General features: G+C 35.6%; 100 protein-coding genes (2 of these 100 running past the window's edge). 65 read left to right on the forward strand and 35 right to left on the reverse strand.

Annotated features, from left to right (window positions below):
* The 3 genes in view from CES88_RS09735 to CES88_RS09745 are tightly spaced (at most 22 nt apart) and all read right to left on the reverse strand, a layout consistent with a single transcriptional unit that may run on beyond the window.
* On the reverse strand, positions 1–198 hold the start of the coding sequence (locus CES88_RS09735; RefSeq protein ID WP_290733825.1) for a hypothetical protein. It extends 882 nt beyond the left edge of the window; 198 of the gene's 1,080 nt are visible here — the first part of the coding sequence; the start codon lies at positions 196–198; the stop codon falls past the left edge of the window.
* Entirely contained in the window at positions 185–2,098 is a 1,914-nt protein-coding gene (locus tag CES88_RS09740) for a hypothetical protein (protein WP_290733827.1), read from the reverse strand. The genes CES88_RS09735 and CES88_RS09740 overlap by 14 nt, the downstream gene beginning before the upstream one ends.
* A gap of 22 nt (positions 2,099–2,120) precedes the next feature.
* Positions 2,121–4,136 carry a (Fe-S)-binding protein gene (locus CES88_RS09745; RefSeq protein WP_290733829.1) on the reverse strand — a complete coding sequence of 672 codons (2,016 nt, stop codon included), beginning with the start codon at positions 4,134–4,136 and terminating at the stop codon, positions 2,121–2,123.
* 143 nt (positions 4,137–4,279) lie between these two features.
* Between CES88_RS09745 and CES88_RS09750 the strand changes: the two genes are divergently transcribed.
* Positions 4,280–4,804, forward strand: a complete 525-nt coding sequence (locus tag CES88_RS09750) for a hypothetical protein (RefSeq protein ID WP_290733831.1) — start codon at positions 4,280–4,282, stop codon at positions 4,802–4,804.
* Complete coding sequence (locus CES88_RS09755) at positions 4,797–5,825, forward strand: hypothetical protein (RefSeq protein ID WP_290733833.1); 1,029 nt, start codon at positions 4,797–4,799, stop codon at positions 5,823–5,825. Before CES88_RS09750 ends, CES88_RS09755 begins: the two co-directional genes overlap by 8 nt.
* Here CES88_RS09755 and CES88_RS09760 read toward each other — a convergent pair.
* Complete coding sequence (locus CES88_RS09760) at positions 5,822–6,667, reverse strand: Hsp33 family molecular chaperone HslO (protein ID WP_290733835.1); 846 nt, start codon at positions 6,665–6,667, stop codon at positions 5,822–5,824. The two genes, CES88_RS09755 and CES88_RS09760, sit on opposite strands and share 4 nt — an antisense overlap.
* An 81-nt stretch (positions 6,668–6,748) precedes the next feature.
* Here CES88_RS09760 and CES88_RS09765 point away from each other — a divergent pair, with 81 nt between their 5' ends.
* The 11 genes from CES88_RS09765 (at position 6,749) to CES88_RS09815 (ending at position 23,704) form a co-directional block, all read left to right on the forward strand.
* Positions 6,749–9,109 (forward strand): PD-(D/E)XK nuclease family protein, encoded by a 2,361-nt coding sequence (locus CES88_RS09765; protein WP_290733837.1) that lies wholly within the window; start codon positions 6,749–6,751, stop codon positions 9,107–9,109.
* On the forward strand, positions 9,109–12,426 hold the full coding sequence (locus CES88_RS09770) for a UvrD-helicase domain-containing protein (RefSeq protein ID WP_290733839.1): 3,318 nt from the start codon (positions 9,109–9,111) through the stop codon (positions 12,424–12,426). Before CES88_RS09765 ends, CES88_RS09770 begins: the two co-directional genes overlap by 1 nt.
* 94 nt (positions 12,427–12,520) lie before the next feature.
* A complete protein-coding gene (locus CES88_RS09775; RefSeq protein ID WP_290733840.1) occupies positions 12,521–13,231 on the forward strand; it encodes an outer membrane beta-barrel domain-containing protein in 711 nt (236 codons plus the stop codon).
* Between the two features lie 24 nt (positions 13,232–13,255).
* Positions 13,256–14,680: a hypothetical protein gene (locus CES88_RS09780; protein WP_290733842.1), complete on the forward strand. Its 1,425-nt coding sequence runs from the start codon at positions 13,256–13,258 to the stop codon at positions 14,678–14,680.
* Positions 14,670–17,555, forward strand: a complete 2,886-nt coding sequence (locus tag CES88_RS09785) for a tetratricopeptide repeat protein (RefSeq protein WP_290733844.1) — start codon at positions 14,670–14,672, stop codon at positions 17,553–17,555. The genes CES88_RS09780 and CES88_RS09785 overlap by 11 nt, the downstream gene beginning before the upstream one ends.
* On the forward strand, positions 17,552–18,475 hold the full coding sequence (locus CES88_RS09790; protein WP_290733846.1) for a tetratricopeptide repeat protein: 924 nt from the start codon (positions 17,552–17,554) through the stop codon (positions 18,473–18,475). The genes CES88_RS09785 and CES88_RS09790 overlap by 4 nt, the downstream gene beginning before the upstream one ends.
* Positions 18,472–18,729 carry a hypothetical protein gene (locus CES88_RS09795; RefSeq protein WP_290733848.1) on the forward strand — a complete coding sequence of 86 codons (258 nt, stop codon included), beginning with the start codon at positions 18,472–18,474 and terminating at the stop codon, positions 18,727–18,729. Before CES88_RS09790 ends, CES88_RS09795 begins: the two co-directional genes overlap by 4 nt.
* Positions 18,730–18,742: 13 nt before the next feature.
* Positions 18,743–20,764: an AgmX/PglI C-terminal domain-containing protein gene (locus tag CES88_RS09800; protein ID WP_290733849.1), complete on the forward strand. Its 2,022-nt coding sequence runs from the start codon at positions 18,743–18,745 to the stop codon at positions 20,762–20,764.
* 127 nt (positions 20,765–20,891) lie between these two features.
* The gene (locus CES88_RS09805; protein ID WP_290733850.1) at positions 20,892–21,128 is read left to right on the forward strand and encodes a FeoA family protein; all 237 of its coding nucleotides are present in this window, start codon (positions 20,892–20,894) and stop codon (positions 21,126–21,128) included.
* Entirely contained in the window at positions 21,128–23,089 is a 1,962-nt protein-coding gene (gene feoB / locus CES88_RS09810) for a ferrous iron transport protein B (protein WP_290733851.1), read from the forward strand. The genes CES88_RS09805 and feoB overlap by 1 nt, the downstream gene beginning before the upstream one ends.
* Before the next feature lie 90 nt (positions 23,090–23,179).
* A complete protein-coding gene (locus CES88_RS09815) occupies positions 23,180–23,704 on the forward strand; it encodes a hypothetical protein (RefSeq protein WP_290733853.1) in 525 nt (174 codons plus the stop codon).
* Between the two features lie 5 nt (positions 23,705–23,709).
* On the opposite strand, the gene CES88_RS09820 is transcribed toward CES88_RS09815, so the two are convergent.
* The 5 genes from CES88_RS09820 to trxA form a co-directional block, all read right to left on the reverse strand.
* Complete coding sequence (locus tag CES88_RS09820) at positions 23,710–24,219, reverse strand: biopolymer transporter ExbD (protein WP_290733855.1); 510 nt, start codon at positions 24,217–24,219, stop codon at positions 23,710–23,712.
* Between the two features lie 2 nt (positions 24,220–24,221).
* A complete protein-coding gene (locus CES88_RS09825; RefSeq protein ID WP_290733857.1) occupies positions 24,222–24,752 on the reverse strand; it encodes a biopolymer transporter ExbD in 531 nt (176 codons plus the stop codon).
* Between the two features lie 21 nt (positions 24,753–24,773).
* Positions 24,774–25,433 (reverse strand): MotA/TolQ/ExbB proton channel family protein, encoded by a 660-nt coding sequence (locus CES88_RS09830; RefSeq protein ID WP_290733859.1) that lies wholly within the window; start codon positions 25,431–25,433, stop codon positions 24,774–24,776.
* Between the two features lie 119 nt (positions 25,434–25,552).
* A complete protein-coding gene (locus CES88_RS09835; RefSeq protein WP_290733861.1) occupies positions 25,553–26,134 on the reverse strand; it encodes an SIS domain-containing protein in 582 nt (193 codons plus the stop codon).
* Positions 26,135–26,206: 72 nt separating this feature from the next.
* Entirely contained in the window at positions 26,207–26,530 is a 324-nt protein-coding gene (gene trxA, locus CES88_RS09840; protein ID WP_290733863.1) for a thioredoxin, read from the reverse strand.
* Positions 26,531–26,688: 158 nt separating this feature from the next.
* On the opposite strand from trxA, the gene CES88_RS09845 reads away from it, so the two are divergent.
* On the forward strand, positions 26,689–27,186 hold the full coding sequence (locus CES88_RS09845; protein WP_290733865.1) for an RDD family protein: 498 nt from the start codon (positions 26,689–26,691) through the stop codon (positions 27,184–27,186).
* 70 nt (positions 27,187–27,256) lie between these two features.
* Entirely contained in the window at positions 27,257–29,896 is a 2,640-nt protein-coding gene (polA, locus tag CES88_RS09850; RefSeq protein ID WP_290733867.1) for a DNA polymerase I, read from the forward strand.
* Positions 29,897–29,913: 17 nt separating this feature from the next.
* Here the strand turns inward: polA and CES88_RS09855 are convergent, their stop codons facing one another.
* Complete coding sequence (locus CES88_RS09855; protein WP_290733869.1) at positions 29,914–30,600, reverse strand: protein-glutamine glutaminase family protein; 687 nt, start codon at positions 30,598–30,600, stop codon at positions 29,914–29,916.
* Between the two features lie 215 nt (positions 30,601–30,815).
* Here CES88_RS09855 and CES88_RS09860 point away from each other — a divergent pair, with 215 nt between their 5' ends.
* The 6 genes from CES88_RS09860 to CES88_RS09885 all read left to right on the forward strand — a co-directional run bounded on the left by CES88_RS09860 (position 30,816) and on the right by CES88_RS09885 (position 37,686).
* Positions 30,816–31,871 carry a hypothetical protein gene (locus tag CES88_RS09860; RefSeq protein ID WP_290733871.1) on the forward strand — a complete coding sequence of 352 codons (1,056 nt, stop codon included), beginning with the start codon at positions 30,816–30,818 and terminating at the stop codon, positions 31,869–31,871.
* Between the two features lie 227 nt (positions 31,872–32,098).
* Complete coding sequence (locus CES88_RS09865) at positions 32,099–32,386, forward strand: co-chaperone GroES (protein WP_290733873.1); 288 nt, start codon at positions 32,099–32,101, stop codon at positions 32,384–32,386.
* A 36-nt stretch (positions 32,387–32,422) separates the two neighbouring features.
* Complete coding sequence (gene groL / locus CES88_RS09870) at positions 32,423–34,069, forward strand: chaperonin GroEL (RefSeq protein ID WP_365992904.1); 1,647 nt, start codon at positions 32,423–32,425, stop codon at positions 34,067–34,069.
* 215 nt (positions 34,070–34,284) lie between these two features.
* Positions 34,285–36,048 (forward strand): chloride channel protein, encoded by a 1,764-nt coding sequence (locus CES88_RS09875; RefSeq protein WP_290733875.1) that lies wholly within the window; start codon positions 34,285–34,287, stop codon positions 36,046–36,048.
* Between the two features lie 103 nt (positions 36,049–36,151).
* Entirely contained in the window at positions 36,152–36,853 is a 702-nt protein-coding gene (locus CES88_RS09880; RefSeq protein ID WP_290733877.1) for a DUF481 domain-containing protein, read from the forward strand.
* An 8-nt stretch (positions 36,854–36,861) separates the two neighbouring features.
* Positions 36,862–37,686, forward strand: coding sequence for a mechanosensitive ion channel domain-containing protein (locus CES88_RS09885; protein ID WP_290733879.1), 825 nt, complete (start codon positions 36,862–36,864; stop codon positions 37,684–37,686).
* Positions 37,687–37,714: 28 nt separating this feature from the next.
* Here CES88_RS09885 and CES88_RS09890 read toward each other — a convergent pair whose 3' ends face one another.
* Entirely contained in the window at positions 37,715–38,500 is a 786-nt protein-coding gene (locus CES88_RS09890) for a hypothetical protein (protein ID WP_290733881.1), read from the reverse strand.
* A 151-nt stretch (positions 38,501–38,651) separates the two neighbouring features.
* Here CES88_RS09890 and lepB point away from each other — a divergent pair, with 151 nt between their 5' ends.
* Entirely contained in the window at positions 38,652–39,407 is a 756-nt protein-coding gene (gene lepB, locus CES88_RS09895) for a signal peptidase I (RefSeq protein ID WP_290733883.1), read from the forward strand.
* On the opposite strand, the gene CES88_RS09900 is transcribed toward lepB, so the two are convergent.
* On the reverse strand, positions 39,404–39,697 hold the full coding sequence (locus CES88_RS09900) for a hypothetical protein (protein WP_290733885.1): 294 nt from the start codon (positions 39,695–39,697) through the stop codon (positions 39,404–39,406). The two genes, lepB and CES88_RS09900, sit on opposite strands and share 4 nt — an antisense overlap.
* 199 nt (positions 39,698–39,896) lie before the next feature.
* Here CES88_RS09900 and CES88_RS09905 point away from each other — a divergent pair, with 199 nt between their 5' ends.
* The 5 genes from CES88_RS09905 (at position 39,897) to CES88_RS09925 (ending at position 44,757) form a co-directional block, all read left to right on the forward strand.
* Complete coding sequence (locus CES88_RS09905; RefSeq protein ID WP_290733886.1) at positions 39,897–41,690, forward strand: TonB-dependent receptor; 1,794 nt, start codon at positions 39,897–39,899, stop codon at positions 41,688–41,690.
* Between the two features lie 95 nt (positions 41,691–41,785).
* A complete protein-coding gene (locus CES88_RS09910) occupies positions 41,786–42,205 on the forward strand; it encodes an energy transducer TonB (RefSeq protein WP_290733888.1) in 420 nt (139 codons plus the stop codon).
* Positions 42,206–42,212: 7 nt separating this feature from the next.
* Complete coding sequence (locus CES88_RS09915; protein WP_290733890.1) at positions 42,213–43,031, forward strand: helical backbone metal receptor; 819 nt, start codon at positions 42,213–42,215, stop codon at positions 43,029–43,031.
* Positions 43,031–43,801: an ABC transporter ATP-binding protein gene (locus CES88_RS09920; protein ID WP_290733892.1), complete on the forward strand. Its 771-nt coding sequence runs from the start codon at positions 43,031–43,033 to the stop codon at positions 43,799–43,801. Before CES88_RS09915 ends, CES88_RS09920 begins: the two co-directional genes overlap by 1 nt.
* Positions 43,798–44,757, forward strand: a complete 960-nt coding sequence (locus CES88_RS09925) for an iron ABC transporter permease (RefSeq protein WP_290733894.1) — start codon at positions 43,798–43,800, stop codon at positions 44,755–44,757. The genes CES88_RS09920 and CES88_RS09925 overlap by 4 nt, the downstream gene beginning before the upstream one ends.
* Positions 44,758–45,367: 610 nt before the next feature.
* On the opposite strand, the gene CES88_RS09930 is transcribed toward CES88_RS09925, so the two are convergent.
* Positions 45,368–46,927 (reverse strand): methyl-accepting chemotaxis protein, encoded by a 1,560-nt coding sequence (locus CES88_RS09930; protein ID WP_290733896.1) that lies wholly within the window; start codon positions 46,925–46,927, stop codon positions 45,368–45,370.
* Positions 46,928–47,097: 170 nt separating this feature from the next.
* Between CES88_RS09930 and CES88_RS09935 the strand changes: the two genes are divergently transcribed.
* The 8 genes from CES88_RS09935 to CES88_RS09970 all read left to right on the forward strand — a co-directional run bounded on the left by CES88_RS09935 (position 47,098) and on the right by CES88_RS09970 (position 55,537).
* Positions 47,098–47,565 (forward strand): hypothetical protein, encoded by a 468-nt coding sequence (locus tag CES88_RS09935; protein WP_290733898.1) that lies wholly within the window; start codon positions 47,098–47,100, stop codon positions 47,563–47,565.
* Positions 47,562–48,065 (forward strand): hypothetical protein, encoded by a 504-nt coding sequence (locus tag CES88_RS09940; RefSeq protein ID WP_290733900.1) that lies wholly within the window; start codon positions 47,562–47,564, stop codon positions 48,063–48,065. The genes CES88_RS09935 and CES88_RS09940 overlap by 4 nt, the downstream gene beginning before the upstream one ends.
* A gap of 9 nt (positions 48,066–48,074) precedes the next feature.
* Positions 48,075–48,749, forward strand: coding sequence for a class I SAM-dependent methyltransferase (locus CES88_RS09945; protein WP_290733902.1), 675 nt, complete (start codon positions 48,075–48,077; stop codon positions 48,747–48,749).
* A gap of 43 nt (positions 48,750–48,792) precedes the next feature.
* A complete protein-coding gene (locus CES88_RS09950) occupies positions 48,793–49,503 on the forward strand; it encodes a hypothetical protein (RefSeq protein ID WP_290733904.1) in 711 nt (236 codons plus the stop codon).
* Between the two features lie 122 nt (positions 49,504–49,625).
* Positions 49,626–51,260, forward strand: a complete 1,635-nt coding sequence (locus tag CES88_RS09955) for an ABC transporter substrate-binding protein (protein WP_290733906.1) — start codon at positions 49,626–49,628, stop codon at positions 51,258–51,260.
* A gap of 38 nt (positions 51,261–51,298) precedes the next feature.
* Positions 51,299–52,339: an ABC transporter permease subunit gene (locus CES88_RS09960; protein WP_290733908.1), complete on the forward strand. Its 1,041-nt coding sequence runs from the start codon at positions 51,299–51,301 to the stop codon at positions 52,337–52,339.
* On the forward strand, positions 52,336–53,361 hold the full coding sequence (locus CES88_RS09965) for an ABC transporter permease subunit (RefSeq protein WP_290733910.1): 1,026 nt from the start codon (positions 52,336–52,338) through the stop codon (positions 53,359–53,361). The genes CES88_RS09960 and CES88_RS09965 overlap by 4 nt, the downstream gene beginning before the upstream one ends.
* 166 nt (positions 53,362–53,527) lie before the next feature.
* Positions 53,528–55,537 carry a hypothetical protein gene (locus CES88_RS09970; RefSeq protein ID WP_290733911.1) on the forward strand — a complete coding sequence of 670 codons (2,010 nt, stop codon included), beginning with the start codon at positions 53,528–53,530 and terminating at the stop codon, positions 55,535–55,537.
* On the opposite strand, the gene CES88_RS09975 is transcribed toward CES88_RS09970, so the two are convergent.
* Entirely contained in the window at positions 55,534–56,595 is a 1,062-nt protein-coding gene (locus CES88_RS09975; RefSeq protein WP_290733913.1) for a trypsin-like peptidase domain-containing protein, read from the reverse strand. The genes CES88_RS09970 and CES88_RS09975 overlap by 4 nt on opposite strands.
* A 118-nt stretch (positions 56,596–56,713) precedes the next feature.
* Here CES88_RS09975 and CES88_RS09980 point away from each other — a divergent pair, with 118 nt between their 5' ends.
* Positions 56,714–57,613, forward strand: a complete 900-nt coding sequence (locus tag CES88_RS09980; RefSeq protein ID WP_290733914.1) for a phosphatidylserine decarboxylase — start codon at positions 56,714–56,716, stop codon at positions 57,611–57,613.
* On the opposite strand, the gene CES88_RS09985 is transcribed toward CES88_RS09980, so the two are convergent.
* Positions 57,603–58,373 carry an endonuclease/exonuclease/phosphatase family protein gene (locus CES88_RS09985; RefSeq protein WP_290733915.1) on the reverse strand — a complete coding sequence of 257 codons (771 nt, stop codon included), beginning with the start codon at positions 58,371–58,373 and terminating at the stop codon, positions 57,603–57,605. The genes CES88_RS09980 and CES88_RS09985 overlap by 11 nt on opposite strands.
* 135 nt (positions 58,374–58,508) lie before the next feature.
* On the opposite strand from CES88_RS09985, the gene CES88_RS09990 reads away from it, so the two are divergent.
* Positions 58,509–58,847 (forward strand): hypothetical protein, encoded by a 339-nt coding sequence (locus CES88_RS09990; RefSeq protein WP_290733916.1) that lies wholly within the window; start codon positions 58,509–58,511, stop codon positions 58,845–58,847.
* A gap of 10 nt (positions 58,848–58,857) precedes the next feature.
* On the forward strand, positions 58,858–59,337 hold the full coding sequence (locus tag CES88_RS09995; RefSeq protein ID WP_290733918.1) for a hypothetical protein: 480 nt from the start codon (positions 58,858–58,860) through the stop codon (positions 59,335–59,337).
* On the opposite strand, the gene CES88_RS10000 is transcribed toward CES88_RS09995, so the two are convergent.
* The 5 genes from CES88_RS10000 to CES88_RS10020 form a co-directional block, all read right to left on the reverse strand.
* Positions 59,332–59,973: a hypothetical protein gene (locus CES88_RS10000; RefSeq protein WP_290733920.1), complete on the reverse strand. Its 642-nt coding sequence runs from the start codon at positions 59,971–59,973 to the stop codon at positions 59,332–59,334. The genes CES88_RS09995 and CES88_RS10000 overlap by 6 nt on opposite strands.
* Positions 59,963–60,412, reverse strand: coding sequence for a hypothetical protein (locus CES88_RS10005; protein ID WP_290733922.1), 450 nt, complete (start codon positions 60,410–60,412; stop codon positions 59,963–59,965). Before CES88_RS10005 ends, CES88_RS10000 begins: the two co-directional genes overlap by 11 nt.
* Positions 60,412–64,134: a methionine synthase gene (metH, locus tag CES88_RS10010; protein ID WP_290733923.1), complete on the reverse strand. Its 3,723-nt coding sequence runs from the start codon at positions 64,132–64,134 to the stop codon at positions 60,412–60,414. The genes CES88_RS10005 and metH overlap by 1 nt, the downstream gene beginning before the upstream one ends.
* 8 nt (positions 64,135–64,142) lie before the next feature.
* Complete coding sequence (locus tag CES88_RS10015) at positions 64,143–65,093, reverse strand: methylenetetrahydrofolate reductase (RefSeq protein ID WP_290733924.1); 951 nt, start codon at positions 65,091–65,093, stop codon at positions 64,143–64,145.
* A gap of 144 nt (positions 65,094–65,237) precedes the next feature.
* A complete protein-coding gene (locus CES88_RS10020) occupies positions 65,238–65,882 on the reverse strand; it encodes a HAMP domain-containing sensor histidine kinase (RefSeq protein ID WP_290733925.1) in 645 nt (214 codons plus the stop codon).
* A 305-nt stretch (positions 65,883–66,187) separates the two neighbouring features.
* Here CES88_RS10020 and CES88_RS10025 point away from each other — a divergent pair, with 305 nt between their 5' ends.
* Complete coding sequence (locus tag CES88_RS10025; protein WP_290733927.1) at positions 66,188–67,771, forward strand: bifunctional UDP-sugar hydrolase/5'-nucleotidase; 1,584 nt, start codon at positions 66,188–66,190, stop codon at positions 67,769–67,771.
* Positions 67,772–67,791: 20 nt separating this feature from the next.
* On the opposite strand, the gene nhaC is transcribed toward CES88_RS10025, so the two are convergent.
* Positions 67,792–69,246, reverse strand: a complete 1,455-nt coding sequence (gene nhaC, locus CES88_RS10030; RefSeq protein WP_290733929.1) for a Na+/H+ antiporter NhaC — start codon at positions 69,244–69,246, stop codon at positions 67,792–67,794.
* A 143-nt stretch (positions 69,247–69,389) separates the two neighbouring features.
* Between nhaC and CES88_RS10035 the strand changes: the two genes are divergently transcribed.
* Positions 69,390–70,271, forward strand: coding sequence for an aldose 1-epimerase family protein (locus CES88_RS10035; protein WP_290733931.1), 882 nt, complete (start codon positions 69,390–69,392; stop codon positions 70,269–70,271).
* Here CES88_RS10035 and CES88_RS10040 read toward each other — a convergent pair.
* The 3 genes from CES88_RS10040 to CES88_RS10050 form a co-directional block, all read right to left on the reverse strand.
* Positions 70,268–70,633, reverse strand: a complete 366-nt coding sequence (locus tag CES88_RS10040; RefSeq protein WP_290733933.1) for a hypothetical protein — start codon at positions 70,631–70,633, stop codon at positions 70,268–70,270. The two genes, CES88_RS10035 and CES88_RS10040, sit on opposite strands and share 4 nt — an antisense overlap.
* Positions 70,634–70,715: 82 nt before the next feature.
* A complete protein-coding gene (locus CES88_RS10045; RefSeq protein WP_290733934.1) occupies positions 70,716–72,098 on the reverse strand; it encodes a hypothetical protein in 1,383 nt (460 codons plus the stop codon).
* 396 nt (positions 72,099–72,494) lie between these two features.
* Positions 72,495–72,980: a hypothetical protein gene (locus CES88_RS10050; RefSeq protein WP_290733936.1), complete on the reverse strand. Its 486-nt coding sequence runs from the start codon at positions 72,978–72,980 to the stop codon at positions 72,495–72,497.
* A 297-nt stretch (positions 72,981–73,277) separates the two neighbouring features.
* Here CES88_RS10050 and CES88_RS10055 point away from each other — a divergent pair, with 297 nt between their 5' ends.
* The 7 genes from CES88_RS10055 (at position 73,278) to CES88_RS10085 (ending at position 78,492) form a co-directional block, all read left to right on the forward strand.
* Positions 73,278–74,555: a HipA domain-containing protein gene (locus tag CES88_RS10055; RefSeq protein WP_290733938.1), complete on the forward strand. Its 1,278-nt coding sequence runs from the start codon at positions 73,278–73,280 to the stop codon at positions 74,553–74,555.
* Complete coding sequence (locus CES88_RS10060) at positions 74,539–74,796, forward strand: helix-turn-helix transcriptional regulator (protein ID WP_290733939.1); 258 nt, start codon at positions 74,539–74,541, stop codon at positions 74,794–74,796. The genes CES88_RS10055 and CES88_RS10060 overlap by 17 nt, the downstream gene beginning before the upstream one ends.
* Before the next feature lie 161 nt (positions 74,797–74,957).
* Positions 74,958–75,740, forward strand: coding sequence for a helix-turn-helix transcriptional regulator (locus tag CES88_RS10065; RefSeq protein ID WP_290733940.1), 783 nt, complete (start codon positions 74,958–74,960; stop codon positions 75,738–75,740).
* Positions 75,737–76,042 carry a hypothetical protein gene (locus tag CES88_RS10070; protein ID WP_290733941.1) on the forward strand — a complete coding sequence of 102 codons (306 nt, stop codon included), beginning with the start codon at positions 75,737–75,739 and terminating at the stop codon, positions 76,040–76,042. Before CES88_RS10065 ends, CES88_RS10070 begins: the two co-directional genes overlap by 4 nt.
* A gap of 76 nt (positions 76,043–76,118) precedes the next feature.
* A complete protein-coding gene (locus CES88_RS10075; protein ID WP_290733942.1) occupies positions 76,119–76,871 on the forward strand; it encodes an XRE family transcriptional regulator in 753 nt (250 codons plus the stop codon).
* A gap of 79 nt (positions 76,872–76,950) precedes the next feature.
* Positions 76,951–77,229 carry a hypothetical protein gene (locus CES88_RS10080; protein WP_290733943.1) on the forward strand — a complete coding sequence of 93 codons (279 nt, stop codon included), beginning with the start codon at positions 76,951–76,953 and terminating at the stop codon, positions 77,227–77,229.
* 9 nt (positions 77,230–77,238) lie between these two features.
* Complete coding sequence (locus tag CES88_RS10085; RefSeq protein WP_290733944.1) at positions 77,239–78,492, forward strand: Hsp70 family protein; 1,254 nt, start codon at positions 77,239–77,241, stop codon at positions 78,490–78,492.
* Between the two features lie 47 nt (positions 78,493–78,539).
* On the opposite strand, the gene CES88_RS10090 is transcribed toward CES88_RS10085, so the two are convergent.
* The 3 genes from CES88_RS10090 to CES88_RS10100 form a co-directional block, all read right to left on the reverse strand.
* On the reverse strand, positions 78,540–79,865 hold the full coding sequence (locus tag CES88_RS10090) for a type II toxin-antitoxin system HipA family toxin (RefSeq protein WP_290733945.1): 1,326 nt from the start codon (positions 79,863–79,865) through the stop codon (positions 78,540–78,542).
* The gene (locus CES88_RS10095; protein ID WP_290733946.1) at positions 79,862–80,071 is read right to left on the reverse strand and encodes a helix-turn-helix domain-containing protein; all 210 of its coding nucleotides are present in this window, start codon (positions 80,069–80,071) and stop codon (positions 79,862–79,864) included. Before CES88_RS10095 ends, CES88_RS10090 begins: the two co-directional genes overlap by 4 nt.
* A gap of 411 nt (positions 80,072–80,482) precedes the next feature.
* The gene (locus CES88_RS10100; RefSeq protein ID WP_290733948.1) at positions 80,483–81,043 is read right to left on the reverse strand and encodes a sugar transferase; all 561 of its coding nucleotides are present in this window, start codon (positions 81,041–81,043) and stop codon (positions 80,483–80,485) included.
* Between the two features lie 125 nt (positions 81,044–81,168).
* On the opposite strand from CES88_RS10100, the gene CES88_RS10105 reads away from it, so the two are divergent.
* Complete coding sequence (locus CES88_RS10105) at positions 81,169–83,064, forward strand: nucleoside-diphosphate sugar epimerase/dehydratase (protein ID WP_290733950.1); 1,896 nt, start codon at positions 81,169–81,171, stop codon at positions 83,062–83,064.
* A 176-nt stretch (positions 83,065–83,240) separates the two neighbouring features.
* On the opposite strand, the gene CES88_RS10110 is transcribed toward CES88_RS10105, so the two are convergent.
* From CES88_RS10110 to CES88_RS10120, 3 genes are all read right to left on the reverse strand, one after another.
* Positions 83,241–84,038, reverse strand: a complete 798-nt coding sequence (locus tag CES88_RS10110) for a class I SAM-dependent methyltransferase (RefSeq protein WP_290733951.1) — start codon at positions 84,036–84,038, stop codon at positions 83,241–83,243.
* A 701-nt stretch (positions 84,039–84,739) separates the two neighbouring features.
* Positions 84,740–85,543 carry an IS3 family transposase gene (locus CES88_RS10115; RefSeq protein WP_290733953.1) on the reverse strand — a complete coding sequence of 268 codons (804 nt, stop codon included), beginning with the start codon at positions 85,541–85,543 and terminating at the stop codon, positions 84,740–84,742.
* Positions 85,540–85,905 carry a transposase gene (locus CES88_RS10120; protein ID WP_290733955.1) on the reverse strand — a complete coding sequence of 122 codons (366 nt, stop codon included), beginning with the start codon at positions 85,903–85,905 and terminating at the stop codon, positions 85,540–85,542. Before CES88_RS10120 ends, CES88_RS10115 begins: the two co-directional genes overlap by 4 nt.
* 359 nt (positions 85,906–86,264) lie before the next feature.
* Between CES88_RS10120 and wecB the strand changes: the two genes are divergently transcribed.
* From wecB to CES88_RS10145, 5 genes are read left to right on the forward strand one after another with little or no spacing between them, the layout of a single operon-like run.
* The gene (wecB, locus tag CES88_RS10125; protein WP_290733957.1) at positions 86,265–87,398 is read left to right on the forward strand and encodes a UDP-N-acetylglucosamine 2-epimerase (non-hydrolyzing); all 1,134 of its coding nucleotides are present in this window, start codon (positions 86,265–86,267) and stop codon (positions 87,396–87,398) included.
* Positions 87,382–88,629, forward strand: a complete 1,248-nt coding sequence (gene wecC, locus CES88_RS10130; RefSeq protein WP_290733959.1) for a UDP-N-acetyl-D-mannosamine dehydrogenase — start codon at positions 87,382–87,384, stop codon at positions 88,627–88,629. The genes wecB and wecC overlap by 17 nt, the downstream gene beginning before the upstream one ends.
* Entirely contained in the window at positions 88,626–90,761 is a 2,136-nt protein-coding gene (locus CES88_RS10135) for a Gfo/Idh/MocA family oxidoreductase (RefSeq protein ID WP_290733961.1), read from the forward strand. Before wecC ends, CES88_RS10135 begins: the two co-directional genes overlap by 4 nt.
* Before the next feature lie 3 nt (positions 90,762–90,764).
* Positions 90,765–92,732 (forward strand): asparagine synthase (glutamine-hydrolyzing), encoded by a 1,968-nt coding sequence (gene asnB, locus CES88_RS10140; protein ID WP_290733963.1) that lies wholly within the window; start codon positions 90,765–90,767, stop codon positions 92,730–92,732.
* Positions 92,687–93,976, forward strand: a complete 1,290-nt coding sequence (locus CES88_RS10145) for a hypothetical protein (RefSeq protein ID WP_290733965.1) — start codon at positions 92,687–92,689, stop codon at positions 93,974–93,976. The genes asnB and CES88_RS10145 overlap by 46 nt, the downstream gene beginning before the upstream one ends.
* Here the strand turns inward: CES88_RS10145 and CES88_RS10150 are convergent.
* Entirely contained in the window at positions 93,969–95,615 is a 1,647-nt protein-coding gene (locus CES88_RS10150; RefSeq protein ID WP_290733967.1) for a glycosyltransferase, read from the reverse strand. The two genes, CES88_RS10145 and CES88_RS10150, sit on opposite strands and share 8 nt — an antisense overlap.
* Positions 95,572–96,867 carry an oligosaccharide flippase family protein gene (locus CES88_RS10155; protein WP_290733969.1) on the reverse strand — a complete coding sequence of 432 codons (1,296 nt, stop codon included), beginning with the start codon at positions 96,865–96,867 and terminating at the stop codon, positions 95,572–95,574. The genes CES88_RS10150 and CES88_RS10155 overlap by 44 nt, the downstream gene beginning before the upstream one ends.
* A 740-nt stretch (positions 96,868–97,607) precedes the next feature.
* On the opposite strand from CES88_RS10155, the gene CES88_RS10160 reads away from it, so the two are divergent.
* The 7 genes from CES88_RS10160 to CES88_RS10190 all read left to right on the forward strand — a co-directional run bounded on the left by CES88_RS10160 (position 97,608) and on the right by CES88_RS10190 (position 105,067).
* Positions 97,608–99,347 (forward strand): hypothetical protein, encoded by a 1,740-nt coding sequence (locus CES88_RS10160; protein ID WP_290733971.1) that lies wholly within the window; start codon positions 97,608–97,610, stop codon positions 99,345–99,347.
* A 7-nt stretch (positions 99,348–99,354) separates the two neighbouring features.
* Positions 99,355–99,906 carry a sugar phosphate nucleotidyltransferase gene (locus CES88_RS10165; protein WP_290733973.1) on the forward strand — a complete coding sequence of 184 codons (552 nt, stop codon included), beginning with the start codon at positions 99,355–99,357 and terminating at the stop codon, positions 99,904–99,906.
* A gap of 115 nt (positions 99,907–100,021) precedes the next feature.
* Positions 100,022–101,152 carry a dTDP-4-amino-4,6-dideoxygalactose transaminase gene (gene rffA / locus CES88_RS10170; protein WP_290733975.1) on the forward strand — a complete coding sequence of 377 codons (1,131 nt, stop codon included), beginning with the start codon at positions 100,022–100,024 and terminating at the stop codon, positions 101,150–101,152.
* A gap of 2 nt (positions 101,153–101,154) precedes the next feature.
* Positions 101,155–101,859: a WbqC family protein gene (locus tag CES88_RS10175; RefSeq protein ID WP_290733976.1), complete on the forward strand. Its 705-nt coding sequence runs from the start codon at positions 101,155–101,157 to the stop codon at positions 101,857–101,859.
* 111 nt (positions 101,860–101,970) lie between these two features.
* The gene (locus tag CES88_RS10180) at positions 101,971–102,741 is read left to right on the forward strand and encodes a TylF/MycF/NovP-related O-methyltransferase (protein ID WP_290733978.1); all 771 of its coding nucleotides are present in this window, start codon (positions 101,971–101,973) and stop codon (positions 102,739–102,741) included.
* 5 nt (positions 102,742–102,746) lie between these two features.
* Complete coding sequence (locus CES88_RS10185) at positions 102,747–104,147, forward strand: FAD-binding oxidoreductase (RefSeq protein ID WP_290733980.1); 1,401 nt, start codon at positions 102,747–102,749, stop codon at positions 104,145–104,147.
* Positions 104,144–105,067 (forward strand): glycosyltransferase family 2 protein, encoded by a 924-nt coding sequence (locus tag CES88_RS10190; RefSeq protein ID WP_290733982.1) that lies wholly within the window; start codon positions 104,144–104,146, stop codon positions 105,065–105,067. The genes CES88_RS10185 and CES88_RS10190 overlap by 4 nt, the downstream gene beginning before the upstream one ends.
* Here the strand turns inward: CES88_RS10190 and CES88_RS10195 are convergent.
* Positions 105,064–105,810, reverse strand: a complete 747-nt coding sequence (locus tag CES88_RS10195) for a hypothetical protein (RefSeq protein WP_290733984.1) — start codon at positions 105,808–105,810, stop codon at positions 105,064–105,066. The genes CES88_RS10190 and CES88_RS10195 overlap by 4 nt on opposite strands.
* 535 nt (positions 105,811–106,345) lie before the next feature.
* Between CES88_RS10195 and CES88_RS10200 the strand changes: the two genes are divergently transcribed.
* Positions 106,346–106,468 carry a hypothetical protein gene (locus CES88_RS10200; RefSeq protein ID WP_290733986.1) on the forward strand — a complete coding sequence of 41 codons (123 nt, stop codon included), beginning with the start codon at positions 106,346–106,348 and terminating at the stop codon, positions 106,466–106,468.
* 363 nt (positions 106,469–106,831) lie between these two features.
* Here CES88_RS10200 and CES88_RS10205 read toward each other — a convergent pair whose 3' ends face one another.
* Both CES88_RS10205 and CES88_RS10210 read right to left on the reverse strand, forming a co-directional pair.
* The gene (locus CES88_RS10205) at positions 106,832–107,578 is read right to left on the reverse strand and encodes a class I SAM-dependent methyltransferase (protein WP_290733988.1); all 747 of its coding nucleotides are present in this window, start codon (positions 107,576–107,578) and stop codon (positions 106,832–106,834) included.
* 36 nt (positions 107,579–107,614) lie between these two features.
* On the reverse strand, positions 107,615–109,735 hold the full coding sequence (locus tag CES88_RS10210) for a heparinase II/III family protein (protein ID WP_290733990.1): 2,121 nt from the start codon (positions 109,733–109,735) through the stop codon (positions 107,615–107,617).
* 44 nt (positions 109,736–109,779) lie between these two features.
* Here CES88_RS10210 and CES88_RS10215 point away from each other — a divergent pair, with 44 nt between their 5' ends.
* The 4 genes from CES88_RS10215 to CES88_RS10230 all read left to right on the forward strand — a co-directional run.
* Complete coding sequence (locus CES88_RS10215; protein ID WP_290733992.1) at positions 109,780–111,885, forward strand: bi-domain-containing oxidoreductase; 2,106 nt, start codon at positions 109,780–109,782, stop codon at positions 111,883–111,885.
* Positions 111,886–111,971: 86 nt separating this feature from the next.
* The gene (locus tag CES88_RS10220) at positions 111,972–113,054 is read left to right on the forward strand and encodes a glycosyltransferase family 4 protein (protein WP_290733994.1); all 1,083 of its coding nucleotides are present in this window, start codon (positions 111,972–111,974) and stop codon (positions 113,052–113,054) included.
* Entirely contained in the window at positions 113,051–113,956 is a 906-nt protein-coding gene (locus CES88_RS10225; RefSeq protein WP_290733996.1) for an NAD-dependent epimerase/dehydratase family protein, read from the forward strand. The genes CES88_RS10220 and CES88_RS10225 overlap by 4 nt, the downstream gene beginning before the upstream one ends.
* 317 nt (positions 113,957–114,273) lie before the next feature.
* Positions 114,274–115,343: the 5' portion of an MBOAT family O-acyltransferase gene (locus CES88_RS10230; RefSeq protein WP_290733998.1), read on the forward strand. Its footprint extends 397 nt past the window's final position; the window shows 1,070 of its 1,467 coding nt (coding positions 1–1,070); it begins with the start codon at positions 114,274–114,276; its stop codon lies beyond the right edge, outside the window.

Genomic DNA, 115,343 nt, shown 5'->3' on the forward strand with positions numbered 1-115,343 from the left:
TAGAACTTCTTCAACATTGTAATTTGTTGAAAGAAGTAGGCTTCCTGATCGTCTTTGGTAATAAGAAAATTTTCCATCTTTTGAGATGAAGCGAAGATTATTGGTCGCTTGTTTCGTTGCCATCTCTGGAAGAGTTATCTCTGCCTTTGAAAAATTTATTAAGGCCATAAATATAATAAAATACTTATTTAATTCCATAGAGCGTCCATGTTTCTAGCGGATGTAGTTCTTTATAGTTGGCAACAGAATTAAAAATCATATTCCAAGCAATATTCTTAGGAGTATGGATATCAGAAATTGCGCCTCTAAAAACCAATTCTGTTTTATCTTTCTCCTCTACAATTCCGTCAATAATAAAAGGTAGAGGCTTACATTCATTAAGAGATATTCTTTGGAAAATTAGAGGGTAGAGATCTTCTGCGCAACCGATTCCGTGTATAATTCCAGTCTTTGTGTTGGAAAAAAAGAATTTAAGAGCCGTTAAATTTCTTATTGTCTTAGATTCCTTTCTGAGTGAATCATTTACTAAATTTGAAGTTGCATACTTTTCATTGGAAAATGATGTTGGAAAATAGTCATATAGAACTTTCCCCTCATATTTTAAGTAATCAATGAGCTTTGTCTCGTAATAAATTTCTTTAGGGCAATGGATTGAGGTGCAGTTGCTCGGATCGTAAACAATATGGCATCCTGTTTTGTATCCCAGCCTATTTGGGTTATATATATTTGAGTTTACAAGCTTGCATGAAATATCAAAAGGAGTTCTCTCGGCCTTCTTTAATATTTTTGAGATGACAATATCTTCAGACAGAGGGCTGTTCTTGGAAGCTCCAGGAACATATGAGTAGCACTCTTTTAATTCAGAGGCTAAATTTTTAAAGCAAATTTTAAGAGGCCATCCCTTTGAATTATTGGCATCAATATTTAACTTGGCAAAGCTTAAATTTGCCTCTGAAGCACAGGTAAACTCTGTTGAGGAAAATTCAGCCTTTCTGAAGTGGCTTAGTAGTCTATGGGTATTAATAATACCTTCATTATCAACGGAGCCTGGGCAGTCGTGATACTTTGTAATAAGCTGACTACTATTTAGAGAGTCTGATATGCTTTCGCAATTCTCTAAAGGATATGATGAAGGGTGCTTGCTATTACCTTTTGTTAGACAGTATTTGGGCTCATTTTTAAACTTTAGTGCACATTTTCTTAAATCATTCTTGTTAACAGTATCCTTCCCTAGAACATTCTTGCACTTATAGCTAAGTAGGTAATCAGGCTCTTCTCCTGTCACTATTTGAGACCAAATATCTTTGGCAAGATACTTGTCGCAGAATTGTTCTTGATTATCAATATTTTCACATAAGTTCTTTAAGTATGTTCTTTGAAAGTATGGAATAAGTGGGGTGAGTCTTTCAGCAGTATTTATCCTTGATTGTAAAACAGACCTTCTCTTTCTTTGAATAGGGCTGATTGCAGGAAGAATAAGTTTTGCTTTGTCTCCACGGCTGAGAGTCTCATGAAGTCCACAAAGAAAGGGAGTATTTGGGTTTCTCTGCCAGTCGTTTAGAATTTGAACACATTGATTACTTGTCGTAGGAGTTGTTAGAGTAATACTTTTCATAGTATTCGCAAGATTACCTCGTTCAAATAACTTTTCGAGTTCTTTATTATTGATACATTTCTTCTTAAAATATAACTCTAAGAAATTACTCTTTGTGAGTAACGCTCTCTCCCTCTTGTTATCTTTGTCTATGAAATTAACGATAACTCTATTTACAAGGCCTCTCGAAGTTTTAATGAGATCATTTTGAAAGAGAGAGATTAATCTACATTCATCAGTCTGATCTTTTATAAAATTTAGATATCTATTTTCACTATTTAAAAGAAGAGACTTCACAAAGAATGGATCGAGCTTTATTTCTTTAACTTGTTCATCATCAGTTATAAGAAGGCTCTTTTTCTCCGCTTCTTTTATAAGAGTAGAATATTGATTTTTTTCAATATCAATAACTTCAAGTAAGGACTCAATGATACCTGGAGTGGTTTCAATCTTAGCTTCAATATTTTCTTGTGAATAACTAGGAAAAATATATGCCTGGGACAAGAGCCCCAGGCAAAGTATTTTTTTAAAGAATAGTTTTTGCCAAAATTGAGGCAACATCTTCGATTTCAACTGCATCAGTATTTGTTTTCTCATTCTTTGATGAGTGGAAATTAATCATACAATACGAGCAAGCTGTTGCAAGCTTTGGAGCCTTTGTTTCTCCAATTTGCTCAAGTCTCTTCTCAGCAAGGTGCACACCTTCTGGAAGCTCGTACCACATATTTCCACCGCCCATTCCACAGCACATGGCCTTGTCTTTATTCATCTCCATTTCTTTTATACTTGCTCCAGAGGCCTTAAGTATTTCTCTTGGAGCATTGTATTCGCCGTGGTGACGACCTAAATAACAAGGGTCGTGAAATGTAAGCTCTTCATTAAGCTTTTTCTCTGGTTTTAGTTTACCACTTCTGATCAATTCTGCCAGTAATTCAGTGTGGTGAACTGTCTCAAATTCACCGTCTTCGAACTTTCCATACTCTTTTCCAATTGTATGTAGGCAGTGAGGGCAGTGAGTGACAACTTTGTCGAAATCATATTGATTCATATTGGCAATATTTTCGATAGCAATTTCATAGAATGTGTATTCATCACCAAATCTTCTGATCGGATCACCATTACATTTCTCTGTTTTTCCCATCACTGCGAAGCTAACTCCAGCTTTTGTAAGTAGTTTAACAGTGTCTTGAACAACCTTTTGGTTATTGGCATCATATGAGCCAGCACAACCAACATAGTAGAGGTAATCAACTTTCTTACCGGCTTCAATTACAGGAACATCCATTCCATCGGCCCAGTTGAATCTGTCATCTTGCGTGATTCCCCAAGGGTTTCCATTATTTCTCACTTTATTTACAGCATCAGCAGCCGCTGGAGGTATGTCTCCAAGGGTAAGAGTTTTATACCTTTTCGCTTCCATGATGATGTCAACGTGTTCGATATTGGCCGGACATTCTTCCATACAAGCACCACAAGTCGTACAGGCGTCAAGCTCGTTTGAAGCGTAGAGTGGATTTTCCCAAATATCGGCGTCTTTTTCACCTTTTGCTTCTACTTCAAGAACAAAGTCTCTCGCTTTTGTGATAATTGTTTTTGGATTTAAGTTCTTTCCTGCGTTTAGCGCTGGGCAAACATTTGTACATCTTCCACACTCAACACAAGTTAGAAGATCAATTCTATTCTTTGCAGTAAGTTCTGATAATCTACCCAGTCCAAAGGTTTCAGCATTCTCATCTTCAAAGTTCATTGGTTTTAGAACTGCACCTCTTCTTGGTGGAGTAATTAAAGCTTGAAAAGGTAACATGAAAATATGAGAAAATTTTGAGTGACCAATACTTGCGACGAAGGCCATTGTATTTGCCATATGGAAGAACCATAAAACTCTGTAGATAGTTGCAAGAGTACCATCTCCCATATTAAAAGTTTGGAATAGGCTTGCTAGACACCAACCAATTGGGGCCCAAGTTCTTTCGCCTTCTGGCATTCCTGTTCCAAGAATTCTAATACCCTCAATTAAGTAACCAATAATAACAAGGGCGGAAAGCATTCCATACATGAAGAGTTCTTGCTTTGGCTTACTGGCAGATAGGTAATCAGGCTTATTTATATATCTTCTCTTAAATGCCATGGCGAGACCAACAAGGACCATTAGTCCTGCAATATCAGCGAGAAATGATACTGTTATATAAAGTGGTCCCTTAAAAATTTTAAAAGGAGTGTCGTAGTGAATGGCCACTAAGTCTGTAGCAATCCAGAGAATGAAAAATCCCCAGAAGATAAGCCCGTGAAAGATTTTTACATCTTTAGATCTTGGGACCTTTCCAGTTAGAAATGCAGTTTTAAAAAACGCGCCCCAATTTAATTTTTCTGGAAGTAATCTCTTTAGTCCTTTTATACCTTCGCCAGCAGTGATGAATATGACTTTGTCATAAAACCCTTTGGCCATGTAGGCGAGACTTGCAAAAAATAAAACATACATTGCCACCTTGAACGATGGGGGTATGTTCCACATAATTTCGCGTGATGCCATAGTTGCGTCCATAACTCTTCTCCTAGAGTGATTAAGCTAATCAATTTTCTTTTCAGTTTCCTTAATAGAATAGTTGATTTAGGGTAATAAATGAATGAGAAATTTTAGGCACATAGGCCATTTCATTAAATATAGACCTCTGTAGGGATAAAAACTTGATCAATTTACTATTAGAATCAAAAGTCATAAGTATTAATGTCGTATTATTGATCGTTTTAGGTCTTAAGAAATATTTTGCAACAAATAATTATAGAGAATTTAAATTTCTTGAGTACTTTAGTCTTCTACTGTTTTTTATTGTTCCTTTGTTGGGGCTAGAAAGAAAGATTGCGGTTAATTTATCAGTAACATCTCTAGGCTGTTTCGTTGCTTGTTTAATTTATCCACATTTACTTACTTATTTAAAAGAAGGGGAGTTAAAACAAAAGAAGAGGGCCATACAAAAGATTCCATTTCTATTTATTGTAATTTTCTTTACGATGTCTAATCACGTTGAGTTGTTGTACGCATATATATTTATCGGACTTGTGATTCTTGTCTTAAAGAGAAGCCTAGCAGGAGCGTTTTTTTCCTGGCCATTTCTACTTTCGGGATTTTTTGAAAATTCCGCTATAATGGTTACTCTAGTCACAATTTCTTTTGCTGTAGGAATTTACTTATTTGAGGATAAGAATGTTTAAAAAACTTATAATAATATCATTTATTTTTATAATGGCTTCATGTTCAAAAGTAGAAACAATAGGGCTTAAAACACATAATTTTAATTCAAGACCTAAGAGAATTGTGTGGATTCAGGTTGCTGGATTAACCGAGGAGCACTTTGCCCTTGCAAAATTTACAAGATCAGCAGTAGAGGAGAAAATTTCATTTGAAAACTCATCATGCATGGGAAAACTATGGAATTTTAACCTCTATGAATTACGGCCAGATGCTACATCAGGTTTTCTATCTCAATCATTTGGAACAAAGAATATCACTGGCCAATGTTCAGACTATGAAAATGAGCCGCTTTGGTCTTACCTTCATCGAATTGGTTTTAAGGTGAGTGTTTTAGAAAATGGTGCAAGTGATAAGCAGTCTCTTATTAACTCTTGGAAGTGTAACTCGGAAAAGAATGTTATCCCTAAAGTAACTAGTCTTTGGAAAATGGCTGATTCCTCTAATGAAAAGGCAAAGAGGTTTCACTTTCAAGAAGAAATGGAATTCAATGATGGAGATATTCTCTACGATAGAAGTTGTAAGGCGGGAATTTGCTATGCGAGCCTCTATAATAATGCCATCGAAATGTATAAAAATCTTTTAACAAAAACAGTTCGCAGCATGCTTATTGTTAGAGATTTTAGTTTGGAAAGTGCTATCGCTCGAAAAGACATTGAAAATGTTCGAGATAGGATTAATGGCCTTGAGAAGCTTTATGGGTTCTTTATAAATGAAGTAGATAAAAAGAGAGATGTGTTGCTCGTTTTGACTGGTTCTGGTGGAAGAAATATAGAACTTCCAAGAAGAGGAAAGCAGTGGGAAAAGTTCGATCAAAAAGGAAGTTTTGTCATCTATAAGAGAAACTCTCTTATGTCACCTGTTCTTGCTGAAGGGGCTGGCTCTGAAAACTTTTGCGGGCTCTATGACGAGAGTGAAATATTTAAGAGATTTCTATGGTCTCCTGAAGAAAAGAAAATCCCTCTCGATTTAATCAATCTCTAGTGGTTGATATTTACTATCTCATCTCTTGTGATGAGGTAGTAAGTCTTGCAGTAATCGCATTTTGCTTCTAGTTCATTCTTACTTTCAAATATTTCATCAATGCCAGAAGAAAGACAGAGAGATGATATAGAGCGAACCATTCTCTCTCTAGAGCAATTACACTTAAACTCTACAAGTTTACTACCAAGGTAAGTAAAGCCTAGGGATTCAAAGTGTCCTTGTATTTCAGTTTGCTGTGTTGTGGACTTTGAAAAAATTTCTTTAATATGCTTTTGAGATTTTACCCAATACTCGGCAGGAGATAGTTGAGTAGAGTCGGCTTCTTCTTTGTCCACATTTGTTTGTGGTAACTGTTGAATCATTACACTTTGATCAGAGTTGTCACTGAGGTGTATATCCGCTTTTAATTGATAAGAGTCTTGTAGAATCTTATTTACGACTTGATGAAAACTAATATTATTAAGTTCGATAACTGAAGTGTATGGACTTGGATTATTTGGAAATATTTTAGAAAGCCTACAAGTTCCAGTGATCTTTTCTGGAAAAGTATTAAAGTTTTCAGGCATAAGGAGAGTTCTCATTCTTCCTGCAAAATTCATCTCTATCTTTAGTTTAAAATAAGGCTCATTAGAATCAATAAAGAGGCCTAGACCTTCACCGGACTTTAAAAGAGAGATAAGGTTTTGGGCCGTAAGTATGGAATCCCTGAAATAGGCAAAACCATCAGACTTAACATCGTGAATTATTGCTAGGTCGTGAATAAGTTTCTGTCCATCTAGAAAGTGAACAGTGAAATTATTCTCTCTATCTAAAAAACTATATAATCTACTCTCATCTAACATTATGCTTTTAACCTTTTTTTGCTATGATTATCACTGAAATCTTTAACACAGCGAGACTTGTTGTGTCATGGGGAAAATCTTGTGCTAAGCGTATATTTATATGAAAACTCAACAGAAATTTATAACCTTGAACCTCTTGGAAATAGTGAAGAGAAGGTTGTAGTAATCTGCCCTCATCCTATGGCCGCTGACTCCTTGAGATCTCGAATTTCTGATCCATCTCGTGCCGAGGTAATAACAATTTCAAAGTTCTCATCGGATCTTTTAAATAAAATAGATGAAGAAATTATTTTAAAGAGAAAGGCCGATCTATTAGGACAATTAGCTACAATTTGGAAGAAGAAGTTAAGCGATTACGCTGCGGACTCTTTCTTTGATAGCTTTAACCTTTTCACAGAACTACGTGGATATAGTTTAGACTTTGAAATGATTAAAGAAGTTTTACCTTCTTATGATGAAGCCATTCAAAAAAGTCTTCCAATCTATTGGATGTACTTTGAACAACTTGGAATTGTTGACGAGCATAAGGCCAATGAAATTCTCTCACATCATTTAAAAATTGGGATTAGTGAAGAAGTTGAAACGACTTACTTATTCTGGGGATTTAATCATATAAACTCTGGGCAAATCGACTTTATTAACTCACTAGCAATTCGAAACAAAGTTATTATTCCTTTTCCAAAAGAAGTTTTTAAACAAACAAGACCAGGTGATTGGATTAGGTGGTTTAAGGCGGATGAATTAAGAGAAGAACTTACTGAATTTAAAAGAGATGTGAAGAGTTATTTCTTTCCTAAGAAGAGATTGGCCCAGAAGTTAAAAGAAATATTAGATGTAGAAGAAGTTGAACAGATAGTTCTCGCTGAGAAGAAAGTAACTCTCGACTCTTGCTTAGAAGTAAGTGTTCTTCCTACCCACTTTAGAACGACGGCAGATCTTTTTAGTGCTTACACAAAAAGAGCAATAGATGAAATTGAAAGTGTTGTTGGAGAGGGGATTGAATGTGAAGAATTGATTTCTTGTGTTAAGTCTAAGGTCGCTTTTGAACTGAGCAAGAATATCGAAGAAAAGAACTTTCGACTTATTAAGGTTTATAGCTCTCTACTAAAAATTATCACAGATTATAAAGCCCTTTCAGATGATAATGAATTTATAAAGTTCTATGACGTTCAAGTTGTAAGAGAAATAATAAGTCTAAATCTTCCAAGAGATTACTTTGCTCCTATATCAAATTTAGAAAAGAAGATCTCCATTCTGGGGTTGAATGAATTAGAGAGTAGTGAAGATGTTGAGTCAATTTTTCTGCTTACTGATGCCTATCAGGGAGTTAAAAAGGGAGGAAGTAAGTATCAAGAAGATATAATGAAATTTCTCTCTTCTCTTGGCCCAATTCAAAGACCCGAGCTTGAGTTTCTTATGGTTCGCGAAAAGTTTAGAGAACTATTAGATAAGGGTAAAATTATTTTCTGTATTCAAGAAGGCCTTGTTGAATCAGATCGAAGTTGGAGTGAATTCTTTAGAGGAGTTGAGTTTCTTCGAGAGGAAATATTCACACCTAAAGTAGAGACCTTTCGAAATGTACTTGAAACAGAAGGGCGATCTTTTGATCAAAAAGTATCTGCTAGTAAACTTCAAACTTATATCGATTGTCCAAAGAAGTTTTTCTATACCTATCTTGAGAGAAAGGAAATCGATGCTTCAAATTCCAAAGATTTGAGACCAAACGAAATTGGAAGTTTAGAGCATGAAGTGATTGAAAAGTATTTTGATAAAGTAAGAAATTGGGATGAAGGAGTTCTTCGAGAAACCGTTTCAGAAGTTTATAAGAAATTTGTGGAAGAAAACCGAAAACTCTTGAGCGAAGTTAAAGAGAAGATTTCACTATATGAAATTTATAACTATAGTGAAAATGGTGTTAAGTATATATTAAACATCTTAGAAAATATGGTTGGAAGTGAGGTTTCATTTGAGGCCTTTCTTGCAGATAAAGAATTTGTTTCAGGTCGAATCGACTGCATTATTAAATTCGAAGATAAATTTATTATTTTAGACTTTAAAAGATCAGGCTTTAGTATTCCAAGTAAAGGTGAAATTGAGAAGTATAGCAAGATTCAATTACCTTTCTATCTAAAGCATTTTGGAGGAGAAATTCAAGATGTTCTCTTTTGGGGATTTGTAAATCTCTCAAATACAGAAGAGTCTCTACTTATCCATGGCGGACACGAGCTTGGAAAAGACTTTATGGAAAGAGTGGGACTCGGTGTAAAGACACGAAAATCTGCCTTTGATGATTTGAATTTATGGTTTTCAGAATACTGTGAATTTGAAGATGAGGTTATTGAAGAGTTGAAGAAAGAAACTCTGTGGAGAGCGAATCCATCTAAAGATGATGTATGCACTTTTTGTTCAGTATCAAATCTATGTACAAGAGGATCAGTATAATGAGAGAGCCTAATTCAGAACAAAAGCTTGCCATAGAGCATACAGGAGGTGTTCTCTTAAGTGCAGGAGCTGGTTCAGGGAAGACATTTGTTCTTGTTGAACATGTTATTTATCTTGCAAAGAGATTCATTAACCAAAATGAAAATATAGATTTAATTGAATTTGAGCAGAAGATTCAATCTTATTTCTCAAAAATTGTTCTAATGACATTCACTAAAAAGGCTGCGGGAGAAATTTATGAAAGATTGGTTCAGAGAATTGAAGTTCAAATTGAATCAACTCAAGATAACTTGGAGAGTTGGTTAATTATAAAGAATGCTGTCGACTTTATGACAATAAGTACGATTCATGGATTTTGTTATAAGCTAATAGGACAAGGATTGATCCCCGGAGTCTCTTCAAGTGTAGGAATTATTTCTGAGAGTGAGTACCGTGAAAAAATAAGCAAACTCTATGAAAGATGGTTTGAGAACCATCTAGAAGAAATTCCAAGTGAAGAGTTTAGAAAGATTATTTCTCTTAATTCATCTCAGATAACAAAATCAATGCTAAATATTTTTGGTTCACCGGAAATAAGGTTGATGTGGAAAGATTTAAAGTTTGAAAACCTGGAGAAGGATTCGAGCGAGATATGGCCGAAAATATGGGAACTTCTAGGGGTCGATGAATTATGGAATAATCCAATCGATTTAATTCCTTTTAGCGAATTCAGTGATAAGCCTTGGTTTCAAGTCATTCAGAAAATTCAAAATAAGTATCAAGGTAAAACTCAATGGAAGTTAGAAGACTTTGAGTTCTCTATTGAAATGTTTGATGGAATATCTAGGTTAACAGGGCCTAGTAAGAAAATTATAACAAATGAGCTAGAAGAACATTTTTCTTTGATTAAGGAGTTTAGAGGCTTCTTGAAGAAATACACTGAAGATATAACGCAAACTTTTACCTCAATGAATGAAGATATAAAAAAGTGGTGGGAGTCCACTCATCTAATTTATCAATATATAGAAAAGCATTACCGAGATATTCCTGGAGTTACATTCTCAGATTTAGAATACTATGTTTCTTTATCTCTTTGTGATGAAGAGACAAGGAAGAATATCGCTCACAATTATGAATACTTTATTGTAGACGAATTTCAAGATACTTCTGAAGTTCAATTTGAAATGCTGAGTCAAATTATTGATGGGGATTTTCATAAGCTCTTTACTGTAGGAGATATGAAGCAGGCCATCTATGGTTTTAGAGGTGGAGAACTTGGTGTTTTTAAAAGTTGTATGGAGAAATCTCCACAAACACTTAAGCTTTCAAATAACTATAGGTCAAAGGCAAATATAATTGACTTCAATAATTATGTTTTTGATTACTTATTTAAAATCGGATTAAACTTCGAAGGTATAGATAACCATAGTGTACCAGTTGATTATCAAACATTTCCCTTTGAAAAAAACAGTGAAAATTCTGGAAAGGTTGTAGTCTCTAATTATGATATTGGAGAATTCTTTGAAGAAAAAGAAAAGCCAAAGAGTGAGGACTTCTCTCTCTTTGAGTCAAAGTCTTTTCTCACACAAATTGAAGATATCTTTAAAAATACAGATGAAAATGTTTGTGTTCTTTATAAGAATCTAGGTCCTTCAAAGTATTTAATTAATGAATTAATAAAAAATGATTTAAGTTTTACTGCACAAATTAAAGTACCTTTGGCAGAAGACCCAATCTTAGCAATATTTAAAACACTTGTTGATTTTCTTCTTTCTAGTGAAGAAGAGGAAGATGTCGCGAAGTTAAAATTCTATCTCAGTGGGTACTTTAATTTACTTAATCTCTCTATCTCTGAAACACTTGAAGAGGTGGTTAAGCAATTTGTCGCAGACACTTTAACTCTTGGTGTTTACAATTCATTTTTAAAGTTCAGCTTTTCTGCAGGACTTCTAAACTCTAATCATAAGAATAATGGGCAAATTGTAAAAGAGCTCTGTGAAATGTGTGGAGATGATTTAGAGCAAATTCAAATGAAAATCTTTGGTTATTCAGATGTTAAGTATTCAATTGATTTTGAATATGGAAAGGACGCCAAGAGAATTCAAATTATGACAGCTCACGCCTCCAAGGGACTGGAATTTGATAATGTATTCATAGGCGGAATTCATAATAATGGAAGGACAATGCCCGAGATGAGTTTCTTTGGAAAGCTTCCATGGAGTTTTAAGTGGAAGAAGGATTCAAGGCAAAAGACTGCCTATGCAACACCAACGTTTATTTACGAAGGCCTTCTTTATAAGAAGAAAGACTTTGCAGAGTCAAAGAGACTTTTCTACGTCGCAAGTACGAGAGCACAGAAAAATCTCTATTGGACCGATCTTTCTTTAAATGGGGAGCCTCTTCAAAGTGCAAAGAATAGTTGGATTTGTGGACTTAGAAAGTGGCAGGAAGAAGACTTGATTAAGAAAATTGATTTTATGGAAGTCATTAAAGATAATCAAAGAAATATTGAAGGACTTGATGTTGAATTTGTAAAACTAAAAGCACCTCTCTTTCATATGGACTCTTTAGGAGTAACTTCAGCAGTAAGTAATGATAGTAGTCTAGGAATAATCTCTGAACTCTCAGTAACGAGGCTTGCCTCAATTTCTCAATGCCCTCGGAAATTCTATCTATTAAATGTTTGTAAATTTACAGAAGAAGATGTTGTTGAGCTAACAGGGAAAGAGTCTGTTTTTAGTGGAATTAAGGCAAGTGAAATAATTGAAGAAGAGGGCGTCATAAGCTCTAGCGCTTCTAGAGGAACAGAAATACATGAAGCTCTAAGTTTTGCTATCAAGAGAAATTGGATTGCCCCAGCTTCTTTTATAGATAAAAATATTAAGAAAGATATAGCGGCCTTTGATTGGACCATTTCAAAGCTAAAAGAAAAGAGTCTAGACTATAATTTTATTTCAGAAGAAATGATAAAGTTTCCATTCTTTGAGCAAATGATTTCTGGAACACCAGATTTAGTTCTCACACCAAAAGAATCAGGTAATCAGCTTGAAGTTTGGGATTTTAAAACAGGACAAAGAGAGGAGGCCAAGGAAGTACCTTATTGGTTCCAACTGAAGTCGTATGCTTACGCCTATCAAGTTCTCTATCCTGAGTTTGCAGATAAGCCAGTTAAATTAGTTCTTTCATTCGCAGACATGCAGGAAAATGTCGAAGTAATCTTAACTCATCAAGAGTTGAAAGAATCGCTACATAAGGATTGGGAACTCACTTCTAAACCGGACTTAATTAATCAGGATCATTGTAAGCAGTGTACATTTGGAAATTTATGCCACTTTTAGGTTGACCGGTTTTTAGATTTACACAGATATGCTAGAATAAGTGTATGAATATAGAGGGGAGGAACCCCTTTTTTAATTAGCAGGACGCGTGTTTATGAATAAATTCATAGTATTCTCATTTTTATTAGTTAATTTCTTTTATTCAGTTCAGTCATTTGCCGCCGAAGGTGACGCCTATGACTTTTCTTGGCTTGACCCAGACAAAGAAGTTTTTGTTTTGCAAAATAGAAAATTTCGAAAAGCTGGTCGTCTACATGCTACAGGTGGTTTTGGATTTACAACTTCTGGAGCGTTTGTTGATGCAAAGGCATTTCAAGGACGTGTAGGCTACTTTGTTAAAGAAGAATTAGGTGTCGAGTTTGTTTACTCTAAAAATAGTGGTGAAGAAAACTCTACAGCAACTTCTGTTCGTAACCCAGGCGGACCGGGATCATTTCCATTTAGAAGAATAGTAGATAGTTATATGGGAGCAATGTTCTTGTGGTCTCCTTTTTATAATAAGATTAATACCTTTAATAAAATAATTTATATGGATTGGATTCTAGGTATTGGTTTTGCAAAGCTAGAAGAGACTAATAATAGAAATGAAATTACTTCAAGTGGTGGAGATACGACGCTAACAACTGAGTCACATACGGGACTAATGTGGGATGTGGGAGCGAAGTTTTATATTACAGAGAGATGGGATTTAAGAATAGATCTAACTTCTGTAAATTATAAGGCCATGGAAGCTAAGACTGTAGGAGCTGAAGAGAAGCTTTATAGTAATTACGATTTAACAATCGCACTTGGAATCACTTTCTAAATAAGGATGAACAGGATGTTCTTCATGAAGAAAAAAATAATTTTACTAGCAGCTACGCTATGTTTAAATGTTGCAGCAAGTACTGATGTCGCTTGGGACTATTTAAGGAAAAGCCAGGGAAGTGTAAAGTATTATCCCAGCGTTATTCAAAATCTAGTTAAGGAAAAACTGTATTTCGCTTCAATCCCTTACATTAAGGAACTCTTGGCGAGAGGAAAGAATTTAAATAGTAGAGAATTGGATTCTCTAATTGATGAAGTTGTAACAAATGTTGGTGTTAAGCAATTTGAAGTATTGCCTGTTTCTTTCTTAGAGAAATCAAAAGCTCCAACCTTAAAGTATATACTTGCAAAGAAATACTTCCGAAAAAGTGATTTTCCAAAAGCACTTAAAGAGTTAAATGGGACAATCCCTAGTGGGCACCCATCAAAAGCTTTTGCTCTTTTCTTAGAAGGGTCAATTTTCTCTGTTACAAAGAAATATTCTTCAGCCATCAAAGCTTATGAGGAATGTATCTCAAAGTCTGAATCTACTGATAATAGAGGAAGTGTTAACAGAAAGCGTCAGCTTAGTATTAACAGAGATTACTGTATTGTCGGAAAAGCTAGAGCTCACTTTTCTCAAGGGAAATATGAACTTGCGAATCTAGACTACCTAGACCTTTCAAAGTCATCACATATTTGGCCTGAAATACTCTTTGAAGAAGCTTGGAATGGATTCTATATGAGAGATTATAATAGAACTCTTGGAAAGTTAGTTACCTATAATTCTCCGTTTCTTTCATTTATTTTTAACCCTGAAATAGACGTTCTAAGGTCTCTAACATATATGGAACTTTGTCTATGGCAAGATACACTTAAGGTCGTGGATGAATTTTACGCAAAGAATGAAAAAAGCCATAGAGAAATAGAGTCTTTTTTGAAAAAACATGGAAAGGACTATAAGTATTTTTATCTTTTAGCAAAATCAAAAATGAAAGGGAAAGAAAGTGGAAATGAGTTATTAAATAGAATGCTCAGTTCAATTTCTAGAGACCCTACATTTAGAGAAATGTTTGATTTCTTTCAAACTGGTAGAGATGAATTTGAAGTGATTAATAAGCTACCAAAGAGTCAGATTAAAAATATTTTGAAACTAAATTTAAAAGAAGCTCTTCTTCTTCAAAGAAATCTCGTAGGTGCCTATGTTAGAAAACAATTACACTTGGGCTGGCATCAAGTTAGAAAAACATTCTTAGATATGAGTTATATTAAGCTTGAGGTTCTAGCTAGAAGAAAAGAGAGTCTTTATTCTCCGGACTTGTCTATGAATAGAGGTCGTGGAGATATTAGAAATCTTAAGAGAACTGATAAGCAATATTTTTGGAATTTTAATGGAGAGTTTTGGGCCGACGAACTTGGTGATTATGTATTCTCTCTAAAATCGGAGTGTAGTGGTAATGCTCTTTAATAATTATATAAAGAAAATTTTAATTGGATTTCTGCTCCTGTCTTCAATGGCTTCATTTTCAAATGAGGCTAGTCGAAGAGGTGAGTTAATTAAGGTGATTGATCTAGAGCTTAGAGAAGTGACAAGACTTAATAAGCAGACAAGAACCTCTAATCCTGACCTACTTCTTAGAATGGCTGAGTTACTTTTAGAGAAAGCAAGACTAGTAAAAGAGCTTGAAAATGCACAATTTGTTCAATTAGATGCTGAGAAAAGACAGAAAATAGATAAGAGAAAATTCTTTAGTAAGTCTAATAACTACTTTGTCCAGGCTCAGAAAACTTGCCAGCTTATTTTAAAGAAGTTTCCAAGATTTAAAGGCAAGTCAGATGTTTATTATATTATGGCCTATAATGCCAAAGAGTTTCAGCAGGATAAGAAAGCTCAGAACTACTTTGCAAGATCAGTTAAGTCATCTGGTAAAACAAGCTTCACATCGACAAGATCAAAAATAGCTCTGGCAGAAATTTACTTTAATCAGGGTCAGTATAAGAAAGCTATACCTCTTTATGAGAATGCTTTTAGAAATAAGAAGTTTAGAGATAAGTGGTATACAAAAGATAGCTACAACCTTGCATGGTCTTACTATAGATCTGGAAGAGAGAAGAAAGCGATTTCTCTAATGAGAGAGGCCTATAAGCTCAGTAAAAGTCCAAAGTATGTAGATATGAGTTTTTCAATTGAAAGAGATCTTGCTTATTTCTATACGGACTCAGGTCAAGTTAATCAAGCAGTTAAGTTTTACAAGAGTATAGGAAAGAATATCGCCTCAAATCTTTTAAAGGTTTCAACTTACTTAATGAATAGAGGTAAGTACTCTCAAGCTGAAAAAACTTTAAAACAAGCATTAAATTATAAAGTTTCAGAAGAAGAAGAAATAGAAATTAATATTAAACTTCTAAGTCTGTATGAGAGATTTGGGAAATATTATAGCCATCAAAAAGTAGCTAGAACACTCTTGAAATATTACCAGCAGAAAAAACTAAACCCTGAGCAAGTAAAAGCTCTTGAGTACCAACTGAAGAGAATTAGTGGAATAGTTCAAAAACAAGTAAGTGGAAAACAATATAAGAAGCAGAAGAAGACACTCTATAGTAAGGCCAAGTTAGCAGTAGGTTACTTTGCACTTCTTTCTGAATTTGATCCACTAAATGCTTACAAGTATACCTTTTTAGGTGCGGAAACATATTACGCTGCAGGAATGAATAATAGTGCCGTAGAAGAATATTCTCAGTCCTTAAAAAGAGCGCAAGATATCAACAATGAAAAATACATCAAGCTATCTAATGAAGGAATGATGGCGGCCCTAGCTGGGAAGAATATTAGTAAGAGAAGTAAAGATAAGTATATTGAAGTAGCTTACTTGAATTCTCTTAGAGAGGATCCACGCTCTAAGCAAGCAGATAAAATCTATCAGAGACTATTTAGCCTATACTTTGCGAAAGGAGATATTCCTTCGTGTGAGAAAACCCTTCTTTCATATAAGAGTAATTTTCCGCGTAGCTATTCTACACAAGAGGCCATGTTAGCAAAAGTAATGGATCACTATAAGAAGAAGGGCGATATTGCAGGAATTAAAGCTTGGGTTGCAAGAATTAATGCAGGAGACTTCAAAGTTTCAAGCAATTATGCAAAGAAAGTTAAAATGACTGTTTTAACAATGCAATTTGAAAATGTTGAGAGTGCTAGTTCTAAAGGAGACAAGAAAAAAGCCCTTGCTCTTTATGTAGCAATTTACAAGGACCCATCCACTGATGGCGAAGCAAAGAAGAACGCCTCATATAATATTGCGACTCTCTTTCATGAATTAGGTGATACATATAGAAGTTACGGTTGGTCTAAAAGGGCCCTTTCTCATATGACTCCAAAGAATGTTAAAAAGTTTCAAGCATCTTTCTTAGTTATTGCAAATGACCTATTCAATCATCAGAAAATTACTGAAAGTGTTGACCTATACGCATCTGTTCTTGAAAAGCTCTGCGGGGAAAGAAGTAGTAATAAAGCAGTTTTTCTTAAGAATGCTGTTGTTGTTGCTCTTGCCAGTGGAGATGATGCTAAGGCCAGAGACGTCTTAGATAGCGCCTATCGCTGTAATATTTCAACTGCGAAAATTGATGAAATGGAACTTGAATTCTTAAATTATGAAATTGAGAAGAAGAATTGGTCAAGTGCTGTAAAGCAAGTCGAGAAACTGAGTCGATCGAGCAGTATTTACCCTCAGCTAATTTATCCCCTAGGGAAAGTTCGAAACGCCTATCTCGCAGCAGGTAGAGTAAGTAACGCGAGATCAATTGAAAATGATATTCAAAGTTTTTATTCAAAAATTAAGAATAAGAAAAGCTTACAACTAGAAGCTTTAGATGAGGTAGCTTCAATTCGAATTCAAGGTCTAGAAAGAAGAGTCGATCAACTAAAAGGGTTTGAACTATCATTTCCAGATAAGAAGTTTAATGAACTCCTTAAGAAGAAATTCTCAGCCCTTGATGGACTTACAAGTGAAGCCATTTCAATTATGAATATAGGTTCTGGAAAAGGAATTATAAAGTCATACGCAATGTTAATAGATGCATATAATTATTTAATAAATGAAATTGATAAATTTTCACCTCCCGGAAAGTCTCCCGAATATGTGACTTCATTTAAAAATAGTATGAAAAATCTTGTTAAACCATTAATTGCGAAAGCTTCTGATTTTAAGAAAGAAGCTACAAAACAGATTTCAACAAATAAAATTCTATCAGAAGATAATCAACTAGTTTTATTCGAAGGAGGCTTTTCTCCGGAGTTTATTCCTGGCAATAGTGGAGTGTTGATGGATAAGGGAGGACAGAGATGAAATTACTAATACTCTTAGCTTTATTCACTGTCGTAGGTTGTTCATCAAGCTCAACAAATAATGAAGTTGCTGGACCTACTTCAGGATCAATTGAAGAGTTTTCTTGGGTAGAGAATGCAGACTTTAAAGAAACACCAGAAGTTCCATTTAGTTCTAGAAATGATTCATTCCAGGGGGATATTGCAAATGTAGACTCTTTATCAACTGAGTCTTTAGCAAGAATTCCTGAACCGAAACTAGAAGAGGTTGACCAAAGTACAGATGCCTTAGTTCAAGGTGTAACTCATTGTTATAGAAGAAATTTTAAAGCAGGTGAGAAGATCTTTCAAGATAACTTTAGAAAGTATAAGTCTCACCCAGGTTATTGGAATCTGCTTGGAACTTGTTATTATTTACAAGGGAAAATAAGAGCTGCTCTACTTTATTATAATAAATCTCGTGATCTAAAGAAGGACTACGCCCCACCTGTAAATAACCTTGGTGTTATTTATCAATATCAAGGCTTAGAACAAAAAGCACTTGCTGCTTACAAGAGAGCTTCAGAAGTTGGAGCCTTTAGTATGACACCAATGTTTAATATGGGGCAATTGTATCTTAAGTATCATTTAACTCATGATGCAAAGATTATTTTTTCAAGATTAGTTAAAAAGAACGCAACAGATGTTGATGCCCTTAATGGACTTGCGACAAGTTATTTGATGGAAGGAAATGCAAAAGCAGCGGTCTCTCTTTATTCGAGACTTACTGCTGTTCATTACGTTAAGCCTCAAATAGGTATAAACTTTTCTTTGGCCTTAGCAGATGTCGGAAGATCAAAAGATGCTCATACAATCCTCTCTTCAATTGATACTGGGAGTTTAGGGCAATATGCAACTTACTATAATAAAGTTTTAACTAAAATATCAGGAGCAAAGAAATGAAAGTTCTAGCACCACTATTTATACTTCTCATGGCCTTTACGTCTGTTAAAGCGCAAGAGAGAAAGAAGAATGTTGTTTATAGATATAAACAATATGAGAAATTCGACTTTGAAGATCTTGTAATTGAGGGAGAGACAGGAGGACCTGGAGATCTTTCTATTGCACCTAGATATCAAAAGAAATTTAAAAATAAATTACCATATAGAAAGAATTTTAATGCTGAAATTAGAAAAGGTGTTGAGAGAGTTCGTTAACAGGGATTAATACGTGAACATAGACGTTCTTGCAGAATTAAGTGAGGCCTATGAGCTACTTCCAGTAGGAGTTAGTCATGGACAAGAGGGAAAAGTTATTAGGAAACGTAGGGTTCTTGTAGGAAGTACAAGTGCTTGCGATGTCCAGATATCTCATTCTTCAATTAACTCGATTCATGCCGTGATTGAAGTCACAAATGGAAGTTTCAAAGTATTCGATATGGATACTCATATGGGAACTTATATAAATGGAAAAAAGGTTGTTACCGAGAGCTTCGAGCTTGGTGATACAATTAAGTTTGGTTCAATTGAATTTGCATTTAAAGTATTTTCTAGGGACGACTTACCTCCACCATTAGATATGCTTGCAGTGTCACTTCCTCCAATTGTTGAAGATGTTGAAACAAAGAGATCTTTGCCTGAGAGTCCTGATCTTGCAGGAAAAGAGGCACCAAAACTTCCAAAGAAGGCTCCGGTTGCAGTGAAAGAGGGAAGTTCTCTGCCAAGAGTTGAGTATCCTCTTGGAGCTGATCCAAAAGCCGACTTTACGGAATATATTTTTGAAGATGTTGAAACACTCTATCCAATATTTGATTATTCTCCCTCTAAGAGATCTGTTGAAATCATCATTCTTCATAAAGATAGAATTCATAGCGTTGATTATCTTCCATATAAAGATGGTGTATATAACTTTGTGGGATCTAATCCAAAATCAAGAGATGTTGAATATGCTTATCTTGGTAAGAAGGAAAAGATACCATTTGTTGAAGTAAGAGGAAGTGAAATATTCTTATCTTCATTGCCTGGCTATAAAGAGATTTGTTTAAACGATAGTAAGAAAACTTTTGCAGGAGGACAGTATCATCTTCACGATAGTGATATTGTTCGCTATGTAAATGGAGACCTTCAGGTTTATGTTAGAGGGACCGAGGCTCCTCCAAGAGTTGCTCATGCGCCAATTTTAAGAAGAGATAAAGAATTTACTAAATGGTTAATTCTTGTTTTCTTAATGTGTTTTCTATTTCTTGGTATTTTCACTTTCTATACTGTTGATGAAGAACTTGAAACAGAGAAAGCTCCTGAGAGAATTGCAACGATTCTCTATAAGCCTAAGAAGTTAACTCTTTCTAAGTCTAAGGCCATAGACAAGACCAAGGAAGCACCAAAGAAGATTATTCAAAAATCTCCTTCAGTGAAGAAAATTAAAGTGACAAAAGAAGTGAAGAAAGTAACAAAGCAACCTGCAAAAAAGGCCGTGGTTAAAACGGGAGATAAGTCTGCTAAGTCGACGGCACCAGCTAAAAAGGCTGAGGCTAATAAAGGTAAAGTTAACAAGAATATTAATAAAGTATCTCCTACTAAAAATAGTGGTGGTAGACCTACTCAGGCTCGTAACTCTGTGAGCAAAGCTAGAGCAAATAGTAAAGCAAGAGGAGCTGTCGATACATTTAAGTCTGTAGACTTCTCAAGTACTCTAAGTTCACTCATGGCCAAAGGTGGGGGAGCTAAATCTGCACAAGCAGTTAATACTCTAAGTAATAATCCTGGTAGTGGGGCAAGCCTTGGTGGAAGTGAGTCTTCCACTTTAACGAGGGCTAAAGTTTCAAATAATGTCGGAAGTTTAACAGGGGCAGCATCTGGGAAATTAGATTCTTCTAAGGGTGTTAGTGGTCTTGTGAACAAGAAGAGTATTTATACGGCAGGAGTTCCTTTTGAAGAGGTTGTTCTTGGTGGAATGGACCCAGATGTTATTAGGAAAATTCTCATTGATAATATTCCGCAGTTTAGATATTGCTACCAACAAGAGCTTGATAAATCTCAATCTGCCTTTAACGGTGTTGTAAGACTTGATTTTGTAATCGGAGCTTCTGGACACGTTTCTAAGGCAAGCGTTGAATCAGCTTCAAGTGGTTTACCATCAAAAGTTAAAGGTTGTGTTGTTAATGTTCTTAGAGGAATAAAATTTCCTGAACCTCTCGGGGGAGGAGTCGTTGAAGTTAACCAGCCATTTAATTTCTATCCAAAGAGAAAGTAATTTTAGAATTTAGATTGTTTATAGAGGGCCTGTTTGGGCCCTTTTTTTGTATGTAATACTTTCGTGAGAGTATGCTTAGTCAAACAATTGTTATATACTCTAAATATAACTCAATTGAGGTGAATGTATGCAAATTCTTATGAGTAGACTGAAAATTGGTCAAAAAGCGGTTATAGATAGCTTCCCAGAGAATTCAGGGGAAAGTTTAAAGCTCTTATCGTTGGGGATTCTCCCTGGAGATGAGATTGAAGTAACTTCTAAAGCATTATTATTTGGACCTCTATCTCTTAAGCATTGTAATGATACCTTTTTCGCTTTGAGAAGAAGTCACGCTAGTAAAATCTTTGTAAGGTTAATAGATTAATGAATTCAAGAGTCTTATTCGTTGGCTTCCCTAATTCGGGAAAATCTTCTCTATTTAATATTCTTAGTGGGCAAAGAAGAAAAGTTACAAACTATTCTGGGATTACGGTAGATGCTGCTGAAGGTGATCTGCTTTCAAATCAGAATTATGAAAATAAGGTTAGAATCGTCGATTTACCTGGAATGTATAATCTTGTGCCAACAAGTATTGATGAAGGAGTTTCTTTAAACAACCTTTTAAATCTCTCCCCTGGTTCAGTCTATCACTTGGTCGCTCTTGTGATAGATATAGAAAGATTTGAATCCTCAATGTCACTCTGTTTAGCGTTGAAGAAATTGATGGGTGATAAGTTAATTCTAATTATAAATAAAGATGATAAGAAGTTAATTACAAATGAGCAGAGAATTACAATTGAAAAATTAACGGGTCTTAGGGCGTTAACTACCTCTGCTAAGAAATCAAATATTCGTGAAATTGATCGTTTCCTTAGAGATAGTATTTCTGGTGAAGTTGATCTTTCCGGAGAGATTACTCTTTCTCGTGAGAGTTTAGAATATATTCCCGATTTCCGTGAGACTCCTCAAGTAAAAATTGAAGAAGATACAAAGAAAGTTTTAGAACTTATAAATGATTTTCACATTAGGGCCAGAGAAATTGTTGATACAATTGTTAAGCCTGACTCCAGGAAAGCGGCCATTACAAGAAAGCTAGATAAGGTTCTTATTCACCCTCTTTGGGGAACAATTATTTTCTTTATTATTTTCTATCTTATTTTTAATTCAATCTATGAATGGGCAGGACCATTGATGGATGGTGTAGATGCTCTTGTGGGAATGCTTGGAGATTGGGTTGCAAATATTCTTCCTGATGGGTACTTAAAGAGCTTGCTTGTTGATGGAGTAATCGCTGGAGTGGGAGGAGTTATTATTTTTGCTCCTCAGATTGGAATTCTATTCTTACTTTTAAGTCTTCTCGAACAGTCTGGATATATTTCGAGGGCCGCTATTTTAAGCGATAGGGTAATGAGCTTCTTTGGATTAAATGGAAAGGCTTTTCTCCCTTATCTCTCTGGATTTGCCTGTTCAATTCCTGGAATAATGGCAGCTAGAACGATACCAAGTAGAAAAGAGAGAATCGCAACAATTATGACGATTCCAATGATTACATGTAGTGCTAGACTTCCCGTCTATATTCTCTTGATCGGAACCTTTGTTCCTGATGAGAAAGTCTTTGGTTTTTTTAATGCTCAAGCTCTTTCATTTTTCTTCTTATACTTTTTAGGAAGCTTCTTTGCTCTTTTTATGGCGCTTATATTTAGACTCAGTTACTTTAAGGGACAGACAAGTTCATTCTTTATTGATCTCCCTTTTTATCAAAGACCAAGTCTTAGAGTTGCTTTTGCAATGGCCTTTCAAAAAGTTAAATTCTTTTGCAAGAAAGCGGGAACAATTATTCTTGTTCTTTCAATTGGAATTTGGTTTGCTTCCACCTTCCCAAGGTTAAGCCCTTCTGAAGTATTGAATAAATCCCCTGATGTAGTAGCTTCAATGCAATTACAACATTCTGTGATGGGAAGAATTGGAAAGGCCATTGAGCCAGCTCTAAAACCTATTGGAATGGATTGGAAAATGGGAGTAGGTCTCTTAGTTGCTTTTGGTGCGAGAGAATTATTTGTTTCAACCATGGGAACGATCTATGCTCTTGGTGAAGTAGATGAAGAGTCTTCAACTTTAAGGGAGCGTCTAAAGCTTGAAAAGGACGAGGTCACTGGGGAGCCTAAATTCAACTTAGCCGTGGCTTGGTCGATTCTCATATTCTTTGTCTTCTCTTTGCAGTGTACAAGTACCTTAGCAATCCTTAGAAGGGAGCTTGGAAATTGGAAGCAGCCGATGTTCATGTTTACTTATATGGGGATTCTCGCTTGGGTAGGATCATATATCGCTTATAATTTACTCAGCTAAATGACTTTTATTCTGGGCACTATATCTAGAATGTAGTGCCTCTAACATCTTGATTTTTAGTTATGGGCTTTCGGCAGTTATACTTAGTCCATGATTCAAAAGATTCGAAATTTCACAGATTTCCGCTTAAAGATGATGCTTACAGTATTGTTTGCGATTCTTTGTATTCTAGAGTTTCTAGATGGAAAAATTGATGTCTCCGATTTTACAATTCCGGCCCTGCTATTCATTGTCTTTAGTGAAATTTTCTATACCTTTATTAGAACTAGAGGAATAAGTAATGTGGAGTATAGTGATTCTTCTACTCAGTTAAGTATTTTTGAAAGAGGAAATCTTGGTTTTACTCAATGGGTGAGAATGCTTGATAAGGGGCAGCTTTCAAGGTTTATCTTTAATATAACAATTTTTATTATTTTCTTAGTCGCTCTTGTTTTAGATTTGAATATTGTGGCCCATGGAACCAATGACTTAGTTGTAAATATAATTATGGTTGTGTGGGGGAGCGTTTTCTTTGTCGTTTCGATTAAGGAGCTTAAGAAGGCGGTTAGCTATTATAATATTTTTATTACACAAGTTGCCTTCTGTATCGTGATGAGCTTTCTATTTCTCTTATAAAGAATTTATTCTTCACCCATCACTATGAATTTATACTTTCCAAATCCAGCCTCAGCCGTTGTGTACATTAACTTCTTAATGTAGCTATACTTAATAGTCTTATCGACAACAAGATTTACAACACCTGAAAACTTCTTTGCATTAGGAGAAGATTTCTCAATTTGCTTAATGACTTCTTTCTTTTTAACGAGTTCGTTAAAGAGTGGGATAATTCTTCTTCCTGTTCTGTCTTCAGCAAGAGTATCATTTTGTGCTTCTAAAACTATTTTATTATCAACCCAAATTGTATTAGGGGAGACTTGAACAATAATTCCTGAAGTATTGAGAGATTGAGATTGAGAGCTTGGTAGCTCGATTCCTTTTGGAACATTTAAAACGATACCAGAAGCATTGTAGTTCTTTAAAAGAAAAACGAGAAGGATTACTAAGATATCAAGTAGGGAAGTGATATCAAGATCCATCACCTTTTTCTTTCTTCTCTTGCCTCTTCCTGAAATTGATCTAACTCTACTCATAATTAACTCTGTATGTTACCGAAGACAATATTGTTAAAAAGCTCTTTTACTCGAAGATCCATTCCATCTTTTGTCTTTGTCCAAATATCTGGGTCAGTCTTTTTTAGGTCTCTTACTGAGTCCATGATCTTAACAATGTCTTCGTAGCTTAAGTCTACAAGTGGCTCTAGAACTATTGAGTTTTCATCGACATTATTCTTTTTAAGTGAAATTAAATATTCTCTTAAAGAGAGTAGGTCATAATCACCGTCAGCATTCTTTCCAATATTCTTTCTTACTGAACCTGGAACACCTGTGAGAACTTGTATTCTTGTGTTTTGAATTTTTAAAGTAAGTGCCAAAGGCTTCTTGTCGCTCTTTGGTGGTTGCCTATCGGAAACGATAGGCACATCACTTTGAATTTCATTTATATTTAAAAATCGTGATGACATTAGTAGGAAGAAGATGAATATGAAAACCGCATCTAATATAGGAATTAGATTTGGTTTTTCAATTTCTTTTTTTAATTTTCTTCTACTTGGTGCTCTATACACATTGACCTCTAAAAAATTCTCTTAGTTTTCTTTTTCTTGTTTTGTTCCAAGTAAGTCTAAAAGCTTTACTGAAAATTCATCTATTTCATTAATGATTTTCTCTGACTTAGAAGCTAAGAAAGCGTGAAGCATCATTACTGTAATAGCAGCAAGTAGACCTAGGAAAGTTGTGTTCATCGCTTTTGAAATCCCTAGAGCAAGTAACTCTTGCTTCTGTGCAGGATCAGCTGAGCCAACAGCTGTGAATGTTTCGATCAGACCTTGGATAGTTCCAAGTAGACCAAATAGAGTTGAAATATTTGCAATCAACTGAAGATAGTTAAGTCTTAACTCAATCTTAGGAATTACTTCAAGTGCAGTCGCATCGATTGCGTTTTGGACTTGAGCAGTTGATTGGTTAGATCTCTTTAATCCACTCTTTAAAACTCTTGGCAGAGCTGCTACTGAACCAGAGCAAACTCTAATGGCACCTTGAATGTCATTTGAGAGGATATATCTTTGTAACTCATTCATAAACGATGCGCCGTCTACGTCGAGTTTAAAAGATAATTTTGAGAAACGTTCTATGGCAATTGCAACGCCTATGGCCCAGATCAGTAGGATAACCCACATGAAGATACCACCACTTTGGATAAATTGTGCAATTCCGTTCATTGATGTCGATACAGCTGTTGCTTCCATAGAAACAAAACTCCTTGTTTTTTTCCAACTAGTTATAATTACATTGTAGTGGAAAAATGAAGTTTCGCTATGGTTTCATTTCTTGGGCAAATACTGCCTCAGGAAGTGCTAGAGATGCTCTAGTAGTGCTCTGGAAATAGCTCGCGCTCGATTCCTTCAATAAAATTGTGAATAATCTTAATGTGAATTTCTTGAATCCTGTCAGTGAGTGGAGACTCAACAATGATAGCTATATCAACCATGTCTTTAAGTTTTCCACCGTCTTTTCCAAGTAGTCCAATTGTTGTAACACCTCTGGCCTTAGCTTCTGTGACAGCATTTATGACGTTGCCAGAGTTTCCACTTGTTGAAATTGCGAGGAGACTATCGCCTTTTTGTCCAAAGGCCTCAACCATCTTTTGAAAAATAGCATCATAGCCAAAGTCATTTCCAACACAGCTCATATGACTTGGATCGCTGAATGACATAGCTGCTAGAGCTCTTCTATCTTTTCTATATCTTCCTGTGAGTTCTTCTGCAAAGTGCATTGAATCGCACATCGAGCCACCGTTACCACAACTATAAATTCTTCCGCCATTATTTAAAGTCGTGATGAAAGTTTTTATAGCACTATCCATTGCTGAAATATTAGATTCATTATTAATAAATTTTTCTAATGTATTCTTCGCATCGATAAGTGCTTCTTTTATAAATTGAGACAAGGGAAACTCCTAAAAAAAAAGCGGAAGATGTCTTCCGCTTAAATATCTTTATATATGAGAAAGTTTAGCAAACTAAGCTAATTCTTCCAAAGTCTTTTTAATTTCTTCTTTACCTTGCAGTCCAACAAGAGTTTTTGCTGGCTCACCGTTTTTAAAGAAAATCATTGTTGGGATACCACGGATTCCGTACTTCTGAGCAAGGTCACCATTTTCATCAACATTTACTTTTAAAATTTTCGCGTTCTCACCAACTTCACCTGCTACTTCATCAAGAACTGGTGCAAGTGTTCTACATGGTCCACACCACTCGGCCCAAAAGTCTACTAGTACTGGCTTTTCTGAGTTAATAACATCAGCGTCAAAGCTAGCTTGGTCAGTCTTTCCTACATTACTCATATCTCTTTCTCCTAATATTTCTTAAAAGCATGAACCTATATATTTAACTTATTAGTGCTAGCTTGTATAGATATGTTACAATGATGCTGTAGGTTAGCTTGAACAAATGCAAATAATTCCTCGTATTTGATTAGAAATCAATAGGATAGAATAGCTTTATGGATAGAAAATATTTACTCAAATCATCTATAAAAGTGGCGAGAATTTCTCGCATGATTGCTAAGGGCATTGATCTCTTTATCGCACTAATATTGTCGGTCTTCTTCTATCCTGTGGGCATTATTCTCGCACTCTTTTATGTGGCCATCGCCGATAGTTTACAAAATGGACAGAGTGTCGGTAAGAAATTTATGGGCTTTGCTGTTATTTCCCTAGAAAATGGTAAGCCATGTACGTTGAAGCAGTCTGTTATTAGAAATCTTCCATTTTTGATTCCATTATTTTTCGCTATCGTTCCTATATGGGGCTGGATTTTCGCTATCCTCTTAGGAATACCTCTTTTAATTTTAGAAATTTATCTCTTACACAAGCTTGACTCAGGACACCGTCTAGGTGACGTTATGGCCGATACTTCTGTTATGGCAAATGATGGTTCAGGTGAGCAAATTAAGAAGAGAAAAGATAGTTGGTTTGACCCTAATAGCCAAATGACTTGATTCCTTTTCAACTTCCTTAAATGTCGGTACATTTACACCCTCAAAATCCAAATTTTGAGTGGGAGTAAGTATGGCAAAGAATCGTTTAATCATTGTAGATATTAGTAGTTTCATTTTTCGCGCTTTCTACGCGATTAGAGTACTACATTCACCAGAAGGTGTTCCTGTTAATGCTGTTCACGGTGTTCTCTCAATGCTCTTAAAGCTCCTTTCTAAATATCAGCCATCTCATATACTTCTTGCTAGAGATACTAAAGGCGGATCTTTTCGTAATGAACTCTACGATCAATATAAGGCCAATCGAAGTGCTCCTCCCGAAGAGCTTATTCCTCAATTTGATTTGATCAAACAATTGATTGATCATATGGAGCTTCCAAGTTCAACTGTTGAAGGTTTTGAAGCAGACGATCTCATTGGTTCGGCTTGTGTGCAGTGGAAGAATGACTTTGATGAAATCTTAATTGCTTCAGGAGATAAAGATTTAATGCAATTCATTGGTGGAAACGTGAAAATGTTGGATACCATGAAAGATAAGACTTATGACCGAGAAGGTGTCTTTGAAAAGATGGGAGTTTATCCAGAACAAATCGTAGACTATCTTTCGATGGTTGGGGACGCTTCAGATAATATTCCAGGAATGAAAGGAATTGGGGCCAAGGGTGCGGCAAAACTCTTAGAGGAACATGGAACTTTAGAAAAATGTATTGAAGTGAAAGATACTCTTAAAGGAAAGAAGCTTACAACTGCCTTTAGTGAGTATTTAGAAGACGGTCTTCTCTCTAAAAAATTAATTGAAATAAAAACAGATGTTGATTTAGGACTTAGCGCAGAACAGTCTGGTTTTAAATTCTATCCTCAAGAATCTCTTTTTGAATTTCTAAAAGGGCTTGGATTTAAATCGGCCCTCGTAAAACTAGAGGATTTAAAATTTGCCCAGCATCAGGCTGATCAGGGGGGAGAGTTCTCTGTAAACCCTGATGGGCCTAGTATTAAAGTAAGCGATTACGACGAGGAAAAAGTAAAGTCTACAAGTCTTGTTGGCCTTGATATTCAATACACTTCAAATAATCCTTATGAGTTTGAAATATTCTCTATTTCACTGAGTATAGATAAGAATGAAGCTTTTTACATTAATGGAAAAGAATCACACCAAGTTCTAATGAATTTAATTGATAGAAGTGATTTAACCATTTCTGTTTCAGACTATAAATCTCTTCTTTATTTTTGCATAAAAAATGAGAAAGAAATTAAGGCTTCTATCTTTGATATTGTGCAAGCGCAATTTGTTGCCAATGCTGGAGAAAAGAATAATGTAGAATACTTAAGTGATAAATTTCTTGGAAGTGGTATTCCTGCATATGATAAGAAGAAGCCCCTTGCTTCGGATAATGAAGAAGAGCTAGTGAGAGAGATCTCTTCGGCAAGAGCACATACGGCTTTTAGAGTGAAAGAGTTCCTCTATGAAGAACTTGAAAGAAAAGAACTACTATCAATTTTTGAAAACCTTGATAATGCGCTCACTCCAATTCTTGCAAGAATGGAGTTTGAGGGCGTTCACATAAATTCAGCCTTCTTTGCTGAATACGAAAAAGAATTACAAATTAAATTAGATGGACTACAGGCAAGTGTGGATGCTCTTAGTATGGAGCCTATTAATTTGAATTCTCCAAAGCAGGTAGGAGCTCTTCTCTTTGAAGAGTTAGGACTTCCTGTTGGAAAGAAAACTAAAACAGGCTACTCGACAGATTCATCTGTCTTAGAAGAACTTGCAGCAAAGAATTTAAGTGAGGTTCCGGGGTTAATTCTAGAGTATAGAGAAGTTGGAAAACTTCTTTCTACATATGTGAAAGCAATCCCAGAACTTGTAAACAGTGTCTCAGGAAAAATACATACTCACTTTAATCAAAATGTTGCAGCAACAGGAAGACTTTCTTCTAATCACCCAAACCTTCAAAATATTCCAATTAGAAGTGAGATGGGAAGAAGAATAAGAAAAGGCTTTATTGCTGGGCCGGGGAAGATTCTTCTCGCAGCCGATTATTCTCAAGTTGAACTAAGACTCTTGGCCCATTTTTCAAAAGATAAGACAATGATTGATGCTTTTAAAAATGGAATAGATATTCATAGACGTACGGCTTCTGAAATTATGGGAGTCCCGGTGGATAGTGTAGGCTCAAACGATAGGTCTAAAGCAAAGGCCGTAAATTTTGGACTCATGTATGGACAGTCTTCTTTTGGTCTTTCAGCAGCACTTAAAATTTCGAGAAAAGAAGCCAAGGAATATATAACGAATTACTTTGAGAGATTCTCTAGCGTAAAAGGTTACTTAGATGAGCTCAAGGAAGAATGTGAGAGAACAGGTTTTGCAAAAACACTTCTCGGACGAAAGAGATATTTAGCAGATATTCATTCAACTAATAGAACGATTAAGGCCAATGCTGAAAGGGTTGCGATTAATAGTCCAATTCAAGGAACTGCTGCAGACATCATTAAACAGGCCATGATTGATATTCAAAAAGTAATGGATGATAAGAAACTCAAATCAAAAATGATTCTTCAGGTACATGATGAACTTATCTTTGAGGTCGTTGAGAACGAACTCGAAGAAATGAAGAGCATTTTAAGAACAGGAATGGAGAAAGTTGTAGACCTCTCTGTTCCTCTCGATGTTGACATGGGCGTTGGGGTGAATTGGTTTGATCTAAAGTAGAGATAAATTAAAGATCTCTACTTTATAACTTTTTTAAGTAGGTGAATAATATCTTCAGGTAATTCATCTACTGTTTCATAGGTCTTAAATAGACCTAGACCAAGCTTTGTTTTTATTGTGTCTTTGAGTTTGTATTTTTCTCTACCTATTTCAGTATCTTCAGGCATATAAATATATTGATTCGTAATATTTAACTTATAGTAACCAAGCAATTTTCCTCTTTTTAGTTTCTCGGTCCATTCTTCTAATGTAGTCACTGTATCTGATACAGAGGGATCAAAAATATAAGGAATTATTTTATCTTCATCTTTTACATTTAAAATAGGAGCGACGTGATGATTCCATCTTATGCCTTTATATGAAATATCTCCAACAAGGAAAGCTTTCGCGGAAGTGAGACACATTCGATCCATGATTTTTACCATTTCATGGGCCCTTGCTTCGCAACCAACTTTCTTATAATCATATGGAATATACTTTTTAGACTTTAATAAATTGAAAATTTGATGAGCTTCTTCAATTGAGATTGTAGAAACTTCAAGCCCTTCTTCGATGTTCTTACCAAGGCCATAGTTAGTTCTTTTTGAAAAATTCAAATGAGATGAATTGAACTCTTCTTGGCTATCAAAGCACTTGTCTTCAAGAGAAGACGCAGAGCTGGCTAGCGAGAATGTGAATAAGAGAAGCATCAATAATTTCTTCATAATTAACCTCAAGGTTTTGTATTATTCTAATTCATGAACCTACGATCTTTATTGGCCTTGAAGTTATTTCAGAGGATGAATAAACTTTAGTCATTAGGTGGAATGGCCCATAAAGTTCTCGCTTTCTTCAATAATGGATCTTCTTAAGTTGTTGACTTTACTGACCTTGGGAAGTTTTATTTAGATATCTTTGATAATTAGCCGATAATATTACTATGAAATATATGCAACTGAGAAATCTATTTATTTTAGCAGCGATCTTGAACTTTACTTCATGTATAGCACCAAAGGGAATGTCTAGTGACATCATTGGCGCTCCATCTGATGGAAGTAATAAACCCTATATTCCAAGTTCTGAAGAGATAAGGGATTACATAGAGCCGGAGGCATCTGACTATGTGGAGTCTTCTCCAGAAGTTGGAGGAGGGGCAGGTGGAACAGAGGTTTGTCAGGGAATCCTTGTGGATGAAAAGGGTAAGGAACTTGTTATGCCTAAAATCTCTCCAAAGGGTTGGAAGGATGAGTGGTCAAAGAAAGTTATTAGCGTTTTAGAAACAAAGAAAGAAATATCAGATTCAATGCTCAAGGATTCCGATTTAATTAATAAGAAATCACTTAGTAAGCTAAGTTGTAATGGTTATAAATTTGCGACTCCGAATGAGAGAAAGAGGTTTTGGATCACCTTTATCGCAGCAATGACTTATGCGGAAAGTGATTTGAATGCTAAGACAACCTATAAAGAAAAGAACGGAACGATATCAGCTGGTCTATTACAAATTGATTATCATAATGCCAATGCTTATTGCTCTGAATCGAGATCAATGGGGAGGAAGTTCACTCATAAAGATATGTTAAATGCAGATCTCAATTTAGAGTGTGGAATACATATTCTTCAGCAGCAACTAACTGCAAGAAGACCTCAGGCAATGAGAAAGCAGGGGAAGGGTAATCTCTTTGTTGAAAGATCATGGGGGGATAGTACTAATTGGTCTGTTTTAAAGCTTGGTCTTGGGGGTAATACTAAGGTCATTAATCAATTTAAAAAACATTTATCCCAGATGCCTTTTTGTTCAAGAAAAGAAGCTCTGCCAAGAAAGCTCTCGAGTGAGGGATGTAGTGATGGTAAGGATGTATGTGTAAGTGATGTTGTTGTTGGTGAAATGAAGAGCCGGTGCTTAGGAATAAATGACTCAAAGATGGTCAAGATTAATGAGGCCGTAGAAGATAGCAGTAGTGCAGCACAGGACTCGGGAAAAGATATTCAGAAGTAATTTACCCAGCCTCATTTTTGACGATGCTTGCTTTGCGTCGTCATATCCATAAAATTAGTAGTTTAACTATCCTAGGCAGAGCCTCTAGAGGGCTCTCTATTTGTTTACGCTAGTCTCAATACCTTTTTTTTCATTTTTTTTGACTGCTACCCTTGACGGTGTTTCAATCAATACCATTTTATGCAAGTAAAAATTTACTAGATATATAAAACCTTTAAGGAGGAGTTATGCAAGTGAGACCACTTCAAGACAGAGTACTTGTTAAGAGATTAGAGGAAGAAACTAAGACTGCTGGAGGAATCATTATTCCTGATAATCACGCAGAAAAACCAGTTCAAGGAGAAATCGTTTCTGTTGGTCCAGGTTATAGAAAGGAAGACGGATCATTTAGAGCTCTTGATGTGAAAGCTGGTGATAAAGTTCTTTTTGGAAAATACGCAGGAACTGACGTTAAAGTTGAAGGCATAGATTTTTTAATTATGAAAGAAGACGACATCCTTGGTGTTCTTCAGTAAGAAATAATAACTCAATCTTTTTTAGGAGATTAAATCATGGCAAAAGAATTAAAATATAGCGAAGATGCAAGATCACTTATCCTTAACGGAGTTAATACTTTAGCAAATGCTGTTAGAGTCACTCTTGGACCTAAGGGAAGAAATGTAATTATTCAAAAGTCTTTTGGAGCACCTCATATCACTAAAGACGGTGTATCTGTTGCAAAAGAAATAGAGCTTGAAAATAATTTTGAAAATATGGGCGCTCAAATGGTTAAAGAAGTTGCTCAAAAAACAAATGAAGACGCAGGTGATGGAACAACTACTGCGACAGTGCTTGCTCAAGCAATCTATAGAGAAGGTGTAAAGCTTGTAACTGCAGGTCATAACCCAATGGATCTTAAAAGAGGAATTGATATTGCTGTTGAAAAAGTAGTAGCAAAGCTTCAAGAAATGTCTAAAGAGGTGAAGTCGTCAGAAGAAATCGCTCAGGTTGGAACAATCTCTGCCAACAACGATACTGAAATTGGTAGACTTATTTCTGAAGCAATGGGAAAAGTTGGAAATAATGGTGTTATTACAATTGAAGAATCTAAGACTGCTGAGACAACTCTCGATGTAGTTGAAGGTATGCAGTTTGATAGAGGATACCTCTCTCCATACTTCGTAACTAATCCTGAAAAAATGGAAACAAACTTTGATTCTCCAATGATTCTTATTACAGATAAGAAAATTTCAAGCATGAAAGAATTAGTGCCAGTTCTTGAAAAAGTAGTTCAGGCTTCTAAATCTCTTCTAATTATTGCTGAAGATGTTGAAGGTGAAGCACTTACAACTCTAGTGGTAAATAAGCTTAGAGGAACTTTAAATGTTTGTGCAGTTAAAGCCCCAGGTTTTGGTGATAGAAGAAAAGAAATGTTAAAAGATATTGCAACTCTTACAGGTGGAACAGTTATTTCTGAAGAGCTTGGAATGTCTCTTGAAGCAACTGAGTTAGAGCACCTAGGTTCTGCTAAGAAAGTTACAATTGATAAAGAAAACTCAACAATTGTTGATGGTGCCGGTGATAAAGATGCAGTTGATGCAAGAGTTGCTACAATCCAAAAGCAAGTTGAAGACTCTTCTTCTGATTATGATAAAGAGAAATTACAGGAAAGACTTGCTAAGCTTGCTGGCGGTGTTGCTGTAATCAATGTTGGAGCACCAACAGAAACTGAAATGAAAGAGAAGAAAGATAGAGTGGAAGATGCTCTAAATGCTACAAGAGCTGCTGTTGAAGAAGGTATTGTTGTTGGTGGTGGATCTGCCCTCGTTCATGCTTCTACAGTTCTTGAAGGACTTGAAGGTGCAAGCCCAGAAGAAACTTTTGGAATTAAAATTGTCAGAAGAGCTGTTGAAGAGCCTTTAAGACAAATTTCTGCAAATGCGGGACTTGAAGGTTCTGTAGTTGTAAATGACGTTAAGAGAAAAGGTGATGTCACTTATGGTTATAACGCAAGATTGGGGAAATACGAAGACCTAGTTGCTGCAGGGATTATTGATCCAACTAAAGTAACAAGATCTGCTCTTCAAAACGCTGCATCTGTTTCAGGACTAATGCTTACGACTGAAACAATGATTGCTGATCTTCCTAAGGAAGACTCTGCTGCCGGTGGAATGCCTGGTGGCATGGGCGGAATGGGTGGAATGCCAGGAATGATGTAATCACGCCGATAAAGCTTAAGAGATTAAATATTACAGAAGGCCACCTATATGGGTGGCCTTTTTCGTTTTTGAAGACAATATTAAATATTGAGCATAGACTTTAAGACAATGAAATTTTTATTTTTTTAAGATCTTTATTTGATGTTCTGTGTTGCAGGGTCTATTTTGAGGGATAGCAAAAGCAACTATTGTCGTCTCAATAGAAAAGTTGGTAAATGAAATCATTTATAAAAGTTAGATATATTCTCTTAGGTAAGTTTCTCAAAGATTCTATTAGTGAGGATAGAACGTATTTCGCATTAACTTTGATTGTTGGACTTTTGTCGGCGTTGGTTGTTATTGCTCTACACCACGGTGTTCTTCTTTTGAGAGAGGTCCTTCATACGTCAGGAACATTCACTTGGGAGAGCTTTCTCTATGGTGGAGTGGCCATTTTTGTTTCAGGTTGGCTAACTACTAGAAAACTCCCTTGGACAGCAGGTTCAGGTATCCCAAATGTGAGAATTGCTCTTGCTGTTTTTCATGGAAAGATTTCATTGAAAGATACTGTTGGTAAATTCTTCACATCACTTCTCTCTCTAGGTTCTGGTGTATCCCTTGGACTTGAAGGCCCCGCTGTCGCAACATCGGCAGGTCTAGGATCTTTTTTAGGAAATTACTTTTCACTTTCAAAGAAGCGAGTTCAAGCGCTTGTTGCTGTGGGAAGTGCTAGTGGGGTGGCGGCAGCTTTTCATACTCCAATTTCAGCAGTTGTCTTCACACTCGAAGAGGTTGTGGGGGATTTGAACGCAAAAATTCTTGGTTCAATTATCATCTCAAGTGTTATTGCTGTTGTGACTTCACAAATGCTTACAAATACGACGGAAGTTTTTCAAGAGGTTCATTATAGGTTAACGGATCACAGAGAGCTGATTTTCTATCTAGTCATTGGACTTGCGGCCTCTGTTGTTGGACCAATTTGGATGAACTCTGTTCTTAAACTTAGAGAGTTTAATCAAAAATTCATGAATAACCACAAACTGACTTTCATTATGATTGCTTTTTGTTGTGTTGGTCTATTAAGTCAAATACATCCAGGAGTAATTGGAAGTGGTAGTGGAACACTTGAAGGGACTCTGCTTTCTTTAATTCTAGATCCAAAAATCCTTATTACTCTATTTATTCTAAAATTTATTTCCACTTCAATTTGTTATTCAAGCGGAATGAGTGGTGGTCTTTTTATGCCAACACTTTTTATGGGGGCAACTCTTGGAAGCTTCATAGGGGTTTCTTGCTCATATTTCTTCCCTGAGGTTACTAGTGTGAGTGGAGCCTATGCTCTCGTTGGAATGGGGGCATTCTTTGCTGTAGTTATTCGGGCACCATTTACTTCAATCTTAATGGTTTTTGAGTTAACTAGAGATTACAATATTATGTTACCTCTTATGATTGCTAATATAACGGCCTATGTAATTTCTGCAAAAATTGAACATAAATCAATCTATGAAAAAATTTCTGAGCAAGATGGTATCCACCTCCCTAGTCACGATGATAATGAAATTCTTGAGTCCCTGACAGTTGAAGACGCTATGGAGCACAATGTAATCAGCTTAAATTCATCACTTACTCTTATTGAAGCTTATAAAGGTATAAGAAAGGAGAGTATATCGGGTTATCCAATTTTAAAGAACGGAAGACTTATTGGAATGATTGCTAAGTCTGATATGAGTATGGCCATTGGGAGAAAAGAATTTCAAAAGAAGTTAGAAGAGCTCTGTGAAAAGAAAGTCATTAAAATCTACCCAGATCAATCTCTACTCGTCGCTTTTCATAGACTTAAGAGATTTCAAATATCTAGACTTCCTGTTGTGAGCAGGCTTGATGACAAACGTCTTGTAGGTGTTATTACTGCTCAAGATATTGTTCAAAAGTTTGGCTATGAGCTTACAGAGTCTACTAAAGAAGAAGATCAGATAATAGAAGATCTTGAAATTACTTAAATTTAGTTTTCTAAAAATTGAGCTTCTAAACAAATTATTTACAAATAAATAACGGAGAGATAGGTTCCTTAATACTAAAATCTAGTTAACAAAGGAACCCTCAATGAAATCTATGTTCTTGGTGTTGCTCTCTGCAATTTCAATCTCATCATTTGCCCAATTTAAAAGTGAAGATAGTGCTGCAATTAATGTTGCAGGCGGAAATACAGATTTAAAAACATATACATTTAAATCTGATAATAGTTATACCGTTTCAAAATCAACTTACAAGTTTCTTGGAATGTATCACTATGGTGAATCAGACTCTGTAAGAAGTGCTGAAAACTGGGAGCTTGGTCTTAGATATGATTATGCCTTTTTTCCTGAAACAGGAATGTATGTAGGTGAGCTTGTGGAAGCGGATCGCTTTGCTGGGTATGATAGAAGATATAACTCAGATCTAGGTGCAACACATATTTTTTATAAGTCTGATTCAGCATTACTAGTCGGAGAGGCAGGTCTTAGATATACAATTGAAAAGCCACTAACTTCTGAAGAAGACAAGAAAGACTTTAAAGGTCGTCTATACGTCGAAATTTCTGAAACATTAAAAGAGAATGTGAAAGGAAAGTTTTGGGTTGAATACCTTCCAAACTTTTCAGAAGGAAAAGATTACTTAGTGAGTCTAGAGCCATCTTTAATTGTAACTCTTTCAAAAACATTCTCAATGAAAACTGCTTACCTATGGAAATATGATAATGTTCCACCTACAGGGAAAAGTAAGTACGACTATAATTATACTCTTTCGCTAATTGCAAATTTTTAGGAGATAGAATGAATATTTCAACAGATTCAATTCAAAAATTACTAATGGAAAAAGCGGTCGTTTTAGCTCCTAAAATCTTGCTTGCTCTCGTTACTCTTGTCGTTGGGCTCTATATTGCTGGAATGCTAGGAAGACTTTTTGCGAAAGGGTTGCAAAAGAAGAGAATTGATACTGCTGTATCACATTTTCTAAGTGGTATTGTTAGCATTTGTTTAAAAGCCGCAGTCTGCCTTTCTTTCCTAGGTATTTTAGGAGTTCAGACAACTTCTTTCATTGCCGTACTAGGATCCGTCGGTCTTGCCTTTGGTTTAGCTCTTCAAGGAAGTTTATCAAATCTTGCGGGTGGAGTTCTTCTTATCATCTTAAAGCCATTTAGAGCTGGTGATGTAATTGAAGCACAAGGTTGTATTGGAAAAGTAGAGTCGATTACAATTGTATACACAAAGCTTAGAACTCCAGATAATAGAATTCTTACAATTCCAAATGGTCCACTTGCTAATGGTGTTATTAATAATATCACTTCTCAATCAACGAGAAGAGTCGACTTCACTTTTGGTGTAGGCTATGGAGATGATCTTAAAAAGGCTAAAGAAGTTATCTTAAATACAATAAAGAACGACCCAAGAGTTATTTCAGAACCTGCGGAGCCGTTTATTGCAGTTTCGGCCCTTGCTGATAGTAGTGTCAACTTTGTCGTTCGTGTTTGGACAAAGAGTGAAGACTACTGGGGAGTTCACTTTGATGGAATAGAAAATGTAAAAATTGCTCTTGATGAGAATGGAATAAGTATCCCATTTCCTCAAAGAGATGTTCACGTCATCAAAGATTTATAATTTACCTTAAGGCCCATTTTTTTGGGCCTTAATTTTTGAACCAGCAAGCGGGCCTACTTCCTACGGAATTTTCACAGACCCATTGTTCTAAGCTTGAAAAATCATTTATACATTTCCCGCTTTCAAAAATAGTATCGAGTCTACACTGGGCATCGGGATAGCTTTTTAGAATACTCCCATTTGGATTTACCTTGCTTGGAGTTTCTAAGCTTAAGTTAGGAGTATCTCTGTATAAGTATTTAATGACGTGTGAAAAGCTGATCGCAGCTTTTGCACTATTTAAGCAGTATTTATTTTCGTTACACTGATTTTCAATTTTATGGCTCAATTTGATTTCCTCTCCTTGGTGAGGAAAGCTTGTAAAGTATCTTTTTAGGCAATGGGCCCCTGCAAAGTAATCGGCTTGTCCTTCTGCACTTCCCCATGCATAGAGTTCAAGTGAGTTCATAGGAGTACCACCCAAGAGATGGCCAACTTCGTGACAAACTATAAATGCCCAGCCGTATTCATTGAGACCTGGGATTCGGGCCATTCCGCCCCAGAAATTTAGCGAATAAAGGAGAGGATTATCATCGTGGGCCCAAGCGCTAAAATAACTTACATTCCAGTCAGCATTAAAGTCGACAAGAATTCCTTGGGCCGCAAACTCGCTACTATAGAGAGATTCAACTCTGTTAATAACTGTATGAAATAAATCTTCCGTAATTGTTGATGTCGTAGGGTCGCTTGGAAGAATCTCATATCTAGATCTATCGGCCTCTGACCAAGAGAGTAGAGAGTGAAAAAATAGTGTAAGTACTAGTAATAACTTCATAATTATCATTACCTTGCAGCGGAGAGCTTTAAAATAGGAAGAGTGATTTTTTCATACTTTTGTTGCGCTATGTCTAATTAGGAGAAACTAGATAGATGACGAATTTAATCAAAAGGACTAGTATGTAGCCTTAATTTCATAAGGAATAATAATGGAAGACAAGAACCAAGAGATCAATACGCCAGTTGATCCTTCAGTAGAAAAATTGAATAAAATTAAGAAAGAGTTACTTTCATGGATATATATAATCGTGACTGTATTTGCTTTTAAGTCGTCATTCTTTGAACCAAACCATATTCCTTCTGGTTCTCTTTTACCTACAAATGCAATCGGAGATTTTATTCTCGTTAATAAAATGTCTTATGGGTTTAAGCTACCTTATTCCGATTTATTTGGAGACCCAATCTATCTATCAAAGCCATCTGATCCAAAGCGTGGAGATATTGTAGTTTTTAGATATCCAAGAGATCGTAATATTCTCTATGTAAAAAGAGTTATTGGCCTTCCTGGCGATGAGGTTGAAGTTTATAATAATAAAGTTTATCTAAACGGAAAGTTGATTGAAACAAAGCCGGTTGATAAAGAAAAATACATCGAATTATTTGATGATAAATTTGATAAGAAAGGTATCGAGTTCGAAGAAGTTACTCTCGATGGAAAAACTTTTGTGACGGCCGTGAATAATAGTATGCCTTACCACCTTAACATTCCAAAGGTAACAGTTGATAAGGGCCATTTCTTTATGATGGGTGATAATAGAGACTATTCAAGTGATTCAAGAGTTTGGGGTTTTGTACCTTTTGGTCATATCCGCGGAAGAGCAATGTTTGTTTGGTTTAATATGGTCTACCCATGGTCAAAAGAGCCATTTCATTTTAGACCATGGAGAATTGGAACGCTTCTCTAGCCTCTAGTTCTTTCTTCGAGCTCAGAGATGAGCTCGGAGGTATCAATACCTTTTAAAAGATCGGCCTTATCCTTTTCTAAGTAATTACTTGTCTTTCGTATGCCTGCTAAGTAGAGCAATGAGAAGTATTGTTTCCTATCTAGAGCATAACCACCAAGTTTTGGGTAGAGATCTTCATGAGTCATTTTGAGCTTCACAATAAGATCATTTGGGTTAAGCCCTGCTCTAGAAGAGTACATAAAGAGAGTGCTCTGGGGCACTATAAATATTTCTTTGATTTCATTATTCATAATGACTATATAGATAAAAATTGATTAAGTGAAAAGCGACAAGGTTTAAATGGTAAAAATAACTTGATCTATGGCCCTTAAGTTCATAGTCTAAGTTTTTTAACGACAATTTATGTGAAGCTAGTGAAATTCTAGCGCTGTCCAGCAACGGTAAAGCCCGATCCATTCTTTGTTACGAACAATCCCTAAGGAGGAGCTTATGAAGGTGTTATTATTTCTAATAGCATTCTTATTTTCCACGCACATTAGTGCAACTTCAAAAGTCATTGTCACTGCTGAAAAACTTAGCTTAGATGAAGAGAAAACGAATTCCAATGTAGAAGTTATTTCTGAGTCTGAGATCACTAGTTCTGGAGAAAGTAATTTAACTGATTTAATTCAGAGAAAGTCATCTGTCTTTGTAAGCTCCAATGGCATATTTGGGAAATCCACATCACTCTTTTTAAGAGGGGCTGATTCAAGTTATACGTTAATTGTTATTGATGGAATTGAGTATAATGATAGGAGTTCAGTTGGTGGGGCAGCAATTCTAGATCATATTGATCTCTCAAGTGTCGAGAAAATTGAAATTCTAAAAGGCGCACAGAGTGTCCTTTACGGATCTGATGCTATGGCCGGAGTAATAAGAATAACAACAAAGAATCCAGGAGAAGACCTAGGTTCAAAAGGTTCATTGAGTTACGGAAGCTATGATAATAAGAGGGCAAGCTTTTCGACATCCCAAAGAGGTGAGAATTTAGATTACTCAATGGGAATGAGTTTTCAAGATGTAGAGGGTATCTCTTCTTATAATGAAAAAAGAACAGTAATGGCCGAAAAAGATGGAATGAATAATCTTACTGCAACTTTTAAGGGGCGAAAGAAATTTAATAAAACAGACTCTCTTGAATTTAATCTTAGGGGAGTAAAGGCGGAGAGCGACTTTGATGCAAGTTCTGGAGATAAGTTAGACTACATGGGAAGAGATTCTCAAATTATTGCAGGAGTTAAATATAAGAAAGTGCTAAATGATTATTGGATTCCAGAACTCTCTGTGAACTATAGTAAGTCAGATAGGCTTTCTAATTCATTTTCTCTTTCTAGACTTGTGGCAAAGACAAAGAAAATAGAACTTTCTAATCCGTTTTATATTAATGAAAATATCACTCTCTTAAATGGAATAGAATATGAAGATATTGAAGCCAGTATCGAATCCATAAATAATAAAAAGAGTTTCAATTCTAGTGCAGCCTACTTAGATACCCACTTCGTCTACAGCCGATTTAGTCTTCAGCTGGGAGGAAGATGGACAAAAGAAAAAATCTACAGTGATCGTTTCGTGTGGAAAGCTGGGGCAGGTTTAAATATCACAAATAGCACGAGACTAAAGGTGAATTACTCAACAGGGTTTAAAAGCCCTAGTCTCTATCAACTCTATAGTAGCTTTGGAGACGAGTCTCTTAGTCCAACAAAGAGTAAGAGTTATGACTTTGGAATTGTTCAGAATGTATTTAGCACTGAGCTTTCAGCAACAGCTTTTAGAGACGCGTATGAGAACGTTATTGATTTTGAAAGCACTCTTAATAAGTACTCAAATACTTTTAAGGCGAAGACTGAGGGAGTTGAACTCCTATGGAAAGGCAGTCTTGAATCCTTTGATTGGAGTCTCTCGGCAACACTGCTTAGGGCAGTTAATGAATCAAAAGGAAGCGAAGGAACTTACTTGGCGAGAAGGCCAAGGGAGAAATACTTTCTTGGAACTGGATATGAATTCAGTGAAAGAGTTAAGACGAGCTTGAATTATACATATATTGGACAAAGAGAAAATAGTGACTTTGATACAATTGTCTTAAGTTCCTACTCTTTAATAGACTTAGGAGTTAACTACACTTTTTCAAAGGGGTATGATTTACTTTTTAAAATTGGAAATCTCCTAGATAAAGACTATGAACAAGTTGACGGCTTTGGAACCATGGGGAGGAATTTTCTTCTTCGCTATAATTTTAGGATTTGATGAGGTCATATTATATTTTCTCCATTCTTCTTTCTCTAGCGTTACACTTTTCTGTGATAATAGACTTTCCCTTTTTTAAAAAGGCAGATGTTTCAGTGGAAGTTGACTCATCTCGAACAAGCTTCCAGGTAACACTAGGACGAACGAAGAAAAAAGCAGAAATAAAAAAAGAGAATCTGCAACATAAAAAAGAAATCTTTAAAGCTAAGAAAAGTATGAATACGGTAGAAGAAAGCTCCAAAGCAAAATCTTCAATTGTGGTTAAAGATAGATTTATTCCAAAATATCCTTATAAATCGAGAATTTTCAATGAGCAGGGAGTTGTTCTTGTTGAGGTTACTCTTGATGAAAATGAGAAAGTCCTAGGTTCGATTATTTTAAAAAGTAGTGGTCATGAAAGGTTAGATCTTGCGGCCCTTGATGCTTCTAGAAAGAGTAGATTTTCTATAAAGGAAAAAGGGCGTCGCCGTATTAACACTCACACTCTTGAATTTAATTTTAAGTTAGAGGATTAGGAAATATATGTATAAAGTAATTATTCTATTCCTTCTCACTCTTTCAAGCTTTGCTGGAGAGAGAATTGTTAGCACCGTACCAAGCCTTAGTGAGACACTCTATGAACTTGGTCTAGGTGAAGAAGTTGTCGGAGTGAGTAGCTATTGTCTCTTCGACAAAGAATTTTGCAAGCGTCCCAAAGTAGGAACTTCTCTCGACTTTAGCTATGAAAAAATTCTAAAGTATGGCGGTAAGACTGTTCTCTTAAGTAAGAATACAAATAAGACACAGCTAAGTAATTTACAAAAATTAAATATTGAAATAATTCTTCTAAAACATGATCGACTTTTAGATATTTATGACTCAATCCAATCACTTGGAAAGCGTTTTAAAAAAGAAGAAAGAGCAAAGGAGATGTTAGATCTATTGGATAAATCATTTCAAGAGGAGTTTCTTAAGTCTAAGAAGAGAAATGTCCTATTTCTTATATCTACTGAAGTTAGAGATGGGAAAATTGTCAAAATTCAAGCAGTAGGTGCAAAGAATTTCTATACAGATATAATGGATAGAATAGGATTAAACAATATTCTAAAAGAAAGCACTGTAAGTTTTCCCGAATTAGGACGTGAGAAATTACTCTCTCTGGATTATGATTATATTATCGAAATTTTTGGATCTCATAATAAAGACAGTCTTAATAAGAAAAAGAGTGCTTGGAATGATTTACTAAAGTATAGAGAGAAGAAATTTGAATATATTCCTCTTGTTGGTGATTATCTTTATATTCCTGGACCTTCAGTTTGGAAAACTGCAAAAGAGATTAAGAAGAGTTTAGGAAGAAAATAATGCTTGTTATAACTAATTTATCATTAACAATTGAAAGAAAGGAAATATTGAAAAATATCAATATTGATTTTTCAGATGGTGGGCTAGTTACAATCCTTGGTCCAAATGGTTCAGGTAAATCAACTCTTATAAAGTGTATTACCGGAATCTATGATAATTGGACTGGTGAAATACTTATTGATGGAAGAAGTATAAGAGAGTTCTCAGTTATTGAGAGAGCTAGAATTATTTCCTATGTGCCACAGTTCTTAGAAGTCTACGCCAATTATACTGTGTGGGACTTTCTAGAGATGAGTTACTATCCTCACCTTGATAATTTAAGAAATTTAACGTCTATAGAGCTTAAGAGAGGACTTGAAATCTTAGAAAAGTTTGAACTTCTAGAGCTGAAGGGACGTTCTCTTTCTACGCTTAGTGGAGGAGAGAGGCAGAGAGTTTTTATTGCAGCCTCTGTGTTTCAAAAGCCAAAGTTACTTCTCTTAGATGAACCTACTTCTTTCTTGGATCCAAAAATTCAAGATGATATAAATAAAATTATCTTTTCTTTGCAAAAAGAGATGAGTGTTATTCTTGTATCTCATGATATCAATTCTTCCCTGATTAATAGTGAGAGAATAATAGGTTTAAAAGCGGGGACGAATTTTTTTGATGGCACTCCAAAAGAGATCATTAATAAGAGTCATCTAGATCAATTATTTGATAAGTCTTTTAAGTTAATTAAACATCCTTACTCTGATTTAGAAATTATTGTTCCTGAGGTTTTTAAATGAATATTTTAAAATTCTCTCTATTATTTATTCTTATTATAATTGTTCTAGGTTTATCTTTGGCCATAGGTCCTGGGCACTTTCAGTTTGATGATAAAATCTTTCTAAATGTTCTCTGGTCTATTAGGCTACCACAAGTTCTAATGTCTTTCTTAGTTGGAGGTTTACTTTCTCTTAGTGGGTTACTTTTTCAAGCGATGTTTAAAAACTCTCTGGCGACTCCTTATACACTAGGTGTTGCAAGCGGAGCAGCTTTAGGGGCTTCTCTCTATTTTACTCTTGGATTAAGTTTCACTCTTCCATTTATTAATTCAGTAAGCATTTTTAGTTTTCTAGCCGCACTTATATGTGTTCTCTTGGTTTATACAATGGCGATAAGAAATGGAAGGGTCAGTACTCACTCTCTTCTACTTTCAGGAGTTGTTCTCTCAATGGTTTGCTCAAGCCTAATTCTCTTTCTCCAATTTCTTGGACATGAAAGAGATGCTCTCCTTGTCGTAAGGTGGTTGATGGGTGGATTAGATATTGTAGGCTATGATTCTATCGTAAGATTATTACCTATTGCTCTGCTTGCTCTGGTTTTTTCAATTTTGAATGCGAGAAAACTTAATATTATGTACCTAGGTGATGAAATGGCAATCACTAGGGGAGTGGATATTTTTAAGTTTCGAAAACTACTTTATTTACTCAATTCTCTTGTGGTTGCAATGGTAGTGGCTGAATGTGGTCCAATCGGTTTTGTGGGGCTTTTAGGGCCTCATATGGCTAAGAAAATCTTTAGTCATAAACACCAATTATTAATCCCATCCTCATTTCTCTTAGGTGGATTACTTCTAATGATTTGCGACCTTCTCTCTAGAAATATTATGTCTGATACTCAACTACCTGTTGGGGTAATGACCGCTCTACTGGGTGGTCCATTTCTCTTATTTCTTCTTTCTAGGCCCTCGAAAGTTTGAGTAAAAGAGTTGTAAGATTTTTGGAAGAGTCAAAAAAATGTCAATTCTAGGTTACTTTTGACACCTCTATTTCTTAATTATTTAAGCTAGTTAAATTATCTTTGTGGAGTTTTCTTCACAATTGCTTATGCAAGCTTCTGTGATTTGGTTTGGCCAGAAAATGTAAGAAGAGCTTATTGCTCACTATTTATTAAGTAGGGACAAAATGGCGATGACTAAAACTATGAAATCATGAACAACTTAAAACTGCCCCTATGTTTCGTAGGGGCAGTTTGCCACTCAGAGTACTTTTTTGACATCTCTACTAGGGAAAAACTTGGCATCACTATTGCTATATATACAGTAAGAGTAATCAAGGATGAATACTCGAGAATATCATGGAAGATAAAGCCGATTTATGAAGTTTCTACGGATGGAGACATAGTAGTAAAAAGGTCAGTTAAGATTCACAGGAAGTGAATTAAAACAAAAGAAAAAAGAGTTCGATGATCCTGACTTTTCCCTCTCTCTAGCTAGGAAAAATCAACTCACCAAAAGTATTGGTACCCGAAGACCTGATGATAGAAGTAACTTAAATAAACAGTCTATCGGGTACCTTTCTTCACTTAAATTAAGCCACTAATTTCTTCAATTCTTCAATACTACCTTCAAGACTAACAGCAACTCCAATTAACTCTTTAGAAGACTCTTCAACTTGATGAGCACTCTTTGTTGTGAGTTGATTAGCACTATCGATTTCTTGAACCGCAGAGTTGATTTCACCCACACCTGAGCTTTGCTCTTGTGAAGCGGTTGCGATTTCATTAGTTGAGTCAGTTACCTTTAAGAACATTTGATCAATTTCTTTTAGAGTTTGCTCACATCTCGCAGAAATATCTAATGTTTGAGTAATAATTTCTTCACTCTTTTTCACGGCACTACTTACTTCTGATTTTGAATTTTCAATCATTGAAGAAATATTGGTTAAACTCCCCTCTAGAAGGGCTGAAATTTCATTGGCAGAGTTTCCACTCATATGAGCAAGATTACCAACCTCTTCGGCAACAACTGAGAATCCCTTCCCATGTTCACCAGCTCTTGCGGCTTCCACTGAGGCATTGAATGAGAGAAGCTTCGTTTGAAAAACGATATCGTTGATGACACTTGTTTTGTCTTGAACGTTGTTGAATACACCTAGGATTTCTTCAAATCTCTTGTGATTATTATCTACTTTTTGAATGAGCTCACTTGATGCTTTATTCATATCTTGAACTTTCTCAGCAAGGTTTAAAATTAATTGCAGACCCTTGTCGAGCTCTCTCTTTCCTGTGTTGACTAGGTCAGCACTTGAGACAGCAGTTGATGTATTCTTATTAACCATTTCAGAAATTTCATGAAGTGATGAAGAAGTCTGAGTAACACTTGCTGATTGTTGTTGTGAAGCAGAGGCAAGTTCTGTGGCCCTTTGACCTAGAAGGCCAGAGATATTGTTAAGAGTTGAACTTTCATGAGTCACATTATTAATTGTATTTTCAATTTTCTGTTTAATACTTCTTATGAAGTAGAAACTTAGAGCAATTGTAAAGAGTAGGCACCCTCCAAGAATAGAGAACATGGAAATTTGAGCTTCATTGTAATGGTCTCTCGCCAAATCAAAATCTTTCTTCGCCTTTGTTTGAATAACTTCTTGAAGAGCGTCGAGTTTATTTCTACTCTCTTCAAAAGCAGGTCCTGTTGTGTGTAAAGAAGTATTAATTAGACTAACTATATCTCCTTGGTATCCTTGCTCTGTTAAAGGCATTGAGGTATCGCTTATATCAGTCCATTCTTTATATTCTTTTTTAAATGCAGAGATGAGTTCTTTCTCTTCTTTAGACTGCGCAAGGCTTTCGTATACACTAAATCTTTCAATTACTTGTTTTCTATTCTTGTAATATTCTTTTACCTGAGCTTCTTTTTGCTCGCCAGTTAGGCTTGAAAAGAGAAGTGTTCTCTCCGCAACAAGAGATTGTTGAAAATCTCTATCTGCCTGGACGAGGTTATCAATCGATGGAAGGCTCTTTGAGAAAACTTTGTCGAGTTCTGAGTTGATACTACGTAGACTAAAATAGCTAATAGCACAGATGACTACTTGAAAGACAAATAGGAAAGAGACAAGTGTGATAATTTGGGTTTGAATTCTTAATTTCATGATTAGCAATCCTCTAATTTATTATTACTAATAACTATTCGGTATTTTTTAAGAAACTCTAACGTTAAATTTTCCTTAAGATTAATATCCTCTCTAGGCAAAATATTCTAGTTCATCAAGATCTCCCTCGTGATCTATAAATTCCCTCTAAATACTCCGAAGAGATTATTATGATGAACTCAAACCGAGAAATATTTATATTCTACTTAAAAAATGACAATCAAATGTCAGAGAGCTATTTCTATCTAGCTGATTTATTTAAGAACTATGGAATATCCTTAGTTCCTGTAAACCTTAAAGAGCTAAAGGATATTAAGCATAATAATAGAGAATATGTCATATCTGTAAGCTCAAGTATTAAGAAGTACGGTAACTTTCTAAGGGCCCGAAAGAATTTCTTAGACCATATGGTCCTTGCTAAGAAGTTTTGCCTCTTTGATATCTCTAGCTTTGCTATGGCCGATATTGCAGCTAAAGGATTTAGAAATAAGTCCTATCACTATTTTCAACTACCTGTTGAACTCAAAGAAGTGGTAAAATTAATAGCACTATCAATTTACGAAGATAGAAGAACAAAACTAACGTGGCCAGGGGGAGTGAGATCAAAGCTTCCTTCTGATGTCGGGAGAAGTATGTGAAAATTAGTCAGGAACAAGTTGTCTCCCGTCTCATTACTTTAATAAGACTTGATGCAAAGAATCTCTTTGAGAGAATCAAAAAAAGAGAGATTGAGTATCTGACGATTTTTTCTCTAAAGCGCACACGTTCCCATTTTCCAGCTGTATTTAGATCGAGATATAATAAAGTGGGAATCGCTGATTTAAAATTTCTCTCACCAGAACTTCTCGTTGTTCTCGATGAATTCTATGAAACTGTCGATAAGATGGAATGGTATCTAACTTCGACTGAGGATATGCCTCAAACTGTTGATGACAGAGTTCACTTCTTTATTAAAGACCTCCAAAGAAAATATGATCTTCTTATGCTCTACTTTGATGGAGAAACTGAAGATGAAATGGAACCCCTTCCTGTAGAAGATGAAGAGATGAATATGTCGGGAGAATTTCAACTTGAAGAGTCTGAAGATAACTTTGAGGAATTATCTGACGAGGTTTTAAATGATCTCACTTCGAGTTAGAATAGTTCTATGTTAAAAATCATTTTTATTATCTTTGTTTTTTCAATTCCTTCTTTTGCTAGGCAAGCAATCTCTGGAAATAGATATCAACTCCTCTCTGGAGTTAGAAAACAAAAAGAAAGTATGCAGTTCTGGGATAAGAAATTCTCTGGCGAGGATTATCTCTACGGGAAAACACCCGCCAAATTTCTATCTGAAAATTACGGATATATTCCACTGGCTTCAAAAGTCCTGGATGTTGGAATGGGTGAGGGGAGAAATACTGTTTTTCTCGCGAGAAAAGGTTACAACGTAACAGGTGTTGATATTTCTGCAATAGCTGTAAGAAAAGCTCGTCGTTTAGCGGCCGAGCACGGTATTCGCATTAATGCTGTTGTTTCATCGATGGAAGGTTTTAAAGGTGAGAATAATTCTTTTGATGCTATACTTGTTTTCTACTACGTTGATAGAGCTTTAAACGAAAAATTAGTCAAATGGCTAAAGCCCGGCGGAATATTAATTTATGAATCACATACCAAGAAACAAAAGACCGTCACGGGGAGCGAGAAGTATGAAGACAAGTATCTTTTAAAAGAACTTGAACTTCTAAAAATGTTTCCAGACCTTAGAGTTTTAAAATTTGAAGAACCTCTTCATCAAAAAGAATTCACTAGCTCTATAATTCTACAAAAACCTATGAGTTAATTTCCTACTATCTGAAAATTATTATTTGAGAGATAATAGTATAATGAAAATTATTATATCTATTTTTCTAGTATTTATTTCGTACCTTTCTCATGCGCAAAGTAAAGTTGAAAATAGCAGTGAAAGTAGAAAGATGAGTGAGCAAGGAGTTTTCTCTGGGAGAGTTTCTTACCTCCGTGCTGAGGCTAATCTTGTTCGTATAAAAGTTGATTTCGAAAATGTTAAATACTTAAATAAGAAAGATAAGGTAGAGTTTTGGGATCAACATAATCCAAGTTTTCACTGCAAAGCCTACGTTGCAGGGAAGAGTAGTGTCTATCTCCTCATGAAAATTCCCAATATGGAGGATTGTACCTCTAGAGTCTCACTTGGAGCTGGAACTTATTTACAATTCTTTAGCGAAGACCTCGAAAACAATATCAGAATGGGAAAAGAGTTAATTGAGATCTTGGTTAAGAAGAAAATGGCGCTTACCAGCAAAATCCTATCAAGAAAGAAACAATTGGATAGTCATATCGAAAAAGCTGACGCGGTGAATGGTCGTTATCAGGTGCTACGCGACAAATTAGAAGCACAGTGGAGAAATGAATTGGCCGCTCTTGAGGAAGATAGGCTAGATGCCCTTAGGAATTACAAAGGCTTGGAAGTGAGAATCAACGAAATTGATTTTAAACTACAAAAATATAGAATTTCTGATGAGAATTTGACCTTAGATAGATGGTCATTAGACCCCCGATTATTCTACAAGAAGTAATATTAATCTTCTTAAAAAAACCATAGAAATTACATATTTAAGTGTAAATTTGGCGCATGTTCCTTAACATTTCAGTCAAGATTATATATGCTCTGGCAGCCAATTAAAGCAAAGGATAAGAAATGCTAACGACAAAGAAAATCATTGCGATACTTACTCTCGCAGTTTTATCGATCTCTACTCTCGCAGTTGGAAGTCCAAAGGCCGTTAAAGGTGGAACTTTTAAGTACAACCTTGGTCAAGCTCCTACGACATTAAATCCATTATCATCAACAGATGCGTATGCATCATCTGTACAGGCTTATATAATTGAAGGCCTTGCTGATAGAAACCCTGAGACATATGAGTGGCAACCACTGCTTGCAAAAAGCTGGGAAATCTCAAAAGATGGAACAGAATATACTTTCACTCTTAGAGATGGAGTTAAGTGGCACGATGGAAAACCTTTAACAGTTCAAGACGTAAAGTTTTCTTTTGATGCTATTGTTGATCCAACAAATAAATATAAGACTGCACAGATTAAGCCTTATTACGAGAATATCGCTTCAGCGGATATAATCGGAAAAAATAAAATCAAGTTCGTAGCGAAGAAGAAATATTTCAAGAACTTTGATGTTGTCGCAGGGCTTTCAGTTGTTCCAAAGCATATTTATGAAAACCCAACAGAAAAACAACAAAAGAAATTAAATAAGACTTTAATTGGAACAGGTCCATATAAACTAGATGGATATAGAAGAGGAAAGCATATCACTCTAACTAGAAATAAGAGCTGGTGGGGAGCTAAAGATTCTAAGAGAGCAAAAGAATACAACTTTGGAACTATCTTAATGAGATTTGTTAAAGATGGTACGGTTGCTATTCAACGTCTTCAAAAAGGCGATCTAGACTTTAATGGTCTTACTGTAGAAGAATATGAAAGAAAAACAAGTGGTCCTCAGTGGGGAAAATCTGTTTTTAAAGTAAAGACTCAAAATAAAGCACCTACTGGTTACGGTTTCATTGGCTGGAATTTAAAAGATAAATTATTTAAATCAAAAAACGTTCGTGTTGCTCTTTATCACCTACTTGATAGAGAGAAGATGATTGAAAAATTTCGTTTTGGTATGTCTCTACCTGCGACAGGGCCATTATATGTTCAATCAATTTATGCAAACGAAAAAGTTAAACCAATTCTTTACAACCCAAAACTTGCTCTTAAACTTTTAAGAAAAGAGGGATGGGCCGATACAGATAAAGATGGAATCCTAGATAAAATGATTAATGGTCAGAAAGTAAAAATGTCTTTTACAATTCTTGAGCCGAATCAGGAATTTGTTAAGTATCTAACAATCTATAAAGAAGATGCGAAGAAAGCTGGTGTTGATATCAACGTTAAGTTTGTTGAATGGAATACGTTCATTAAGAAACTTGATGAGAGATCTTTTGAAGCTGTTAGACTTGCATGGTCTGGAGGATCAATCGATTGGGACCCTAAGCAAGTATGGCACTCAAGTTCTGCCACAGCTTCTGGATCGAACTTTATTTCTTACTCAAACCCAAAAGTTGATAAGCTAATTGATGAGGCGAGAGTTGAGCTTGATCAAAATAAAAGAGTAGTTCTTTTAAAAGAGGTTTATAAGCAAATTGCTGACGATGTTCCGTACGCATTCTTTTTCAATGAAAAATACAGATTCTATGGACACTCTGACAGATTGAAGCGTGAAAAGGATACTTACCAATTTGATCTAGGTTTAAATTACTGGTGGATCAAGAAGTAAGTTGATTGTTTTTAAGTTGAAGTGGATAGGAGTTAGAGTTGTTTAATTATATCTTAAGAAGAATACTGCTGATGATCCCCGTTTTACTGGGGATTACAGTAGTTACATTTGCCATTATAAATGTTGCGCCAGGTTCTCCAATTGAGCAGAAGATTCAGCAAATGCGTTTTGGTGGTGTTGGAGCTGATGGTGGTGGTAATGCTGGAATGAGTAATTCTAGTAAAGACAGTGCTATCAGTGAAGAAGTTTTAGATGCTTTAAAAAAGCAGTACGGATTTGATAAGCCTGTTCATATTAGATATTGGATTTGGTTGAAGAATATTTCAAAACTAGACTTTGGAGAGTCCTTTACTTACGAAGAGCCTGTCCTGGATGTTGTCTCTAGTAAATTTCCCGTGTCTTTGCAATTTGGTATTGTCTCTCTCTTAATGTCGTACCTGATTTGTATTCCGTTAGGAGTGATCAAGGCCATAAAGAATGGAACAAAGTTTGATATGCTCTCAAGTGTTGTACTGTCGGGAATGTATTCAATTCCTGGATTTATGTTAGGTATTATTTTAATTGTTTTCTTGGCCGGTGGAGCATTTCTTGAGTGGTTTCCTGTCGGAGAGCTTTATTCTGATGAGTACTACGATATGACTCTCTGGGAAAAAGTTCTTGATAGAACTCATCACTTTATTCTACCTCTTATCTCATACATGATTAGCCAGTTTACAGTTCTTACACTTCTTATGAAGAACTCTCTTATTGAAGAGATTAAAAAGGACTATGTTAGAACGGCGAGAGCAAAAGGGCTAAGCGAGAAAGTCGTTTACCTAAAGCATGCTCTTAGAAATGCTCTTATTCCAATTGTTACTGGAATAGGTTCTTTCCTCGCAGTTTTCTTTGCAGGTTCACTTTTAATTGAAACAATTTTCCAACTAGATGGGATGGGGCTCCTCGGTTATCAATCTCTATTAGAAAGAGATTATAATGTAATTATGGGACTTGTGTTTATTCAATCGCTCATAATGCTTGTCGGTAACCTTATAAGTGACCTTTGCTATGTTCTAGTTGATCCAAGGATAGATTTCTCATGATTGAAAAGCGTATAAAGAATGAACTTACTTTAAAGAGATGGAAGCGTTTCAAAAAGAACAAACCTGCAGTAATAGCGGCTATCGTTTTTGTTGTTTGTTTAATTTTAACTTTTACAGCACCATTAATTGCCAATAGTAGACCTCTGTATTTGAGCTATAAAGGGACGAGTTATTTTCCTATTTTAAAGCAATATCATCCAACAGAGTTTGGAATTAAAACCACTCTTATAATGAATTATAGAACTTTAAAATTATCTGATGATGATTCTGTCATTTGGCCTATTATTAAATGGAATCCAAATGAAAGTAATTCAGCAGTTGATTACTATCCCGCACCTCCGAGTACCGATAATATTATGGGTACTGATGATAGAGGTCGTGATGTATTCACAAGAGTTCTCTATGGATTTAAATTTAGTATTGTCTACGCGGTTGCGGTTTGGTTTATTACTTTCTTAATGGGTGTCGTCGTCGGTGGAGTTAGTGGATTCTTCGGTGGAAGAGTTGATATTCTCACTCAGAGAGTGATCGAAGTTTTAAGTACTGTTCCTCAATTCTTTTTACTAATTATCTTAATCGATATTTTTAGTCCTTCCTTAGGTATGCTAATAATTATTTCTTGTCTATTCTCGTGGATTCCGATTAGTTACTATGTAAGAGGCGAGTTTCTTAAAAATAGAAAGAAAGAATTTGTTGAGGCCGCAAGAGGTATGGGGTCAAAAGACGGAAGAATTATTTTTAAACATATTCTTCCAAATTCATTGTCTCCAATAATTACTTTTACTCCATTTGCTATATCAGGGCATATTATGGGACTAGCTTCTCTTGATTATCTAGGTTTTGGTCTTCCAGTTCCAACACCTTCATGGGGAGAACTTCTTGCTCAGGCGCAGAAAAATTTCACAATCGCTTGGTGGCTTGCTGTTTACCCAGGTCTTGCTCTTGCTATCACACTATTTCTTCTTGTTTTAATTGGAGACGGTGTTAGGGATGCGATGGATCCAAAATTGTCTGAAAACTAATACTTTCAATATCTTAAAGGGCCCTCAGAAGGCCCTTTTTTCATAGAAATCCCTTAATTTTATTTTAAGTAATTCCGATAAGATAGACGTGAGAGTTTATTTAATATCATTCCTATTATTCATTTTAGGCCTTGGGGCCAGCGCAAATACTTGTGAAGAAAAAGTATTGAAAAAGTTTAATAGTGACTTTCACAATTACCTTACAGATCAGTTCAAAGAAAATTCCAACTTAGAATTATTTAAAACAATTGGATTCCTAGGGAAGTCTACTCCTGATGGTTTTAGAATGGTTTTGAATCTAAGTCTTAATGGGCTTGCAAGTTCAGACACCTTAAAAAGCTTTAATGAGTCGGTCGAGAATTTTATTGAATCAAAGGCGAGGTTTGGGAAAGACTTCGGAGTAGAAAAGGATCACTTCTTTTTCTATCCAAAAGATGATGAACTTCCATGTTTAGAGGAGAGCCTGTTCTTGGACAGTACTCCCGCTCTTTGCGCTGTCGAAGAAGTAAGTTTCAAAGAAGGCAAGATTGAAGAATTGAAGTCTTTTTTGGACGGTGTCTTTGAACATATTGCTCAAATGGAGCTCAGAGAAGTTGATTCTAACTCTTTCTCGATGACAAAGAGTATAGAAGTCTCAATAAAAGAAGAGCTAATAAGAAATGATGATGTAGAGCTTAAAGTCGTTGGTGGAACTTGTGATATGGGTGCATCACTTAAGAAGAACTTTTCTTGCACAATCATTGGTGGAGAGAGGATGACTTTAAAGCTTCGAGTGGGAGAGCTTGAGGACGAATTAGTATTAACGGTTAGTCCAAAAACAAAGTACAAGCTAGAAGAAATTAAAGACCGAAAGCATGTATATCAAGTAAAGAAATTAGCTCTACAGAAAGCTGAGGAAGTTTTAGCAGCGAGTGATTTATCCATAGAGTCCGGAAACTGTGTGATTGGTGAGGGGAATACAATTGTATGTGAGCCTTCTTCTGAAACATTCACTTTAAGTGTTGTTCCTGAGGGAAATCCTGCAGAAATTCTTACTGCTGTAATCTCTCCTGTTGATGGATTTGAATTACGTGTTAAGTCTGATGATGATTCTCAATATAAATTAATTTCGGCCCATGTCTTTCTTTCGGGAGAAGAGAGTGGTGAGGAATTAGCAAAAGTTAGTTTTTCTGAAAATGAGAACTGTACTTATATTTCTTCAAAGAGAAAAATTCTAAAATGTAAGAAGCTCTTGACCCCATATTCTGTGAGCGCATTGTATACAGGAGTAGAGAAGATTGAGAAGAGTGTTGAAATTGGATCATTTGAAAAGTTTACTTTGAAGGTGATTTCTGACGAGATAAGCTCTCTTACTCAGAAGGATAATGTTTTAGTTCTCGGAGACGGCTTAGAAATAACGCCCTCATCATATAAAGACCTTCTTTTGAAAATAGAAATAAAGAAAATAGCAAAGAATAAAGTTACTTATAGTGAAGCAGAGGGCTCTATTCTTTCTGAAAAAGAGAGAGAGGAATATAAATACTCTGTAGAGTTAAGTCATAATTCTAAAATTAGTGACGTAAAAGAAGTTATTGTTGGTAAGTATGTTGCCGGAGACAATTACTTCTTTGATATTATTAAAAAGAACAGACAGTGCCACTTTAAGCTTATGAAGATTCAAGGTACTGATGAGTTTAAATCAATAGGACAAGAAGAGTTTCTAAAAAATATGATGGAAGTAAAGGTTCAATCAAGGAAATCGAGCTGTTCAAGTGTTCAAAAAACAAAGGATTCAATCCAAGTATTCTGTTCACTAAGAAGGGATAAACTTCAAGAAAGAGTTTCAGTACAACTCTATAGCAATGGTCAGCAGGTAAGATCGGTAAATTGTCTTCTTTTAAATGAGAACTATGAAGATGAGGAAGAAGATGATGATGATCGTTCAAGAAATTTTTCAAGCTCTAGTGGTAGTAGTTCTAAGTTTGCAGACACAATTAGTGATTCTTTTTCAAAAGCTTTTCCAAGCTATATGAATTCAAGGTATCAAACGCAGCAGCCATCGTATTATAATCCTCTCATGTATAATCCTCTCATGTATAATTATGGATATAATCCTTATAGCGCATATACCCCAGGCTATTATCAGAGCCCAGGGCTTTGGAATACAATGTATATGTTTAATCCAGCTACTTATTAATTGTCATTAATTGGAATTAGCTTAATCTCTTTTGTGATAATTTTTCCGTCTCTAAGAATATCTGCTTTTACAATATCACCAACTTTATAATTCTCAAGAACGTGATAAATGTCGTCGATTGTATCAACCTTCTTCTTATCAATGGCGAGAATAATATCTCCGGAGTAATGTCTTCCATATTGATCTCTTGTGAAGCCTTGCACACCGGCCTTTCCTGCGCCTCCCTCTGGGTCTACGTAGAGAACAACTATTCCTTTACTAATACCTAGTCTTGCTTTTTGATACTCACTCGCTGGGCCTATTCCAATACCTGGTCGAGTCACTTTTCCATTTTTGATTAAGTCTGGAACAACTCTTTTAATAATATCAACAGGAACGGCAAAACCAATTCCTGCGCTCGATCCTGACTTACTATAGATAACTGTATTCATTCCAATTAATTGACCCCTTGAGTTTAGAAGTGGTCCCCCAGAGTTTCCTGGATTAATTGAAGCATCTGTTTGAATCATTCCATAAATTTTAACATTTCCGATTCCCATGATTTTTCTTTCTAAGGCTGAAATAATTCCACTCGTAATGGTATGGTCAAGTCCAAATGGATTCCCAATGGCCATAGTTTTTTGTCCAACCTTTAATCCCTTTGAGTCACCAGAACTGATAGGATAGAGGTCTTTTGGTCTCTCAATTAATTTTAAAACTGCTATATCTTTGTTACTTACTTTTCCGACGAGTTTCGCTTTATATTGCTTCTTATCTCCGTGAAAAGTTATAAGAAAACTGTCACCACCTTCAATCACATGGTAATTTGTAATAATATGGCCAGACTTATCCCAGACAAAACCTGTTCCTGCTCCAACAGGAATGTCGGTGGCGTCATAATCAAAGTAGCTCCTTCGCGCCTTCTTAATATTGGTGACGTTAACAACGCTTTTAACAGTATTTTCAAAAACAGAGACAGTATTCTTTTCATCTTCTAAAAGAAGCTTGTCGTCCGAGGAAAATACTGTGTTTGAAAGTGATAATAATAGAATAAAAAAAACGGTTTTAAAGCTTTTCAAAATTGTTCTCCATGTCTTTTACTTTAGTTGCTCGACTTCCTATATATAGATATAATGAATTTCGATTCTAACAGCAAGAAAGCTTTGCGTAAAAAATTTGTCAACTGGGAGAAAAGCCTTGGAAATTCAATACTTTAATAGAGGTACTCAAAATGTGGAAGTTGAGAAAGTCTACGGTGACGGAGGGGTAAAATGGTTATACCAGTCGGCCATTGGGAAGCTTCTCTCTGGATTACTGGTAAAAGCTCCTATAAGTATCATTTACGGAGAGCTGCAAAGCTTAGCAATTAGCAGATTAAAAGTCCCTGGGTTCATTAAAAACTTCAATATTAATATGTCTGAGTTTGTTGCTGAAGAAGGTAGAAGTGAACTAGATCCTTATTCAAGTTTTAATAGCTTCTTTATTAGGGCCTTTAAAGAAGGTGCTAGAAAATTTGTCTCTGAAAAAAATAGAATGCCTGGTTTTAGTGAGGCGAGATACTTCGGTTATGAGAGTATCACTGATGATAAATTAATTCCTGTAAAAGGAAAATTCTTAAATGCGAAAGAGTTACTTGCTAATACAAAGTGGGAGAGTACTTTTGCTGATGGTCCATTACTTTTAGCAAGATTATGTCCTGTTGATTACCACCGTTATCACTTTCCTGATAATGGAAAAGTCTTAGACCATTATAGAGTTGGTGGACTTTATCATTCTGTAAACCCAATTGCTCTTAGAGAGAAACAGGATATTTTTTCAACCAATGTAAGAGAAGTGACTGTCATGGAAACTGAAAACTTTGGAAAAATTGCTTACGTTGAAGTTGGGGCAATTTGTGTTGGGAAAATAATCCAAAGCACTGACTTAACAACATTTAAGCGCGGTGAAGAGAAGGGATACTTTCTCTTTGGTGGATCAACAGTCATTGTTATTGGTGAAAAAGGTAAGTGGAAACCATCAAGTGATATTTTAGAGTACACAGCAAAAGGTACAGAGACTTATATTCAATTAGGTGATGAAGTCGCAGTTAGTAATTAAATTCAGCAAAAACAGGAAAGTGATCTGAAGGATAAATTTCTCCTTCATGATCTTTTCTAATTTCTATTGATCTTGCTTGGAAAATTTTATCTGCAAGAATCCAGTCAATTCTACAGCCGTTATCATGTGTGCCATCAAATTTATGAAAACTTGTCTCTTCCGCTTTTCCTAGAAACTCCCATGGATCGAAGAGATTGGACCATTCTTTAGAAATAACTTCTCTAACACTTTCTTTAGGGGATTCGTTGAAATCTCCTGTTAGTATTATGGGAAGGCTAAGGGAGTTGAGCTTCTTTATTTCTGTAATCAGAACTTGGATTTGTTCCTTTCTCGTTTTTCCTAGTACATGATCTAGGTGTGTATTGACGTAGAAGAAATCCTTGCCAGTTTCTATGACTCTTGCTTGTATCCAAGTACAGAGCCTTGGAAAGGCCGATTCAAAAGATTTTGATCCAGCTTCAAAAGGTGTCTGACTAAGCCAAATATCTCCACTGTCGATAACATCAACTTTTTCTGAATTTACAAAAATACATGGATACATTCTTTCTTCAATCCAGTCTCTATTTAGATCTATGAGCTTGTGATTGGGAAGGAGGCTTTCTAGGTTCTTCAGTTGAGGCTCTCGTCCTTCTTGAGTGCCAAGGATATCTGGAGTGAAGTCGTTGATCAAGCGAGAGAGAAGTTCTCTTCTACCTGACCAGTCATTGGGACTATCTCCTGGATTATCAAATCGAATATTAGCACTTGCGACTTTTAACATTTGGAACCTAGTGTTTCTAAATCAGAACATTAGATTAAAGGTTATTGAATAAACAATACTTTAGCAAATGATAATATTGGCCCTTCTCTTGCTTAGTCTAAATGTAGCTGAAATCACTACTTACGGGAGATAAAAATGGATGATTACAAGAAATGTGAAAAGAGTATTTTAAGTCAGTATATGGGCCTTTTTGAGAGACCAACAATTATTCAACTCTCAAAAGATTCGAGAATTCAAAAAACTCGCTTATTTAGACTTATGAATGGAATTGATATGAAGCTATCCGAGTACTTAATTTTAAAGGATAGAATAAGTGCTCTTACTAACTCAAATTCTAATATTGAATTATTAGCGAAGGAGTGTGAGTTAGAACTCAGTGCTCAAGAAGTTCTTGATCTCTCAAAAGTAATGAGCAGGAAATTAAGACAGAGAAAATTAGAAATATCAATTCAAGAATTTTCCATTGCAGCGTAAGGAGGGCATTATGGATTTACTATTAACAGAGAGAATGGTTTTAGAAGCAATTGCCGATCAGGGAAGAACAATAGAAGAAATAAGCGAGAGTACAGGACTAAAGAAAGTCATTATAAATAATATTCTTCCTGAATTTCTTATGAAAAATATTATTCAATATAAAAATAAGAAATACTCGTTAGATAGAGAAACAAATCCCAATTGGATAAGAGAAGTGAATCGCCCAGAGAATACAAGGCTAGAGCTTAAGGAAATACTTAGTTCAAGTGTATCTTTAGTCGAAAGTGGAACATCACTTAATTTGAAGAAGCTTTACTTGAGTGAGTTTGAAGAAAAGCTTTTGAGTATTGAATTAGAAAAAGTTGATAAGTTAATTAAAGACCTTCAGAAAAGCACGAAAGAAAGAGGTAGAGTTAAGGATATGAAAATCGTTTATTGGGGTTACGCTGGGTATGGCGAAATTATTGAGGCGCAGGCGTCAAGTCTATAGGTGTGAAATAGTTATTTCTCGTTGAATAGACCTTAAAAGATCAAGAGCATGCACGGCATCTTCTTCGGTGAACCCCGCCAATCCACAAGCAGGAGCTAGCCAACAGTCCATCACATAATTTCTAAGAGGAGTTTTCCATTTAGAAAAATTTTCACAAATTTCAATTCTTCCTCTATGTGTACTAATCACCCCTATGACTGGGGTGATTTTCTTTTTTATTAGAAAAGAGAGAAATTCATCTGGGTTGTTTATTAAATGAGCATCAAAAGAGAGATGTGTAATTTCTAGTTTTTCTAATTTAGAAATCTCAATACTGTTGCAGCAGTGTAGTCCAATTTTATTCTTACCAGTAAAGAGTTTTTTAGGATCATCTATAAAGTGAATTTGATTTTCATTGATATTATTCTCTAGTTGATGAAAGGACTGTGTTTTAAATTTCTGAGTGTCGCCAATTTGCTCGATAAATTTAGGAAAGCAGAGAAGCTCATGTATACTTTTAATTTTCTCAGAATCTTCTAATTTAGTAAGTTCTGGAAGAAAAGGAATATCAAATTTTAAAGAGAAGTCGATTGCTTCTTGAATGCTTGTATGTGGAAGACTCCCAATACCTGTAATAGGAAGTAAATTATCCCTCATAATCATAAGTTGTGAGCATATCTTTTAAAAGTAGAGTTAAGTTATGTTTAATATCTTTGTTTTCTGGAGACTCTGAACAACAAGACAAGTAACCAAGAAGAGTAGGCCAAGGAGTTTTCCTCTCTCTTTCATCTAGCCAATTAGAAAAGAATTCAATGGCGTCAATCCATTCAGAAAGAGAATATTGAGAATTATCTACAGAGCTAAAAAGCACATTTACGGCTTGGTGACCATTTGGGTTTGATCTTGTAAATCTGTAAATGAGCTTGGTAATTGTGCTAAAGGATTGTGGAGTAGAGCTCGCTTTTGCGATCTTAGAAAGCTCACAGTCGGTCAGGTCTCTCGCATGGATACTTCCTCTGGCCGTTTCAATACATTTAAACCAGAGGTCTTGTTCAGAGTTTTTAAAATTAATAATCGCTTCTAACTCTTGATTCACTAATCCTCTGGGTTATATCCTAAATTTGGAGCTAGCCATCTCTCGACCTTTGAAATCTCCATATCTTTTCTCTTAGAGTAGTCCTCAACTTGATCTTTTGCAATTGGACCTAGGGTAAAGTACTTCGCCCCTGGGTGACAGAAGTACTGACCAGATACTGATGAAGGAGGATTCATAGCGCAATTTTCAGTTAAGCTTACACCAATTTCTTCTTCAGCTTTTAGTAGATGCCACATAATGGGCTTCTCTGTGTGATCTGGACAAGAAGGGTAGCCTGGAGCCGGTCTAATCCCACGATACTTCTCTTTAATGAGATCCTCATTGCTGAAACTCTCTTCTTTTCCGTAGCCAAATTCGTCACGAATCACTTTGTGCATATATTCAGCAAAGGCTTCTGCAAGTCTATCTCCAATGGCCTTAACCATGATGGAATTATAATCATCGCCTTTGTCTTTATAAGTATTAGCAAACTCTTCAACTTCGTAGCCCATTGTCACGACAAAGTTGCCAAGGTAGTCAATTCTGTCAGATTCTTTAGGAGCAATGAAATCTGAAAGACAGAGATGAGGATTGTGCTCAGACTTTTCTTTTTGCTGTCTTAAGTAATGAAAAGTTTCTAGCACTTTTCCATCTTCATCATAAATTTCAACATCATCGCCAATTGAATTCGCTTTATGGATTGAAACAATGGCCTTAGGTGAGAATCTATTCTCAGCAATAACTTTATCTAAAATGAGTTTTGCATCTTTGAATAATGATGTTGCTTGTTCACCGTATTTATCATTGTTTAATATTTTTGGATAAGTTCCTTTTAATTGCCATGTCCAAAAAAGAGGTGACCAATCAATATAAGGAACTAGTTGCTCAAGAGTAATATCTTCGTATTTCTTTATTCCCGTAAATGAAGGAGTCGCAATCTCCTGCTTTTCCCAATCACAAATAAATTTCCACTCTCTAGATTGTTCAAGCCCTACAAGCTTTGTCTGATCTTGCTTTCCTAGATCAAACCTTTCTTTTAATTTTCTTTGATGCTCTTTTAAGTCTTTGGAATAAGCTCCAACAGTTTCTGGATTTAGAAGTTTAGAGCAAATTTCAACGACTAAAGAAGCATCTCCAACTTGCGCCACTGGCCCTGAATAGTGGGGAGCAATCTTAATTGCGTTGTGGGCCTTACTTGTTGTGGCACCACCAATCATGATAGGACAATTGAAACCAAGACGCTCAAATTCTTTTACATTATGAATCATCTCATCAAGTGAAGGAGTGATCAGACCACTCATTCCAATAATGCTCGCTTCGTGCTCTTTTGCTTTTTTGATTATTTCTTCGCAGCTTACCATGACACCTAGATCAATGACTTCATAACCATTACAGGCAAGAACAACTGCTACAATATTTTTTCCAATATCGTGAACATCACCTTTTACCGTGGCAATGACAAAAACGCCTTGCTTTCTAGCATTAGCATTATTTCTTCTCTCCTCTTCCATAAAAGGTTCAAGATAGGCAACTGCGGCCTTCATTACTCTTGCTGATTTTACAACCTGAGGAAGGAACATTTTCCCTGAACCAAAGAGTTCCCCAACAACTTTCATTCCCTCCATTAGAGGACCCTCAATAACATTGAGAGGAACACCTAGCGAAGCTCTCGCTTCTTCAGTGTCAGCTTCAATAAAAGTCGTAATTCCTTTAACAAGTGAATGAGTCATTCTCTCTTGAAGAGTTCCTCGTCTCCATTCGTCATCTCTTACATCTTTCTTCTTTCCTGTTCCTTTAATTTTCTCAGCGTGATCCACTAATTTCTCAGTGGCCTCTGGAGATCTATTTAGAAGAACATCTTCAACAAGTTCTAAAAGTGTAGGTTCAATATCTTCATAAACACCGAGCATTCCGGCATTTACAATCCCCATGTCGAGTCCTGCTTTCACAGCGTGAAAAAGGAAAGACGAATGAATAGCTTCCCTTACAAGATTATTGCCTCTAAAAGAAAAAGATACATTTGAAACTCCACCGCTTGTTAGAACTCCAGGACAAGTGGCCTTAATTTCTCTAACTGCTTCTATAAAATCAACAGCGTAGTTATTATGTTCATCAATTCCTGTGGCGACAGTGAGAATATTTGGATCAAAGATAATGTCTCTTGGATCAAAGTCTACAACTTCTGTTAATATCTTATAGGCTCTCTGGCAGATGCGAACTTTATCGGCCTTATCTGCTGCTTGTCCTTTTTCATCAAAGGCCATAACAACTGTTGCGGCACCATAGGCCTTAATTAGTCTTGCCTGTTCAATGAATTTCTCTTCGCCTTCTTTAAGTGAAATGGAATTAACAATTCCCTTTCCTTGCATACATTTGAGACCCTCTTCGATTACTTCCCATTTTGAGCTATCAATCATTATAGGGACTTTGCAAATCTCTGGTTCAGCTGCAACGAGGTTCATGAATTTAATCATACAAGCTTTTGAATCGAGAAGACCTTCATCAAAATTTATATCAATAATATTGGCACCATTTTCAACTTGTTGTCTTGCTACTTCAAGAGCGGTATCAAAATCACCATTCTTAATAAGTTTTGCAAAGCGCGGAGAGCCGGTAACATTCGTTCTTTCTCCAACCATATAGAAAGGGTGATTCTCACTCTCTCTATCAATATAAAGAGGCTCAAGTCCTGAGAGATTCATAACCTCTTTTAGATGAGGTCTCTTTCTTGGAGGTTTATTTTCTATTTGTTCTCTAATGGCCTTAATGTGTCCAGGAGTTGTTCCGCAACACCCACCTACTAAGTTTAAAAAACCTGAGTCGGCATAATCTTCTAAGAATGTCGCCGTGTCTTTAGGAAGCTCGTCATAGCCAGTGTCGCTTAATGGATTAGGAAGTCCAGCATTTGGATAACAACTTGTGTAGCAATCAGAGATTTGAGAGAGACGATCCATATAAGGTCTCATCTCTTTTGCTCCAAGAGCGCAATTTATCCCAACACTTAAAGGGTTTGCATGTCTTACTGAATTCCAGAAGGCTTCAATGGTTTGTCCTGAGAGTGTTCTTCCGGAAGCGTCAGTGATTGTCACAGAAAGCATGACAGGAACTCTGTAGTCGAGTTCATTAAAGAGCTTGTTGATAGCGAAAATAGCGCACTTAATATTTAATGTATCAAAGGTTGTTTCTGGAAGAAGAATATCAGCTCCACCTTCAAGAAGAGCTTTAGCTTGCTGATAGTAATTTTCAACGAGCTCATCGAAAGTCACTGCTCTATAGGCAGGGTTATTTACATCCGGTGACATCGAAGCTGTTTTATTAGTAGGGCCTAGAGCTCCTGCAACAAAACATTTTCTAGAAGGGTCTTCTTTCATCATTTTATGGCAAGCTCTCTTTGCAATACGAGCAGACTCAACATTTATTTCATATGCTAGATCTTCTAAATGGTAATCAGCTTGTCCAATTCTTGTTGCACTGAAAGTATTGGTTTCAATAATATCAGATCCTGCTTCGAGATATTGGTAGTGAACCTCTTCAATTATGTCTGGACGAGTAAGAGAGAGAAGATCATTATTACCTTTTAAAGAAGAAGGGTGATCTTTAAAGCGTTCAGCTCTAAAGTCTTCTTCTTCTAATTTATATTGCTGAATCATTGTTCCCATCGCACCGTCGAGAAAAACAATTCTTTTTTCTAAAAGGTCGAGTAGATCATTTCCTGCTTGCTTGTAAGGCTTAAGTTCAAACACTTCAGCTCCTATCTAAATTTCTCAACGACTTTAATCACTGATTTCGTGTCGTTCATAATATAAAAATGTAGGCATGGAACACCTGCGTCCGCTAATCCCTGACATTGCTTAATTGCCCATTCAAGACCAATATCTTTAACATGTTCCTGGTTGGACATAACTTCATCTACAAATTCATTCGGGAAATCAACATAGAAATGTTTTGGAATTGAAGCTAGTTGGTTTACATTTTTAATGATTTTTATTCCAGGAATAATTGGAACAGTAATTCCAGCATCTCGACATTCTTTTACGAAAGCAAAGTACTTTTCATTATCAAAGAACATTTGTGTTGTTATATACTCAGCTCCAGCATCTACTTTTGCCTTAAGCATTTGAATATCAAATTTCATATTCGGAGCTTCAAAGTGTTTTTCTGGGTAGCCAGCAACTCCTGTACAGAAATCGAGTGGTCTTGCTCCTGATATATCAGAAACATATTCACCCTTTTTAATTTCATTAATTTGCTTAACAAGATCAATGGCGTAGTTATTAGTGTGACGTCCATTATCAATTTTCTTATTATAATTTGGAGCGTCTCCTCTAAGAGCTAGAACATTATGAATTCCAAGAAAATTTAACTCAATAAGGGCATCTTCAGTTTCTTCTTTAGTGAAGCCAAGGGAGAGAAGATGAACACAGGTATCAATATTGAATCTATTTTGAATAATTCCACAGATCCCAATTGTCCCAGGCCTTTTTTTGAAAACTTTTCTTTCAATCGACCCATCGGCCTTCTCATTGTAGAAAGCTCCCGCTGCGTGGCTAGTTACATCAATCCACGGTGGATTATATGGCTGAAGGGCCTCAACGATATCAATTATATCTTGCACAGAGCGACCTCTTGGAGGAGGAACAATCTCGTAACTACAAAGGAGCTCTTTATTCTTTGCTTTATCTAAATGCTCAATGATTTTCATCTTTCGAATACCTATGAAATGAGAATTAAATTAAGTTCCCATTGTAGCTATGAATAGATGTTTTTGATAGGTATTTATAAAAAAAATGATAGAAGGATTTGGCCCAAGTATCTAGACTTGGGCCTTTGGTGAAAGGGGTTTAGATTAGGCGCAAAGCTCCTGAGTCGTGGGATTAATGGGGATCATTAGAGACACTTTTGTCCCTAAATTAAAGATAGAGTTTATTCTTAAGTTGCCTCTCCACTTACTGATTGTCTTCTTGGCGTGATAGAGTCCAAGTCCAGTTGAGTTCTTCGAGCTAAAGCCAAGATCAAGAACTTTAGAGACTTCGCTTGAAGCGATCCCATGACCGTTGTCAGTAATAGTGATAAGCATTCTATTATTTTTAAGTGTGCCTTTAATTTTAATGAAGCCGCTTTCGGCAATTGCTCCAACGGAATTATTTAAAAGATTAGATATAACTCGCTTAAACTCAGTCGCTTGAATATGACAAAGGGAATTTATCGCATTAGTAGAGAAGCTTAATTTATAGCTGATATCTTTATTTTTAAATTCAATTCTCTTCTCATTTAATACCTGAGAGATGAGCTCATAAGGAGAAGTACTAGTGTGGGCTTCCTTGCTTTCAAGAGAAGTAATCATATTCTCCATTCTCTTAAGCGCCATTGAAATAACCTTTTCTTCATTTGCTTCCCAAGAATCATTCATCGTCATCATCGTCTTTATTACGGCCAGCGGTGAGGCCATGTCGTGCTTAAATTGCTTAATGTGTAGGTTTTGTGTCTGCATTTTCTCTCTCCCAAAAGCTCTTATTTATTTCTGAAGCAATAAATAAAAGAAATGATGCTGTAGAGCAATGAAATATCTCACCGAGTCAAAAGCCTCCTGCCATGCTGGGATGCGTCCCATAGTGATTCACTCTAAGTAATTGTAATTATATTAACACTCTTCATTTTGTCTCATTCTCGGTGGGAGGCCATAGCTTACAGGTGAGGAAAAATTCTCCATTTGTCTCATCGTGGAGCCTAGAAATTCTAGTCAGTAGTGGGATTGACCGATTAGTTGGCTATAAATTACTTTCAAAGAGGCCATTTATGACCCAAAAGCTACTAATGTCGGTAATAGCTGCTGTAATGACTTTTTCAGTACAAGCTACAAAGATCCAAATTCTTCACACAAATGATATTCATTCCCAGCTAGATCACACTGATCACCTAGAAGAACAGGGTGGTTACGCAAGACTTAAAACGCTAATTGATTCTGAAAAGAATAAAGCGCAAAGGGATGGGATTTTCAATCTCACAATGGATGCGGGGGATTTTCTCGAGGGAAATATTTATTATCTTGCTGATAAAGGAAGAAAAGTTTTTGAACTACATGACATGATGGGTTTTGATGTTGTGACAATTGGAAATCATGACTACTTAATGGGAACAGATGACCTCGATGCAATTCTTGGAGATGTTAAACCAAGCTTTGCTTTCTTGGGGGCAAATCTCTTTACCGCAGATCGCTTCCAAAATATTCACGAACAGCTTAGACCATATACTGAGTTTGAATATGATGGAGTGAAAATAGGCGTACTGGGTTTAACAACCAACGATATTCTTTATAAGTGGCGTATTAACGAAGGTGGAATTAATAACGAGTATGATACCTGTAAGCAATACGCGAAAGAGCTTAGAGAAAGAGGTAATCATGTGATTATTGCTCTAACACATATGGGTCTTAGTAAGGATAAGAAGCTCGCGGAGAAATGTCCTGAAGTTGATGTCATTGTTGGAGGACATTCTCATCACACGTTAGAAGAAGTTCTCTATGTTGAAAATAAATTAGATAAGAGAGTTCCAATTGTTCAGACGGGGTTTCATGGGAGATTTCTTGGAAGGCTAAATTTAAACTACGATAATATTACAGGCGAAGTAACTGTTGATAAGTATAAGCTCCTTCCAGTTATTGCAGATGAAGATCCAGAAATTCTTGCTAAAATTGAAGAAACAAATGAAGACCTCTACGCCGAATATGGAGAGAAGTGGCTAGATGAAGTTGTTGGAAGAAGCGAGTTAGATTCTCCTCTTGAGGGTGGAAATAAAGACATTTGGGGTCACTTTATAAACGATTCTATGCGTGAGCAAACAGGTTCAGACTTCTCAATCCACGTTGAACCAATGTCAGGACTTAATTATCCAACCCATGCAAGTATTACCAGAAGAGACTTATATAATGGAAATCCTAGAACTTTTGAATTCGATAAGAAGTTTGGCTACAACGTCTATACTGCAAGAATTCACGGAGGACTTGTTAAAACACTTTTTAGAATTGTGATGAAGGCAGGGCTACCTCTCTATGTTTCAGGAATAACTTTTGATATTAAGAAATTTACAGAAAAGGGTTACGTCATCACAAACCTCCGATTTAAAGGAGAGAAAATAAATCCCTTTAAAACCTATTCCGTTAGTTTAAATGAAGGAATTGTTAGAGGAGGATATTCCATCAGCAAGCTGGTTAAGTTAATTCTAAAAGATGGGGCAAACTCAGGGGTCTCAATGTGGGAAGCCATGGAGAATAAGCTTTCGAGAATTAAGCTTCTTGATGAAACTTACTTAGATGATTATGGAAGAAAAGGAAATATAGACCATGTGGATAGGGGCTATATTCCCGGTATACGTTTAGAATAATTTAAATCATCGTTGAGCAACTAAGGTTGCTCAACTTCTTCAATCTTCTTTAAAATCGTCCAATTCATCGTCGCTAGAAATAGAGAAATAATCGGTGAGAGAATATTAAAAAAGCAATATGGCAGATAGGTTAGAGTTGGAACTCCAAGTGTCGCGGCATTATAGGCACCACCACTATTCCAAGGAATAAGAACAGAAGTTACTGTCCCTGCATCTTCTAGTGCACGTGAAAGGTTTCGTGGATCGAGGCCGTACTTATCATAGGCATCTTGAAACATTTTTCCTGGAACGACGATTGCTAAGTATTGATCTGAGGCCGTCGCATTTAAGACAATACAACTTCCAAGTGTCGCTCCAATGAGTGAGCCTGTTCCTCGAACCATTTTTAAAATCGCACTTGAAATCTTCGTAAGCATTCCTGTCGCATCGAGAGTTCCACCAAAAACCATCGCTGAAAAAATGAGCCAAACTGTCGAGAGCATTCCACTCATTCCACCTCTATTTAAAAGAGAGTTAATCGTTGTATTTCCAGTATCAATTGTAAAACCTTCGTAAGTTACTTTTGTGATAAGTGTATAATAGGCCTTAACAGTTGTAGCACCATTAAGAAGTTCACTCATCATATCTCTTTGAAAAATTAGAGCTGTAGCAATACCTGCGAAAACGCCAATTGTAATTGCGGGAAGGGCCGCAACTTTCTTTCTCACTAGTGCCAAAACAATGATTGGTGGTATGAAGAGCCAGATAGAGATGTCAAATTTCGTCTCTAAAGTCTTAAGCATAAGATCAACAGTCTCAGTATTCATGCTATGAGTTTCATAAGTAAAACCTAAAATAGTAAAACCAATGATGGCCAAAATAATGGCGGGCCCCGTTGTATAAATCATATGTCTAATATGGTCGAAGAGGTTTACACCCGCAATTGCCGGAGCGAGATTTGTAGTATCTGAAAGAGGAGACATTTTATCTCCAAAGTAAGAGCCTGAGATAACGGCTCCTGCCACTGCGCCAGCAGGAAGTCCGAGAGTTTGCCCGATTCCAATGAGTGCAATACCAACCGTTCCCGTTGTCGACCAGCTTGAACCTGTAGCGAGTGAGACAATGGAGCATATGATACAGGCAACAGGAAGGAAGACCGCTGGACTAATGAGCTTTAGGCCATAGAAGATCATGGCCGGAACCGTTCCACAGAGAATCCAGATCCCAATTAGAGTTCCGACGACAAAGAGAATGGTTAGGGCCGAGAGAGAGGTCGTAATTGATTGGATGATTCTCTCTTCGATATGTTGATAAGTAACTTTTAAATAAAAAATTCCAATGAGTCCTGTCACAAAGGCTGAGGTTAGTAAGGCAATTTGGTTCGCTCCACCAGTGGCGTCGTCTTTGAAGATAATAACATTCACAATTAAGAGAAAGATTAGAAAGAGAACGGGGATGAGGGCGACGAGAAGCTTCGGTTGCTTAGCCTTGTGCATTTAATGTCCTTGTTTTTTGTTTATTTAATCTTAAAGGGAATGACACTCTTTGGCAAAAATCTATTTAGAAAAGAACGTGGTATCTAGTTGGAAAATTTGGTAAAATGAAAAATGGTAATTTGATCCTAGCTTAGGAGCGAGCTTTGTCAGAATTAATCGAAATCTCAAGTGAATTCATCCAAGCAACCATTAGCACTAATGGTGCTGAGTTAAAGAGCCTCTTAGATACAGAGTCAAATATAGAATATCTTTGGCAATCTGATGGTAAGTGGTGGAATCGTTCGGCACCTATACTCTTTCCCATTGTTGGAAAACTTCTTGATGACAAGTATAGAATGGGAAATAAGCATTACTCAATGACTCAGCATGGTTTTGCGAGAGATCTTGAATTTCAGGTGGTGAGGGCAGAGTCCGATTCGGCGCACTTTAAACTTGAGTATAATGACGACACTCTAAAGTCGTTTCCTTTTAAATTTGTTCTTGAAGTTAAATTTAAAGTCTATGGGCCAAAGCTCTTCGTAGATTATGAAGTGAGAAATGTTGATCGCCGAGATATGCTCTTTTCAATAGGCTCTCACCCTGCCTTTAATATTCCACTCGATGAGAATGATAAGCCTTCTGACTATTATATAGAGTTTGAAGAAGAAGAATTTGGTGGGGCATTTTATCTTGAAAAGGGACTCGTGAATTTTCACACAGCTCCAGATAGAAGAATGCTTAACGGAAGAAGAATGCCTCTCTCAAAAGATCTCTTTAAGCATGATGCTTTAATTTTTAAAGATATTGTCTCAACTAAAGTAAGCTTAAAAAATACTTCAAACTCCCGTTCTGTTGTCATGGAGTTTGAAAATTGTCCATATCTAGGTTTTTGGGCACCTGAAGGGGCTCCCTTTATTTGTATTGAGCCATGGAGTGGGGTGGCCGATGGAGTGGATTCTAAGAATGATTTCTTTGAAAAAGAGGGGTTGATAACTTTAGAGTCTGGAAAGTGTTTCCAGACTAGTTATTCAATATTTGTAAATTAGAATTTGATAAGAGTTGTAGCGACTCCAAAGAGAATTATCATTAGTCCACCTAGCTTCGTTACAAGCTTAGTCTCTAGTTTATCAAACTTTGCTTCAATAGAATCACATCTCTTATCAAACCTCACTTCAATAGAATCACATCTCTTGTCAAACTTCGTTTCAATTGCATCACATCTCTTCTCAAAGCGAGAGGCCATATCTTTCATCTCATTACTTAATGAGTATTCAAGTTCTTTAAGATCTGGTTTGGTTGCGAAGTTCGCGTTCATAAGGTCCATCCAAGTTTTAACTGATACTTTAGCCTGTTCTGGTGTAAAACCAGCATTCTCTAGGTCTTCAGTATACCTTAAAGCATTAATCATTTCATCCTCCCGTGTAAGTACTTATTAGTAGGATAATAAGTGCATAGTGGAGTCTCTTATTCGCAGAGGTAAATGACCAAAATTATTGAGAACATTTAGAGAGTGCCCAAATATTTGAGCGATCTCTCCAGTTGAATAGATTAAACTCTAAGATCCATTTTGGATAAGAGATATACTCTTGAATACAATTATATTTAGAGTTTACGACTTCAAGATCACTGAATTTGGTAGTGAATGTATAGAAGTTACTACTAGGACCAATCTCACTTTTTAGAAGTTCTAGATTACTTCTCTTATAGACTTGCATTTCTAGCTCTGGGTAATTCCCCTTTCTATCTTTAAAAGTATAAAGATTTAACCTTTCTTCTTTTTGATAATGATACAAGAATTTATAAAACTTCAGTGGCGTATAGGCCGGTTTAAAACTAATTATTAAAGTTCCAATTAAAGATAGAGAAAAGAGAATATTGAAGCTTTTCTTATACTTTGGAAAATCAATGAGTTTAAAGAGCATAAATGTTGAAATCCATAGAAGAGGATAAATGAATCTCAACTCTTTATGACCAATCATGCTATGAAATATAAAGAAAGTTAGAACGAGTACAGACTCAAGGCGCTTTGGAAATTTTCTTATGTACACTAAAGTTGAAGCAATGAGTATAAGACCAAAAATATTTAGATTCTTTAGAATTAGAGAGAAGTATCCCCACCATGGACTCACTCCAAAAGAGCTGATCTTATCCTTTATTAAATTTTCATTTAGGTAATTAAGAGGAGTAAGTGTAAAGCTTCCATAACCTAAGCTATCAAGTGCAATTCCAGAAAGTACACCTATCAAAATAGTTGAAGCAAAGAATTTAATCCAAGTAATAGGACACATCTTTTTGGCAAATAATATCCATAGGCCAAAAGCAAGAGATAGTATTCCTGTTTGATGTCTAAGCGAGAAGGCAATACCTAGAAGAAGTCCTCCGAGCAGAAGATTCTTCTTTGTTAATTCTTTTAAGGTTATTGAAATTCCGAGTATTAAAAAGCATGTTGAAATATTATCTGATGAGGTCCTTGCACTCATGAAGACGATAGGCCAAAAAAATAGTGTAAATAAAGTGAACAATTTACCTTGGTCGTGAGATAATTTTTCTTTAAACACACTGACAAATTTTACAAGAGTAAATAAGGATATTGCAGAGGAGAGAACTCTTGCAATTAATGCTAATGTAAATGGATTTTCAATTCCAGCAAATTTAAAAGGTGCCAGCAGCAGAACATATAAGTAGGGGAGAGTCCAAGGTCTAATCTTAGTGTCTAGCTCCCAAGTTTGTAAGTGATCAAGAATTCCTAATTTAAAAAATGCGAAATCAAGAGTGTAGTATTGTTCATCGGGATGAAGAAATCCAATTGAAAATATTGCTGTAATTAAAAATACTATTGATGAGAGTAGGTAAACTCTCTTAGCTCTTATCATGACTATATCCAATTATTACTTTAAAACCATTTAGATGAAATTATACGCATTATGAGCTTCTGTAAATCTTGCTCTTTTTGAAATAAAGATATTTGTTGATTCATAAAGTTTTTGAGGTCTTTCTCCTCCAGACTACTTAGTGAACTAATAGGAATATCTCTACCTGTCAAAAAATTAAAATACCTAGTTGTGGCACATGCGTAGAAGTCTCTTGTTTTACTAATTTCTAGTCCGAGTTGGTCTAAATTATTCACTCTTGTATTTATAAAATTGTTTTCAATATCTCTATAAACAAAACTTCCGGAAGGATTAGTCTGGTGGTAATTCTTAACCGTATCAAAGAGCAGTGCTGCCTTTGGTTCTGACTGTATTGGCCTATGAAATTTTATATGTGAGCTACCTTGGTCTTTTGCTTAATTCAGATATTTTTCCACCAAAACTAATTTTTCCTTCACTTGATGACTCTAAAATTTTTGAGTTTGTATCATGTCCATCTTTATTCATATTACAGCCGCGAATAATAAGAGCATTTTGAAAGACTTCTGAGATCTTTACCGAGGCTTCACTAGCTGTAGGTATTTTATTTTCTAAAAAAGAAGGCATATTAAAATTATGAAATTTAATTGTTTTGTAAATGACCTTGCCGTCTATAAATTCTGTCCCAATCATTGGAGAGGGCTTGAAATGAGAATTATCTAGGGGCCTTAGTGGAAGATCAAATAGCCACCGAGGAGGAGACTCATACAGATTGAATAGAATGTAATTCATCTCTTTAGATGGGGACTTAGACTTTGGACCCTGATCTTTACTGTCATAGTTTGCAACAGATTTTGGAGCAACTGCTGAGAGAAGGAGTAAGGAGAGAAATTCTTTTCTATTCATATAAATGGGGTACTTTTAAACCATGTTCTCTCAAAGAACTATTCTGTATGCAGATGGCCATCTCTTAGATTTTTCAATGTGATTTTAGTTATTTACGACGTATGTATTAAAATTTATTCTTGAGAAGATTGATCCATGAAAATATTTAATAATACATTATAGTGTGTTATTAAATATGATTTCTTTAATAAAAAGCATATTATAATGTATTAATAAATTTCTTGGCTGACTTGGATATAAAAAAGTATGTTATAATGTAATATATCTTGTAAGAATATACTAAAATAGGGTGTTATAATGTATCTAAATTTGCAAATATCCAATAATGGTCAATGGCAAGATGCTGCAATACTTGAACTTACAGGCGAGCTGCCTCAGGGACTTAAGGCAAGTACCATATTACAATATCAAATAGATTACGCCTCAAGTAATCTAAATAGTAATGACTCTAGGGCGCTGTCTTTAAATGAAGTTGTTAACTTCTCACCAAAGAATAAGAATACATTTCCAGCATTTTGCTTTGATATAATTCCAGCAGGTAGAGCGAAAGAGTTTTGGCTAGATAGGCTAGATTTAGAGGATAGACCTTCAAGTAATTGGGAGCTTTTAAAGCTTGGGGCAATGACCCCTCCTGGAAATATTCGTGTAAAAGAGGCCTATGAAACTTTAGTTCAGATGGATCACCCTGGTTTTTCAAAGGATGATGTCATAAGAATGAAAGAAGAGTTTATAGACCATGCTGAAAAGTGTGGGGCTCCTATTAGTGGAAGCTCTGGTGCGAATGGGGAAGCCAAGAAATTTCTTCTAACTGAAGATATTCATGGAAGATTTCATCCGACGGGCATCATTCCTTTAGAGAAAAGAAAGAAGGAGTGGATCATAAAGTTTCCTCGAGATAAATATGATGAAGATTTAGAAGTTCTAAGGGCAGAAGATTATTTTCATAAGATTGCAATGAATTTAAACTTGAAAACTTTTGGAGAAACGAGTTTTAGTGAAAGATGTCTCTTTGTTGAAAGGTTCGATGTTTTCTACGAGAGCAGTATTGAAAATCGATATGGACTTGAATCCATTGCTTCAGCAATGAATATTGCTCAGTTTGGAAAGTCTCTTATTCATTTTGATGTTATTAAAAACCTAAAAGAACACTCAACAAGTTATGAGGCAGATCTTTTAGAGTATTTTAAAAGAGATTTGTTGAACTTAACGATGGGAAACCATGATAATCATTCTCGAAATACATCATATTTGAAAAAAAATAATGAGATCACGTTAAGTCCATTATATGACTTTTGCCCAATGTTTCTAGACTCTACCGGAGTATCTAGAACAATTCGCTGGGGAGAGTGTGAAGAGAATAAAGATGTAAACTGGAATAGGGTATTTAGTCAGCTCATAGAGCTAAAACTTTTAAGGCCAGAGAATAAAGAAATGCTAATTTCTTCACTGATTGAGATGCTTGAAAATCTCCCGGGAGTAATGAAGAGTTACGATATCTACGAAGAGATTACTGATTACATAACTCCTAGAAGAGAGAAGAACTTAGGAGGGTTAGAAAATGCGCAGAAAAGATAATGCTGAAATTCTTCTTCGTGAGCTCTATGAAAAATTAGAGGTCGGTGAAATAGAGCTACCTGATGCAATAAGATCGATGAGAAAAACTATGGGGATTACTCAAGAAAATTTTTCTAAAATGATAGGGGTTGATAAGAGAGTTTTGGCCGGCTTTGAAAATGGAAGCGGAAATCCGACTCTTAAAATAATGAATAAGATTCTTGGTGTATTTGGTCTTAAGCTAACGGCAAGAAGGCCTTGAGGAGCTAACCTTTGGGACAACATAGGCTCTATTTCAACTACTTACACTTGTTATATTAAAATTTCTTTAGCCATATATAATTATTTCAAAACCTATACGGTCAATTCCATTTATTTGCTATTAAAGAGAGATCAAACACTTCACATAAGGGCAATAGGGTTATGGACACAGTGGTATCTAACAATGAATCAATTGTTGGTGCACTCGGAGTTAGGATAAGGAGCTACAAAAAAGAGCATCCAAATCTTAGCGGAGCGCAGATAGCAAGGCGATTCAATATGACGTCATCGTCATTAAATCGAATTGAAAATGGAGACGTCCGAGTTCCAACAATCGATCAAGTCTTAAAGATTTTAAGAGGAACTGGAGCAACTGGTGATATCTTAAAATATCTAGACGAGAATTATCCTTCGATCGCAGAAACTTACCGAGAGGTTTACGATACAAGAAATACTGAGTTTGTTCCTCAGGATCTCGAATGTCATCTAAACGACAAAGATAAATTCCTCATCATCCTTCTTGCTTTAACTGGAGATGGAACAACGAGAGAAGAAGTTCTCAGAGAGTTTGGTCGCAAGGGTCTATCCGAGCTTGAGTACCTTCTTGAGAAGGGACATCTAATTGAGGAAGATGGTGTTGTTGGGAAGAATGATAAGGTTCTTACGATGGGGATGGAAACAGTTAAAAAATTGTTGGCATATTCTGTGGAAGAATGCTTTAAAACAGAAATGTGTTCAGAGAAGCTTAATTCAATATTATACAAAACTGCAGCAGTTAAAGATAAAAATGTAATAAAAAGAATCAGAGCAGTATTAAATGATGCTCGACATGAGATTGATAAAATCCTTGAGGACCCAGAGAACCTCGGTTCTGAGAGAATTTTTATTGGTATGGTTTCGGACTCTTTAATTAGCGAGTACCCAGTGGTGGGGGGTGTACAATGAAGTTTATAATTAAAGCCATAACGGTCACTATAGTATCCTTTAGTGTTTTTGCTGGACCAGGGAAAGGAGGATTGAGTGGAGGAACATCTACAAGAATTCATCAAGAGCTGGAGCGTTACAAGTATGAGGGACAAAGAGAGGTTATCGTTGGTGAGAGAACAGCTACTGCTACAGCTAGAAAAAGAGAAGTATTTTTACCAAATAATCTCATCGAAGTGAATATTAACGATCTCGAAGAGGTCACTTTGAAGGATGGCTCAGTCGTCAAGTCATACGAACTTATAGAATTCTTTAAGAAATAGTAAATAATAGGCAAGTCTGGAGTTAAAGTTTAACTCCAGACTTGTTTAATTTCTTAGCCAGTCATAAAATTTAGCAATGGAAAATAAAACGATTGCTGAAGTCTTAGCCGAACATATTTTAAATTATAAAAAAGAGCATCCTAGTTTAAGTAGTCAGCAGATTGCTAAGAAATTTGGTGTCACGAGTTCTTCTTTTAATAGAATTGAGAGAGGTGATGTATCAAGCCCGACTATTGATCAAGTCGTAAAGATTCTCGGAGGAGTTGGACGGCACGCTGAAATTGTGGGCTATCTCAATGATTATTACCCAATTATTTCAAAAACCTTTAGAGACTTCTATGTCACGGAAGATGGATCAAATTCTGGCGATAAAATTAAGCACTTCATCCAGCAAAAAGAGTTTTGCGTTATTATTCTATATTCTTTAGTAGGTAATGGCGTAAGTCGAGATGAAATTAAAAGAGTATTTGGAGAGGTTGGAGAGTCTAGACTTCAACACCTTATAGATCACAATGTACTTGCAATTAACACAAAGGGAATAATAGGAAAGATTGATTATTATATGGATATTGGAATTGAAGTCGTATCAAAAGTTGCTTGCATCGCCCTTGATGAGTGTTTTAAATTAGTTACGAAAGATTACGGCTATAGCAGAATTGATTTCAAGGCAAAAAGTGTTGATAAAGAAAAGGCTATGCCCAAAGTGGTTAATATTCTTTTAAAAGCTTCTGAGGATATAGAAAAGATAGTAGATAGTGATGAGTATAAGGGAGACTATCCAATGTTCTACGTCCTCTGCACAGACAGCCTATACCCAAAAATAAAATAACCCCGTTCTAGATCTGGAACGAAAAGTTGGCCTCTCCATTGCTTTGTATTGAACAAGGCAATGAACAAGGGAGACGCCAATGAAGAAACTATTATTAATTTCAACACTTTTCTTATCAATCTTTTCTGCAAGTGCAGATCAATCGACATCAAGAACTTACATTGTAAATACTGATGGTACGGTAACTTTTTTAAACAGAGTTATTCCAAATCAAGATGAAACAGGAAGAACGTATATTGTGAATGAAGATGGAACAATTGAGTTCTTAGATAGAATTGCTCCACTGACTAATTTTGACGTTAATACATTAGAAAATTTCCAAGTTGATATAACTGAATACTTAGAGAAGCTAAACTAAGAGGCAATTGTGGTAGAAGTATTGAAGTATACTTTAGATTTTGGAACAAGTAATACTCTTCTTGGAGCAATCACTGCGCTAGGAAGAGTTCCTTCTATTCCTCTAGATTTTAAAAATATTAATAATCCTCACGTTATTAAATCTTTAATTTACACTCCAAATGAACATGAGTGGTACTTTGGAGTCGAGTGCTATGATAAGTATCTTGAGTATGAAGGCGAGGGGCGATTCTTTAGATCCTTTAAGACATTACTTTCAAGAGAGAGTTTTGAAGGAACAATGATTCATGGAAAGAGGGTTGGAGTTGTTGAACTTGTTGCCAGATACTTGCGAGAAGTAAGGCATAGGGCGAATAGCTTCTATCAACAAGACGTGACTCGAGTTGTCTGTGGAAGGCCAGTGCGCTTTGGGGATTCTAAGAAGTCTGATGATGTCGCCCTTTCTAGATTGAAGGAGGCCCTTAGGCTTGCAGGATTTGTAGATATAGAATTTACCTACGAGCCTGTGGCCGCAGCTAGAAGTATGAAGATTAATTTAAAAAGCGAAGCCAAAGTCTTAGTTGCAGATCTTGGAGCGGGAACAAGTGACTTTAGTATTATTAATATGAAAAATGGAACATTCTCTCCTTCAGATATTCTTTCTGTTAGCGGAGTGAATGTTGCCGGAGATAGTTTTGATTACTCATTGATGAAAAACTTTATCCTTCCTGAATTTGGTTCTCGAATAAAGTACAAAAGACCAGGAAGTTCAGTTGAGCATGGAATTTCTAAAACACTTATTCAGCAAATGAGTACTCCTGCAATATTCTCTCTTATTAATGATTCGAAGATTGAGAGTTATATTGAGGACGCGCAGGACTTTGTCACAAATCCGCAAGATTTAAAGAGATTAGAAAATCTAGAGAGCTTATTTGATTCAAAGCTTGGCTTTGATCTTATGAAGGAGGTGGAACTCGCAAAAATAGATCTATCAAAATTTATGGAAAGAGAGCTTGATTACAGTAAAAATGGAGTCATATTTAAGGCAAGAATTGAAAGAGGCAAGTATGAGGAGTCTTCAAAGTATGTAGAGGATAAAGTTTTTGAGGCTTTAGAGGTAGCACTTCTTAAAGCAGAATTAAAAGACATGGAGATTGATGCAATCATCTGCACTGGAGGCAGTGTTCAAAACCCAAATTTTTTAAAACTGATCAAGAATAAGTTTGGAAAAGAAAAGGTCTTATTATCAAATGATCAATGTGATGTGGTTGGAGGGCTTAATTAAATTTTTTACGACCCTACAGAAAAGTTAATATGAAAATGTATAATGATTTAGGGGCCAATAAATAGAGACATTCTTTCTCTTATAAGAGACTTTAGTTTTTCTTTCTTATTTTCTGGAAGAAAAGACTTAGAGATAAGTTCGTCCCATAAAGAAACTTTGGACTCAAATTTCTTGTAGATGTAATTTCTTACTTTTTCTTTTATTTCAAATATATTGGCCAGTTTGTCAAAGTCTTCTCGGTTCAGTTTGTTCTTCTTGCCATTGATTGATAATGCCATTTGCTCATTGTCGTGCTCTTTGAAGTCTTCCTGGTAAATTTCAAAACTTAATAAGTCAAAGGCAGGAGAGAGGGATGCTTTCTCATTAAGTAGAACACTAATATTCTTTAGATGAAGATCAGAGTTTCCTACAATAAATGAAAATACAATTAATTCAAAAAGCCTAAGAAGCTGATCTGCTGGAGCATTTTCTGCGCAATACTTTCTTAAAGTCTTTGCTACCTTTTGGTAGCTTCCAATATATTTTCTTTCTGTAATCTGATCAAGTATTTGACAAAAGTCTTCCATGTGGATTTTTGAACCATCATCCTCTCTATCAAACCTCTTTATAAGTAGAGCGAGCTCATTACTTTCAAGAAAAACCAAAGTAGACTCTGCTGTAGACATACCATAAGATCTTGCTAGCTTTAAAATAAGATCTTCATTCTCTGGTATGTGAGGAATCTTTCCTTTAGGTTTAAGAATATAGTTTCCCGAGAGATGAGCTAGTGTTAGTCGTTCACTCTTTCCATTTTTCTGTAGGGAGAGTGAAATTTTATTTTGTACTCCTGGAATAGTGTTACCATTTTTAATATTTAGAAGGGATAGCTCATTTAAAATCTCTCTATTCAAATATATTGAAGGAGGGTTATTGCTTTTAAAGAATTGAGTAGAACACTTTTCATGAAATTCTCCATTCTCTAATTTTTCGTAGCAGTATAAGCACTTTCCTGGATTTGTGATTTTTCTTTCTTTATAAATGTCTGGAGAAGGTTCTTCTCTTAGTTCTTCAGTTGAGGACTGAACAATAGAGACTGCACCTATTGGATCCTGGCAAGTTTTAAGAAGTAAGTTAAAGCGGTCTCTAATTGGATGGTACTTCCAGTACGTTGAGGCAAGTCCTAGGATCCAACCTTCAGGGAGTAGACCATCAAAGAATCCATTAATATACTGAGAAGAAAAAGCTTCACGCTGTAAAGGGAGAGAGTAGCTTAGCGGGAGTGCGGCCATGTCTTCAAGATAGCTTTTTGAATATAAGAATATAAAGTCACCATCATCAGTTTCAGTGATCTCACCTGCAAGTTTATCCTTGTAATAGACTAGCCCTTTTTTCATTTAGTATCTCTAGTTGGAGTTAATGTAAATCCTAGAAAGTTTAGAACTTCGTTAACCTTGTCGAGCCTTAGTGTTGGCTTTCCCTGCTCTAGGCTTCTAAGAAAGCTCAAGCTTACCCCGCACCTTAGGGAGAACTCCTCTTGTGTGTATCCAAGCTTTTTCCGTTCAGTTGCTACTACTGTTGAAATTAGAGATTTTTCCTTCATTTATACATGATCGGGTATAAATGAGTGAGAGTCAATAGAATTATACTTGATTGGGTATAGAATTAGATTGTTCTATATTCTTATACTTGATCGAGTATATTTATGAAGCTTATTTAGCGTGAGTGAGTTCTTTATTTTCATTGATAGTGGTAAATTACACATATACTTGAATATTCTCTATATTTGAAGAAGCTCAATTTCAACACCTAGGAGGATGGTGAGTGATCTGGTTGGAGGGCTTAATTAATAAACAGGTATTCTTCTACGTTATAACTTGTTATTTTTTGGAAGAGAATAGTTTGTATTTTCATATAAATAACAAAGTAACAAGTAGCTTTTTTAGTTCAAAGATTAGCCGAATATAGGTTAATCCGATGTACTTAAAATGCGATTCATTGATAGCAAGAGGGATTAATGAGAAATATTATTTTTCTTTAAAACAGCAAAAGCTGTTGAGAGAATAATTTTAAAATCAAAAAGAATTCCATTATTTTCTAAGTAGAATGAATCTAATTTTGCTTTCTCATCAATTGAAATGGAATCTCTACCATTAATTTGTGCGTAGCCTGTAATTCCTGGTTTTAAGGTATGAACACCGGCCTCTGTTCTAAGTTTTATGAGATCATCTTGATTAAATAAAGCAGGCCTTGGACCAACAAATGACATATCTCCAGATAAAACACTCCAGAGCTGTGGGAGCTCATCTAAACTTGTCTTTCTAATAAAAGAACCTACTGGAGTTAAAAAGTTATCTGAGTCAGTTAAGAGGTGAGTGGCCAATTGAGGTGTATGGATTTTCATCGATCTAAATTTGGGCATCAGAAATATACAATTATTAATTCCCACTCTTTTAGACCAATATAAAGCAGGTCCTTTGCTAGTGAACTTTACAAGTAAAAAGCAAAAAACTATTAAAGGGCATAGAAGTATTAAAAGGGTGATACTAAGGAATAAATCAAAAAGTCTTTTCATGGATATAATTTACCACTTAAATATACAAAGTCTCAAGATTCTCTCTATTCAAAAGTTATATCAGCAATTAGTGTTTAATTTTCAATGATTTTATCGTAATGTTATAGCGACTCAGGACGGTTTAAATGACAATACAAGATAAGATAATCATCTATAGAAAGAGACTTATTGCGATGACGCATGATGCTCTTTGGTGTGTCGTAGGCCTACTCTTCAGTTTTTCACTTGCTTATGGGGATCTTTACTTTTTCTCCTCTAAGAAACTACATTTTTTTTCAATAATCTTAATCACTTGTTCTATTCAATTTCTTTGTTTAAATCTGTCGGGACTCTATAGAGGAATCTGGAGATTTTCCTCAACTCATGATCTCTTAAATTTAATTAGGGGTGTCACAGGCGGAGTAGCTCTATCAGCTTTGGGAATTTTCCTTTTTAATCGATTAGAAGGAGTGCCTAGATCAGTTTTTATTATCGATTGGCTTATATTAGTAGTTGCTCTTGGTGGTGGGAGGCTTGGTTATAGGATATTAAGAGAATATCTTGGAGTTAGGGCCAGCAATGGTGATCTGATGACAAGATCAATTATTGTTGGGGCAGGAGCTGCGGGTGAGCAACTCGTTAGAGATATTAGAAGAACTCCTCATTTAGGAACTAAGGTTGTTGCCTTTATTGATGACGATTTAGAAAAGAGAAATAAAACTCTGCATAAGGTTTCAATTGTTGGAGGAGTTTCTGATCTTCGACAAGCTGTAAAAGAATATAAAGCGACAAGAGTCTATATCGCGATTCCAAGTGCCACTTCATCTCAGGTCGATAGAATTGTAAAAAGCTGTAGAGATACTGGTGTAGAGTTTAAGACATTACCTCCTACAAAAGATATTTTACTTGGAGAAGCAAGTGTTGAGCAATTAAGAGAGGTTCAACCTGAGGATTTACTTGGAAGAGATCAGGTAGAGCTTGATAAGGCCTCTATTAGAAATATGGTTTCAAATGAAACGATTATGGTCACTGGTGCAGGTGGATCAATTGGTTCGGAGTTGTGTAGGCAAATTGCGAGCTTTAGTCCTAGAAAAATAATCTTCTTTGAAATGGGAGAATTTAATCTCTATCAATTAGAGCAAGATATTAAAGAGAAGTTTCCAAACCTAAATTATGAAATCTGTATTGGTGATGTGAGAGACAGGAATTCAGTTGAGAAAGTGATAAAAGATTTCTCTCCAAAAGTTATTTTCCACGCAGCTGCTTATAAGCATGTTCCTATTATGGAAACGAATCCAAATGAGGCTATCAAGACAAATATTTTTGGAACAAAGAATGTTGCCGAGCTCGCTTCAAAATATAAAGTTAAGCGCTTTGTTCTAATCTCTACAGATAAGGCGGTTAGGCCAACAAATGCAATGGGGGCAACGAAAAGGGTTGCAGAGATGGTTTGCCAGGAGATTCAAGCGAGTAGTCCTGAGACTAAGTTTATGCTTGTACGTTTTGGGAATGTTCTTGGAAGTAGTGGAAGCGTTATTCCTCTATTTAAAAAACAAATTCAAATGGGCGGTCCAGTTACTGTCACTCACCCAGAAGTAACAAGATTCTTTATGTCGATCCCTGAAGCTTGTCAGCTAGTTCTTCAAGCTGGGGCAATTGGAAAAGGTGGAGAGGTTTTTCTTCTTGATATGGGAAAATCTGTTAAAATTATTCATCTAGCTAAACAGATGATCTCACTCCATGGCTTAACTGAAGAAGATATAAAGATTGAGTTTACAGGCCTTCGTCCTGGAGAGAAGCTTTATGAAGAACTTCTTCTTGCTGGTGAAGATACCCTTCCGACAGTTCATCCACTTCTAAAAGTTGCCAAGCATAATGGGTCTCATTGTAGTGTAGATGAAATTGTTCATACTTTGAAATCTAGTGAAACTGATACTCCTAATTCAATTAAAATGAAGCTTAAAAAATTAGTTGAAGATTATGAGTACTATCTTGAGAAAGATATAGAAACAAGTGCAGAAAAGATTGAAAGCCTTCAGTAAGAAAGAAGTTATGTGGAAAATTGAACTACTATGCCATAGATACAAGAAGTATGTTGAAGTACTTTCTTAGCTAGTTTTATTTACATTTAGACTCTCTTAAAGAGGTTAAAAAAAACAAAAATATGCTTACAAAGTTATGTTTTAATTGAGTGCCCTAAGGCATTAAGTAATTGTTATTATTTTCTTGCTTTGCAAACAATATACCAACCAAGTTTAGAGTCTAGCCTCTTTACGAGCGGTTTCATAAAGCTTTCTAGAAAGCTTGGCCAGAAGTGGTCACTTCTAAGTTGTTTTATTGAGAGATCTTCGATTGTAAAGTTCTTAAAAAGCTTTTTCATATCTCCTTTAGAGTACATTTTCACATAAGGTTTAATATTAATGCCGTCAGCTCCCTCTTCAATAGTTGATAAGGTTCCAGCGATTCCTTTTTTGAGAAACCAAAGATGCCTAATTCCGTGAGCGAGCACTTTCCAAAAAATGAAAAAAGCCGAATATTTATAATACATTGTAACGTAGGCTTTTCCACCTTTTTTTAGAACTCTAGAGACTTCTTTAAGAACTTCTTTAGCCTCTGGGATATGGTGAATAACTCCAAAAGAGTGAACAATGTCAAAATGATTGTCAGGAAATGGTAATTTTGTAGCATCAGCCTTTATAAGTTCGATATTTAAGCCGTGTACTTTAAAGTTTTTAGCAGTTAGCTCTAAATGTTGGTCAGTTATATCAATGCCTGTACAGATAGCACCATTTTTTCCAAATTGAAGAATATCAGTGCCTTGACCAACACCAATCTCCAAAACTTTCTTTCCTGCTGTTTTACTGTATTCAAAATAGTCGTGTGTCCAGTTTTGAATCTTGTATCTATCCTCTTCGACTTTTTTAAAATAAGACAGGGACTCCTTGTCGCCACTAAGTTCTCCACAAGCCGTTGTGTTCCATTGCTTTTGGGCTTCTATTCTTGCAAATTTGTCCATTCTAAGTTTACCTTTTTTTAAGATTTAATACTCTGTTTTCACACTAAGAAGTGGAGATTACCAAGTTAATATTTAAGGAGTGAGATAGTCAATAACTCTATAGTTCCTATTTTTACTTGCTGCTGCCAGCCGCAGGGGGGAAGTAATTTTACTATAGCTTATATACTAAGATTACAGGAGAGTAAATTTGAATTATATAGTCTCATCTGTATATAGCTTTTTTGAAGAATGAGGTTCGACTAATTAAAGAGAAGCTAGGTGCTTCTAGTATTAAAAATATTTCTGAGCTAAAATATTCACTTGGGATCATAGAGTGGTAAAGAATCTTTTTCTGAAAAGAAGAAAATTACGTTAAGTTTAAAAGGTGAGAATAGAGATTGCTTAAAATTTAATATACACTATTTACTCTAAAGTTAAGATTGAAATAGCAATAAAAGAGGGAGTAAGAAGTATTTATTTCTTTTATATTTTTTTTAAATACTTGATGATACTGAAGTTAACTAGTTAGTCGTGTCAGACTCTTAAATCTATTTTACATAGTTTAAAGTGTTTGTGCTGTCCGTTATTCTTGTCTGAATTCTTTGTTGTTATTTTAGTACAAAACTACAATTGAGAATTATGAAAATGTAGATGAGTTTCTCTAAAAGAAGATGCCTAAGAAATAAGAAAAGTTACAGTTCTGGATTGGCCCCCGTTTCAGGCTACCTTTGATTAATTAATAAATACTCTTTTGGACTCTTCATGCCAAGTCCCGAATGAGGAGCATTCTCATTATAATCCTCAAACCAACCTTTTATCATCTTAAGTACAACCTCTGCACTAAAACAGTCGCTGTTGTAGACGTAGTCTCGTTTAATCGTCTTAACAAGGGCTTCACTCATTCCATTGGATTCTGGACTATATGCTGCCGTATAGCAGCTTTTTAGTCCCAGATGTTTTGCTAAATTTTTAACTGAATGGGCCCTATAAATACTTCCTCTATCAGATAAAAACTCTATCGTTCTAGGAGTCTTATAATCACTAAACCTATAGCGAACTGCTTTAAGCATAAGTTTTTCAATATCCGTTGCTAACAAAGCTGATGCTGAAGAAATAAATGAGATAACTTCTCGGTCACAAGTATCTAGAACAAATGAGACGAATACTTTTTCTCCATTAAAGCATTTTATCTCAAAACAATCACTACACCATCTGGTATTTGAATGAAGAGTCATTACTTTTCCTGTCGGAGTGTGAGTTCTAGTAACTTCTGATTTTGGCAGAAGGAGTCCATTCATCTTCATAATCCTATAGATGCGCTTCTTATTAATCTTTGAGTGTCCAAGTGTGAACCGAAGCCTGTTTACCATCGCTGTAACTCTTTTATAGCCATATGTTGGACGCAACGAAATCACAGATCGAACTTGCTCAAGGACCTCATTGTCTTCGGCCTTGTGGTAAAACTTCTTTGGTCCATTAACTTTATAAATGGATTTAGGATGAACTCCAAACATCTGACAAATCATTTTTTTGGATCCTTTCGTTTTGAGTTTGATGAACTCTTTTGCTCTATCAACTCTTGTTCCAAGATCTTTTTTTTATAAAAATCAATGATATCTTGTGCGACTTCTTCTCTCAGGCAAGACTCACCAACTTTTTTGAGCAACTTGTCTTTATCTTTCTTCAATTGCTCAATTTGTCTTAAAAGGTCTCCAACATCGATATTAGACTCAGGTTTATCTCTCATAGCTCTTTTCCATTGATATAGAGTTACTGCATTTATATCATGAACTCGTGCTAAAACTGAGATTGGGACACCTTTTACACGATTCTCCTGAAGAATCTCTTCTTTCTGTTGGTTACTAAACCTTCTTCTTTTACTATTCATTTTACCTCCACAAAAGAGGTAGTCTTCAAAAGGGGGTCACGAACAGTTCTGAAGGTTTGCTAAAATTATTATAAATAGTAATTCTAGTTCAAATGGGGGTTATGAACAATATGAAGAATTCATCTCTGTCTTGATTTGCGGCGTTACTATTTTATCGATGTAGGAAAGAGAAGAAAAAAGATAAATAAATGATGGTGTGAAAGTAAGTTTAAGAGTGCTCTTAAATAATATTTTCTTATTTATTGTCATTAATGTATATATTAATGACTTTTGATTGTGTATAAAGTTAAAACGTTTCGATTACTATCTTTGAGATAAGAGGAACATTACTTTTGAACAAATTTTGTTAAGATGGTGTAATGAAAAAGAAAAAAATATTATTTGTATTCGGAACGAGGCCTGAAGCAATAAAAATGGCTCCATTAGTTTTGAAGGCGCAAGAAAATCCTGTGTTTGATGTTAAAGTTTGTGTCACTGGGCAACACCGAGAAATGTTAGATCAAGTTTTAAATATTTTTAATATTAAAACTGACTTTGATCTGAATTTAATGAAACCAAATCAGACTTTAAATAATGTTACAGTTGATGTGGTGTCTGGGCTTGATAAGATTTTAAAAAACGAGAGTTTTCATTGCGTTTTGGTTCATGGAGATACCTCAACGACAATGGCGTCTAGTATGACAGCATTTCATTCGAAGATTCCAGTTGCACATATAGAGGCAGGTTTAAGAACTCATAATATTAATTCTCCATGGCCTGAAGAAATGAATAGAAGGGTTGCAGGACTAGTTTCAACTTGGCACTTTGCTCCAACACAGAAGAGTGCTGAAAACTTAATAAGAGAGGGAGTATCTACAGATAAAGTGTTTGTAACAGGAAACACTGTCATAGATGCTCTCTCGATGATTTCAACCAGGATCGATAAAAGCTCCGAGCTTAAAGATGAACTTCAAAGCTCCTTTAAGTTTTTAGATAATAGGAAAATTATTTTAGTAACAGGTCACCGTAGAGAAAACTTTGGTGATTCTTTTTTGAGTATCTGTAAAGGATTAAAGAAACTAGCGCTTAGTAACGAGAATATTCAAATTGTTTACCCTGTTCACTTAAATCCAAATGTACAGAAGCCTGTAAATGAAATCTTGTCAGATGTTTCAAATATTTTTCTAATTGACCCCCAAGAGTATATTCCATTTATATATTTGATGAAGAAATCGTTTATGATAATCACTGATTCTGGGGGAGTCCAAGAAGAGGCTCCATCCTTAGGGAAGCCTGTTCTTGTAATGAGGTCAACAACAGAGCGTCCAGAGGCTTTAGAGGCTGGTACTGTGAAACTTGTTGGTTCTGATGGAGAGAGGATTTTTAAAGAGGCTACTTCTTTGCTGGATAATCAAGATGAATATAATAAAATGAAGATGACAACAAATCCTTATGGAGATGGTCTAGCGTGCGATAGAATTTTGGAGGTATTAAATAATGAAATCAGAATTTAAAAAAGTGGCAGTTGTTGGCCTCGGCTATATTGGGCTTCCTACTGCTGCTGTTGTGGCAAGTAGAGGAATGCAAGTTATTGGAATTGATAATAATAAAAAAGTTGTAGACACAATCAATAAAGGGGAAATTCACATTGTTGAGCCAGGGCTTGATATTGTTGTTCAGGCGTCAGTTTCCGCTGGTAATTTAGTAGCTTCTGAGGTGCCCGCTCATGCTGATGTTTATTTGATTGCAGTGCCTACTCCATTCAAGGAAGGCAATGAGCCTGATGTTTCTTATGTAAAATCAGCAGTAATGGCAATTGCACCAGTTTTAAAAAAGAATGACTTGATTATTTTGGAGTCTACTTCACCAGTAGGGACTACGGATAAAATGAGAGAGTGGTTGAGTGAGGCTCGTAAAGACTTGTTTTTTGCAAGTGAAGGAGTCGAGTCCTGTGATATTTATCTAGCCTATTGTCCTGAAAGGGTTCTTCCTGGGCACGTTCTTAGAGAGCTTATTGAAAATGATCGTGTGATTGGTGGAATAAATAAGAAGAGTGGAGAAGTTGCAAAAAGATTTTACAAAACTTTTGTTGAAGGGGATTGTATTTTAACAAACTCTAGAACAGCTGAGATGACGAAACTAACTGAAAACTCGTTTAGAGATGTTAATATCGCATTTGCGAATGAGCTATCTCTTCTTTGTGATCAATTTGATATTAATGTTTGGGAGTTAATTAAACTTGCAAATAGGCACCCTCGAGTTGATATTTTACAGCCAGGGCCAGGTGTTGGAGGGCATTGTATCTCGGTTGATCCATGGTTCCTTGTTCATCAGTCACCAAAGTATGCACGAATTATTAAAACAGCTCGAGAAGTAAATGATTATAAACCTGAATATGTTGTTGATAAAGTCGCTGCAGCAGCATCGAAGTTTAAAGAACCAACGGTTGCCTTTTTTGGACTTGCTTTTAAAGCAAATATCGATGATCTGAGAGAGAGTCCAGCAATGGAGATCGTTGAGAGTTTTGCTAGAAAAGGTTTTGGGAAATTAATGGTTGTTGAGCCAAATGTCGATTACCTGCCTAGTCAATTAACAGATCTACGAATAGTGAAGGCTGGTATTGATGAAGCTTTGAAAGAGTCAGATATACTTGTTTTACTAGTTGATCACAGTGAGTTTAGGGATATGAATAGGGATACTTTTGTATCGAAAATAGTAATTGATACAAGAGGGATTTGGAAGTGAAGCAAGTTGTGATTAAAGGTGGTGGTGCTGTCGTTGAAAAAGTTCCTACTCCGCAATTAGAGGCGGGGACGGTATTGGTAGAAGTTCAAGCATCATGTATTTCAATTGGTACAGAGATGTCTGGAGTGAAGACTTCTGCTTTACCATTGTGGAAAAGGGCGATGAGGCAGCCTGAGAACGTAAAAAAAGTTTTTGAGTCTGTTGCTCAGCAGGGAATGAATAGGACGATGAGCCTTGTCAAGGGAAAGCTTTCTGCTGGAAATGCGACAGGGTATTCCGCTGCCGGTAAAATTGTTGCAGTCGGAGCTGGTGTTGAAGGACTATTTCTGGGAGATCGAGTTGCTTGTGCAGGTGCTCAGTGTGCTCATCATGCAGAAATTATCAGAGTTCCTAGTAATCTTGCAGTTAAAGTTCCTGATAATATAACAATTGAGGAAGCCTCAACAGTTACACTTGGGGCTATTGCTCTACAAGGTGTGAGGAGAGCATCCCCAACACTTGGTGAGAAATTTGTTGTTGTTGGCCTAGGTGTTTTAGGACAATTAACAATGCAGTTTCTAAAAGCGAACGGATGTAATGTAATTGGTATTGATCTCGACACATCTCGTGTAGATGTTGCTACGGAACATGGAATGGACTATGGCCTTTCTAATGACTTTGGATCACACATAGATCAAGTCGCTAGGCTTACTGACGGTCACGGGGCAGATGGAGTAATCATAACAGCAGCCACACCTTCTAATGAAGTTGTGAGCCACGCTTTTAAAATGACAAGAAAGAAAGGGAGAGTTGTTCTTGTTGGAGATGTTGGGCTCGATCTCAATCGTGCAGACTTTTATGCCAAAGAAATTGATTTCTTTATATCCTGCTCATACGGACCTGGGCGATATGATAATAATTATGAAGAAAGAGGCCTTGACTACCCTTTACCTTTTGTTAGATGGACAGAAAATAGAAACATGGGGCAGTACTTGTCTCTTATTTCTCAAGGTAAAGTCGAAGTAAAGAAAATGGTTTCTAATGTATACCCTCTGGAAGATGCCTCAAAAGCGTATGAGTCTTTGAAAGATAATGGTGCGAAGGCCTTGATGGTATTGCTAAGCTATCCTGATAAAAAGCTCATAGATAAGCTTGAAACAAAAGTAGAGAATCCAATGTTTAGTTCTTCTTCAAAAGGGAAGGTTAAACTTGCTATTATCGGAGCAGGTGGGTTTGCTAAAGGGATGCATCTTCCAAATATTCAGAAGAGAAATGATCTCTTTAGTTTAAAAGCTATTGTGAGTAGAACGGGGCATAATGCAATGGCAACAGCAAAACAATTTGCTGCAGAATACTCAAGTACAGATTTTAATGATGTTTTAAATGACGAGGACATTAATACAGTTGTTATTGCTACAAGACATAACTTACATGGTAAGATGGCTTTAGAGGCTTTGAAGTCAGGAAAAAACGTTCTTTTAGAAAAACCTTTAACAATTTTTGAAGATGAATTTAGAGAGATTAAGGACTATTTTTCTAAGAGAGAAGAGACACCAGTTCTTTTAACAGGTTACAATAGAAGATTTTCTCCTTATGTGCAGAAAATTAGAAGTCTTTTAAAAAATAGAACTAATCCAATGATAATTAATTATAAAATGAACGCTGGCTTCTTGCCAAAAGATCACTGGACATTGAGTCCTGAAGAAGGTGGGGGAAGAAATATAGGTGAAGCGTGTCACATTTACGATGTGTTTACTTTTTTAACGGATTCTGAATTTACAAGCGTTACTGTTCAAAATATTTGCCCCAAAACTGAACACTATTCGAGTAAAGATAACTTTGTTGCAACATTTAAGTTTAAAGATGGTTCAGTCGCCACATTAACGTATACAGCAATTGGCAATAAAGAGTTTCCAAAAGAAAGCATGGAAGTCTTTTGCGATGGTCTTGTTGTTAGTTTAAATGATTATAAGAAGCTTGAAGTTTCTGGAAATAAACTTGTTTACTCTAGTCCCTCTCCAGAGAAAGGGCAAATGGAAGAGATTGTCGCTTTTGCAACTTCCATTAATGAAGGTAAAGAGTGGCCAATACCTTTATGGCAGCAGTTTCAGGTTACGGAAATGGCATTTGCAGTTGATAGGGAGCTTGTTTAAAGTATGTGTGGTATATTAGGTGTTGTAGAACTAGAAAAAAGAGATAAATTTCTCTCTCCTGAAACTTTTATTAAAATGAATGATACCATGATTCATCGAGGTCCTGATGGGGAGGGGTTTTACTTCTCAACTGATCTAAACTTTGAGGAAATATCTAGAAAATTAAGCTCTAGAAGTAATATCGTAACTCATTTTTCCCCCCCTAAGCATCGAAGAATTTATCTTGCTCATAGAAGATTGTCGATCCTTGATTTAGATCTTGCTGCAGGTCAGCCGATGACAAATAGTGAGAAGAATATTTTCATTACGTTTAATGGAGAGATTTATAATCATCAGGAAATAAGAGATGAGCTAATAAGCGATGGTTTTATTTTTAGAACTGATCACTCAGATACAGAGGCAGCGCTTTATGCTTATGAGAAATGGGGGATAGACTTTGTAAAAAAACTACGTGGTATGTTTGCTATTGTAATTTGGGATGAAAGAAATGATAGGATTTTAATGGTCCGAGATAGAACTGGAATTAAGCCTCTTTATTACAGTGTTTCAAACAATAAGCTCTATTTCGCAAGTGAAATGAAAGCTATATTTCAAGATACAGAAGTTCCAAAAAAACTTAATAAGAAAGGTCTTTATGATTACCTTTCTTTTCTCACTGTTCCAGCTCCAGAGACATTATTTAAGAATGTTTATAAAATTCCGGCAGGGCATATGCTTATTGTCGAAAAAGGTCGTGTTCAACCTCTGAAGGAATATTGGGACGTTTTTGATAATTGGCAAGATTTGAGTGGGCAGTCTGAAGAGAGGATTCGAGAGAACTTAATTGCTGAGTTAAAAGAGAGTGTATCGCTCCATATGGCAGCGGATGTTCCAATTGGAGTTTTCCTTTCTGGTGGAGTTGATTCAAGTTTAAATGCAAAGCTTTTTTCTCAATTAAGTCCTGACAAAGTTAAGTGCTTTTCAGTTGGATATAAAGATGATGATAAGTTAACGACCTATAAAAATGAGTTTGAGTATGCTCGATTAATGGCAAATACTATTGGTGCTGACTATCATGAGAAAGAGTTGACTCAAGATATGTTTATTGACTTTATTCCGCAACTTATTCATCACCAAGATGAGCCAATTGCTGATCCTGTATGTTTTCCAGTTTTTGAAGTTTCAAAATTAGCTAAAGATAGTGGGGTAACTGTTTGCCAAGTTGGCGAGGGGAGTGATGAGCTCTTTTGGGGTTATGAAAGTTGGAAAACGTTTAAAAGACTTCATGATCTTAATAAGGTTCCGATGACTTGGCCATTTAAGAAAGCACTTCTTGAGGGATCAAAGCTTGCAGGAAAGACTGGTAAGCAATTTGAGTTCTTAAGAAGAGGAGTTGAGAAAGAGCCTATTTTTTGGAGTGGTGCAGAAGCATTTACTGAAGCTGAAAAAAGAAAGCTTTTAAACTCTGAGTTTTTGAAAGACTTCAAGGGTTATTCATCCTATGAGGTTATCAGTGATTTCAAAAAGAAGTTTGATGAGCGTTGTCCAGATCCAAGTTTTTTAAACTGGATGGCCTATTCTGATTTAAAGCTTCGTTTGCCGGAACTTCTATTGATGAGAGTAGATAAGATGGGGATGGCCGTTTCTCTTGAGGCGAGAGTTCCATTTCTGGACTACAAATTTGTGGAATATGCACTAAGTGTCCCAACTGCTCTTCGTTGTAAGGATAATGTTTCAAAATACATTTTGAAAAAAGCTGTTGAACCATTATTACCACACGAGATTATCTATCGAAAAAAGCAAGGATTTGGAGCTCCTGTACATGACTGGTTTATGGATCGACTTGGCGGTTATGCCAAAGATAAGCTTATAAGCAAGAGTTCGAGTGAATTTTTTGATCAAAATGAAATTAGAAATAAGTTTGCAAAGGGCGATAATACTAACCTTTGGTACTTATTGAATTTTCAGGAGTGGAAAAATCAGAATTTATGAAGGTATTAGCAAATAAGAGCTTTCATTTCTTGATATTGCTTGGAATTTCACTTCTAATTCCCTTTGAAAACTTATTTGTTGCTTTTTTTTACTTTCTTGGTACCTGGCTAATTTTATTAAACCCTTATAGCTTATTTTTTCTTTACTCTACTGCTCTTTGTGGCAATAAGGTGTCTTTTGACCGAGATTTTATGTTAGTAGGTTTCCTCATTTTAGGTTTTCTAATATCAGGTCTTTTTAATGACTCTGAATATGATAGTGTTCTAGCCATGGTATTATTTTTTGCCATGCAATTTTTAGCAGCAAAAGAAATCGCACGACACGATCTTATCATTAAGTGTTTTGTCTGGGCAATAGGAGTTTATTCTGTTTTGATTCTGGGAAGTTATATTCATTACAATTATTTAATCTATTTCAGATCTAATTTTGATTTTGTCTCTTTAGAGCACCTTCTAATTTACAATCGTTTTATTGAAAGTTTACCATCTGAAGTGACAGTGAATAGTAAATTTCACATGCTTGTCGGAAATACCAATAAAGCATCTAATATTTATACCTTATGCGGTTTATTGGTTTCTTTCCTTTATATGAATAAAAAGTTGTCTAAACTTCAAGTTGTTCTTGTTTTAATGTCGATATGTTTGGTTCAGTTAGTTCTTTTTTCACGAGCAGCAATGTTGATGCTTTTTGCTATCGGGGCTGCATTATGTGTGTTTTATTCTTTTAAGGGAGTCAATAGACAGAAGGTTTTATTATTTCTATGTATTCCTTTTCTTGTTTCAATATCAACTCCAATGTTTAGAGATTATTGGACAAATATGTCGACTTTAAACTTAAGGTTTCTTCAGCAGAAGAAAGTCGTTCAGTTCAAAGCAGAAGAGTATAAAGAAAAGAGGCTTGGTGAGTTATTTCTAGGTATGGGGCCAGGTGGCTATGGACTTAAGTATTATAAATCTAGAGATGCGGGTACGCATAATTTCTTTATAGATATTTATCTTGCTGGTGGGATAGTTTCTTTAGTTTCAATAGTTTTACTCTTTCTCTCTATGATAAAAAGAACTTACCTGCACAAAGAAGTATTAAATAAGACATTTTTTACAAGTGTTCTGGTCGTAGTATTTGTTTTAGCTTTTAGAGAGATGAATTTTCTCTATTTATATCGTCTAGGGCAATTTGGATTTTTATTCTACCTTTTTTACTTTGTAGCGATAAGAGATAATGATCATATTTTAACTATTAGCTAAGAATTCTATCGACATGAGTATCCCAAGTATAGTTTTTCATCCCATTGTTATAGGAGTTGATACTTATATTTTTTATAATCTCATCTCCTTGGTGGCTTAAGCAGAAATCTAGCCAGTAAATAAATTGATCCAAATTATTTGGTTCATAAAGAAGACCATCAGCGCTTTTGTTTTCTAAGCTTTTGTTGGGGTAAAGAGGATTTTCAAATACATCTTTAATTTGATAAAGAGCTGAGGCAATTATTGGCTTCTTGTAGGCCATGTATTCAAATAACTTTGTCGGTGAGCCAAAGAATGCTTCACCTTCTCGCTTAATGTGCGGACTTAGAAAAACGTCTGAGGCATTTAGATACTCTGGAGCAGAAGACTGTGGGACTATACCTGTAAAAATAACATATCGTGAGTATTTCTCTTCCGACAATGAATCATAGACACTGTTAAAGAGTACCCCCTGTCCAATTAAGAGAAACTTAAATGATTGAGGAGCACTCTCTTCGTGTTTATCAATAAACTTTTTGATAGCTTCTGCTAAAAACTCTACACCATGCCAAGCACCAAAGGTTCCAATAAATGTAAAAACAAGAGTTTGGTCTTTGATACCTAAGCGATTTCGAACTTTATCACGAGTATTTGTATCGTGTACTTCAACATTATATTTACTTGGATCAATACAATTTGGGTATGTGATTATTCTTTTTTTATCAATTCCTTTTGAGAGTAGTTCGTCTTCGAGAACTTTAGAGATAGTAATAATTCGAGATGCTTGATTAAGGCAAAAAGTTTCAATTTGCTGTGCTAGTTCTGGATATTTAAGACCTTTTGACCAATTTGTTTGAATCCAGACTTCTGAGCCATTGTATTCAAGAATAAAAGGAATTTTAAATATTTTTGAAGCAAGAGCACCGGCGAAGTTATAGATCGTTAGTCTTTGATAGATATATTTAGGTTTTTTCTTTAATCTTTTAATGTAGTTGAAGAACATAAAGGAGATTTGAAGTTGATTTAATTCGTATGGAGCTGCAAAACGAATTTTAGATTCTTTATTGAGATCTATAATTTCAACGTTTGGATCTATCATGATAGGGGATTCGCAAGTAAGATATTTAACCTTAAATCTATTAACAAAAGAATTTACAACTCCAGAAATATGCCCAATAGAGCCACCTGCTTTTATTCCAAACCACATATTTGTTTTTAAGTAATAGATTTCATTGATTTTTCGTGGATCAAAGTCTAAAGGTTTGGGTTTGAATAAAGCAAGAAGAAGTTTTGTCTTTAAGAGGTTGATATAGTTTTTCACTGTATATAGAAAGATTAGAAGAGATGTATAGAGTACAGTAAAGATATTAACTTGAGTGGGTTTTGATTGTCTTAAGGTTGTAAACTTTAGCTTAAATGCGAATAGAGCAAAGGTCATGAGTATGTATTTAAGATAGTCTGTATTTTCACCCTCAAGGTTAAGTATAAATTTGCTTTTGCGATTATTTATAATTAATTTAATAATTCCTAGGAAACCGTGACTGTGCTTAAGTTCAAATATTGATAGATAGCATGCTTCTTCCTTTAGGTTAAATAAATCATTTAGTGTTTTTTTTTCATTTGTTGTTGGTTGATGAACAGATAGAATTGTTGTCTTCAAGCTTATTATCCTTTGAATCACTCTTGTCGAGAAAGAGAATATAGAAACTATTTAATATGAAGATTCCGAGATATGCAACAAGTGAAGATATCGCTGCACCATGAATCCCAATATCTCTTAGTAGTAGAAAGTTTAAAATGATATTTAAAAGACATGAGAGAATAAGAGATAGAAACACGAAAGAGGGGATTTCTTTTGCTGACAAATAGTTCATTAAAATAGTATTTGCTCCGAGAAACGAGGCTGCAAAAGCTAGCCACCTTAACGATAAGGAGGAAGCAATAAAGCTTTCTCCGAAAATAAGTGTAATAATATTGCCACTAAAGAAATAGACAAAAAAACAGACAGGTATCATAAAAGCAAAAATTAATAAAATTGTTTGAAAAAGTTCTTTTCTTCGTGAACCAATATTTTTAACAAATCGAGGAAAGATAAGTTGGCCAACTATTGAGGGGACAATAAGAAGAGAGTCAGTTAGAGAACTTGCTACTGAGTATATTCCAGTTGCTTTCGTTCCAAGAATAGCTTCAATCATCCATATATCTATTTTCAGTATTAAAAACATGCATAAACATACTGAGTAGAGCTTGATCGCTGTTTTCGTTGAACTCTTAATTAGGTTTAAATCAATATTTTTTTTGAAATGTGAAAATTTGTTTTGAAAAGTTTTTTTTGTGTATATGTATGTTGCTAGAAATGAAAGAAAACTACATATAAGGACTGTTTCGGCACTATTTGTTAGAAATGCAGCAGGGACAGCAAGGAGGACAAAGGTAAATTTTTGTATAAATTCTGTAATGTTAAAATCTTGAATTTTTCCAAGAGCAATGAGGATATTTTGATTAAACAATGAAAGTAATCCTATTGGGACACAAAGAAGCCCAATTAGTATTGAGGCTTTTGCATCAGAATTAGAGGTGAAGGACAATGAGTATATTAGTGAAAATATTAATATGAAAAGAGCTGTTCCAGCGGTAATAATAATAGTGTTATTTGCGAGAATAGCATTTAAAAGCGTAGGCTTTTTCGAGAGATGAATAGTATTTACTGAATGAAAGCCGAGGTTGGCAAACTGAATGCCTATAGCAATAATAGATGCAGCAAATGCAAATTGGCCTCTTTCATAAATTCCAAGCTCTCTAATAATAAAAATACTACCAATAATTGAAATAGATTGAACTGCAAAGCGAGTAAAAATCGTTTGAAGGACTTGCCAAATAAAAGATTTACTAGAAGAGCCTTTATTATTCATACTTTAGCCAAGATTTTAAGGAAATACTAAGTGTGAGGAGCATTGTGTTCGTGTCTTATTCTGTTTTATTTTTAGATTTCTGTCTACTTTATTTTTTTTAATTGAATCTTTCCCATTTAGGCGTAAGAAAGAATATTTCTTCAATATAATTATGTTTTTGCTTCCAATTTAGTTCTTTTAAATAGTTTTTGAAGGTTTACCGCTAGGTCGCTAATGTCCCTTACTCGTTTAGATGAAGTCGCGTAGGAGAGTCTTCTAGAGTAAGGAGTCTCGTATTCTTCTATTTCTTCAAGTATGTAAGAGTCAGGCACGCTTGAAGGTTATCTTTTAAGTCCAGAGCTTCATTTGCGTCTTTAGTTTGGTGGGGAAGTCCAAGGCTTTATTTTCATTGAGAAAGGTAGGATAGTGTAAGGTACGTGATTTAAGTAATTTAAGGAGTGGGTTACTTAGGAAGAATAGTTCGTAGAAAGATATTTTCATTTAAAGGTGAGGAAGCTATATTTAGCTCTGTTAATTTATTGTTAAGGAACTTACATATAAAACTAAAAAATAAATATAATTTAAAGTTCGTTGTAGGCTTTATTTTGTTTCTATATGCTTTTTTTTTTTCAAGAGCATTTCAGGAGACTACTTCCGTAAGGCCAAGTTGGTATCAGAGTTATCATTCCGCTTTTGTCATGGCTTACTGTGGATTAGGCTTTAGTGACCCCATAACACGAACTCCTGAGTTTGAAGCCTTTTTGAATCAAGAGAGAAGCACTCTTGACTGCTCGTATGTAGTTGGAAAAACAAATGGAATCCGAGGACCCGAAGCTAAATATGGTGCATATGATTATCCTGTTTCGATAGGCTCAATGTATTTGGGTCAAGTTGTTGTTTGGCTCTGGAAAATTAATGGAGAGATGGACTGGGCGGTAACTCATAAACTTGGCTATCTGTTCTTCGCTCTCACTATTGTGATTAGTTATATTTTATTGTTGTGTTTTTTTCCATTTGCATACTCTTTGATTGGCTCTTTATTTTGGATGAGCTCTCCTTTTCATTTAGCCGAATTCCCACACTTAAGAGACTATAGTAAAGCCGTTTTTTTTGTAGGAGCACTTTTTGTTCTAAAGAAAGTAATTGATGAAAAGAGAGTTCGGTGGCGTTACTTTTATTCCGCGACTCTTGGCGCTATCTTGGGTATTGGTTGTGGTTTTCGTGCTGATTTAAAAATATTACTTCCTTTAATTGTTATTGTATTTATTATTCAATATGTGTCTCTAAAAAATAAAGAATTCATTACAAGTCTTAGGAGAGTTATAGGTCTTCTTCTTGTTCTTATTTTTACTTTTTACTTATTGTATCTCCCCGTGAGTCTAAAATTAAAAGATGTAGAAAACCGTTTTTCTTACGACTCTGGGTTGTATCACGTCACTTTGCTGGGTCTCTATCCTTATCCAGGGGAAGAAATTGTAGTAAAGGAGAGTGTCATCAAGTTTTTACCATTTTTTGAAGACATATATTTAAGCATGAAACTAAATGGCTTTTCGAAACAAAGTTTGGGGCAGGAAGCTGTAATGGCCACTGATAATTATAGAGTTGCTGGAAAGGAGTATTTAATGAATATTCTAACGTCCTTCCCTAGCACTTTCATGAGGAGAGGTCTTGAAGCCTTTTGGGTCTCCTTTTCCTTGCCTTTCAAAAAAAATACTCAGAATTTTCACCTTCTAAAGGTGTGCAGTTTTTCTTTCTGTGAAAAAGTTGGAGAGATTACCGTAAGAACAAAGGAGTTCTTTACTTCAATTTCTTACATAAGGGAAGTCTCCTTAACCCTAGGTATATTGATTTCTTTATTTGTTTTTAGAATGAAGAGTCTGCTTATTTTTTATTCAATAACACTCTATCTGATGTTGTATCCTGCAATACAATTGTCTCCTCGTCATTATTTTCAAAATGAGCTTTTATCACTTATTATTTTATTATTTGTTTTATCGACTCTTTTTAGTCGTTCGTTTTGGGGGAGTCGTATTAGATTCATAAGTTTTGTAAAGCGCTTGCTCATAGGAATAGTGAGTTTTTTATTAATATTTCTAACTTTTTATTACTATGAGCAAAATGTTGTTGGAAAATTTATAGAGAATGATTTGAAAGGTGCAAGGAAGACCGTTGTGGGAGGGGTCTGGAAAGACTTGGGAGGAGAAGGCTTCTCTTTCACTCCTAAACTAAAAATGAAGTATACATTTGAGTATTTAGAGTTTAACTTTAGCTTGGACTGTAAAGAGGGAAGCCTTACATTTTATGGAATGGAGAAAGATGGCAGTAAGAAAGTGTATGACACAATCTCTTTAGGGCGTTTTAGCAAAGCTTATTATCCAGTCTATGAAAAATCTTTTAAGGGAGTTGGTATTACTGATAGGAATTGTATTACTAGTGTAAAGAGAATTATTTTAAGTAAGAAGTTACCTATCCATTTATATGTTTTTTTAACAAAGAGTTAGGGGGGGGATGAGAGGTATAATTTTAGCAGGAGGAGCAGGTTCTAGGCTTTATCCAGCAACAGAAGTTATAACTAAACAGTTACTTCCTGTTTATGACAAGCCAATGATCTACTATCCTCTAAGCCTTCTTATGTTAGGAGGGATTAGGGAGATTCTTGTTATTACGACTCCACGGGGTTTTGAGATGTTTCAAGCATTATTGGGAGATGGATCCCATCTTGGAATTAAGATTGAGTTTGAAGAGCAGGACAAGCCATCTGTCCCTAGATCTAAGTATGCAATTCCTGGATTGTATGTATTTGATAAATCTGTCTGCCAAAAGGCTAGAGAGTTAAAGCCTAGTTCAAGAGGGGAAATTGAGATTATTGATATTTTAAAGAAGTACTTAGAAAGTAATGACCTTAGCGTGCAAGTAATAAGCCGTGGAGTTGCGTGGCTTGATGCTGGAACTCCAAAGTCATTGTTAGGGGCGTCATCTTGTGTTTCTGCGATTGAAGAAGGGCAGGGTTTTAAAGTAGCGTGTTTAGAAGAAGTTGCTTATAGAAAAAAAATATATTGATCGTGACGATTTAATTGCCCTTATGGAGGAGTTTCCAAATTGTCTTTACCGTAATTATTTAAAAGAAGTTGTGCTTGAGGATGGAGCTTAACCAATAGATTTAAAAGAGAAATTGATGATTAAATTTAATGTTCCTGTTAGGGCAAGTAGTTATGACTTTTTAGAGGAAATAGAGGCATCTTGCAAGTATTCAGGAGATGGTCCTCTGACTCAGAAGTGTCACGAGTGGTTTGATAATCACTTTAAGGGGGCGAAAACTCTATTTACAACATCTTGTACTCATGCGCTAGAAATGATGGCTTTGTTAATTGATGTAAAGCCAGGGGACGAAATTATTCTTCCAAGTTATACGTTTGTGACTAGTGGAAGTCCATTTGTTGCAAGAGGAGCGAAGCTTATTTTTGTAGATATAAACCCAGTAACAATGAATATTGATGAAAATAAGATCGAAGAGGCAGTAACAGAGAAAACAAAAGCTATCCTAATTGTTCACTATGCAGGATTTTCTTGTGATATTGATAAAGTGAAAGAAATCACTTCAAAGCATGGAGTGTTCCTGCTCGAGGATGCAGCTCAGGCATTGATGAGTAAGTATAAAGGGCAGAGTTTAGGAACTTTTGGAGATTTGTCAGCATTCTCTTTTCACGAAACAAAGAATTTTCACTGCGGGGAAGGGGGGCTCCTTGTTGTGAATAATTTAAATCTTTTTAAGAAAGCTGAGATGATAAGAGAGAAAGGAACGGATAGGGCTTCATTCTTAAGAGGGGAAGTTGATAAATATACGTGGCAATGTTTGGGATCTAGTTATTTGCCTAGCGAGTTTAATGCAGGATTCTTGTTGGATCAGTTAAGACGTATAGAGGAGCTCAATAGTAGAAGAGTTGATCTTTGGTATAAATATAAAAGCTTGTTTAATGAGCTTGGCTCTTATGATGGTCTTACTTTTTGTGAAGACCTTGAATACTGTTCCCATAATGCACATATCTTTTACATTAAATTGAAAAATGGTCTCGAAAGAAAGAGCTTAAGGTCTTATCTCTTGAAAAAAGGTATTGAGTCGGCTTCTCATTATGTCCCCTTGCATACTTCCCCGGCTGGAATTCTGTATGGAGATTTCTTTGGGTCGGATAAGTACACGACAAAGGAGAGTGAGAGAGTTTTGAGGTTGCCTATGCATACCTCTCTTAGTGATAAAGACTTAGTAAGGGTTCGGGATAGTGTCAGAGATTATTTTATGGAGCTTTAATTATGGAAAAGGTTGTTGTTTTACAGTCGAATTACTTTCCTTGGATAGGTTATTTTGATTTGATTTCTTCTGCAGATAAATTCATTTTTTATGATGAGGTTAAGTACACTAAGAATGACTGGAGAAATAGAAATAAGGTCCGCTCTGATGGTAAAACTCACTGGATTACTATCCCTGTTTGCAAGAGTTCTGAAAAGAAGAAAATATCAGAGGTTTCTTTAGACTTTAATCCTGGCTGGAAAAAGTCACATATGTCTTTGTTGGAATTTTGCTACAAAAAGAAGCCAATGTTTTCCAAGCAGTTAAAGCCACTTTTAGAGCACTTCCTGTTTGAAAAAGAGACAAACTCTCTCAGCGAGTTGAATAGATATATTATCAAGTATCTTTCTTATGAAATGAAGCTAGATACATTGTTTCTAGACTCTCATGATTTTGTGTTGGAGAGCGGAAAGCAGGAGCGGTTGATTAGCTTGTTGAGTGAATTTTCGCCTTGTTCTTATCTGTCAGGACCTTCGGCCAAGGGGTATTTGGAGAGCTCTGAGCGTGTTCTAGCTGAGAAAGGGGTTGATGTTGAGTATTTCGCATACCCTGGTTATGAGCCTTATGGAGGACTTGTTTACAATGGGGAGTCAGTTCTTGATTTTATGGCGCATGAGAAACTTTCTTTTTTTAAAGATTATCTAAGGATGAGTGCTGGTGGCAAATAGAAAGAAGGGCGCGGTTTAGAAGATTATTTTAAATTGTTAATCTATACTTTTTATTTTAATTTTTGAATCCAAGGTGATAGTTTCTAAATATACAATTTGATGGAGTAAAAAATGACTGAAAATAAACATGAATCTGCTGTTGTTTCCTATTCGGATAATATTAGCATAGAGGCAAGGAAGAAAATCTATAGCAACTTATTAGCGTATCCTGCAACTCCTGAGGAATCGGAAAGATCTCTGGGGCTTTTTGTTAGAGGCTCGTTGTTGGCAAGGTTTCTTGCGACAAAAGAGTTATATGATCAAATCTTAAATCTGCCGGGTGTAATTTTAGATTTAGGTACATGGAGAGGGCAAACTGCGGTCTTATGTGAAAATCTAAGGGCAGTACTTGAGCCTCTTCATTTAAATAGAAGAATCGCTTGCTTTGATACATTTGAAGGGTATGTCGGATTTGGTGAAAAAGATTTACCTACAGACTTACACGCTGATGGAACTTATAAAGTTGGCCAGGATTATGATAGCTACCTTAGTGAGCTTTTGGAGTTGCATGAAAAGAGTAATGCGATGGGACATAATTATGGTAAGCATAAGGTCTTTAAGGGGGATATCAGGGAGACTTTGCCGACATTTTTTAAGGAAAACCCTGGAGAGGTTGTCTCTTTAGCATTTTTTGATTTAAATTCTTATGCACCTACGTCATCTTCTTTCAAGACTGTTTATGATAGATTGGTTCCAGGTGGAGTTATTGCGTTTTGGCAGCTAACAAGAAATACAATTCCAGCAGAGGGAATGGTTTATTCTAATGAAATATTGAGAAGCTATAAGCATAAAATTAAAAGAGCACAGTATTACCCAGGGCTATGCTACATAGTTAAGGAGTAGTAACTATGAAAGTTGTTATTGCAGGGAATGGAATATTATCCTATACAGCGGCTCTCTCTTTGATAACAGAGGATAAGTCTGTTGAGGTTTCAATAATAGGGCCTCGAGATAATAAAGGATGTGCATCATTGGCTGCTGCGGCAATGTTTAACTCTTTTTGTGAAGTCGATGTAGGGACATTTTCTAATCGTTTTGATAAAGAAAAATTTTTATTTAATAGGAGAGCGGCTCCATTGTGGGTAGAGTATATCAAAAGGCTAGAAGAGCTTAGTCATGTAAAGATTAATCATGGCTTTGGGACATTCTTGATTAATAACCACTCTACAGATGAGTTAGAAGATAGAAACTTTGATGCAATTCTTGGGGCATTAAGTGAGTTTAATGAGCCTCATGAAATGGTAAAGCTTAACTCTGTTGAGAACTATAGACCCATGCCAAATGATAGAGGCTCTCGCGCTGTATATATTCCACGTGAAGGTTGGGTAAACCCTATTGATTTGATGAATTCTCTTAAGATTATTTTGGAGAGAAGTGAGAGGGTGGTCTTTCGTGATGGTTATGCAAAAAGGTTAAATTTTCAGGGTGATAAAATTCAAGATGTAGAGCTAGAGTGCGGTGAGAGTGTTTCAGGAGATGTTTTTCTGCTTGCTGCTGGAGCTAATTTTTCAAAGATAGTCGATGCTTCAAACTTTGATGTACAATTTCCGAGGATATTCTATGGAGTAGGAGCAAGTATTCTTCTTGAGACGGGAGAGAATACCCTTAAGAATTGTGTAAGAACTCCGAATCGAGGCTTAGCTTGTGGGCTCTATGCTGCGCCGCAGACGTCGACTAAGACTTTGATTGGAGCTAGTAACTTCATATCTCCAATCCCAGAAGACGGGGTTCGTCTAACAAGTTTACATGGTCTAGTTGAGTCTTCAATTAGGCAGTTAAATTCTGACTTCTATAGAAGTCAGTTTGTAAGATCAAATATTGGCTGGAGACCAACTTCAGAGGATACTGTTCCATTAATCGGAGAAACTTCTTATGAAAATCTTATTATTGCAACAGGGACTAAAAGAGATGGGCTTCACTGTTCGCCATTAATTTCGGAGATACTTTGTAATTTAGTTCTTGGTAAGGAGCAAGGGATAGATATTTCTCTTTTTAAGCCAGAGAGGGAGCCTTATAAAGTTTATTCTAGAGAGTATGCTATAAAAGCTTCCGTTGATAATATTATCAACGCATCTTATCAGCATGGATTTAAGTCTGCGATGAATAGAATGGTTGAGGATATGATTAGCTACCATACGAGAGAACTTGAAGAGCTTCATGATAAAGTAGGTGCTATCGACTGGGGGATACCCCCTGAGATGATCAACATGTATAGGTATGGGCATGCAACGCTTGTGAGAAATGTTTGAAGCTAAGTGTCGTCACCTCCTTGTATGATTCAGAAAAGGTTGTTGGAGATTTTTACCTCCGGCATCTTAAGGTTATTAAAAAACTCAATTTAGACTACGAGTTTATTTTTGTTGACGATGGTTCTCCGGATGAATCGTGTCTCAAAGTTGAAGAAGTCTTAGAGAAAGATGATAGAGTCAAGCTTATTAAGCTTTCAAGAAATTTTGGTCAGCATGCAGCAATGTTTGCGGGGTTAGGTTATGCGAAAGGTGATGTCATATATGCCGCAGATTGCGACCTTGAGGAGGCACCAGAAAACTTAAGTGAGATGTATCTTTTGTACACTAAAAGTGGTTCCGATGTTGTTTATGGTGTGACAGAGGAGAGGAGTGGTGATTTTGTACGTAGCTTTCTTGGAAAGTGTTTTTATGATCTACTAGACTTTGCTTCAGAAGTTAAAATCCCAAGAAATCAAGCATGGCAAAGGGTTATGTCACGTAGATATTTAGACGCTCTTCTAAGCTTTAAAGAGGTAAACTCTTTACCTATTGGACTAATGGCCCTTTCGGGTTTTGAGCAATTGTCTTACACGATTGAAAAGCCATATAAAGGAGCAACATCATACAACTTCCTAAAGCGCTATAAGCTTGCTTTAGATTGTCTGCTTTCATATTCAACTAAGCCTCTTGTCGCAATTGTATTTTTTGGGTTTATAATAACCCTCATTTCTTTTTTATGTGCAGTTAGTATTGTTGTTCAGAAAACTATATTCCAAAATCAATTTGATATAGGTTGGCCTTCAATAGTAATTGTTATTCTTTTTATGGGAGGAGTGCAACTTGTATCTTCTGGCGTAATAGGTCTTTATGTTTCAAAAACATATGACCAGGTCAAGAACAGGCCAAAGTATATTATTAAAGATGTTGTGGATAACTCTTAGTTTGTAATATATAAATTAACTCTGTTTCGTGACTTCAGCTCTGTTAGAAAACTTGTATCAACTTTTTCCTCTTTCCTTGTGATTATAATAAATTTTTTATGGGAACTTGGCTTTAAGCCTAGCTTAAAGATTTTCTTTATTGTTATTGATACCCCGTTGATATTTAGATTTCTACCGTCCGAGATAGGGTACCACGAGTCATGAAGGCTAAATACATAGTTTAAATGATATCCACTTTGATTTTGTAGCTCAGAATGCATGACCTTATAGAGACTCTCTGGAGCTATTTTAAAAAATTGTGCGTATGTAAGGATTTTCTCAAAGTAATATATGTGAGTCTTGCTGGGAATATTCCCATTTGTAAGGTTTGGAATTGGTTTGGTGAAGTGTTCGGTTGGATTATTAAAAATATTAATATGCTCACAGTGTGTTGATACAAGATTTATATCAATTTGCGGAGAGATAAGTATTTCATAAGAATTAAGATTTATTGAAGAAGGAATATTCTTTAGGGCGATGCAGGACTCCAGAGCAATTTCGTTTCTTTGGTTCCAGGAAATGAAGGTATTATACTGAGCTTTTAGTAGTGTAAGTATCGTTAATGTAGTTAGTGAGAAAGAGAATATTGGTAGTATTCTTTTTTTTCTTTTGGAAGTGATTGTTTTAGTGAAGAAAGAAAAAAATACACCTAAGGTGAGAATAAAATAGCAAGCGTTTCTTTCCCAGTCTCTCACTGAAACCATATATCCAGATACTAGTTGCTGATTTGTAATAATAATTGGGGTTAGTATAAGTGCTAAGCAGAGAGTGTCGAAGGGCTTTTGAGGGAGACCTTTTTTTATATAGAAAAATAATATTATAAAAGAGAGAATTAGTGATGGGGTGAAGCTTGGAAGCCTCGACTGAAAAACTAGGGAATTTCCATTTGCTTGAGCAGCGTACGAGGTATGAAGGATGAATGTTCCTAAAAAAAAGATGAGAAAATAAAAATATTGAAGATACAGTTTTCGATTTCTAAGGCTCATTAGTGTAAAGAAAAGACTATATACAATGAGTGTTAAAAGTGCCAAGAAGGGGTAAGTTGCTCCAGAAATAAGACCAATTAAAGAAAATAAAAATGAGTTTAGATGCAAGTCTTTTGAGAAATTCACAAGTAAAAGGATAGATAAGAAAAAAAATAAGAGGCTTAATTGTGGCTCAGGTGATCGATTAATTATTAGGAAACTTGTTGTCGAATCTGGAATTAGGAAGGAAAAGAGCTCTGGATTTAGATTTCTAATGAATGAAATATTATACTTCGTAAAAACGGAAGAGTTTCCAAGAGAGAATAGATCAAAAGAAAATATCGTTGTTAGAATTGCGAGAGGTGAGAGGCTCCTTACTATATCTATCTTTTTGTAGATCTTGTTTAGAATAAAGAAAATACTTGTCGAGAGAAATATGTCTAAGGTTAAATTAACGAAAAAGATATTTTTGAAGAGTAGAAAAAGTGGTTTTGTTACTGTGTATGAAAGAAATCTTCCGTAGAAAATGTTGTTTCTTACATTGTTGAGGTAGTAGTCTTCATCAAAAGAGAATTTGAAGTAATCAAAAGAGTAGTTCGTGTTTTTTAGCCACATTATGTGTGGAAGGAGGATAATTAGAAGGAAGAAGAAGTATGTTAGAATAATAGGTGTTTGAGCCCTTAAGTAATTTGCGAATGTTTGCTCTTTTATTCTGTGATTGTTTTGTATTCTCATAAGATGCCTTTTTTTTAGTACTGCTTTATTTTGCTTTTGCAACAATGACTAAACTTGCCCCTATTGGCATTTTTAAACCTTTCTTTATTGTTATTAGTTCAAGATTAAGAATTTTCTCTAGTAATAATCCGGTTTGGCCTGATTTGTGATCATTGCTTGCATCACTTGGATTTCGATGGCCAAGCTTGTAGGGAAGTGATCTTAATAGAAAAATAAAAGGAATTAATATTCCAAAAAAGTAAGAGGAGTATTGAGTTTTAAAGCCTGATTGAGAAAGTTCTTCTTTAATAAGCTTGAGAGTGTATCTTCTATGGTGTCCAGCATCGTCATCTTTTTCTGACCAAAGGAAATTATAGGCAGGAACAGTAATATATAGAAGTCCATTCTTATTTAACTTTTCTCTTACTTTCTTTAAGAAACTAACGGAGTCTTCAATATGTTCGATAACGTCAAACAGACCAATACTATCAAATGTTAAGTTTAGAGTCTCTAGAGTAGTATTGTGAATTTTATCAAGCCCTCTTGATTGGGCATTTTCACAACCTCTCTGCCCAGGTTCAATTAAATGAATAGATACATCTTTATTTTGGCTTTTAAGATAACTTGAAACATATCCGTTTCCTCCTCCAACATCTGCAAAGGAAGACCCAAAACCAAAGCGGTCTGTAACATATTCTATGATTTTGTTTCTACTTCTAAACCAGAAACTATTATCTTCAATTAGATAGGTTTGTTTATGACCGTCATCGGGATAAGATATATTTTCTTTCATTTACTACCTTCTATAGGGTTCGCGTTATGTTGTTAGCTAAGAATTGTTAGTGTTTGAGTTGATAAAAAGACCATATCCTCTCGATAGCTTTAAATTGTCATTAAAAGTGAAGAGTTGTATCTTGTATGATTTATTTATAGAGAGATCCCTTATTAAGATTTTTTTTTCATGAACGATGAGAAATCTAATTGTTTGTAGTTTTCTGTTGTACCCGATACAAACTTTCTTATTAAAGTAAATAACCTCACTACTTTGTTTTGAGTTTAAGGAAAATAGGCCTTGATCTAGCTTTCCTGGTTCAATTAGCTTTTTATCTTTATAGACCTGTGGGCCAAAATGAGAAGAGATACTCCTATATTTATTTCGAATTTCTGGAAATGGAGTATAAAGTCCTGTTCCTGGATCCTCAATCTTTAAAGTGTCGCTAAAAATCTCAATTGAGAGTTGATCGTTATGATCATGGCCACCTCTTTCTTTTTGACCAACTTTTCCACATCTGAAGGATAGGAAGAAATCTTTATTTTTAAAAATATAGAGGCCAAATTTTTGGTACTGTTTAATTTCTAGGTCAGACTTACAGGATAATTCAAATTCGTAGTCAGTTGATGAAAAGTCTTTAGGTGCAGAGGAAAGATGACTTTGTTCTATTACTACTTTAATGTACTTAAAGATTTCTTCTGAAAATAGATTTTTAAAAGAGAGAAGATTGTCAATTTGATGATATTCTTCGTTTTTTTGAAGGGGAATATTTTGTTTCGTATTTCTATAAATCCAGTCCGAATTTAAGCAGCTTTTTGAAATTTTAAAAAAGGCTTGAATAATATTAATAAGATTACTCTGGCTAAGATGATTTTCTTCAAGAGTATTTGAAATAAAGTCCGGTTGTATCTTTATAAACCGTCCACTGTCATTATCGCCAATTTGGCAAATATTTCCATCTTGCCGAGTTATATCTTGAGAAAATTGTGACATAAGGTAGAGCTTTTGAAGGTATTTTTCATCGAATGAAATGTCACCAATAACTTCTTTTTTATCAAGGGCAAGGTTGTCAAAAAGGAGTGATGTGTAAAGCATCATTTCAGCTGAAAGTCGATGATAAGCAGTAGAGCCTTCAAAGTTAGATCCATCATCAAAAAATTGGTAGTCCATTTCTTCTTTTAAAGCCTTAAAAGAGAAATTTAGCCAGTAATTTGTGGTAGGACTTTTTGGGAGAAAGGCTGCTATAAAAGCGAGGCCACAGATATCAGCAAGATAGTGGTTGCCTCTGAACTTATCAGTGCCAATTTCAAGATTTGAATAAATAAATACACCATGATCATAGAGAGAGTTTGCAAGTATATTTTTTACTTCTTGAGAGGGCTCCCATCCATATAGCCTGAAAATATCATATGCATAAACCCAGTTTGCTGCTCGAATTGCAACATCCATTGGGCAGCGCCAGTTAACTCCAAATTTAGGAGGATTTGTCGCAATGAAGTCAAGAATTTGATTTTGAAACTCAATAGCTAGAGTTTCTGCTTTTTGCTTATTATTATCTTTGAGAGTTTTGCCATAAGCTAGAGCTAGCCAGGGAAAATGCTGACATCTAGATAGCTCCCATGGGACTTTTATGTCGACACCATCTCTATGACCATAAGGAATTCTAAACCACCATATTTTTGGGTTCCATCTATATCCAGACTTAAAGTCGATATGCCAGTCGATAGGGTTATACTCTTTTGAAATAAATTTCCATATCTTATTACTGTTCGTTCTGTTGGCAAAATTAATGGATTTTCTTATCCATTCAAAATTGCTTGGTCTAGGCGGGAATTTGGTTTGCATATCATACTTTATTCCCATGATTCCATTTACATCCATTCCGTACTCGACCTTCACCCAATTTGAGCCAAGTAGATTAAACTCATGATTAGTTGTTTTTTTTAGAATTCCATCAAGTTGTGGAAAGGATGTCTTTATTAGTTTAGTGTCAGGTGCGTTAGAAAATAAAGAAGTAAAATCAACGTTACTATAGTTTGAAGAAGAGGTAGGTAATATGATATCTTTTATTTGAACAAAATAAGACTTTAAGCGAAATATTAGATGCTGGTAGACCTTAAGAATTAAAATGTGTGGCGGCAGAGAAAGTGCGCGTTTAAAGTATTGTTTTAAAGTCATATCGAACCATATTAGAAAATTATTAACAAAGAGATTAAATCAGAATGAAGCAGCTTTTTCAAAGTTTAAAAACAGGTAAAGTTAAAATAGAGGAACTTCCTGTTCCTTATTGTGCAGCGGGATATGTGTTGATTCAAACGACAAGGACACTTGTCTCGTTGGGAACAGAAAAAATGTTACTTAACTTTGGGAAGGCAAATCTTATTAATAAAGTAAGGCAGCAACCTGAAAAAGTTCAACAAGTTCTAACGAAAGTGAAAACTGATGGTCTTACTCCAACTTTTAACGCAGTTAGAAACAAGCTGGGCCAACCTTTACCTTTAGGCTACTCTTCAGTCGGTGTCGTTGTAGAAGTTGGAAAGAATGTTAACGATTTAAAGCCTGGTGATCGAGTAGTTTCTAATGCACCTCATGCCGAATTTGCCTCAGTATCGCGTAATCTTGTTGCTAAAATTCCTGAACATGTTTCAGATGAGAGTGCTTCCTTTACTGTTGTGGGTGCTATTGGGCTACAGGGAATACGTCTATTGACTCCATCTTTTGGGGAAACGATTGTCGTTGTCGGTCTTGGCCTTATAGGATTACTTACGGTTCAGCTTTTAAGAGCAAATGGTTGTCAAGTCATTGGATTTGACTTTGATGAAGAAAAGGTAAATAAGGCAAAATCTTATGGTGCCAAAGCATTTGTTGTAAGTGAAACCGTTGACCCTGTTGCCGAAGCTTTAAATCAGACAAATGGTGTTGGAGTTGACGGAGTAATTATAACAGCTTCGACCAGAAGTAATGATGTAATTTCTCAAGCTGCTCAAATGACAAGAGTTAGAGGAAAGGTAATTCTTGTTGGTGTTGTCGGTCTTGATATTAAAAGGTCTGACTTTTATGAAAAAGAAATAACTTTTCAAGTCTCATGCTCCTATGGGCCAGGTAGGTATGATCCTAAGTATGAGGATATGGGGATTGATTATCCAATTGGATTTGCAAGATGGACCGAACAAAGAAACTTTGAAGCTGTTCTTCAAAGCCTTGAAGAGGGGACATTGATTGTTGAAGATCTTATTACTCGTAAGGTTGATTTTCAAAATGCTCCAGAATTATATAGCGGCTTGGGAAGTCAATCATTAGAGTTAGGAATAATTATTTCGTATGGAGAGGAAGTTAAAGAGCTTAATAAAAGTATCTATTACGAAAAAAGCTCAAAAAGTTCTTCTATATCTGTTTCAATGATAGGTGCCGGGCAATTTGCTGGAGCTGTTCTTTTACCGGCATTTGAAAAGAGTGAGTTCGAATTTCAAAAAATTGGGAGTCGCTCATCAGGAGCAATGGCGCCACATCTTAGAGAGAAGTTTAAATTTGAAGAGCTAACAAGTGATTATGACAGGGTTTTAGAAGACAAGGGAGTAAGGAATGTTGTTATTACAACGAGACATAACTCTCACGGCGCCCTTGTAATTAGGGCCTTGAAAAATGGAAAAAATGTTTTTGTAGAGAAGCCTCTTGCCTTATCTATGGATGAAGTAGACGAGATAGAAAACTTCTACAAAAAGGAGGGGTTCCCAAAACCGTTACTAATGGTAGGTTTTAATAGAAGATTTTCTCCATTGGCACAGGAACTTAAAAAAACACTAAAAAAATCTTCTGCTTCGAGAGCTTTTGTAATGACAATTAATGCTGGAGCCATTCCAAAAGATCACTGGACGCAAGATGCTACCGTTGGTGGTGGGCGTCTTATTGGAGAGGGATGTCACTTTATTGATCTTTTGAGATTTTTGTCAGATTCAAAAATAGTGGATTCTAGTGTTAGTGTTATGAAGTCTGACTGTAAGGATACTTTTTCAATTCAGTTGGAATTTGAAAATGGTGATATTGGAACTATTCATTATTTTGCTAATGGTAATAAATCTTTCTCTAAAGAGAGGCTCGAGGTTTTTGTTGGAGGGAAAATTATAGTCCTAGATAATTTTAAGAAGTTAACAGGAATAGGCTTAAAGAGTATAAAGTATGCGCTAAAATCACAAGATAAAGGACATCTAAATGAAGTGAAAGCATTTAAAGAAGGACTAGAGTCTGGTTCTTTTCCAATTCCTTTGGAGGAGATATTGGAGATATCGAGGTGTTCGATTACTCTACAGGAAAAAATTAGAAATCTATGAAAATTTTAATTCTTAGCTTCTACTACCCTCCAGACCTTTGTGCTGGATCATTTCGAACTAAAGCTTTTGTCATGAGTTTGTTGAAAATGCTTCCTGAAAACTCAGAGATTGTACTTATTACAACAAAGCCTAATAGATATCATAACTTTAAAAAAGAAGCACCTAATATAGAGAAAAAGGGAAAACTGACGTTACATAGAGTGGATATTTCTTCTCACCAGAGTGGTGTTTTAGATCAAGCAAAAGCATTTATTTATTTTACTCTAGCTGCCTTAAAAATTATAAAGAATGAAAGATATGATCTCGTTTTTGCAACATCATCAAGACTGATGACTGCTTTTCTGGGCGCGCTTGTTTCCTACTTTTTTAGAATTCCTTTATTTTTAGATATTCGAGATATTTTCTTAGATACTGTCAAAGATGTGTTTGGAAAAAAAGCAAATTTTGTATATCCTTTTTTTTTCTTAGTTGAACGAGTAACTATAAAGCGAGCGAGGAAGATAAACCTTGTTTCTAAGGGCTTCTTACCTTATTTTGAAAAACGTTATAGCGACAAATGTTATTCATTTTATACAAATGGAATAGATCAAGAGTTCTTAAATATAAATTATAATAGAACATTGGAAGAAGGTAAGATTAATATCTTGTATGCAGGCAATATAGGGGAAGGTCAAGGATTACATCAGATAATACCTTCTCTCGCAAAGCGATTAAGAGATATTGCAACTTTTAAAATTATTGGAAATGGAGGACGTAGAGAGCTTCTTTATTCCTGCCTTTTAAAGGATAATAGGTTAAAAAATGTTACTCTTCTTCCTCCTGTTAGTAGAGAAGAATTAATTTATGAATATCAACAGTGTGACGTTCTTTTTCTGCACTTAAATAATTACAAGGCCTTTGAAAAAGTACTTCCGTCTAAACTTTTTGAGTATGGTGCAACTGGAAAGCCTATTTTAGCCGGAGTGTCGGGGTATGCGGCTAAATTTTGTAAAGAGCACTTAGATCGCACGGCTATTTTTCATCCCTGCAATACCGATGAGGCTGTTGAAGCCTTTGGTCGTCTTGATTTAGGGTGGCATAGTAGAGATGAATTTGTAGATTTTTTCAAAAGAGAAAGGCTGATGGATCAGCTCGCTTGTGATGTTTTGTCTATAATGGAGTGTAAATGATGAAAGTGTTTGTTACTGGAGCAAATGGTTTTATTGGGCGCTATCTTTGTAGATTTCTTGAAAAGGAAAATATTCAAGTTGTTCGCGGAACAAGAGAGCTTTATGGAGATCTTTCACCTACTGTTCAATGGAAGTCAATTTTGTCTAACTGTAGTTCCGTCATTCATCTGGCATCGAAAGTTCACGATTTAAAGAAACTGACGATTGAAGAGGAGAAAGAGTACTGGAGGATAAATGTAGAATCCACCGTTAGGCTTGCTGAGGATGCAAAGAATACAGGGGTTAAGAAGTTTATTTTTTTGAGTTCTGTAAAGGTTAATGGCGATTACTCAAATGAGCTCCCTTTTTCTCCATCTGATGATGTCAACCCATCAGGAATTTATGGTGAAACTAAGTATGCCGCAGAAAGAAAACTTCTTAATCTCAGTGAAAAAGGCGTTTTTGATGTTATTATTATTCGTCCTCCACTTGTTTACGGAGAAGGGGCAAAGGCAAATCTTAAGATGCTATCCAACTTTATTGATAGAGGAATCTCTCTTCCTATTGGGAGTATTAACAATAGAAGGAGCTTAGTTTCTATCGAAAACTTGTGTAGTTTAATGTTCGCAGTCTTAAAGTCATCATATGGTGTAGTAGGTGTTTTCTTTGTTTCGGACGATGTTAGCTATAGCCTACCTGAGATTGTTAAAAGTATTGCGCGCTTGAAGCGAAAGAAGGTGATCATTTATCCTTTTCCAAAAGTATTGATGAAGTTTTTTTTGATAATGATTGGAAAAAAGCATTTGATTGATAAGCTTTTTGGCAATTTAGAGGTGAACTCCGAAAGCACTATAGACACTTTTAAGTGGTATCCTGAGGAAAGTCTGACTATAATTCCTCCTGGAAAGTACTTTATTGATTAGCTATCATTGATGATGTTTTTGATGAGAGCTAATCTTTATTAAAGACCTTTGCATTTGAAGAGGATTGTTGTTTAGATTTGAATATTTTTTATAGTGATTTAAAGTTCTCTTTCAATAACTTTTACAACGAATAAGTATCATACTTAGGTTTATTGAATATTTAAATTCGTTGATGAAGTTTGTAAAACGTTGTTTTTTTAATCCTAAGTTCAAGTAATGAAAAAAGTTGTTAATCTTGGATTTGGGGACGGGAAACTCGAGCGTTAGGAATAACTGCTGCTTAGAAAATGTCTGTTTTATGTAGGGGAGTCCATGTTATGTTGTTTAATAGTTATGAATTTATTTTTATATTTCTGCCAGCATCATTTTTTATATATTTTTATCTCAATCATAAAAAGCTAACGACAGTCTCAAAGTCTTGGCTTATATTTACAAGTCTTTTTTTTTACAGTTGGTGGAATATTTTGTATTTACCTCTGATTCTAATATCTATTTTGTTTAACTATACGATCACAAGTGCTATGGTTGAATGTCAGGGTACTAGAGAAAAATATTTTTCAAATAAAATATTATTAAAAACAGGTTTGGTATTTAATATTGGAGTGCTCGCTTATTTTAAATATATGAATTTCTTCATATATAATATAAATTTTTTTTCTAATACAGAAATAAGGTTGTTAAATTTAGCCTTACCTTTAGCAATTAGCTTTTTCACTCTTCAACAAATTGCATTCTTGATAGATAGTTACGAGGGAATAGTTAAAGAGAAAAATTTTTTAGACTACACATTGTTTGTAACGTTTTTTCCCCAATTGATCGCTGGCCCAATTGTCCATCACAAAGAGATGATGCCACAGTTTTCTAGTTCTAAAAACAAAATTAAAAACTACAGAAACATCTCTGTAGGAATTTTCATATTCTCTATTGGTCTATTTAAAAAAGTTGTTCTCGCTGATTATTTTGCTGTTTGGGTTGCAGCAGGCTTTGATGCCGCTATGTCCTTAAGTTTGTTTGAGGCTTGGGCTACAAGTTTATCTTATACTTTTCAACTATACTTTGATTTTAGTGGCTATACGGATATGGCAGTTGGTACGGCTCTACTGTTTAATGTAAAATTGCCAATAAATTTTAATAGTCCATATAAGGCTACTGATATACAAGATTTTTGGAGAAGGTGGCATATGACTCTCAGTAGATTTTTAAAGGATTATGTCTATATCCGTTTGGGTGGAAGTAGGTATGGAGAGTTCAGAACATATGGTAGCCTAATGGCAACTTTTGTCATTGGAGGTATATGGCATGGGGCTGGATGGACCTATGTATTTTGGGGAGTTCTTCATGGTGTAGCATTGGTCGTTCATAGAGCATGGGGGCGGACAGGTTTTAG

The organism is Halobacteriovorax sp. JY17, assembly GCF_002753895.1.
Lineage (GTDB): Bacteria > Bdellovibrionota > Bacteriovoracia > Bacteriovoracales > Bacteriovoracaceae > Halobacteriovorax.

Coding starts and splice junctions, on each gene's coding strand:
- CES88_RS09785 (WP_290733844.1), top strand. CDS start 14,670: ATGCTCTTTAATAATTATATAAAGAAAATTTTAATTGGATTTCTGCTC.
- CES88_RS09930 (WP_290733896.1), bottom strand. CDS start 46,927: ATGAAATTAAGAATTCAAACCCAAATTATCACACTTGTCTCTTTCCTA.
- CES88_RS10205 (WP_290733988.1), bottom strand. CDS start 107,578: ATGAAAGAAAATATATCTTATCCCGATGACGGTCATAAACAAACCTAT.
- groL (WP_365992904.1), top strand. CDS start 32,423: ATGGCAAAAGAATTAAAATATAGCGAAGATGCAAGATCACTTATCCTT.
- CES88_RS10165 (WP_290733973.1), top strand. CDS start 99,355: ATGAGAGGTATAATTTTAGCAGGAGGAGCAGGTTCTAGGCTTTATCCA.
- CES88_RS09815 (WP_290733853.1), top strand. CDS start 23,180: ATGATTCAAAAGATTCGAAATTTCACAGATTTCCGCTTAAAGATGATG.
- CES88_RS09925 (WP_290733894.1), top strand. CDS start 43,798: ATGAATATTTTAAAATTCTCTCTATTATTTATTCTTATTATAATTGTT.
- trxA (WP_290733863.1), bottom strand. CDS start 26,530: ATGAGTAATGTAGGAAAGACTGACCAAGCTAGCTTTGACGCTGATGTT.
- CES88_RS10225 (WP_290733996.1), top strand. CDS start 113,051: ATGATGAAAGTGTTTGTTACTGGAGCAAATGGTTTTATTGGGCGCTAT.
- wecC (WP_290733959.1), top strand. CDS start 87,382: ATGAAATCAGAATTTAAAAAAGTGGCAGTTGTTGGCCTCGGCTATATT.
- CES88_RS10090 (WP_290733945.1), bottom strand. CDS start 79,865: ATGAAAAAAGGGCTAGTCTATTACAAGGATAAACTTGCAGGTGAGATC.
- feoB (WP_290733851.1), top strand. CDS start 21,128: ATGAATTCAAGAGTCTTATTCGTTGGCTTCCCTAATTCGGGAAAATCT.
- CES88_RS10180 (WP_290733978.1), top strand. CDS start 101,971: ATGACTGAAAATAAACATGAATCTGCTGTTGTTTCCTATTCGGATAAT.
- CES88_RS09890 (WP_290733881.1), bottom strand. CDS start 38,500: ATGAAGTTATTACTAGTACTTACACTATTTTTTCACTCTCTACTCTCT.
- CES88_RS09855 (WP_290733869.1), bottom strand. CDS start 30,600: ATGAAGAAATTATTGATGCTTCTCTTATTCACATTCTCGCTAGCCAGC.
- CES88_RS09830 (WP_290733859.1), bottom strand. CDS start 25,433: ATGGAAGCAACAGCTGTATCGACATCAATGAACGGAATTGCACAATTT.
- polA (WP_290733867.1), top strand. CDS start 27,257: ATGGCAAAGAATCGTTTAATCATTGTAGATATTAGTAGTTTCATTTTT.
- CES88_RS09950 (WP_290733904.1), top strand. CDS start 48,793: ATGAAAATTATTATATCTATTTTTCTAGTATTTATTTCGTACCTTTCT.
- CES88_RS10015 (WP_290733924.1), bottom strand. CDS start 65,093: ATGAAAATCATTGAGCATTTAGATAAAGCAAAGAATAAAGAGCTCCTT.
- CES88_RS10195 (WP_290733984.1), bottom strand. CDS start 105,810: ATGGTTTCAGTGAGAGACTGGGAAAGAAACGCTTGCTATTTTATTCTC.
- CES88_RS09745 (WP_290733829.1), bottom strand. CDS start 4,136: ATGGACGCAACTATGGCATCACGCGAAATTATGTGGAACATACCCCCA.
- CES88_RS10155 (WP_290733969.1), bottom strand. CDS start 96,867: ATGAATAATAAAGGCTCTTCTAGTAAATCTTTTATTTGGCAAGTCCTT.
- CES88_RS10105 (WP_290733950.1), top strand. CDS start 81,169: ATGACAATACAAGATAAGATAATCATCTATAGAAAGAGACTTATTGCG.
- CES88_RS10040 (WP_290733933.1), bottom strand. CDS start 70,633: ATGATTAATGCTTTAAGGTATACTGAAGACCTAGAGAATGCTGGTTTT.
- CES88_RS10100 (WP_290733948.1), bottom strand. CDS start 81,043: ATGAAAAGACTTTTTGATTTATTCCTTAGTATCACCCTTTTAATACTT.
- CES88_RS09985 (WP_290733915.1), bottom strand. CDS start 58,373: ATGTTAAAAGTCGCAAGTGCTAATATTCGATTTGATAATCCAGGAGAT.
- CES88_RS09845 (WP_290733865.1), top strand. CDS start 26,689: ATGGATAGAAAATATTTACTCAAATCATCTATAAAAGTGGCGAGAATT.
- CES88_RS10070 (WP_290733941.1), top strand. CDS start 75,737: ATGAAGTTTATAATTAAAGCCATAACGGTCACTATAGTATCCTTTAGT.
- CES88_RS10075 (WP_290733942.1), top strand. CDS start 76,119: ATGGAAAATAAAACGATTGCTGAAGTCTTAGCCGAACATATTTTAAAT.
- wecB (WP_290733957.1), top strand. CDS start 86,265: ATGAAAAAGAAAAAAATATTATTTGTATTCGGAACGAGGCCTGAAGCA.
- CES88_RS10065 (WP_290733940.1), top strand. CDS start 74,958: ATGGACACAGTGGTATCTAACAATGAATCAATTGTTGGTGCACTCGGA.
- CES88_RS09880 (WP_290733877.1), top strand. CDS start 36,152: ATGAAATCTATGTTCTTGGTGTTGCTCTCTGCAATTTCAATCTCATCA.
- CES88_RS10185 (WP_290733980.1), top strand. CDS start 102,747: ATGAAAGTTGTTATTGCAGGGAATGGAATATTATCCTATACAGCGGCT.
- CES88_RS10175 (WP_290733976.1), top strand. CDS start 101,155: ATGGAAAAGGTTGTTGTTTTACAGTCGAATTACTTTCCTTGGATAGGT.
- nhaC (WP_290733929.1), bottom strand. CDS start 69,246: ATGCACAAGGCTAAGCAACCGAAGCTTCTCGTCGCCCTCATCCCCGTT.
- CES88_RS10025 (WP_290733927.1), top strand. CDS start 66,188: ATGACCCAAAAGCTACTAATGTCGGTAATAGCTGCTGTAATGACTTTT.
- CES88_RS10115 (WP_290733953.1), bottom strand. CDS start 85,543: ATGATTTGTCAGATGTTTGGAGTTCATCCTAAATCCATTTATAAAGTT.
- CES88_RS09935 (WP_290733898.1), top strand. CDS start 47,098: ATGATGAACTCAAACCGAGAAATATTTATATTCTACTTAAAAAATGAC.
- CES88_RS10060 (WP_290733939.1), top strand. CDS start 74,539: ATGCGCAGAAAAGATAATGCTGAAATTCTTCTTCGTGAGCTCTATGAA.
- CES88_RS09875 (WP_290733875.1), top strand. CDS start 34,285: ATGAAATCATTTATAAAAGTTAGATATATTCTCTTAGGTAAGTTTCTC.
- CES88_RS10200 (WP_290733986.1), top strand. CDS start 106,346: ATGAATGAAATATTATACTTCGTAAAAACGGAAGAGTTTCCAAGAGAG.
- CES88_RS10215 (WP_290733992.1), top strand. CDS start 109,780: ATGAAGCAGCTTTTTCAAAGTTTAAAAACAGGTAAAGTTAAAATAGAG.
- CES88_RS09760 (WP_290733835.1), bottom strand. CDS start 6,667: ATGTTAGATGAGAGTAGATTATATAGTTTTTTAGATAGAGAGAATAAT.
- CES88_RS09885 (WP_290733879.1), top strand. CDS start 36,862: ATGAATATTTCAACAGATTCAATTCAAAAATTACTAATGGAAAAAGCG.
- CES88_RS09920 (WP_290733892.1), top strand. CDS start 43,031: ATGCTTGTTATAACTAATTTATCATTAACAATTGAAAGAAAGGAAATA.
- CES88_RS09905 (WP_290733886.1), top strand. CDS start 39,897: ATGAAGGTGTTATTATTTCTAATAGCATTCTTATTTTCCACGCACATT.
- CES88_RS09995 (WP_290733918.1), top strand. CDS start 58,858: ATGGATTTACTATTAACAGAGAGAATGGTTTTAGAAGCAATTGCCGAT.
- CES88_RS10220 (WP_290733994.1), top strand. CDS start 111,972: ATGCTTCCTGAAAACTCAGAGATTGTACTTATTACAACAAAGCCTAAT.
- CES88_RS09860 (WP_290733871.1), top strand. CDS start 30,816: ATGAAATATATGCAACTGAGAAATCTATTTATTTTAGCAGCGATCTTG.
- CES88_RS09805 (WP_290733850.1), top strand. CDS start 20,892: ATGCAAATTCTTATGAGTAGACTGAAAATTGGTCAAAAAGCGGTTATA.
- CES88_RS09775 (WP_290733840.1), top strand. CDS start 12,521: ATGAATAAATTCATAGTATTCTCATTTTTATTAGTTAATTTCTTTTAT.
- CES88_RS10045 (WP_290733934.1), bottom strand. CDS start 72,098: ATGATAAGAGCTAAGAGAGTTTACCTACTCTCATCAATAGTATTTTTA.
- CES88_RS10020 (WP_290733925.1), bottom strand. CDS start 65,882: ATGCAGACACAAAACCTACACATTAAGCAATTTAAGCACGACATGGCC.
- CES88_RS10095 (WP_290733946.1), bottom strand. CDS start 80,071: ATGAAGGAAAAATCTCTAATTTCAACAGTAGTAGCAACTGAACGGAAA.
- CES88_RS09900 (WP_290733885.1), bottom strand. CDS start 39,697: ATGAATAATGAAATCAAAGAAATATTTATAGTGCCCCAGAGCACTCTC.
- CES88_RS09755 (WP_290733833.1), top strand. CDS start 4,797: ATGTTTAAAAAACTTATAATAATATCATTTATTTTTATAATGGCTTCA.
- CES88_RS10055 (WP_290733938.1), top strand. CDS start 73,278: ATGTATCTAAATTTGCAAATATCCAATAATGGTCAATGGCAAGATGCT.
- CES88_RS10080 (WP_290733943.1), top strand. CDS start 76,951: ATGAAGAAACTATTATTAATTTCAACACTTTTCTTATCAATCTTTTCT.
- lepB (WP_290733883.1), top strand. CDS start 38,652: ATGGAAGACAAGAACCAAGAGATCAATACGCCAGTTGATCCTTCAGTA.
- CES88_RS10210 (WP_290733990.1), bottom strand. CDS start 109,735: ATGACTTTAAAACAATACTTTAAACGCGCACTTTCTCTGCCGCCACAC.
- CES88_RS10110 (WP_290733951.1), bottom strand. CDS start 84,038: ATGGACAAATTTGCAAGAATAGAAGCCCAAAAGCAATGGAACACAACG.
- CES88_RS10120 (WP_290733955.1), bottom strand. CDS start 85,905: ATGAATAGTAAAAGAAGAAGGTTTAGTAACCAACAGAAAGAAGAGATT.
- CES88_RS09780 (WP_290733842.1), top strand. CDS start 13,256: ATGAAGAAAAAAATAATTTTACTAGCAGCTACGCTATGTTTAAATGTT.
- CES88_RS09790 (WP_290733846.1), top strand. CDS start 17,552: ATGAAATTACTAATACTCTTAGCTTTATTCACTGTCGTAGGTTGTTCA.
- CES88_RS09965 (WP_290733910.1), top strand. CDS start 52,336: ATGATTGAAAAGCGTATAAAGAATGAACTTACTTTAAAGAGATGGAAG.
- CES88_RS09820 (WP_290733855.1), bottom strand. CDS start 24,219: ATGAGTAGAGTTAGATCAATTTCAGGAAGAGGCAAGAGAAGAAAGAAA.
- CES88_RS09990 (WP_290733916.1), top strand. CDS start 58,509: ATGGATGATTACAAGAAATGTGAAAAGAGTATTTTAAGTCAGTATATG.
- CES88_RS09915 (WP_290733890.1), top strand. CDS start 42,213: ATGTATAAAGTAATTATTCTATTCCTTCTCACTCTTTCAAGCTTTGCT.
- CES88_RS10050 (WP_290733936.1), bottom strand. CDS start 72,980: ATGAATAGAAAAGAATTTCTCTCCTTACTCCTTCTCTCAGCAGTTGCT.
- CES88_RS09865 (WP_290733873.1), top strand. CDS start 32,099: ATGCAAGTGAGACCACTTCAAGACAGAGTACTTGTTAAGAGATTAGAG.
- CES88_RS10000 (WP_290733920.1), bottom strand. CDS start 59,973: ATGAGGGATAATTTACTTCCTATTACAGGTATTGGGAGTCTTCCACAT.
- asnB (WP_290733963.1), top strand. CDS start 90,765: ATGTGTGGTATATTAGGTGTTGTAGAACTAGAAAAAAGAGATAAATTT.
- rffA (WP_290733975.1), top strand. CDS start 100,022: ATGATTAAATTTAATGTTCCTGTTAGGGCAAGTAGTTATGACTTTTTA.
- CES88_RS09945 (WP_290733902.1), top strand. CDS start 48,075: ATGTTAAAAATCATTTTTATTATCTTTGTTTTTTCAATTCCTTCTTTT.
- CES88_RS09770 (WP_290733839.1), top strand. CDS start 9,109: ATGAGAGAGCCTAATTCAGAACAAAAGCTTGCCATAGAGCATACAGGA.
- CES88_RS09795 (WP_290733848.1), top strand. CDS start 18,472: ATGAAAGTTCTAGCACCACTATTTATACTTCTCATGGCCTTTACGTCT.
- CES88_RS09955 (WP_290733906.1), top strand. CDS start 49,626: ATGCTAACGACAAAGAAAATCATTGCGATACTTACTCTCGCAGTTTTA.